This window comes from Porphyrobacter sp. MBR-49, assembly GCF_053628655.1.
In genome coordinates this window covers 1-115343 of sequence record NZ_JBRJGU010000008.1, presented here as the reverse complement: position 1 = coordinate 115343, position 115343 = coordinate 1, and the positions used below count along the sequence as shown (strand labels likewise).

Below are 115343 nucleotides of genomic sequence, written 5' to 3'. Positions count from 1 at the left end.
AGCCCGCCGCAGCCGCCGCGCACGCGGCGAGGCTGCGCCCAACCCGGTCGGCAACCCGCTGTTCGAGGCGCTGCGGGCCAAGCGCAAGGAACTCGCCAGCGAACACGGCATCCCGGCCTATGTCATCTTCCACGATTCGGTGCTGCGCGACATGGCGCACAAATGCCCTGAAACTCTGGCCGAATTGGGCGAGATACCAGGCGTGGGGGCGAAAAAGCTGGAGACGTGGGGCGGCGATTTCTGCGCGGTCATCCGCAACCATCTGACGGGTTAATGCACCGTGCTGAAAAGGTTAGCGCGGCGCCTGCCGCAGCGTGTAATCAATCCTGATCCGCACCCATGATCCGAACTGTTCGCGCCCGCCAATCCGTGCGGGTCGGACACGGAACTGCCATGCAGCGGCCATCACCGCCCGGCCGATCTGCGACCCCGCAGGCGTTTCTCCGATCAGCACGCAATCCTCGACATAGTAATCGGGCACGGTCTTGCACGCGATCAGCGCAGCTCCCGGCCCGTTGGCGGTGGAGAGGTAGCCCGCCAGCTCGGAATCGGTCGGTTCGCGGTACCAGCGCGCGGCGTATAGCGGCTCACCATTGGGCGCGGTGCCGACGCGCTGACTGTCGCCTGCGGTGCGCGGGTTGCCGGTATCGGCGGGGCCATAGGTGCGCCCCGGATTGATCCTGGCCGCGATGGTCGGTGATGGGCTCGGTTGCGGTTCAGGTTGCGGCGGCGCGGGCGGTGGCTCTGCGGAAGGTTGCGGGTTCAGGTTCAACGGCGACAGGCGCAACGCTTCAGGCTGGGCGACCGGCTGCACAACTTGTTGAGTTGCAGTGGTTTCGGGCTGCGACTGTGGCGGCTGCTCAGGCTCTGGCTCAGGCGGGGCGGCGAAATCGGTCGCGGCAAATTCGGTAACGGCCTGCTTGCCATCCTCAGTACCTGCGATCCCCGCGCCGAGCGTTAACAGCAACAGCACGATGAGCGCTTCGATGGCGATAGCGATGGCCAAGCTCGCCGCCTTGCGCCGCGCTGGACCATGCCACAACGCGCCGAACCGCACGACAAGCCCGTGCGGTTGCTCGGCCACCATTGCTGAGGGATCGTCTGAAATTGCCAATGCGCCCTTGATCGGCCAGATTGCGGGGGAATGATCCGGCCTTGCGGTATTCCTTAACCCGTCATCAGGCGATAGGACAATGCCTCTGCAATATGGACCCGGCCCACGGTGTCTGCCCCGGCAAGGTCAGCGATGGTGCGCGAAACCCGCAGCATTCTGGTGTATCCACGCGCCGACAACCGCAGTTTCTCAGCCGCTTGCAACAAAAGCGCCCGCCCCGGTTCGTCGGGCGTGGCAAAATGTTCGAGCTTTTCGCCCTCCAGTTCCGCGTTTGATCGCACGCCCCGGCTGACTTGCACCGCGCGCGCTGCTGCAACCCGGCGGCCAACCTCGGCGCTGCCCTCAGCCGGCGGAGGCAGCGCCATGTCGACCGCGCTCACCGCTGCGACATGGACGTGAAGATCGATGCGGTCGAGCAGCGGGCCGGACAATCGTGCCTGATAATCGCCAACGCAGCGCGGATATTTGTTGCAGTTCCGTGCCGGATCGCCCGCATAGCCGCAGCGGCACGGGTTCATCGCTGCCACCAGCTGCACCCGCGCCGGGAAGGTCACATGGGCATTGGCGCGCGCGACATCGACCTTGCCGGTTTCGAGCGGCTGGCGCAGCGAATCGAGCACCGGGCGCTGGAATTCGGGCAGTTCATCGAGGAACAGCACCCCCAGATGCGCCAAGCTGACCTCTCCGGGGCGAACTTTCAGCCCGCCGCCGGTCAGCGCCGCCATGCTGGCCGAATGGTGCGGCGCGCGGAACGGGCGGGCGCGGCTGATCCGCCCTGCCTCAAGCGTGCCCGCGACCGATTGCACCATTGATACTTCAAGCGCTTCACCCGGTGTAAGGTCAGGCAGGATACCGGGCAGGCACGATGCCAGCAGGCTTTTCCCCGAACCCGGCGGGCCGACCATCAACAGATTATGCCCGCCAGCCGCCGCGATTTCGAGCGCGCGCTTGGCGGTTTCCTGACCCTTTACCTGCTTCATGTCCGCGCTGTGGACGACATCGGTGACTTCGCCGCGCGGCGGTTCCTGCAAGACAAGGCTGCCCTTCAGATGCCCCAGCAGGCTGACCAGATCGCGCGGGGCCAGCACCGGCACCCCGCTCGCCCAGCGCGCCTCCGGGCCTTGTTCAGCGGGACAGATCAGACCAACTCCCGCCTCACTCGCATGCAGCGCCGCGATCAGCACGCCGGGGCTGGCGACCACCCGGCCATCCAGCGCCAATTCTCCCACCGCAACCCAATCCCCCAATTGCTCGGCATCGGTCACACCCATTGCCGCCAGCAGCGCCAACGCAATCGGCAGGTCATAATGCGATCCGTCTTTGGGCAGATCGGCGGGGGAAAGGTTGATGGTGATCCGCTTGGGCGGCAGCGCCAGACCCATCGCCGACAGCGCCGATTGCACCCGTTCGCGGCTTTCGCTGACCGCCTTGTCGGGCAGCCCGACCACGGTGAAACGCGGCACACCGGGCGCAACCTGACACTGCACCTCCACGGCGCGCGCTTCCAGCCCGAGATAGGCAACTGTCCGAACCAGCGCGACCATTCAGCGACCCCATTAACCCGTTTCAGATGGGTTTGTGCAGCTTGGCGAGAGACTTGTCGAGCGCTGCGGCGCGGTTTGGCAGGGATTTTGAAAGCATATCTCTTGGCAATTCCGGAAGGCGTGCGGGCCGATGGTGGCTTGGATGACACGCGCCCTCGCCCTGATCTCTGCCATGCTGATGGCCGCGCTTGCGCTGCTGCTGCCCGGCGGCGCGGCGGTTGCGCAATCGGATTGGGGCGCTGCGCGGCTGGTGAGCACGACTAGCTGGGTCGAGGAATGGGATCCGGCGACGCAGGCGTGGGTGCGCGTGGACGATCACGCAGCCGAGGTTACTAGCGCAGCTTACGAGACCACCACCACAGTTATGGAAGCGGGCGGCGTCACCATTACCGAGACCATTACCACCGCGCCAACGCGCTTCATCGCGCAGCCGTTACGGCAGGCCGGGCAAGGCGCTGGCTTGGCGCAATTCGGCCCATTCCGCGTGCTGGACGCGCGCCGTGCAGCCTTGGTGGCGAGCACCGATGCTGCCTCTCCGGCCGCGTTTGCAGCGATGCTGGCGGCGTATCCGGGGTTGGAAGTGATCGATTTTGTCGATGCGCCGGGCACCAATAATGATCTCGCCAACCTCGAACTTGGCCGGGCGATCCGTGCGGCTGGGCTGTCCACCCATGTGCCTGACAGCGGATCAGCGCGGTCGGGTGCGGTCGAGCTGTTCCTCGCCGGAAACGAGCGCACGATCGCGCCCGGCGCGCTGTTTGCGGTGCATTCATGGCGCGATGAACGCGGGCGCGAACCCACCGATTTTGCACCCGACGCGCCCGAAAATCGCCTCTATCTCGATTATTATGCCGAAATGGGGATGAGCGCGGATGACGCGCAGGCATTTTACGCGATGACCAATTCGGTGCCGCATGCGGCCGCATTGTGGCTGGGAGCCGCCGATATGGCGCACTGGATCGCCCCGCGCGCCCCTTTGACCCGCGCGCTTCCGCCGCAACTTGAACCCTTGCTGCGCCGTGCGCTGGCCCGTTCTGGCAAGGCGCTGGCTGATGCGGCGCGGATGGGGTGGGCGACGCCGGCTAAACCTCAGGCTATGCCCGGGCTCGCTTATGCCGATCTTGGCCCGATGAACTTGGCCGTGATTGACGCGCCCTTGCTTGACTCATGGCTGGCTTTCCCATAAGCGCCCGCGCCTGATCTTGGTCGTGGATTGCGGCTGTGAACGGTGCGTTTGCGAGATGCCTCTCGTCAGGGTGCCGATAATTTTTCGAGGATGATATGAAGCGGACTTTCCAACCCAGCAATCTCGTGCGCGCCCGTCGCCACGGTTTCTTCGCACGCAAGGCGACCCCCGGTGGCCGCAAGGTGCTGCGTGCCCGCCGTAACCGCGGCCGCAAAAAGCTCTGCGCGTAATTTTCTGGCGCCCTCAGGCGCCGGGCGCGGGCCATCCGGCCCGCTTGGCTATCGCGGCATAAGCCGCGGCGGGCAGTCGCCCTTGCGGGCTCCCATTGGGAGCCCGTTTGTCATATGGTGGCCCCTGTGATCCCCGTTGTGATCTCCGTCCTTACCAAGCGCGCCGATTTCCTCAGCGCCAACACTGGCACGCGCAATGCGCGCGCGGGGTTTGTGTTGCTCACCCGGCCCAATGGTGGGAAGGGTATTCGCTTTGGCATTACCGTCACCAAGAAAATCGGCAACGCAGTGGTGCGCAACCGGATGAAGCGGCGGTTCCGCGAATTGCTGCGCGCCGCCCTGCCCACGCAAGGCCTGCCCGATCACGATCACGTGCTGATCGGCCGCGCGGGCGGAGTGGAGCGCGATTTTGCGCTGATGGCCGAAGAACTGACCAAGGCGCTTGATCGCGCGCGCGAAGGCAAGGGCGATCCGGCTGGCGGTCGTCGCCCCAGAAAAGGGAATCGCAAGTGATGAAGCACCTTCTCATCCTGATTGCGCGGCTCTGGCAAATCGGCCCATCGCGCATTCTGCCGCCGACCTGTCGCTATTCCCCATCGTGCAGCCAGTATGCGATCGAAGCGATCGGCAAATATGGCGCGTTCAAGGGTGGATGGATGACGACGAAGCGGCTATTGCGCTGCCAACCATGGGGTGGGTGCGGGCATGATCCGGTTCCTTGAGGACTGGAAAACGCACTGCCTTAACCCCATAATACACCTTGTTTCGCATTCTTTCAGGGCATCATCTTGGACAACCAGCGCAATCTTCTGCTCGCCGTCGTGCTTTCGGGCCTGCTCATTCTCGGGTGGGACGTCGGGATGCGGTATTTCTATCCCGAAGCGGCACAGACCGCTTCTGTCACGGATACCGGCAGTCCGGCGCAGGCTGGCTCGGCTGCAGCAACCGGGGACATTGGCGCAGATGCCAAGCTCGCGCAGAAAGTAACGCTCAAGGGTGCGCTCGCCAGCCCTGACCGGGTGGTGATCGATACCCCGCGCGTTGCCGGTTCGATCAACCTTGTCGGCGCGCGGATCGATGACATCGTGCTCAAGGATTATCGTGAGACGCTGAAAAAAGATTCCGGCCCCGTGCGCCTGTTCGCGCCCGAAGGCACACCGGGCCAGTATTTCGCTGAATTCGGCTTTGTCACCGGCGGGCTGCGCCAACCTTCCACCGCGCTCTGGCAGGCGGACGGGGCAAAGCTTACGCCTGAAACACCGGTCACGCTGACCCGCACTGATGCTGCTGGCGTAACCTACACCATCCGCTTCGCGATTGACGCCGATTACATGATCACCGCCGATCAGACGGCGACCAACGCCAGCGCTGCGGCGGCGATTATCCAGCCGTTCGCGCTGATCAAGCGCACCAGCACGAATGCGACGCCTGATCAGTTTGTGGCCCATTCCGGCCCGGTGGGCGTGTTTGGCGGGACGCTGTGGGATCCGCATTCCTATGCTGAGTTGGCAGAGCTCGGCGGTGAAAAGCCCGAGGGCGCGGCAAGCTGGCTCGGCTTTACCGATCAATACTGGCTTGGCGCTCTGGTGCCCGGAAAAGGCGAAACCGACAGCGTCGGCTTCCGTGCGCTAGGCGGAGAACTGTTCCGTTCCGACCTGCTCTATGCCGCCAAGACTGTCCCCGCAGGCGGCAAGCTGACGCAATCGACCCGCCTTTACGCCGGGGCCAAGGACAGCCTGATCCTCGACAAGTACCAAGACAGCGGCATCACCTATTTCGGCAAAGCGATCAGCTGGGGTTGGTTCGAAATATTCGAAAAGCCGATCCTGTGGCTGCTGCGCACGCTGAACGGCCTCGTCGGCAATTTTGGCGTGGCGATCATCCTGCTGACCGTGATCATCCGCGGGCTGATGTTCCCGATCGCGCAAAAAGGCTTTGCCTCGATGGCGGGGATGAAGGCCGTTCAGCCCAAGATGAAAGAGATTCAGGAACGCTACAAGGACGACAAGCAGCGCCAGCAGCAGGAAATCATGAAGCTGTACAAGGATGAAAAGGTCAATCCCTTGTCCGGCTGCCTGCCGATGCTGATCCAGATTCCGGTGTTCTTCGCGCTTTACAAGGTGCTGGTGCTGGCAATCGAGATGCGGCACGAACCTTTCATCGGATGGATCAAGGATCTTTCGGTGCCCGATCCGGCGCATATCCTCAACCTGTTCGGGCTGCTGCCCTATGATGTGCCGGGCTTCCTGGCGATTGGCCCGTTGGCGGTGCTGCTGGGCATCACCATGTGGCTGACCTTCCGGCTCAACCCGACTGCGATGGACCCGATCCAGAAACAGATGTTTGCGATCATGCCGTGGGTGTTGATGTTCGTGATGGCACCGTTTGCAGCTGGCTTGCTGCTTTACTGGGTGACGTCGAACATCCTCACCGTGGCACAGCAAAGCTATCTTTATTCCAAGCACCCGCAGCTCAAAGCCGCGAGCGCGAAGGAAAAAGAAGTCGCCGACCGCAAGAAATCGGCCGAGGGATAGCGCGTGACCGTGCAGGACGAATCCGAACAGACCGCGCGCGAGGAAGCGGCCAGCAAGCTCTTTTCAGGGCCGGTCGATTTTCTGCTGTCCGCGCCGCAGCTGCAATTCCTGCCCGATCCGGTGGTGCCCGAAATCGCGTTTTGCGGGCGCAGCAATGTTGGGAAATCATCGCTACTCAATGCGCTGACCGGACGGCGGGCGATTGCGCGCGCTTCGGTGACGCCGGGGCGCACGCAGGAATTGAACTTTTTCGATGTCGGGCGGCCCGAAGAAGGCGACCCGCTGCCGCTGTTCCGGCTGGTCGACATGCCCGGCTATGGCTTTGCCAAGGCACCGGTGAAGGTCGTGGGCAAGTGGAAAACGCTGGTCAAAAGCTACCTGCGCGGACGGGCGGTGCTGGCGCGCACATTGGTGCTGGTCGATAGCCGCCACGGGCTGAAACATACCGATCGCGAAATGATGACGATGCTGGATGAAGCCGCTGCCAGTTACCGCGTGGTGTTGACCAAGACCGACAAGATCAAGGCAAGCGAACTGGAAGCAGTCGCCAATCGCACTGCTGACGAGATCAGAAAACACGTCGCCGCCTACCCCGAATTGCACCTCACCAGCGCCGAAAAGGGCATGGGGATCGCGGCATTGCGTGCCGCCGTTGTCAGCGATGCCTTGGGTGAAGGCTGGGCGGGATAGGCTGCCTGCGGCCAAAGCGAACATCGAAGCGCACCGGACCGAAGGCTGAGAGTGACCGGCTGACGCCTGTAGGATCATGCGAAGGGGCTGAAGCCAAGCGGATCATGGAACTGACCGCCTGAGATATCGAGGCTTCGTTCGCGATGTCGAACAGGGAAAATCGCGTAAGGACCAGAAACTCGGTCACCGCAAACGTATCGTCGTGCGCGGCGGACCTGGTGCGGCACGCAAGGCCTTTCGCGACCTCTCCGCCATGTGCAGCTTCGCTGTCCGCCGCGGACTGGTCGACACCAACCCATGCGGGAAAGCAGTCGTCAGGAGGACAGATGGGCAGCCGCCTTCAGTGACGAGCAACATTGAACAGCACTGGTTCGGCTGTACCGAGCATTGCATATGCGTTGTCGCAGGGTGTATGCACCTCTTCTATTCCGTCCGCACTCCCGATATATTGCAACAGGTTACGCATTCCATGCCCAAAGCCAAGATGCCCGCCAACCTGACCATGGCCGATATTGCCCGATTGGCGGGCGTTTCTCCGATCACGGTTTCGCGCGCATTGGCTGGCAGCGCCGCGGTGCGCGACGAAACACGCCAGAAGATTGTTCGCATCGCCGAGGAGGCTGGGTACCGCCTCAACCAAGCAGCGCGGAACCTGCGCCACCAGCGCAGCAATACGATTGCAGTCGTGGTCGAAATGACCCCATCAAGTACTCGCCCGATGAGCGAACCATATCCGCTGGCGTTGCTCGGTGGGATTGTCCAGGAATTGTCGAGCGCGAATTTTACGCTCAGCCTGTCGACGCTCGCCACCTTTGCCGCTGCACCCGGGGCGGTCGACGGAATCATTTTGCTCGGCCAGGGAATGCATAATGATGCGGTGGCCGATATCGAAAGACTGGGTCTTCCGCTGGTGGTCTGGGGCGCGGTCAGACCCGACAGCCGTCATGTGGTTGTAGGGAGTGACAATCGAGATGGCGGAGTTCTCGCCGCAGACAGGATGGAGCTATTGGGACGCAAGCGGCTGGTGTTCCTAGGGGATACCGAACATGCCGAAGTCGCTGACCGGCATGAGGGCTTCACATCAAGGTTGCTAGACAATGGGGCGACGCTGCTGGGCACTGTTCCTTGCGAATTCAGCTTTGTCGCCGGCCATGATGCGATGCAGGAACTGTTGAACCAGCATGGCAACCAGATCGATGGTGTATTCGCCAGCAATGATGCCATCGCCATGGGCGCGATCCGCGCCCTTGCTGAAGTAGGCCGGCGCATTCCGCGAGATGTGGCAGTGATCGGCTTCGACGATTCACAAAGCGCCTCGTTTTTCGTCCCCGCGCTTACAACGGTGCGCCAGCATTGGAATGAGGGAGGCAGGTTGTTGGCGCGTAAGGCGCTCGCCGCGATTCAAGGTGAACATGCCGAATCAGAAGAAATGCCAGTGGAACTTATCGTAAGATCGAGCTGAATCGACCGAGTGAAATACCCACCTATCCGCAAGCCCTAAAATGCCAACAGCAGATTTTCCGGCTGACTGCTTGGGAGTTATGATATCCGTACCATGAAAATGACATCGATATCTTGACATCGATACCATAATGCGTTCATGTCGTCCGCATAGAAGTGCCGATGGATGGTTTTCGCCATGCAAACGGCCCTGCGGAAACGCATTATGGAGAGGGCATTGTTGGATAAGGCGCGCATTCCTGCGGCAGATGCTGACGTCTGGCATCTTTGCCAGACGGGCTTCGATATGTTGGAGGAGTCCTCTCGGGCAAGCGTATTCGCACTCGCTAATGGTGTTCTCGGCGTGCGCGGCGGCCTCGACGAGCTAGCGGGGGATCATGCAGCGATCCTTTCCGATGCTCACATCGCCAACCCGATCCATTATCATGAAAGCTTCACCGGATTCGCTACCAGTTCGGACATGCGCTTTGCGGCACCTAGTCCGGTTCAAATCGCGCTGGAAATCGATGGCAAGCCCTTCGTTCCGGGTGGGGATGCCCCGCTGGCATTCGAGCGGAAGCTCGGCCTCGTCGATGGGATTCTTCACCGCACAACCAGCTGGCGTATTGATCAGGATCGTATCCTCCATCTCACTGTCTTGCGTCTCGTCGCGCCAGGAGCCGGCGCGCATTGCGCCAGTCAGATCCGGCTGCGGGTAACGGGCGGAAGCGCGGATATCTCGCTCAGCTTTCCACTCGAATGCCAAGGGGCCGACCCGGCCGCGGTTGATGATCCCCGGTTCAATCGCGCCACGCCGCTCCGCCGCATCAGCCTGGACGAGAGTGGGGTTGAGGCCTGTTTTCGCGCCGGCGATGGCGCGCAGGCCGTCGATTTGGCAATGGTGCAAGCGATCGACATCGATCCCGCTGCAGGCAAACTCATCCTTGATGATGGCCACGCCACTGCACTGTTCTCTCTGGACGATGGTGCCGAAGGAATGGTGGAGCGGCATGTCCACTATGCCTTCGGGCCCGATGGCCCGGACAGGGCACGAGAGCTTCTCCAGCACAACCGGACGACGGGCTGGGGCGGGCTTGCAGAGGTAGCGCAAGCGGAATTGGCGCGGTTCTGGGCAGGTGCCGACATCGCAATTTCGGGTGACAGCGGAATGGAGCAGGCGATTCGTCTGGCGATGTTCCATCTCTACCAATCTGCCAGCCGCGACAACCGGCACTCGATCGCCGCCAAGGGCCTGACCGGCGAAGGCTACGAAGGGCACTATTTCTGGGACACGGAAGTGTTCGTCTTGCCAGCGCTGGCCTTTCTCGCGCCCGAACTTGCTGCGCCAATTCTGCGCTACCGCATTGGCACGCTCGACAACGCCAGACGCAATGCGCGCCAGATGGGTCACGCCAGCGGAGCGCTCTATCCCTGGCGCACGATTGGAGGGGATGAGTGTTCAGCACATTATCCCACCGGGGCCGCACAATACCACATCAATGCCGATATCGCCTATGCGCTAAACCTCTATCGCGAGGCTACTGGTGATGCGCATCTGGTGCGCGATGCAGCGCCGATGCTGTTCGAAACCGCGCGCATTTGGCTGGAAATCGGGCATTTCAATGTGCGCCGAGGGGGTGCCTTTACAATCCATGGCGTAACGGGGCCGGATGAATACACCGGTCTGGTCGACAATGATTATTACACCAATGCCATGGCTGCGCGGCATTTGGCGTTTGCAGCAACGCTGGCCAGCGAAATGGAGCAGGAGGATCCCGAGCATTTTCGCGCCCTGACAGAAGAACTTTCGCTAACACCGCGCGAAGTCGAGCAATGGCGCGCGGCCTCGGCGGCGATGTGGCTGCCCCTTGACGAGACGCTGGGAATCCATCCGCAAGACGACAGTTTCCTCGACAAACCTGTCTTTCCCTTCGCTGATCTTCCGCGTGATCGCTTTCCGCTTCTGCTTCACCACCACCCCCTGCAGTTGTTCCGGCATCAATTGTGCAAGCAGGGCGATGTGGTGCAGGCCATGCATCTGGCGGGCGAAGACGTGCCGCTTGCGGCCAAGCGCCGAGACCTTGCGTATTATACCCCGCTGACCACGCATGATTCCACGCTGTCAGCCACTGCATTTGCCATCGTTTCAGCGGAAACGGGCCAAGCGGCGCAGGCGCTCGATTATCACCACGAGACTGCATATGTCGATCTCGAGAACCGGCACGGCAACACGCATCACGGGCTGCACATGGCAGCAATGGCCGGTAGCTGGCTGGTTCTTGCGATGGGCTGGGGTGGAATGCGGATCGTCAAGGGACGGTTACACTTCCGTCCAACTTGCCCAGACAGCTGGGGATCGTACAGTTTTCGGTTGCGCTGGCGCGGCGCGCTTTTGGAAATCAATGTCAGCGCCGACAAAACCATTTATCGGCTCATCTCCGGTGATCTGCCGCTGATCCTCGATCATGGCCGCAAAGTGGTGCCGAGCGCCGCTGGAACAGTTCTGCTCCGCTCGATGGTTGATGCCGTGATTTTCGATCTCGACGGGGTTCTGACCGATACGGCGCAAGCGCACTTCAAAGCATGGAAGCGGCTGTGTGACGAAGAAGGCCTGCCCTTCGACGAGCACTTCAATGAGAACCTCAAAGGCGTCGATCGTCCAGCATCGCTGGCTTTGATCCTCGAAGCGGCCGGCGTCGCGGCGGATGCAGCGACACGCGAAGAAATGATGACGCGCAAGAATAAATATTACCGCGAAGCGATTGCCCATTATGGCCCGGACGATCTGTTCTCGGGCGCGCGCGAATTGCTTACCGATTGCCTCGCCGCAGGCCTAAAAATCGGCCTTGCATCGGCCAGCCGCAATGCCCGCGACGTGGTCCGGGCGCTGGGCATAGAAAACCTGTTCGACACGATCACCGATGCAGGAACGATCAAGCGCGGCAAACCCGATCCGGAAATCTTCCTCGCTACCGCACAAGAGCTCGGCTGCGATCCGTCGCGCTGCGTCGGGGTGGAAGATGCCGCCGCAGGAATCGCTGCGATCAAGGGTGCCGGAATGCGGGCTATTGGAGTCGGCAGCCCCCACGCACTGGCAGCAGCCGATAGCGTCGTTTCCGAAATTTCTGCGCTTGATGTCGCGGTACTGACCACAGCCCTTACCCCTGAAGAACGTGACCAATTGAAGCTGGAGAAATAAGATGAGCTATAAAACAAAATGGCTGGCTTCGGCAGCCGCAATTACTTTCCTGTTTCCTGCTGTAGCACAGGCGCAAAACGCCGATACTGCGACCGGAGACGAAACAGCCGAGACTGAGTATTCCGGTGAAATTGTCGTCACCGCGCGACCCGGCGGTTCCGGCCAACGCAAGCAGGACGCAGCTTTTGCGATCAGTTCGATCGACAGCGCCGCGATGGACCAGATCGCCCCTAGCAGTACCGCCGATCTTCTCTCCGTTGTGCCGGGCGTATGGTCCGAAAGTTCGGGCGGGCAAAACGGCGCGAACATCTTCGTGCGCGGCTTCCCAGGTGGCGGCGATGCCGAATTCGTGACTTTCCAGTATCAAGGCTCGCCAGCCTTCCCGCCGCCAACGCTTTCCTTCCTGGAAAACTCGCAGCTGTTCCGGATCGATGAAACCGTTTCGCGGATCGAAGCGGTGCGCGGTGGCCCGGCGCAGGTTTTCTCGAACGGGCAGGTTGGCCTTACCGCCAATATAATTCCCGTAACCGGCGGGCCGGATTTCGAAGGCTTGATCAAGGCGGGCGTAACCGATTTTGGTGACAAGCGCTTCGATGCAGTGATCAGCGGGCCGCTCGGCCCTGATACCGGCTTCATGGTCGGCGGTTATTACCATTCGGGCGACGGGATCCGTGATGCGGGTTTTACCGCTGAGGAAGGCGGCCAGATCAGCGCCAACGTTACGCATGATTTTGGCGATGGCAACATCACCGTATGGGGCCGCTATCTCAATGATCAAGGCGCATGGCTCTTACCGATCCCGATCATCCAGAACGCTGACGGCAGCCTTGCGGATTTCCCCGGATTCAAACGCGGGACGGGCACTTTCAATAGCCCCGAAACACGCTTGACCATTCCCAATGACGGGGTGACGATCGATCAGTCGGAAGGTCGCGGAGCCAATCTGGTCAATTTTGGTTTCGATCTCGATTATTCGCTGTCGGATACCATCTCATTGTTTTCCAAGACCAGCTACCTTAACGGTTCGGCCGACACGCGCGGGCTGGTTCCCGCAGGAGCGCCGACGAGCGTTGCGGAGATCGCCTCGCGTTCAGGCGCAGGTGTTGGTAGCGTGACCTTTGTCAATGGCGGCGGGGCATTTGACCAAAGTAATGCTGTTATCGAAGTGGGCGCGTGGCGGGTCGACAAAGACCTAGAAGCCTTTACGACCGAGAACGGTCTGAACTTTGAGTTCGGCTCGCATACGCTGACTGCTGGGGTCTATTACGCCTCCTTCTCCTCGCGCGATCGCTGGAATCTGGGCAACTTCCTGCTGCTCGAAGCGGTCAGCAATCCGCGCGTTCTCAACATGACGCTTGACGACGGCCGCCCGGTGACACGCAACGGCTTTACGCGCGGCTCCTTCTTCAACGTCAATGCCGATTACGATGGTGAGGACGTGGCGGCCTACCTGTCGGACGAATGGCAGGTCAACGATCAGTTGCGGCTCGATGCGGGCATCCGCTGGCACCGCCACGAGGTGACCGGCAGCCTTGAAAACAACGATTTCGGCGTCGATACCGATGGCGATCCCGATACGTTGTTCAATAATGACGATGCGGTGCTCAACGGCACCTTCTCGAACATCCAGTTCTCGAAAAGCAAGGCCTCTTGGACTGCAGGCGCGAATTATGCCTTTACCGATGATGTCGGCGCATTCCTGCGTTACAGTCGGGGCAACAGCTTCCCGCAGTTCGACCAGCTTCGCGATGGGCTGCGGCTAGTGCAGGAAATCGACACTATCGAGGGCGGGCTAAAGATCAGCAAACCGGTTTACAGCCTGTTTGCAACGGTGTTCTATAATGATTTCAGTGGTATCCAAAACACCCAAATCGTCAACGGCGCACCGATCCCCAATGTCGGGTCGGCCAGTGCCATCGGGGTCGAAGTGGAAGGCGAGTTGCGGCCCATTGAAGGCCTGAGTCTGGGTGGCAACCTTACCTATCTCAACGCGGAATATGACAATTTCTTTGCGCTGGGTGGTACGGTCGATGCATCGGGCAATCAGCTGGAACGGCAGCCCGAATGGCAGGCACGCGGACGTGCTGCCTATACGGCACAACTGGGCAGTATCGAAGCGACGTTATTCGGATCGGCGCAATGGGTTGACTCGCGCTTCTCGGACAATCTCAATACCCAGGTCCTGCCGTCCTATACCAAGGTCGATGCCGGCATCTCGGCGGTGGTCAATGATAGGCTGACGCTAATGGTTACGGCTGACAACCTTCTGGATTCGCATGGAATCACCGAAGGTAATCCGCGCGTGATCGGTTCGCAGGGCGTAGGCCCAATCCTCGCACGGCCGATCCTCGGCCAGTCATTTACCTTCAGCGCACAGTTCAATTTCTGATCAGTACGCTGATAATTCCCGAAAGCTTCTTGCGTTCGGGTCGCATCCACCAGGGGGCTTGGTTCCCCCTGGTGGATTTGCATACCTCAAACTGAGGAAGGACAAGCGATGCCGGCCAGCCGTACCCGCGTGATCGTTGCGATCATACTGGCTTACATGCTTTTCGCAGTGCTGCTTAACAGCGTAGGGACTGTGATTCTGCAGTCGATTGCCTCGCTCGGCCAAACCAAATCGAGCGCCGCGATACTCGAGGCGTTCAAAGATCTGCCGATTGCGCTTGTCAGCTTCCTGGTGGCCTCGTTCCTTCCGCGCTTTGGATTGCGCAACAGTATGGCTTTGGCATCTGCCATGGTTTGCGTGGCCTGCATTGCTATGCCGCTGCTCCCATCGTTCGCCACTACCAAGCTGCTGTTCGCAGTCACCGGGGCGAGTTTCGCGCTGATCAAGGTTTCGGCCTATGCCATGGTCGGGCTAGTGGCACGCGATAAGGCTGATCACGCAAGCCTGATCAGCACAATCGAAGGTTTGTTCATGGTTGGCGTCCTGTCGGGATACTGGCTGTTTGGAGCCTTCATTGACAGCACGTCTCCGGCGAGTCTGCGCTGGCTGAATGTCTATTGGTTACTCGCTCTTGCCGCTGCGGTGGTAGCAATAGTCGTCCGCACAACCCCGCTGGATGAAAGCGCCGCGCGCCCGATGAACGATGCGCCCAGCCAAGATTTCACCGCCATTTTCACGCTGGCGCTGCAACCCTTGGTGCTGGCATTTCTGCTGTCAGCTTTCCTCTATGTCGTTGTGGAGCAGGCGATTGGCACATGGTTGCCAACATTCAACAATGAAGTGCTGCACATGCCCCAGGCGATGAGTGTGATGGCCGCCAGCCTTTTTGCAGCAGCTATAGCGGCGGGGCGACTCGGTGCAGGATTCGTGCTGCGCCGGGTGTCTTGGTACAAGGTCATTATATTCTGCATCGCAATGATGGCGTTGCTGGTTTTGCTCACCCTGCCGCTGACGCGCGGCCTGATGCCTGATCCGCAAATGACGTGGCCGAATGCGCCAATTGCGGCCTTCATTCTCCCGCTAGTGGGACTATTTCTTGCGCCGATTTATCCCGTCATCAATTCACGGGTTCTATCAGCTCTCCCACCGCCGGATCATGCGGTGATGACCGGGCTGATCGTGGTCTTTTCGGCATTGGGCGGAACCACGGGATCATACATCACTGGGCAAGTGTTCGCCGCCCTTGGCGGGCAGGTTGCCTTCTACCTTTCGCTAGTGCCGATGGCCTTGCTGCTTTTAGCGGTATCGCTGTTCAAGCGACTGGGCGGGCGTCAGGAGTTGGCCGCAAAAGGCTAGGGTTTTGTCGGGCTGCTTTCATGTGTTAGGGTGCATTTTCGTGTCAGAAAAAGCGATGGCGGGCTGATATGAGAGGGGGCTACAAGGCAATTTGTACTTTGCTGAATCGCCAGCCTTGCATCGCCACAATGCTACGCTGGCGCTTTCGAGGCATCAGACCGCGATTTTGCTCGGATCACGCTATCAGTGCGGCAAGCTGTGCCACGTTTTTGATGCGGCGCTGATGATACTCATCAAGGGCGTCGCCAAGGCGGCCTGACTATAACCCAGTTTCTTTTTTAATTCATGAAGTTCCTCATCAATTCCGGGTAAAACCAGATGCTCATGAGCACGGCATTGATACAAGCGATCACCAAGGCGCTCAACCTCGACGATATCGCTTCGTCGGGCCGGACGATGAGCCGCGCCATCGAGCGGCTGCGCGAAGGCGGCACGCGCCCGCCGATCTGCATCGTCATTCATGCCGTCTTTTCTGGAACTGCGCATGATGAGATCCTGTCGGCGGGCGCCGCGCGAGTCATCTCGACGGATTCCATCCCTCATCCAAGCAACGCAATTTCGATGGCCGCACCGCTGGCCCGCGCCGTTTCCGATCTGATTGCAAGAAAAGGCCAAGTCCGATGAACGAGCACAAGCCCGCCCACCATCACGCCGACGGCGCGACGCCTGACCAGGCCTGCCATCATGGGCACGGCACGCAGGGAAGTCCGGCATCCGACGATGGTCGCTATGACAAGGTTCCCGAAGGCTTTGGCGGTGCGGTCTATACTTGCCCGATGCACCCGCAGGTCCGACAGACAGGGCCGGGATCGTGCCCGATCTGCGGCATGGGGCTTGAACTCGAATCCGCCACGATGGCCGAAGATGCCCCCAACCCCGAACTCGTGGATTTCACCCGGCGGTTCTGGATCGGTGCGGTGCTGACACTGCCGCTGCTGATCTTCACCATGGGGCCATACCTCGGCCTTGGCGGCGTCAGGGATATCCTCGGCGAACGGCACACGCTCTGGATCGAATTTGCTCTCGGCACGCCGGTCGTCCTGTGGTGCGGCTGGCCGTTTCTGGTGCGGGGTTGGAACTCGTTCCGTTCGCTGAACCTCAACATGTTCTCGCTGATCGGCATGGGGGTGATGTCCGCCTGGGCGTTCAGCGTTGTGGCGGTGCTTGCGCCGGGCATATTCCCCGATGGCTTCCGCGATGCAGAGGGCCATGTCGGGGTCTATTTCGAAGCGGCGGCGGTCATCGTCACGCTGGTGCTGCTGGGTCAGGTGATGGAGTTGCGTGCGCGCGAGGGCACGGGCAAGGCCATCCGCGCGCTGCTCGACCTTGCCGCCAAGACGGCGCGCGTGATCCGGGCTGACGGCAGCGAGGAGGACATCGCGCTTGAAGATGTGCAGGCGGGCGACCGTCTGCGCGTGCGCCCCGGCGACAAGGTGCCGGTTGACGGCGTGGTTGTGGACGGCCGCTCATCGGTCGATGAAAGCATGATCAGCGGCGAACCAATCCCGGTTGAAAAGAATGTGGGCGATTTGCTGACCGGGGCTACGATCAACGGGACCGGCAGCCTGACGATGGAGGCAACGCGGGTGGGTGCGGACACCATGTTGTCGCAGATCGTCGAGATGGTGGCGAATGCCCAGCGCTCGCGCGCGCCGATCCAGAAATATGCGGACAAAGTCTCGGGCTGGTTCGTGCCGGTGGTGATCGGGTTTGCTGCGCTGGCGTTTATCGGATGGGCGCTCTGGGGACCGGCCCCGGCGCTGTCCTATGCGCTGATCGCCGCCGTCGCCGTGCTGATCATCGCCTGCCCCTGCGCGCTTGGGCTCGCCACCCCGATGTCGATCATGACCGCCACCGGGCGCGGCGCGCAGGCCGGTGTGCTGATCAAGAACGCCGAAGCGCTGGAGCGTTTTGAAAAGGTCGACACGCTGATGGTCGACAAGACCGGGACGCTGACCGAAGGCAAGCCGCGGCTGATTGCCGTGCTGCCCGAACAGGGCCACGATGAAACTGAAGTGCTCCGCCTTGCCGCAACGCTTGAAAAGGGCTCGGAGCACCCCTTAGCCGAAGCGATCGTTGCGGGCGCGCAGGAACGCGGCGTGGCGTTGGGTGAGGCCAGTGACTTCGAGGCGGTCACGGGCAAGGGGGTGAAGGGCGTGGTCGACGGCAAGAGCGTGGCCCTCGGCAATCTCAAGCTCGTCACCGACCTGGGACTCGAGGCAGCCGAATTGACCGAAAAGGCCAATGCGCACCGCGACCTGGGCGAAACGGTGATGTTCGTTGTTTTGGACGGCGCGGTTGCCGGATTGGTCAGCGTGGCCGATCCGGTCAAGGAGACAACGCCAGCCGCGCTCAAGGCGCTTCATGAGCTTGGCTTTCGCATCATCATGGCAACCGGCGACAATGAGCGAACTGCGCGGGCCGTCGCCGCGCGGCTCGGCATCGACGAGATCCGCGCCGACGTGCTTCCACAAGACAAGGCGCGCATCATCGAGGAGCTTCAACGCGAAGGGCGCAAGGTCGCCATGGCCGGTGATGGCGTCAACGACGCTCCCGCGCTCGCACAGGCCGATGTCGGCATCGCCATGGGCACAGGCGCGGATGTCGCCATCGAAAGCGCGGGGATCACGCTGGTCAAGGGCAATCTCGACGGGATCGTGCGCGCGCGCCGACTGGCTAGGGCGACGATGCGCAACATCCGCCAGAACCTGTTCTTCGCGCTGATCTACAATGCCGCGGGCGTGCCGGTGGCGGCTGGACTGCTCTATCCCGTGTTCGGCATCCTCATTAGCCCGATGTTCGCAGCCTTCGCGATGAGCGCATCATCGATCTCGGTCGTTACCAACTCGCTGCGCCTGCGCAGCGCGAACATCTGAGAGGGAAGCATAATGGACAGGAGGCAGCACCCTGAAGGAGGCGGCAACTGGAAACCTGCTCGTGCAGGCGGAAAGCCGAAGCCTGTCGGCTTTCCCGGCTGGCGCGTAATAAGAAATGCCCGCAGGTGCAGCGTGCGTGCGGGGCCCTGCGTATGAAACACCGCGCCCTTAAGAGCAGGGCAGAAGGTCTTGCGGGACAGAGCCGCGACGACAGCCCCGCTCCAGCTCGAGGGACGTTGCGGGGTCTCCCGCACGAAGGGGTAGGCCGAGATAGCGCAGCGGCTCGGGCTCAGGGGAAGGCTTTCCCCTCTTCAAGGACAGATTGAGTTCACCGGTCAACACAATATGAAACGGTGTTGACCAGGTGTTGACCAGCGCAAATCGAGAGGCCGACAGTCCTTCGCCAACTGGCATAAATCCATGTTTTTATTGAGAAAATTTGGAGCGGGCGAAGGGATTCGAACCCTCGACCCCAACCTTGGCAAGGTTGTGCTCTACCCCTGAGCTACGCCCGCTCACTGGCGCTGGCAGAAACCGGAACAAGCGCGGTATCTGCCGGAGAGGCGGCGCGATTAGCAGTGCCTTGTCGGGGCTGCAAGCGCAAAATTGGGCCAATTGGGGCTTGATCGCAGGCCTGTGAGCGGCCAGCACGGATTGCCCGCTTCACATCTGCGCCGAACGCCCCACATTGGGGCAGCAACAACGCAGCCACACAGCAAGACACAGGAGCTTTCCATTGGCCAGCATGGGACTGAGCATCGACGAACAAAAAGCGGTCGAACGCTTCCGCAAGGACGTGGTCGATCCGTCGCAGACCAGCCTCGTCATCGTTGATTTCTGGGCCGAATGGTGCGGGCCGTGCAAGGCGCTGACCCCGGTGCTGGAAAAGGTCGCGGGTGAATATGCCGACAAGGGCGTGGTGCTGGCGAAGATCAATGTCGATGAAGAACAATTCATCGCCGCGCAGTTCCAGGTGCGATCAATCCCGACGGTCTATGCGATGTTTCAGGGCCAGCCGGTCGCCGATCTGACCAGCGCACGCACCGAATCGCAGCTCAAGGCGGCTATCGACCAGTTGCTGACGCAATTGCCAGTGCAGGCGGGTGCCGCCGGGGCTGCGCCGCCGCAGGGGCCTTCGCCAGAGGAGATCGCGCAGTTCATCAAGCTGGGTGACGAGGCACTGTCCTCAGGCGATCCGCAGCGCGCGGCGAGCATCTTTGCCCAGATCACCGAATTCGCGCCCGATAATGCCCCCGCCCACGCCGGGCTGGTGCGCGCGCTGGTGCAATTGGGTGAGGTCGATCAGGCGCATCAGGTGATGCAGGTGATTGACGCCGATCCGCGGCTTGCCACCGATCCAGCAATCGCAGGCGCAAAAAGCGCGTTGGAACTGGCAGGCACCAGGGTTGATGATGGCGAGCTTGCCGCCCTGCGCGCCGCCGCTGTTGCAAAGCCTGACGATATGGACGCGCAGTTCGCCTTTGCCGAGGCTGCCTTTGCCGCTGGTGCGCGCGATGAGGCGGCCGATACGCTGCTGGCGATGGTCGCCACGAATCGCGAGTGGAACGAAGGCGCGGCGCGCGCAAAACTGCTCAAGATATTCGAAGCGACCGGGCTTGAGGATGAATGGGTGGTCGCAACCCGCCGCCGTCTGTCGCGCGTGTTGTTCGGTTGAGCGCAGCGGTCATGTCCAGACGCCTCTCGATCTTCCCGCTCACCGGCGCAGTGCTGTTCCCCGGAATGCAACTGCCGCTACATATCTTTGAACCGCGTTATCGTGCGCTGGTCAGCGATGCACTGATCCGTGACCGGCAGATCGCGATGATTCAGCCGCAGCGTGCCATCGAAGGCGCGCCGCTGTTCAGCGTCGGCTGCGTCGGGCGGATTGGTGAGGTGCAGGCGATGGATGACGGGCGCTACAACATCGCCTTGGAAGGCGTCGCCCGGTTCCGGCTGGTGCGCGAACTGGAGGTCACCACCGCATTCCGCCAGATCGAGGCGGATATTTATGACGAGGACGAGGACGAAACCCTGACCCACGCCCAGCGCGGCGGGTTTGAACGTGAGGCGCGCGCCTTTGCCGATGCGCAAGGATACAGCGTCGACTGGGATTCGGTGGAGCGGCTGGATGATCGCTCGCTGATCAACGGGGTGTCGCAGATCGCCCCGTTCGATCCGGCGAGCAAACAGGCGTTGCTGGAGGCAGAAACACTGACCGACCGCTGCGAATTGCTGGTGCAACTGATGCAGTTCTATGGCCGCACCGATGGCGGCGAGGAAATCGTGACGCTGCAATAAGCAGGATCGTCATCCGGCGTCGGCGGTGCTCCGGCGTGACAATTGGCGCGAGTACACCCAGCCAATCCCGATCAGGCTGAAGCCTAGCGCCATGAAGCTGGCGATCCGCAACAGCCCTTCAAGCCCGGCGGCGTCAATCAGGAACACCTTGACCACTGCGGCCAGCATCAGCACCAGCGAACCAATCCGCCAGCTGCGCAAGGCCCGCCACGATCCCCACCACAAGAAACCGAGCGCCAGCACGATGCCGAGCAGCGAGATCAGCAGGCTTTCGGCCTGACCGACCGTGCGCGACGTCAGCACCGATCCGGCAAACACCTGCCGCAGCAGCGAATAGGCCAGCAACGAGAGCAGTGCCATCGTCACCGCATCAATGGCGTGCAGCACCGCCGCCGGGGCATTCGCCCACTGTACCTGCACCAGCCACAGCGCGGCGATGGCAGTGAAATAGGCGAGCGTCAGCCAGTTGGCGATTGGAGTCGGCCCAACATGCTGCACGCTCAGCAGCGGATTGTGCAGCGCCAGCGTGAACCACCCAAAATGCAGTAGTGCGGCGGCGATCAGGCAAAGGCTGACCGGGCGCCCCACAGCCGCAGGCAGGCGTTGCCCCGCGCCATAGGCAGCAAGCACCAGCGCCGCCTGCCAGATGCTGCGTTCGCCCATGCCGTAATGTTCGAACTGGAACAGCGAGGTGATGGCGAACAGCTGTTTGTAAAGGCTGTGCAGCGCGATCCCGCCGATCAGGCCAAGCGCGATTCGCACCGCCGCGCGGAAATCGATCCGTCGATCCTGCCCTTTCCAGACCAGCACCACGAGCACCGTCGCCAGCGGCGCGATGCGCAATGCCAGGTCAGCCGGAGCGATGACGGCATCGGCCAGGAACGGGTTACCGACCAGCGCCAGCAATCCGGCGGTCGCCCATGTCGCGAGCAGCACCAGCGCCCACGCTGCTGTGATGGCGAGTGCAGCCGTCCACGCAGCGCTGCGGGCGGGCTGGATCAGAAATAGCCCCGCTGCCCCCGCTGCGGCGATCCATGCCAGCGGCGCGCTCGGCACGATCTGGGCGATCACGCCGTAGAATAGCGCGACGGCAAATGCCTCCCCCACGCCGCGTGCTGCGGGTTGGCGGGCGATCAGCGCCAACCCAGCAAAAGGCGCGGCGGCGGCAGCCCAGCGGATCACCGCACGCAGCATGTCGGTATCCTGCGGCATGTCACCAAGGTGGGAGACTTCGGCTGCGAATCCCGGCGTCACCGCCATAGCGGTCAGCGTTATTGCCGCGCCCGCCCATGCCGCGCTGTGCAGCGCCAGCGCATCGCGCCGCCAGTAACACCGCAATAGCGGCGCACAGACCGCCGCCGCCATCACCGGGGCGAGCCAAGCCGGGGTCAGCAGCAGTAGCGCCGCAAACGCCAGCAAGGCTGCGGGTGCCAGCAGGATCAGCGCCTTGCGCGTCTCAGCCTGCTCACCCCGCCGCCACAACAGCGCGAAGGCTGCGCCCGGCAGCAACGCAAGCCCCGCCATCGCCGCCGCCAGCACCGGCTCACTCGCCTGCGCGCCCCAGCTGCCATAGCGGGTATAGATGACGATCCCCATGATCAGGCTGACCGCTGCCAGTTGTGCCAGATCGAGCAGTTTGGACCGTCCGAGCCATTGATGGGCGAGCGGCACTCCCGCGAAGATTACCACCATTGCCGCGGCCACCAGCGCATAGAACTGCGTATCGGGTTCGGGCCAGATGATCAGCAGCCACAACCCCAGCCCTGCCGCCACCAACGTTCCCAGTCGTAGCGGATCGAACCGCCAACCCAGTCCGGCCAGGCCTGCGGCGATCAGCAGATACAGCCCCCAGGTCAGCGGCGCGAACCCGGCAGTGCTGACCAGCACCGCCATCTGCAAAGTCGCCAGCGCGCCCGCAGCAAGGTGCGGCAGACGCGGACCGGCATTCCTTGAATGGAGGAGCGCGGGCAAAACCGTGCCCAGCACGATCAGATAGACCCCCAGCGCGGCGAAATCCGAACTGCTGGAAACGCCCGCAAACATCATCAGCGCGCCCCAGCCCAGCCCGGCGGCCAGCGCGGCATATCCCAGCCAAGGACGGCGCTGCGCCTGACCGCTCCACGCCAGCCCGCCTGTGATCAGCGCAAGGTAGAACGATAGCAGCGGCACATTGGCGCTATCGCTATCGACCAGCAGCGGCGCGGCAAACCCGCCGACCAGCCCGATCACCGCACTTGGCAAGCCGAACCGGAACGACAGCGCCATCGCCGCCGCCGTTACAATCGCCAGCCCAACGAATGCAGTGCCGGCGCCGATCAGGCCATAGGCCGTGCCCGCCAGATAGAATGCGCCATACAACGTGGCGAGCCCGGCCCCGGCCAGCGCTTGCCGCACACGCGGATCGCGCAGGCGGCCTTCCAGCCGGAACGCCGCTTCTGCCCCCGCCAGTAATGCCAGCCCGAACATGAAGCTCAATGCGACCCTTACCATAGGGGTCATCAGGCCCGCCTCAATCGCGAAGCGGACAAGGAATATTCCGGCGATCGCCAAAGCAAAACCGCCGCCCCAGATCGGTAGCTGGCGTCCGAAGATATCCTCGAAATCGAAGGCAAAGCCGCGGGGCGGTTCGGCCACCATCGCCTCATCAGACGGGGCGGCATAGGCCCTGGTTGGTTCGGCGGCGAACGGATCGGCTGGCACAATTGGTTCTGTACCCAGCGGCGCGGGGGTCAGCTCCGGCGGAGGAGGGGCAATCTCCCCGATTACGGGCGCAGGCTCAGCCTCGCGGGCGGGAAAGTCACTGGCAGGCGCGGATGATGCAGGGTCGAAGCGCAACCGATCAAGCTTGCGCGAAAGGTCGTAGACTTGGCGTTCAAGCTTGCCGATCCGCACCCACGAGGCCGCGATCAGTCCACCGAACAGAAGGATGAAGAAAAAATCCATGGCCCCGCTGCACGTAATCACCGAGCCGCCGCTGATATGCAATCACTAACTTTCTGGCAGGGCATCAACTTTTCAGGACGCGACACTCCCTCCCGCAAGCAAAAAGCCCGGAACCTTGCGGCTCCGGGCTTGCTTTCCCGCTTGGGGGGAGCGGGAGGGAGCGGGGTTTACCGCAGCAGCGACAACACGTTCTGCTGTGACTGGTTGGCCTGCGCCAGCATCGCGGTGGATGCCTGGCCGAGGATCTGCGCCTTGGCGAGCGCGGTGGTTTCCGCCGAGAAATCGGCATCCATGATCCGCGAACGGGCATCGGTCAGGTTGGTCGAAACATTGGTGAGGTTGTTCACCGCCGATTCCAAGCGGTTCTGACCGGCACCCAACGTGGCACGCGAAGTCGAGATCGTCGCGATGTCCGCGTCGATATTGGTCAGCGCGGCGCGCGCCGCAGTACCATCAGCGCCGGAGACATTGAACGAACCGGCCACACCGCCGCCCGAAGTCAGCGCGGTCAGATCGGCAAGCGCAAGATCGACCGTATCGACATCATTCGCACCGGCAAGGATCGTGACCGATGTGGTCGTGCCATCGAACAGGGCAACGCCGTTGAATTCGGTATTCGCCACGACCTGGCCGATCTGGGCGGTCAATTCGTCAACTTCGATCTGGATGTTGGCGCGGTCGGTATCACGGAAGGTGTCCGAACCCGCCTGCACGGCCAGTTCACGAACACGCTGGAGCATGTTGGTCACTTCGTTGAGCGCGCCTTCAGCGGTCTGGGCCAGGCTGATACCGTCATTGGCGTTGCGCACGCCCTGCGCCATGCCGCGGATTTGCGAGGTCATCGAAGCGGCAATCGCAAGCCCGGCGGCGTCGTCGGATGCGCTATTGATACGGCTGCCGGTCGATAGGCGTTCCATCGCCGAACCGAGCATGTTGTTAGCCTGAACGCCAGCATTGGTTGCGCGCAGGGCCGAGATATTGGTGTTGATTACAGACATTGTTCAAACTCCCGAATGGTCATGCAGGACGAACAGGCCCGTCGCTGCTGGCCAATAGAGCGGTTGCCTGCCGGGATGTTTAAGCCTGCCGGAATATCATTGTGTTTCATCGACCTGTCAGCACCCATGGGTGCCGTACGGATCGGGGCGCGGTGTTTGTCTTCGCCCATCACCCCATCGGCTAGGTGATGCTACGAGGGCTTAAATTTGCCATATCTGCAGCGTCCCGGCGGCATTGTTTTGCCGTTAACTCACAACAGGGGCGATCATGACAACACCAGCCAGCACCGCAGCGCGCGCCAATACCGGCCATACGACGCTGATCGGGATGACCGTGCCGCTGATGGGCGGGCGCTGGCAGCGTGACCGGATTGTGCTGGGCGCTCCGGCAGCGCGGGCGGGCGGCGGGATGATGGCAATCGATCTGGCGCATTCCGATACGCCAGCGCTGGCGCTGACCGGGCCGCAGCGCGCCTCGCTGAGCTATGATCCGGCGGCGCTGGCGGATGCGCGCGCGGCGTTGATGGCGGTTTCGGCGCAGGGCGGCTGGCCGATTGCGGTCGATCCGCAATCGCTGGCGCTGCTGACGCTGGCCGAACGCGTCGCGGCGAGCGATATTCCCGTCCTGCTCGAAGGGCCGACCGGCACCGGCAAGGAAGTGCTGGCGCAATTCATCCACCGTCTTTCGCCGCGCGCCGATGGGCCGTTTGTCGCGGTCAATTGCGCCGCGATGCCCGAAGCTATGCTTGAAGCGCTATTGTTTGGCCACAAGAAGGGCGCGTTTACCGGCGCGTCTGATGCGGGCGAAGGATTGTTCCGCGCGGCGGACAAGGGCACGCTGCTGCTCGACGAAATCGGCGAATTGCCGCTGGCCTTGCAGGCGAAACTGCTGCGCGCGTTGCAGGAAGGCGAGGTCTTGCCGCTGGGCGCAACCCGTCCGACCACGGTTGATGTGCGGGTGATCGCCTGCACCAACCGGCATCTTTCTGCCGAGGTCGAAGCCGGGCGCTTCCGCGAAGACCTGCTGTATCGCCTCAATGTCTTCCCCTTGACCCTGCCCGCGCTGCGCGACCGGCCCGGCGATATTGCCGCGCTCGCCTTTGGAATGCTGCTGCGCCATGCGGCAGCGCCTGGGCGGCCGGGGTGGATTAACCGCGCGGCGCTCAGCCTGCTCGAAGCGCACGCATGGCCCGGCAATGTCCGCGAGTTGGAAAATGTCATCCGCCGCGCAATTTTGCTGGCCGATGGCGCAGGCGTGATCGCGCCCGAACATATCGTGTTTGACACCGCCGTGCGGCCAGTAATCGATAACAGCGCAGGCGAGGCCCCGGCGCGGGGCATGATGGCGCGTTCGCTGTCGGACGTGGCGTTCGCATCGGAAGCGCGGGCGATCATGGATACGCTGGCCAATCACGCCGGCAACCGCGCCGCAACCGCACGCAGCCTCGGCATTTCCGAACGCACCTTGCGTTACCGCCTTGCCTCGATGCGCGGCGCGGGGATGCTCGCCGCAGGAGGCGCGGCATGAGCGGGATTGGCTCCGGTTTTGGCGTGCAGGATGTGATGGCGCTGCGCCAGCAGGTGCTGGAGCGCAGCAATGCCCTGCGCGAAGTGCGCGCGGCGAGCGAGAACGGGCAGCTTGGCGCGCCAACGCAGGCCCCCGGCGCGGGCTTTGCCAGCACGCTGACCACGGCGCTGGACAAGGTCAACGCGGTGCAGATGCGCGCGGGCGATATGCAGGTTGCCTATGAACGCGGGCAGGTGACTGACATCGCGCAGGTGATGCTGGCGCGTCAGGAAGCGGGCGTCGCGTTTGAGGCCACCTTGCAGGTGCGCAACAAACTGCTGTCTGCCTATCAAGATATCATGCGGATGGGGGGCTAACCAATGGCCGATACCGACCTTGCTGTGCCTGCTGCGCCTTCCGGCCCGGCTGACTGGCGCACGATGCTGCCGCCGCCATTGGCCGCATTCATGCAGCAACCCGCGCTATCACGCGCGCTTCCGGCGCTGGCCGGGCTGGGCGCACTGGCGGCGGCGGGGATGCTGTGGATCAGCATTTCTCAGGGGCCCGACCGGCTGCTCTATTCGGGGCTATCCGATGGCGAACGCGCCAAAGTGGTCGAAGCGCTCGACGCGGGCGGGATCGATTACACCATCGACAATTCCACCGGTGCCTTGTCGGTATCGGAGAATGATCTCTACCGCGCGCGGATGGTGGTTGCCAGCAATGCCGGGATCGCCGCACCCGAAGGCGCGTCTGAAATGCTCGACGCGATGCCGCTCGGCACGTCGCGCACGCTGGAGGGCGAACGCCTGCGGCTGGCGCGCGAACGGGAATTGATGCTGACCATCCGCGAGATTGACGGGATCGAAAGCGTGCGCGTCCACCTAGCCACGCCCGAACGATCGGTGTTCGTGCGCGAAAACAATCCGCCCAGCGCATCTGTCATGACACGGCTGGTGAGCGGGCGCAGCCTGTCGCAAAGCCAGGTCGAAGCAATCGTCAATCTGGTTGCAGGGTCGGTGCCGGGCCTGAGCGCGGATGCGGTGCGCGTGGTCGATCAGAATGGCCGTCTGCTATCCGACCCGCGTGAGCAGCAAGGCGAAAGCCTGATGCTCCAGCGCGAATTCGAAGCCAAGCTGCGCGAACAGGTCGACAGCCTGTTGCTGCCCTTGCTGGGCGAAGGCAATTTTTCCGCGCAGGTGCAGGTCGAACTCGATCAGACCGAAGTCACTTCCGCGCGCGAGACCTATGAAAAAGAAGGCGTGGTTCGCAATGAAAGCGAACGCAACGCGACCCGCACCGGAGCCGCGCCCGTGGGCGGGGTGCCCGGCGTGGCCGCGAATGTTCCGCCGCCCGATGCGCAGCTGGTCGATGGCCCGCCGCAGCCCGGTGCCGCCGCGCCGCCTGCCAACCCCGGCCCGACCGACACCGAAACCGCGACCCAGCGCAGTTATGAACTGGGGCGCGAGGTTGCTGTCACCAGTTCACGGCCCGGCGGATTGACCAAATTATCGGTCGCGGTTGCGGTCAGCGATGCGGCGCTGAAAAAGGCCGCGCCGATGACCGCCGCCCAGCTTGAAGCGCTGGTCAGCGCCGCCGTGGGTGCCAGTGCCCAGCGCGGCGACCAGATCGAAGTGGTGGCGAGCAAGTTTGAACCCGCCAATCTGGAAGCCCCCGCCTTTTACGAAGAACCGTGGTTCGCGATGCTGGTGCGCTATGGCACGGCGTTGATCGCGGTGCTGCTGGTGCTGCTACTGGCGGTGCGCCCGTTGATCGGCAAGCTGCGCGGCAAGGGTGATCGTGCGGTGTCTGCCGATGGGCCCGCGATTGACGACGCGGATAATCGCACCCCGATGCTCACCGCGCAGGGCAATGGCGCTGCGATGGGCGATCTGCCGCAACAGGTCGAACTCGCGCGGCGGCTCGCGGTGAGCCAGCCCGAACGCGCGGTCGAAGCCTTGCAGCGGATGCTCGAAGCCCCTGCCCCCGCCAACCCCGAAGCGAGCGCATCATGAGCGCACAGGCCAATATCACCGCAGCGTCGCCATCGCTGCTCAACCGGATTGACCGCGCCGCGGTGTTCCTGATGTTATTGGGCGATGATGAAGCGACCGGGCTGCTGGCCCGGCTTTCGCCCGACGAATTGGAAAAGCTCGGCGCGGCGATGATGGCGCTGGGCGAGATTGACCAGCGCCGCATGGCCGAAGCATTGGCTGATTTCGTCGGCGAGGCGGCGCGCGAAATGCTGCCCCAACGCGGGCGCGGTGATCGGGTGCGCACCCTGCTAGACAAGGCGCTTGGCCCCACGCGCGCGCAAAGCATGATGCAGCGGATTGAGCCCGATACGGCCCCGCGCAGCCTGGAAATGGCGCGCTGGCTGGCACCGACGGTGCTGGTCAAACTGATTCTGGATGAACACCCGCAGGTGATCGCCGCGCTGATGCTGCTGATCGACCCCGAACCGGCGGCCGAAGTGCTGGCGATGTTGCCAGCCGAACTGCAATCGCTGGTGGTTGAACGCGTCGCGCGCAGCGGTGCGATTTCAGCGCAGGCGATTGCCACGATCGACACGTTGCTGACCCAGCGCATCGGCGCGACCTTTGGCACCGCCGCGCTGACGTTGGGCGGCCCGCGCGAGGCGGCGAACCTCATCAACCTGGCCGCAGGCGAACTGCGCCACACGGTGCTGCCATCGATTGCCGGTCGCAATGCGCCGCTGGCGGAGCGCATCGAGGAAGAATTGTTCACCTTCGAAATGCTGTTCGAACTCGATCCGATGGCGATGGGCCGCTTGCTGCGCGATGTCGACAGCGAGAAGCTGGTCGATGCGCTCAAAGGTCTCAAGGAGGACGAGCGCACCCCCTTCTTCGCCGCGATGTCGAGCCGCGCGGCGGACGGCGTCAGGGACGAAATCGAGATGCGCGGCCGCCTCGCCAAGAGCGAAGTAGCGGCAGCGCAGCGTGCCATCGTCGAAATTGCGCGCGGACTGGCCGATTCCGGAGAGATCATGATTGGAAGCGGCAGTGGCGAATTCGTCTGAGTGGATGGGCGCGCTGGAACAGCCGCGACCGGCGCAACCGGGTTGGCTGGCGTTGCTGGACGAACCGGCAGAGTTCCGTGAGGCATTCGTGTTTGGCGCGGCGCAGCCTGCCGCGCCTGCGGATGATCGTTTGGCACCCGCGCCTGACCCCGGCGAGGATGCGCTGGCCCGCGCCTTTGCCGATGGCGAGGCCGCCGGACGCGCGGCGGCAGAGGCCGAGGCCGAAGCGGCGGCGGCACGCCAACGCGCGCTGCGGCTGGCGTTTCGCACGATTGATGAAACCGCGCGCGATGTGCTGGCCGATGATCTGGCTGAAACGGTGATTGCGCTGTGCGAAGCCGCGCTGGCGGAGTGCGCGATTGACAAGGACGCGCTGTTGGCGCGCTGCCACACGGCGGCCAAACGGATTGGAGGGGCGGCAGAAGCGCTGACGCTGCATCTTCACCCCGATGACCTCACCACTCTCGATACCGCAGCGCTGGGGGATTGGCAGGTCATGCCCGATCCGGTGCTGGATCGCGGCGCGGTGATGATCGCCGGGCCGGAAGGTGCGGTCAGCGATGGCCCGGCCGAATGGCGCCGTGCGATTGCCGCAGCGGTGCGCGGATGATCGGAGAACTGCAACTTGACCTCGCCCGGATGCGCGCCGCCCCGGTGGCGAGCGGGCCGGTGCTGACCGGGCGGGTGGTGACTTGCGACGGCGGCTTGATCGAAGTCGCGGGCCTGCCGCTGCCGGTCGGTTCGCTGGGGGCGATTGAAAATGATGCGGGCGCTGAATGTCTCGCCGAAGTGATCGGCTTTCGCGCCGGGCATTCGCTGATGATGTTGCTGGGCGATGCGATGCTGCTGCATCCACAAGCGCGGGTGCGCGCACTGGGCAATCCGGGCGAGGTGCGGGTTGGCCCCGCGCTGCTCGGCCGCGCGGTCGATGCGCTGGGCGATCCGATCGATGGTGGCCCGCGGCTCGATCTGAAACAGGCATGGCCGCTGGCCGGCAGGCGCGAAGGCGCATTGGAGCGCGCCAGCGTGCACGTGCCGTTCGATTGCGGGGTGCGCGCGATCAATGCGCTGGCGACGATGGGGGTCGGGCAACGGCTTGGCATCATGGCCGGATCAGGGGTCGGCAAATCGGTGCTGGTCGATACCATCGCGGGCCATGCGGTGGCCGATGTCATCGTGGTCGCGCTGATCGGCGAACGCGCGCGCGAGGTTTCGGACTTTGTGAACCGCCACATGGCGGGGCATCGGCGCGGCGGGATCGTGGTGGTCGCGGTGCCTGCCGATCACGCCCCCAACCTGCGGCTGCGCGCGGCGCAATATGCCAGCGCGATTGGCGAATATTTCAGGGCGCAGGGCAAGCGCGTGCTGCTGATCCTCGACAGCCTGACCCGCGTGGCCCACGCCGCGCGTGAACTGGCGCTGGTGCTGGGAGAACCCGGCGCGGCGCGCGGATACCCGCCGAGCGCGCTGGCGGCGGTGACACGCATCGTGGAGCGCGCGGGCAATTCGGCACGCACCGGGGGCGCAGTTACCGGGATCTACACCGTGCTGGCCGACGGCGATGATGCCAATGATCCGGTGGTCGATACCGCGCGCGCCATTCTCGACGGGCATATCGTCTTGTCGCGCGCGTTGGCGCAGCGCGGGCATTATCCGGCGATTGATGTGCCCGCCTCGCTCAGCCGGGTGATGGACGATCTGGTGCCGCGAAATGTCGCCGCCGCCGCGCAGCGCCTGCGGGCCTTGATCGCGGCGCGCGAAGACAACCGCGATCTGGTGCTGATGGGCGCTTACCGTGCGGGCAGCGATGCGTTGCTGGATGAGGCCTTGGCCTTGAGCGGCGTGATCGACGCCTTCCTCACCCAGACACGCGGCGCGGCCGAACCGCTCGCCGCCAGTCATCAGGCGCTGCTCAGGTTAATGGCACCAGGCGATGCGTGAGGCGCGCCGACTGGCGCTGATCGAACGCCAGACGCTGATTGCCGACGTCGCGCGCAAGCAGGCGCTGCGCGGGCTTGCCGAGGCGTTGGAGGCCGAAGCCCGCAGCCATGCGCTGGCAGACAAGAGCAAGGCGCTGGTCGCCATCAGCGCAGCCCAGCCGGGGACAACCACCGGAGCGGCGCTGACCGGGCGGGCGGCGTTTACCGCCAGCCTGACGCAGCTCGCCGCCACCGCTGGCAATGCCGCGCACGACGCGGCGCGCCAGAGCGTCTGGCAGGCCGAAACCCTCGCCAAGGCCGAAAGCCGCACCAAACGTCTGGCCGAGCGCGAAGCCGAGGCGCGCGCGGCGCTGGATGCAACCAAGGCGCGGCGCGCGGCCGAGCACGAGGCATCGGCGCTGGCACGCAAGTTGCAAAGCAAGTGAGCGGCCTGACCCCAAACATAGGATAATGCGATGATCCCGTTCCTGCCCGAACTTTCCGTCACCCCCGGCCCGCTGGCAGGGGCAGGAGCGATGCCACTGGCACAGCCGGGCGCAGGGTTGGATTTTGCCGGATTGCTGAGCGCCGCGCAGCCCGCCGCAGATGCCGGAACGCAGCGCAATGCTGGCGCGGCCCTGATTACTGCGCCGCTGCCCGAATTGACCGCGCAGCCCGCCGCGCGCCTGCCGCACGGCACGGGCTTGCCGGAAGGTGGCGCAATTTTGCCGGATCTGGCCGCACCAGACATCACTGATGCCGGAGCCGTTTCGGTCGCGCAGACGCCCGACACCCCTGCCCTGCCCACCCTTCCCGAAGCCGCCCCAGACACCGCCGCGGGCCGGATCGCGCCAGAGGCTCTGGAACAACCCGAAGCGGCCCCGGAAGGCCCGTCTGATGCGGATGCCGATGCACCAGAACCGGAAACGGGACAGCCTGCCCCCGCCGCGCCAATCGCCGAAACGGTGGCTACACTGGTTGCCGCGCCACTTGTCGCAGTGCTTGTGGCTGCCGCCAATCCGCCCGCACCAGTGCCAGTCTCCGCCCGCGCAGCCGCGCGCGCCGGGGCGCAGGTCACGGCTGCCCCGCCCGCGCAGGCCGAGGTGCAGCCGCTGCCAGAGCGGGCCGCTTTGCCCGATACGCCTGCGCCTGCTGCCGCTGCACTGCTGGCCGAACCTGCACCCGCTCCTGCCGCAGCCTCTGCCCCCGCCGCAGCACCCACCACTCAGGCGGCAACCGCCGCTGCCGCGCCGCTTGCCCCCACGACCGCTGCCATCCCGGTGGCAGACAGCGCCGAACCGCGCGCGCCCGCGCCGCAGCAGGAAAGCACCATCGCGCAGGTGGGTGAACTGCGTGAGGCTTTGCGCGCCGCGCGTCCGGAAATGACCCTGCGCCACGCCGAATTCGGATTTGTCTCGCTGCGGGTAGATGCCACTGGCGCGGAAGGCTGGCGCGCCGTGCTGGCGAGCCGCGATCCGGGCTTCGTCCTCGCGATCCACGCCGCGCTGGCCGACCGCGCGATTGCCGCAACCGCCGACAGCGCGGGCACCCACAACAGCGCGGGCCAAAATGGCCAATCCGATCAACGTTACGGGCCTTCCCCTAATGGGGGGCAAGGGTCGTCTCAACCATACTTGGCGCAATCATCGAACCGCGACGAGGGCAGCCAACAGCACCCGCAACAGCGCCAGCCGCGCACCACCGAAACGGTGGCAACGCGCGCCGGTGATGCTGATGCGCAGCACGGCGACCCCCGTCAACGCGGCGTATTTGCCTGACCGGGCAATGACGAACAGGGAGTTAAGTGCGCATGTCCAAGACCAAGGACAAACCCGACAAGGACGGTGAGGACACCGGCAAGTCCGCCAAGAGCGGTAAGGGCGGGATGATGAAGATCATCATCGGCGCGGTGCTGCTGCTCGGCATTGGCGCGGGCGGTGCTTACGGTGCCTTTGCGATGGGCCTGTTCGGCACTGACGCTGCGCACCAAGAAGCCGACGAGCCCAAACTGGTGTTGAAAGGCGAAGCAGACCCTTACCCCGTGCCCGGCGCGGACGCGGAGAAAGACGGCGGCGCGCCGATTTATGGCGATGGCGGCAGCAAATATCGCACTGTCTATTACAGCTTTGCCGAAAGCTTCACCTCCAACCTCGCGGATTCGCCGGGGCTGGTGCAGGTCGAACTGGCGGTGTCCACCCGCCGCGATGGCCGGGTGCTGCAATGGGTGCGGAACCACGAACTGGCGATCCGGTCAGCGATCCTGACGCAACTGGCCGCCACCCCCGAAGCCGAGGTTTATGATGTGGCGGGCAAGGAGCGTCTTGCCAAGCGGCTGACCCAGGCGATCAATGATGTGCTGGAGGAAAACGAAGGCTTTGGCGGGATTGATGCTGTGCATTTCCGGGGGTTCCTGGTCCAATGAGGATGGCCCACGATTTCGCCGCCGCGCGCGCTGCCGCGCAGCATTGCCCGGAACTCACCGGGCACGGCGAGGCGCGCGGCCCGCGCCCGGAAGAACGCGCCGGATTGCTGACGGCATGGCGCCGCGATCTGGCGCGTGCGCTGGCCGATGATCTGTCGCCGCTATTGTCGGATGACCGGCTGGACGTGACCATTGGTGAACCCGATCCGCTGACCGGCGCAGCCGCGCTGGAACGGATCGGCGCGCTTGCCGCCAACAGCCTGCTGCGAGTTGGGGGCGGGGGCGGGGCAGGTGGGGAAACCGCGCTGCTCAGTTTCGATTTTGCCACCGCGCTGGCGCTGACCGACCGTTCTTTCGGGGGTGAGGGCAGGACGGCGGACAATGCGCCCGAAACACTGCCGCGCTCCGCCGCGCTGATGGTGGAGGAAGCCGCGACGATAATCGCGCAGACGATGACGCGCGCGAGTTACGCCGATGCGCCGATCCCCGTCGGCACCGATGCGCGCGGCGAAGTGATGATCCGCAGCGAAAACGCGGCGCGGTTGAAACCCTTTGCCCCCGATGCGGCCTGCCTGATGTTCACGCTGGTGATCGCCAACCAGCAGGGCTGCACATGGCGCGCAAGCCTTGTGGTCACGGCTGAGCGGATGGACCGGCTGCTGCCCGGTGCAGCGCGCACCCCGCGCCCGCGCGCAGACCGCAGGCCCGCCACCGGCACCGCCGCGCCGTTCGCCAACGTGCCGCTGTCGCTGCACGCGGTGCTGGCCGAATTCGATCTTTCGCTCGCGCGGCTTCAGACGCTGAGCCCCGGCGATTCGATTCCGCTCACCATGGGCCGTCAGGTGCCGTTGATGGTGGGCGAACAGGTGCTGGCCTACGGCAGCATCGGCACCGCCGATGACCGCATGGCGATCCGCCTGACCCGCATTCCCGTTCCCGCTTTCGCAGAAGGTGCCGTTTCATGAGTGCTTTTCAACCCGCTGGCCAAAGCCAGTTTGCGCATCGTTTTGGCGATGTCGCCGTGCGCCTCTCGGTCGAGCTGGGCCGCACCGAATTGCCGCTGCGCGAAGTGTTGATGCTGGGCGAAGGCAGCACCGTGCCGCTTGACCGGCTGACCGACGAATTGCTTGATGTCACCGCCAATGGCCGCGTGATCGCGCGCGGCGAAGTGGTGGCGGACAAGGGCCGGTTCGCCCTGCGGATCGTGGCGCTGGTGGGTGAGGATGGGCAGGATATGGCGCCCGCACCATCCGCCGCCGATACCCCTGCAGACGCGCTCTGATCGGGGCGGGACGATGGCCGAATATATCCTGCGGCTCGCGCTGCTGCTGCCGCTGCTGGGCGGGCTGATCTGGGGGAGCCTGTGGCTGACCCGCTACCTGCAAACCCGGCTGGCGGGCACCCCCGGCGCAGGTGGACGTGGGGGCGGACGCGCAGGCGGGCGGCATCTGCAACTGGTTGAAACCAGCCTGATCGCGCCCGGCATGAAACTCGCCGTGGTGCGGTTCCATGATCGCGACATTCTGCTTGGCCTGTCACGCCAAGGCGTTGTGCGGCTGGGCGAAGCGCCCGCGACCTGCGCGGAGCCAGAGTAATGCGCGCCCCGACAATGCTACGCGCAGCGCTGGTGTGCCTGGCCGCGTTAACCATGTTTTTCGCGCCCCTTGCGGCATCGGCCGCAGCGCCCGCGCCCGCGCCTGATCTGGTGACGGCGGGCATCGGCAGCGCGATTGAGCGCGCGCTGGGCGATTCTGGTGCGGGTGAGGATACCCCGTTGAGCCTGTCGCTCCAACTGCTGGTGGTGATGAGCCTGCTCACCATCCTGCCCGCGCTGGTGCTGATGATGACCAGCTTCCTGCGCATTCTGGTGGTGCTGGCGATCTTGCGGCAGGCGCTGGGGTTGCAGGGATCGCCGCCGGGGCAGGTGCTGGCGGGCCTTGCGCTGTTCCTGTCGCTGTTCGTGATGGCACCGACGCTCGATCTGGTGAACGCCAATGCCATCGCCCCCTATGCGGCGGGCACGATCAGCGCCGATGTGGCGATTGCCCAAGGCGGCGAGGCGTTCCACGCCTTCATGCTCAACCAGACGCGCGAAACCAACCTGATAATGTTCACCGATATTGCGGGGGGAGGCACCTTTGCCAACGGCAAGGACGTGCCCTTCTCGATCCTGCTGCCCGCCTTCGTGACCAGCGAATTGGAAACCGCGTTCCAGATCGGGTTCATGATCTTCCTGCCGTTCCTCGTCATCGATCTGGTGGTGGCGAGCGTGTTGATGAGCCTCGGCATGATGATGCTGTCGCCCACCATCATCTCCTTGCCGTTCAAGCTGCTGTTGTTCGTGCTGGTCGATGGCTGGGCGCTGCTGATGGGCTCACTGGCAATGAGTTTCGGATGATGGGCGAAGATGCACAACTGCTCGCGCTGGCCGATCAGACCTTGTGGGTCACCGCGCTGATCGGCGGGCCGGCGCTGATCGCGGCGTTGGTGGTCGGGCTGGTGGTCGGGATCATTCAGGCGGCGACATCGGTCAATGAACAGACCCTCAGCTTCATTCCCAAACTGGCGGTGACGGCGCTGGTGTTCGTGGTGCTGGGCGCGGCGATGATGGGGCTGCTCGCCGATTTCATGCGCGAGATCATGGCGCAGGTCGCCGGGCTGTCGATGTGACGCCATGAACGTCCTCGATTTCGGGCTGGGCAGTCTTGAAGCGCAGTTGTGGCAGATCCTGTTCCTGTCGATCCGCTGCGGCGCGGCGCTGATGGCGGCGCCGATGGTGGGCGGCATGGCAGTGCCCGCACCGGTGCGCATCCTGCTGTCGATCGTGCTCGGTTTTTTCATCGCCACCTGGGTGCCGTTGCCCCCCGCGCCCGAATTGCTGAGCTTCGCCGCGGTGCTGGCGGTGCTGCACGAAGTGCTGGTGGGCACCGCGCTGGGGTTTGTGCTGCAACTCGCGTTCTCGATCCCGCTGATCGCGGCAGAGCAGATTTCGGGCACCATGGGACTCGCAATCGCCACTTCGATCGACCCATCAAGCGGCGCGCAATCGGGCGCGCTGGGGACATTTTTCGGACTGGTGTTAAGCCTGCTGTTCTACGCCATCGGCGCGCATCTGCTGTGGTTTGAATTGCTGATCGAAAGTTATCGCCTGCTGCCTGCGGGCGAGTTCGGGTTCGGCGCGTGGCAGGCGCAGAACGTCGCCGCCTTCATGGGTTATGGCTTTGCCACTGCGGCCGCGATTGCGCTGCCGGTGGTGCTGGTGTTGCTGCTGGTGCAGGTGCTGACCGGCCTGCTGGCGCGTTCGGCCCCGGCGTTGAACCTGTTTGCGCTCGGCCTGCCTGCGGGCGCGCTGGCGGGGATTGTCGCGCTGATCATTGCGATCCCGGTAATGGTGCAGCAATTCGAAGGCGTGATCGAGGCCGCGCTGGATTACAGCACCGGGCTGATCGCGCCGGAGACCCCGCAATGAACGGGGAAACGCGCTAATGGCTGAGGAAACTCCGGGCGAAAAGACGTTCGAGCCGACCCATAAACGCCGCGCGGATGCGGCCAAGAATGGCGACGCGCTGCGTTCGCGCGAAGTCGCCACCGTCGCGGCGGTGGGGACAGGCGGGCTGGCCTTGATGGGGCTGGGGCCGTGGCTGAATGACAGTATCGGGCAGGTGGCGCGGGCGGGTTTTACCTTTGATCGCGCGGCATTGGATGGCTTTGCTCCCGGCGCGGTGATGGGCGAAGCGGCGCTGGCGCTGCTGCCCCCGGTGATGGCGATCGGGCTGGTGGTGGCGATCATCACCATCGCTTCGCAATTGCTGCTGGGCGAAGGGCGTTTCAACCCCGGCAATGCCGCGTTCAAGGGATCGCGCATCAACCCGCTATCGGGGCTGAAACGGATTTTCGGTGTTCAGGGGCTGATCGAACTGGGCAAGGGCTTGCTCAAACTCGGATTGCTGGGCGGGATCGCGTGGTGGTGGGCGGCGGGCCGCCTGCCGGGTCTGCTGGCGCTCGGCCACAATCCGCTGGAAACCCAGATCAGCCTTTCGCTGGATGCGATCAGCAGCCTTGTGGGGGTGCTGCTGATTGGCCTGTTGATCATCGCCGGGATCGATTATCCGCTGCAAATCTTTCAACGAAACAAGCGGTTGAAGATGAGCCTGCAGGAAATAAAGGATGAAAACAAGCAAGCCGAAGGCTCACCCGAAATGAAATCAGCGCGGCGTCAGCGGCAACGCGATCTGTCGCGCGGCGGGGTGGCCAAGGCGATGAAGGAAGCGCAGTTCGTAATCGTCAACCCGCTGCATTTTGCCGTCGCGTTGACCTATGATCCCGCGCTGGCGTCCGCCCCGGTGGTGCTGGCCAAAGGGCGCGGCGAAACCGCGCTGGCGATGCGCGAAATCGCGGGCGAGGAAGGCCTGCCGCTGCTCGAATACCCGCAGCTGGCCCGCGCGGTCTATTTCACCACCCGTCCCAACCAGATGGTGCGCGAGGAATTATATGTCGCCATCGCCTCGCTGGTCGCCTTCGTGATGGCATTGAAACGCGGGCAGCACCCGCGCCGCCCGGTGATCGACGTGCCCGCCGAACTGCATTTTGATGGCGATGGGAAAGTCGCCCGAAAGGCTTAAACCGCCGCGCAATCACCCGTCCTCCTGCACATGGAAACCTCGGGCTCATCAATCATCGCGGCGCTTGGCGCGGGCAGCGGCATCGATTTCGGGTCGCTGGCCAATGATATTTCCGAAGCCAGCTTTGCCGTGCAACGCGGAACGTTGGAAGCCCGCAGGACCACCTTGGAAGCGCGGATTTCGGCGGCGGCGCAGCTGCGCAGTTCGGTCACCAGCCTTGCCAGCGCGCTGGGTGATCGCATCCGCAACGGCGATCTGGCCCCGCGCGGCACGCTTGGCAATCCGGCAGTGGCGCAGGTATCCGTGCCAACCGGATTAAGCCCGCGCGGCAATTTCTCGCTCGAAGTGACACAGCTTGCCCAGGCGCAAACGCTGGTGTCGAAAAGCTATGCCAGCCGCGATGCATTGGTGGGCGAAGGCACGTTGACCATCCGGTTCGGCACCGTTGCCGGGGCCGGGTTTACCGCTGATGCGGCGCGCGATGCGCTGGCCATTGATGTCACTGCCGACGATACCCTGAGCACCATCGCCAGCAAGATCAATCAGGCCGGCGGGGGTGCGATCAGCGCCTATGTCGCGCAAGGATCAGGCGGCGCGCAGTTGGTGTTGAAAGGCGCAGAAGGCGCGGCCAGCGGCTTTATGCTCGAAACGGCAAGCGCCAACCCCCTGCCGCTGGGCGGGGCGGGCGATCTGTCGTTTCTGGCGTGGCAACCGGCCAGCGATGCGGGCGAGCTGCGCACCACCGCGCGCGATGCGGTGTTCCTGCTCGATACGGTCGAAATCACCAGCCCCACCAACCGCGTCACCGGGCTGCCCGGCGGGTTCACCCTCAATCTTTCCGCCACCAATATCGGCGCGCCGACCAGCCTCAGCTTTGCCAGCAACACTGCTGCGATATCGGGCGTGATGAATGATTTCGTCGCGGCGCTTAATGATATCGTCGCGCAGGTCAATGAACTGGCCGCGCCGGTTGGCGGCCAGCTGGGCAATGATCCGGGCGCGCGCGAATTGCGCCGCGATCTGGCGCAGCTGGCGAGCCAGGTGGTGATGCCGGGTGCTGCCGCAGGCGCGCCGCGCACGCTTGGTGATCTGGGCCTTGCGCTCAATCGCGATGGCACCTTCCGGCTCGATAATGCGCGCCTGAATCAGGCGCTTGAAACCAATGCCGAAGCGGTCGCGGCGATGTTCACGGTGGGGCCGTCGGGCGTGTTCGCGACGATGGACCGGTTCGCGCGTGACAACAGCCTGATCAGCGATCCCGGTTCGCTGGGCGGGTCGCTGCGGCGGTTTGAAACCCAGCTGGCCAGTTCGGATGCGCGGCTGGAAGCGATTGCAAAGCAGCAGGAAGCCCTGCGCGAACGGCTGACCCTGCAGTTCGTCGCCTCCGAACGCCGCGTCGCGGCCTCGCAATCGACGCTGTCCTTCCTGCGTGCGCAGTTTGCCCCGCGCACGGCGGATGGGTTTTAAGGGAAAACGGCCATGCAGATGCTCACCCGCAACCCCGCTGCCGCCTATCGCCGGGTCGAACTTGACGCCCGGATCGAGGCATCGGGCAGTGGCAATCTCACCCGCATCTGTCTGGAGGAAGCGATTGCCGCGCTAGGCCAGGCCTTGGCCGCGCTAGACCGGGCCTCGGGTGCCCCTCGCCCGGCATTGGCGCGGGCGCAAAGCATCACCTTGTGGCTGGCGCAATCACTCGCGCCGGACCATCCGCTCTATGCCAGCCTGCTGCAATTCTATGGCGGGTTGGCAAGCGAGATCGGGGCCAATCTCCTACATCCTGATCGCGGTGTGATTGAACGAATAATGCACGATATCAGAGATGTGCTTGCCGCTGCGGGATGATTGCGGACAATGTTTCACGTGAAACATTGGCGGAACATCAGCAAAACCGGCGCGTCTATCCGATCCATTCCGCGATGATCCGCGCCGCATCCGCCGGGTCTTCGAGCGGGTGGAAATGGGTGCGGTCGGGTCGATGGAGATCGGTGCCCTGCGGCAAGATTTTGGCAAGATCAGGCCAGGTCGGAGAGCTTGTGAAATCACCCATGCCGGTCTGCTTGGCGCGCACCACCAGCACCGGAATATCGACCGTGCGCGCCGCATCCAGAATCGCACCATTGCTGCGGCTGGAGGCATAGACGCTGGCCTCCACCTCAGGCGCGCAGGCGAGTTCATACCCCTCGCCCGATGGGGCCGGGACAAGGCCGTGGCGGCAGTAATCGGCGAAAACGCGGCGGTCGAACAGGCGATAGGGATCGCGGGCCGCAAACCGTTCGATCATCGCTTCGGGTGAGGCAAAATCGCGCTTGCGGCGGATTGTGGGGTGGGGATTGTCTTCGGAAAACAACGGCTCCGGCGTAGCGTAGAATGCGGGCGCGAAGATCACCGGATCGAACAATACCAGCCGGGTGAACACGCCGGGATGGTCGGCGGCTGCCTGCAGCAGGGCGTGCGCCCCCATCGAATGGCCGATGCCAATCGCGCCAGTGATCCCCGCCGCGCCAAGAAACCCGGCAATATCACTCGCCGCCAATCGCCAATCGCTGATCGGCCCGCCGCCGGATTGCCCATGCCCGCGCAGATCAACCGAATAGACGGGATGCGCGGGGAATTGTTCGATAATCGCATCAAACACCCGCCCGTGAAACCCGGTGGCATGGGCAAAGATCAACGGTGGCTGATCGCTGTCCGGTGCGGCCCAATGGTGCACGGCCAGCGTGATATTATTGACGGCATAGGTCTGGGTGATCGGGGCAATGCGGTGCGGTATCATGCCGCTGCCAAACCGGATCGCGCCGGTGGTGTCAATCACGCGGTTTTGGCAGAGGCAAGCTCAACATCACCGCGATGGCGAACGAAATGCAGCGCCTCAGCCAGCCGCGACGGCGCGATCAGGTGCAGACCCGCGCCATAGAGCACCACGCCCAGCGGCACCGCCAGCATCAACGCCAATAGCGGCATCAGATCAGGCGGCAGCAGCGTCATCAGCCCCGCCACACCCGCCGCCATCGCCAGCGCGGCGGCCAGCGGCGGCGCGATTGCGCGCATCAATCCGTCAATCCGCAGGCCAAGCAACCCGCCCGAAAACCGCACCGTTGCCGCCGTCAGCACGCCCATGCCGCCAACCCAGCCCCAGGCAAATCCGTTCACACCCCATTGCGACCCGATCAGAAAAGCGCAGGGCATCACCACGCTCCCCAGCATCGCGATTTTGAGCGCCATGCCCGGCACGCCGCGCGCATTGGTGGCGGGGGCAAACAGGATCTGCAGGGTCATCATCGCCATCGCCGCCGAAAGGACTGGCAGCAGCGGGACGATCTCGACCCACTGATCACCCAGCAGCACCGGCACCAGCACCGGCGCGACCACCGCCATTCCGGCATAGGCGGGCAGCGCCACCAGCATCACCAGCCGGATCGTGGCGAGCAGCGCCGCTGCGCCTGCGTCATTCTGACCATCGGCCTGCTGGCGCGAATAGGCGGCATAGGCGACTTCGTTGATCGGCGGCACGAACTTGGACGCAAGCAATTGCGCCAGAAACAGCCCGGTGGTGTAAACCCCCAGCATATGCGGATCGAGCACCCGGCCCGCGATCATCACATCGGCCTGACTTTGCACGAACCAGAACAACTGGGTCACGGTCATCACCCCGCCAAAGCCCGCGATATGGCCTACGCCGGAAAAGCGGAAAATCGGGCGGATCGGCGATTTTGCAGCCCAGGTCATACCGATCGCTTCGGTCACAATCATCACCAGCGGGGCGGCGACCAGCGTCCATACCCCCCACCCGCTCAGCGCCCCGGTCAGCGCGGTGGCCGCTCCGGTAAGCGCCGCGGCAAGGCGCACCTGCGCCGGACGGCGGAAATCCATCCGGCGGCTGAGGATCGCGTGCGGCAGCGCGCAAAACGGCACCGCCAGATACAGCAGCGATAACACCCGCAGCAGATCGGCAACCTCGGGCTGGCCAAACCACAGCGCCACCAGCGGCGCAGCGAGAAACTGCGTCAGCGCCAGCCCGCCATTGAGCAGGATCAGCATCCCCAGCGTCTGGCGCAGGCGTTCCTCGCTCACCTCCGCCTCGCGGATCAGCGCGCTGGCAAGGCCCCAGCCGTTCATGGTGCTGAGCAGCATCAGCATCACCTGCGCCATCGCGAACAGCCCGTAATCATGCGGAGCGAGCAGGCGGATCACGATCAACGTCGAACACCACGACACGATCTGAGTGAATATCTGGCTTCCCGAGCGCCAGATCACCGCCGTGCGCACTTGCGCGGCGAGCGATGGGCGAGAGGAGAGGGGGGCGATGTCAGCCATGCGCCAAGCGCCGCGCGGGCGCGCCGATTTCCAGCGGGAAACCCGCTATTGCCGCGACCGTCAACGGGTCGGCTGCAATCGTGCTTTCGAACATCATACACCTGCTACGCCAAAAGGCGGCTGCGGCGTTAAGCCTTAGCGCAGCGGTGTAACCACGCGGTTAACCAACCGCCGTGGGCGGATTTAAGGCGCTAACCTTAGAACACAACCACAGAGCGGATCGACTTGCCTTCGTGCATCAGTTCAAACGCGGTGTTAATGTCCTCCAGCCCCATCACGTGGGTGATCATCGGGTCGATCTGGATCTTGCCGGTCATATACATATCGACGATCTTGGGCACATCGGTGCGGCCCTTGGCCCCGCCAAACGCGGTGCCGCGCCAGTTGCGCCCGGTGACAAGCTGAAACGGGCGGGTGGCGATTTCCTTGCCCGCTTCGGCCACCCCGATGATGATGCTGGTGCCCCAGCCGCGGTGGCAGGCCTCCAGCGCGGTGCGCATCACTTCGGTATTGCCGGTCGCATCAAAGGTGTAATCCGCGCCGCCATCGGTCATTTCGACGATCTTGGCGACGGTTTCCTCGCGGCTCAGCCCCTTGGTGTTGAGGAAGTCGGTCATGCCGAATTTCCGGCCCCATTCTTCACGCGCAGGGTTGATATCCACCCCGATGATCTTGCCCGCGCCCGCCAGCCGCGCGCCTTGCAGCACGTTGAGGCCGATCCCGCCCAGTCCGAACACCGCGACATTGTCGCCGACCTGCACTTTGGCAGTGTTGGTGACTGCGCCGACCCCGGTTGTGACCCCGCATCCGATATAGCAGGCGGATTGGAACGGCGCGTCCTCGCGGATTTTGGCGACCGCGATTTCGGGCAGCACGGTGAAATTGCTGAAGGTGGAACAGCCCATGTAGTGATAGATCGGTTGACCTTTATAGCTGAACCGGGTGGTACCATCGGGCATCAGCCCCTTGCCCTGCGTGGCGCGGATCGCGGTGCACAGGTTGGTCTTGCCGCTGAGGCAGCTTTTGCACTGGCGGCATTCGGGCGTGTAGAGCGGGATCACGTGATCGCCGGGCTTTACACTGGAGACACCCGCGCCGACCTCGCGCACGATGCCTGCGCCTTCGTGGCCGAGCACGCTGGGGAAGATGCCCTCGGAATCCAGTCCGTCGAGCGTATAGGCGTCGGTATGGCAAATGCCGGTCGCCATGATTTCAACTAGCACTTCGCCGGGCTTCGGGCCTTCGAGGTCAAGCTCGACGATTTCGAGCGGTTGTTTCGCGGCGAAGGCAACGGCGGCGCGGGTTTTCATGGGTTTGGTCTCCTTTGCGGGCACCTATTCCCATGCTGCGCCCGCTTGGCAAGTCTCACCTGCTAGTAGGAACGGCTTCGTGATCGAAGGGGCAATGACGACACGCCGAACCGCAGCACTTGCCGCGCGTGAGATGGGCCACCCGCGTAAACACGGTGTAGCCGGTTTCAGGATCGCGATAGGTCGTCTCCCCGCGCGCGCAGGCGGCTTCGTGCAGGGCGTGCCACGGGGGTTCGGTCATGCCGCGCGGCGATAGGGGCAAAATGCTTTTGATGCCATAAGCGAAACAAAATTGCCGTGATGGGCAGGATACCGGCTTGCGCGCGTTACGCTTTTGCGCTCTGTGTTTCGGTCATTGAACCATCGCATCCTTCGGAGAACGCCCTTGCGTTTCGTGCTGTTTGTCGCCGCCCTGCTGTTTGCCATGCCTGCCCTCGCACCCCTTTCGGCTCAGGGGATCGAGCAGACCAAGGGTGATTACGAGGACAAGTTCCGCCAGCTTGATGAAGTGCTGCCCACCCCCAACACCTACCGCAATGCCAGCGGCGCGCCGGGGCATGAATATTGGCAGCAAAAGGTCGATTACCGCATCACTGCCGAATTGGACGAGCCGCGCCGCAGGATCACCGCGCGCGCCACCATCCGCTACACCAACAATTCGCCCGACAGCCTGCCGTGGCTGTGGATGCAACTGGATCAGAACATCTTCCGCAAGGATTCGATGGCCGAACTGACCGATGCCTTCGGTGGCCCCGGTCGGCGCGGGCCGAAGGTGACGCTGGGTTCCGGCGACACGCCGACCAAGCTTTCGATGGACGAATTGCGCCGCCAGCAGGCGATGGCCGACAATTCCTATGGCTATGATATCAGCGCGGTACGGGACATGGCGGGTGCGGATTTGCCGCACACCATTGTCGGCACACTGATGCGGGTTGATTTGCCGCAGCCGCTGGCACCGGGGGCCAGTACCGAATTCGCGATCGAATGGGCGTTCAACATCGTCGAGGAAGATGCGGTGGTTGCGCGGTCAGGCTATGAACATTTCCCCGATGATCCGCGCAAGGGCGGCAACGACATCTTCCTGATCGCGCAATGGTTCCCGCGCATGGTCGCCTATTCGGATTACGAAGGCTGGCACAACAAGGAGTTTCTGGGCCGCGGCGAATTCACGCTGGAATTCGGCGATTACGAAGTCGCCATGACCGTACCGGACGATCACATCGTGGCATCGACCGGCGTGTTGCAAAACCCCGACGCGGTGCTTACCGCCGCGCAGCGGCAACGGCTGGAAGCGGCGAAGAACGCCGATGCGCCGATGTTCATTGTCACCCCGCAGGAAGCCGCCGCTGCCGAAGCTGGCGGCCCGCGCGGCACCAAGACCTGGCAGTTTTCCGCCACCAACGTGCGCGATTTCGCCTGGGCCTCCAGCCGCAAGTTCATGTGGGACGCGCAAGGGGTGAAACAGCCCGGCGCCGAAAACGAAACCGTGATGGCGATGAGCTTCTGGCCCAAGGAAGGCGGCGATCTGTGGCGTAAATATTCGACCGCCGCGGTGGCGCACACGCTGAAAGTCTATTCGAGCTTTAGCTTTGATTACCCCTATCCCACCGCGCAGTCGATCAACGGGCCGGTCGGCGGGATGGAATATCCGATGATTACCTTCAACGGCCCGCGCACCACCCTGAACAAGGATGGCAGCCGCACCTATTCCGAGGCAGAAAAGGTGTTTCTGGTGGGCGTGGTGATCCACGAAATCGGGCACATCTACTTCCCGATGACGGTCAATTCGGATGAACGCCAATGGACGTGGATGGATGAAGGGATGAATTCCTTCCTCGATTCGGTCGCGGGGTATGAATGGGATCCCGATATGCCGTGGACCCGCAGCCTGCCACGCGACATGGTCAGCTATATGGTGTCAAGCGAACAGCAGCCGATCATGACGCAATCGGATTCGGTCACCAATCTCGGTGCCAATGCCTATGGCAAGCCCTCCGCCGCCTATCACCTGCTGCGCGATACCATCATCGGGCGCGAACGGTTCGATTTTGCGCTGAAAGAATATGCTCGCCGCTGGAAGTTCAAGCGGCCCACCCCGGCGGATTTCTTCCGCACGATCGAGGAAGCATCGGGCACCGATCTCGACTGGTTCTGGCGCGGGTGGTTCTACACCACCGATCACGTCGATATTGCGCTCGATTCGATCTACCGGCTGAAAGTCGATACCAAGAACCCCGATGTCGATCTGCCGCGCCGCCGCAAGGAACGCGACGAGGAGCCTGATCCGGTCGGCGTCGGGCTGAATAAACAGCAGCGCCTGCCGATCTGGGTGCTCGAAAACCCCGGCGTGACCGATTTCTACGACGATAATGATCAGTTCACCGTCACCCCCAAGGATCGCAAAAGCTACACCGATTTCCTCGAAGGACTGGACCGCTGGGAACGCACCGCGTTTGATCGCGCGGTGAAGGAAGACGCGAATTATTACGTCCTCAACTTCAGCAACAAGGGCGGTCTGGTGATGCCGATCATCCTTGGTTTGACCTTCAACAACGGCAAGACCGAGAAGATGATGATCCCGGCGGAAATCTGGCGGCGCAACGCGCGCGAAGTCGCCAAGTTGCTGGTGTTCCCCAAGGGCAAGGAATTGGTGCAGGTGGTGGTCGATCCAGACTGGGAAACCGCCGATGCCGATATCGAAAACAACCACTATCCGCGCCGGATCATCCCGAGCCGGATCGAAGCCTTCAAGGATGAAGCCAGCAAGGCCCGCGTCAGCCGCGACCTTATGGGCGAAGCCGCAGGGGCCGAGAAAGTGAAAGACCGCAAGTGATGCTGCGCCGCGCGTTCCTGCTGATCGCGCTGCTGCTTGCCGTCCCGGCTTGGGCGCATCAGCAGAAAATCGCGATCAGCACGATATCGGTCAACCCGCGCACGGATCAGCTCGAACTGGTGCATCAGGTGCCGGTTCACGACGCCGAACACGCGCTCAGGGTGCAGGGGATAAAGGTGCCCGATATCATCGGCAGCGCCGATAGCCGCGAAGCCTTTGCCCACTATGTCGCGCGGCGGTTTCTGCTGGAGATCGATGGTGAGCCGATCGCGCCCAGCTATGTCGGGAGCGAGATCAGCGGCGGCAGCCTGTTTGTCTATCAGGAAGCGCGCGCGCCGCCGCCGGACGCGCAAATCCGGGTGAATTCGCAGATCCTCACCGATGTCTGGGCGCGGCAGGAAAACCGGGTCAATATCGGCAGCGGAACAAAGGTGATCACCTTCATCTTCACCGCCGGGGACACCGCGCAGAGCGCGCTCTTGTCCCGGTAATGGCGTGCCCACCGGGTGCAGCGGCGGCGGCGTGACGCATTCACCCTTGAAACTGATCGCAACTTCCTCGGTTCCTTCGCCGACATAATTCGTTGCAAAACCACGGTCACGCTCTAGGAATCGGCGCGGGGGGCTGGACTGGTGCATGACTCGACCGAATTAGCCGCATCCGGAATTGCGGTTCTGGGGAGAATGTTTGGCGAATTCCGGCTCGAGACGGCGGGCGGTGCCCCGTTGTTGCTCAGCAATCGCCGAGGCATGCTGCTGGTTGCTTTGCTGTGCCTTCAGCCGGATCGCCGCCTTGATCGAGAGACGCTGTGCCAGATTTTGTGGCCTGACCGGTTTCAAACCCAAGCCAAGGCCAGCCTCAGGCAATGCCTGCTGGATCTCCGCCATCAGTTCGAGAACGATGGCTTGGGCAATCTCCTGATTGTCACGCGCTCGGCGGTCGCGCTCGATCGCAATCTTCTGCTGTCCGATCTGTCCATGCTGGAAGACGCGTTGGAACAGGGCGATGCCGATCAGGCCGCGACCATCCTCGAAGGCATCGTCAATCTGCCAATCCTGCAGGGCATGACATTCAACCGTGCTTTCGATGGCTGGCTTGCGCTCAAACGGCAGGAGGTCGATGCGAGGCTGCGTCAGGCGATTGCGCGGCTGGTCACAGAATTGCGGGCAGCGGGTGAGCCTGAACTGAGCGCACGACTGAGCGCTGCCTCGCAGGCCCGCTATCCGGCCGCACGCAGCGCCGCCGAAATCGCGCTTGCGGTTTTGCCCTTGGGTCAGATCGATCATGTCGGCGGCGACTTCTTTCTGGCGGAGGGCATCACCGATGAATTGAGTGCGCGGCTGGGCAAGGTGGAAGGCATCGCGCTGGCCGGACGCACATCGATCCTTGCGGTCGCGGAACGGGGGCAGACGCTGACCGAAATGGCCGCCAGCCTCAGGGTGACGCATCTGGTTGAAGGCGAAGTCACGCGCACGCATGATAGCATCACAGCCCGTATCGCCCTGATCGAAGGCGCAACTGGCACCGAAATCTGGGCAGACCGGATCACCGGTTCGATCGACGATTTTTTCGATTCGCGCAAAGTCATCGGCAATAATGTGATTGCGGCAATCTGCCGGGTGCTTGGCCTGTCGCTATCACCGGCGCCAATGCGGCGGATGACCACCAACCGCGCGGCCTATGCCCTGTATCTGCAAGGCCTTTCGCTGTTGCGGCGATCAATCTCCGATGGCGCTGCGGCCAAATCGGTCGAATTGCTGGAGGAGGCGCTGACGCTCGATCCCGAATTTGCCGAATGCTGGACCGCGCTGGCCGATGCCCATGTCCACAATGCGGTCTATACGCCGTGTCTCGACCGGGTCGAACGGTCGCGCAAGGCGGCGGACTGCGCTCGGCGGGCGGTCGCGCTCGATCCGGGTCAGGGGCATGGGCTGACGATTCAGGGGATTCATGAATGGACTCGCCAGAACCCGGCGGGCGCGCTTGACCTCGCGTTCGAGGCCTATGCCCGCGAGCCGCGCAATGCCGATGTCGCGCTGCGGCTGGGGTCATTCCTGCTCTATATCGGTCGAACCCGCGCCGCGCTGCCATTCATCGAGGCGGGGGTTGAACAGGACCCGGTCTATGGGCGAAATTACGTAATTCTTGCCACCGCATATTTCAACCTGGGCGAGATGGACGCGGCGCTGGCGGCAGGGCAGCGGATGGTCGATCTGGGGATGCCCGGAATGTGGCTGGCCGCGATCCAGGCGGCGAGCGGCGCACATGAGCAAGCAACCGCGACCTATTATGCCTCGCGCATGCTGATGAATACGGTGATCCTGCCCCCGGCCGGCACCGAGCCGATGAACGATACGGTGCGCGATGCCTATTGGGGGATTGGCGCAAGGGGGTGTTGCAGCGGCGATGACAGCGCACGCATGGCCTATTGCGCCATGCTCGATGGGTTGCACCAGACCATGCCCGATCCGCATGACCCGACGATCGCCTTCCCCGCGATCTGGATGGGCCATGCTGATCTGGTGATGAAAATCTATCGTGAACGCATCCATCCGGCCAATATGTTCGGCCTGATGAGCCTGTGGGCCGATGTCGAGCCGATCCGTCGGATCCGGCTGCATCCGGGCTTTATGGACTTTGCCGAAAACATCGGCCTGGTCGAGGCGTGGAACCGCCACGGCTGGCCTGATCTGATGCCGGAAGGGCCGCACGGGGCCTGAACGGCTACGAATTGACGCTTTTTTGACGATCCGCCGGGTTGACCGCACCCCGCTGCGACAGGCATTTTGGCATCTGTCATATCGCACTGGAATCCAGCTGTTTTGAACACCATCCCGACCATCGGGATCGGCGCAGGATGCGTTTTGCCTGTGTTGTTCTTAACCGGAATGGTCGCCAGCAGATGACGCGAATTGAGCAGGCAGAGGCCAGCCGCAACCGGGCCGAGTATCGCCCAGTCGGTGGTGCGATACTGCTGCAAGAATACAGGCCGCGCTGACGGGGGGAAGCGCGGCTTGAGCTCCGGTGGGTGGGGATGCGACCACTCCGCCCACCGGACTTCGTCCAGATATGTTCCCCCAAGGGAATACTATCATGGCGATGCCATCACCCAAACTTGCCCATGTTGTCTATCGCACGCACCAGCTTGAGGCGATGCTGCGCTGGTATCGGGCCGTGTTCGGGGCGGAGATCGTCTATCGCAACCCCGCGCTCGCCTTCCTTACTTTTGATGATGAACATCACCGGCTGGCCTTTGCCGATCTTGGGGTGATTGCCCCTGATGGCGGCGATGCTGCGCAGGCCCCGGTCGGGGTGGATCATGTCGCCTACGAAGTGCCCTCGCTAACGGTATTGCTGGAAACCTGGGAAGACCTGAAAGCCAAGGGGATCGAGCCCTATTGGTGCGTCAATCACGGGATGAGCGCTTCGCTCTACTACGCCGATCCCGATGGCAACCAGATGGAGTTCAGCGTCGATTGCTTCGCCAGCAAGGGCGAATGCCGCGATTATTTCCAAGGCGACAGGATCGGCGCCAACCCGGTCGGAACCGAATATGATCCGGCCGATTGGCTCGCCCGCTTGCGCAGCGGGGCGAGCGAGGCGGAATTGCTGGCGATCGACCTTGCCGCGCCGGTTTCTCCCATCCGCGGGCGGCTTGAGGCGCTGTCTGCGTGACACACGGCCGCCCTTCGCGTTGCAATTTTGACCTGTCGGGCAAAGTCGCGCTCGTCACAGGCGGCAACCGGGGGATCGGGCGCGCGATAGCCATTGGTCTTGCCCAGGCAGGCGCAGCCGTCGCGATCCTGGCACGCAACGCCGATCGCAATGCCGAGGTTGAGGCCGAACTGGAACGGATCGGCCGCCGCACCCACGCCGATATTCTCGATGTGACCGACCGCACCGCGCTCGCTCCCGCGATTGCGAGCGTGGAGCGCGCGCTCGGCCCGATCGATATCCTCGTCAACAATGCCGGCAATACTGATGTCAGCGGCGGTGTCCTGCACCAATCGGAACAAGGCTGGGACAACGCCATCGCCACCCATCTGACGGCAACTTTCCTGCTGTCAAAGGCCGTGGCGGCATCGATGCAGCAGCGCGGGCACGGCAAGATCATCAACCTTGCCAGCATGTATTCGATCTTCGGCGCGGCAGCCGTGCCGTCCTACGCCGCCGCCAAAGGCGCGGTTGTGCAACTGACCAAATCCATGGCGATCGAACTCGCGCCGCACGGTATCCAGGTCAACGCCATCGCGCCGGGCTGGATCGCGACCGAAATGACGCAGATCGCGCGCGCCGATCCCGATTGGAGCGATTTCAACGCAATGCTTATCGCGCGGACTCCGGCGGGGCGGTGGGGCGAACCGCAAGAATGTGCGGGCGCGGCGGTGTTTCTGGCCAGTCCGGCCGCCAATTTCGTCACCGGCATCACCTTGCCGGTCGATGGCGGATATTCGGTGTTCTGATGGGGTGCGCCGCGCATCGAACCAGTATCAACCGACAAGTTTGGACAAGTAGGGGGTAATTCCATGACGAGTGCAGCCATTCGATCGCCCATGATCGGCTCCGCCGAAGCGACACCCGACACGCCGCGAACGGGGCCAGCGACCGACCGGATCGTTGCGCTCGACTTCGTCAGGGGAGCAGCGCTTTTCGGCATTCTGCTGATGAACATTACCGGCTTCGGCCTGCCCCACGCCTATGGCAATCCCACGAATGCCGGCGGTGCCGAGGGGCTCAACCTGCTGTCCTGGGTGATCATCCAGATCGGTTTCGAAGGAACCCAAAGAGGGTTGTTCTCGATGCTGTTCGGAGCAGGCATCATCCTGTTCACGTCCCGGCTGGAGGCGAAGGGCCGCACTGACGTCGCCGATATCTATGCGCGCCGCAACCTGTGGTTGATCGCGTTCGGCATGATCAATGGCTTCTTCCTGCTATGGAGCGGCGACATCCTGTATTTCTACGGGCTGACCGCGCTGCTGGTCTTTCCGTTCCGCAAATTAAGCGCGAAGTGGCTGATTATCATCGGTGTCGCGGGCCTGATGGCGAACGCGCTCTGGAACGCCAAGGACACTTCGGACTTGATGCGCAATCATGCCGCCTATGAGGCATCGCAAACCGAAGGGGCAAAGCTGACTGCCGATCAGAAAGCATGGGCCGGTGAATGGGCGTCAGCGCTGGAAGAATACAGCCCGTCACCCGAAGCCCAACAGGATTATGTCGAAAAAAGAACCGCCAGTTACTGGAGCGCCTTTGCGCAGGTCGCGCAAGAGACGGCCCATGCAGAGAGCTGGTATTTTTACCGCTGGTTCTTCGATGTTTTCAGCATGATGCTGATCGGTATGGCGCTGTATAAAATGGGCGTTCTCACGCTAGCGCGTTCGCTCCGTTTCTACCTTGCGTTGATCGTGTGCGGTTATGGCGTCGGGCTGACTGTCAACCTGTTCGAAACACGCTGGGTAATCGATAACGGGTTCAGTCTCCTCGCCATGAGCCAGTCCCAGATCACCTATGACCTTGGGCGGATAGCGACCACTGCGGGGCACCTCGGCCTGCTTTTGCTGATCGTGCGATCGGGTGTGTTTCCCCTGTTTCAGCACGCGCTGGCCTGCGTCGGGCGGATGGCGTTCACCAATTATCTCACCCATTCGCTGGTCTGCGCGATCCTGTTCGTGGGTCTGGGCCTGTTCGGACAGCTTGAGCGGCACCAGCTCTATTATGTCGTGTTCGCGATCTGGGCGGCGCAGCTGATCATCAGCCCGTTGTGGCTTCGTCATTTTCAGATGGGCCCGCTCGAATGGCTCTGGCGCGGTCTGACCTATGCCGAGTTTCCGAAGTTTCGGCGCGAAGCAGTGGTCGCCGGATGAACGCGTTCTAATCTGGGGCTCTGGGGCTCTGATCCTTTGATGCGCTGGCGCCGGACTGGCCGCTTGTTGCAATCGGCCGAGCGTTCACCTATCCTTGCGGGTATGGCCCGGTTGAAAGCTTTTGTGTTGATATGCTGCATTGTCAGCCTGTTTGTGCAGAGCACTGCCTATGCTGCTGCCCCTTCGCAAAGCGCGATGGGCGCAGGTTCTGCTTGTGCCGAGATGATGGCCCACGCAGCCAGCCCGTCTGATACACCAAATTGCTGTGCAGATATGGCCTTGGGCTGCCTTGGCATGATGGGCTGTGTCGCCCCCTTGGCAATGACCGGGCCGGATCAGACCGCACCCACTCATGCGCTGATCAACCCCGCGATCTATACGGCGCAGCTTGCCAGCAGGCTTTACGGTAAGCTGATCCCGCCGGAACTCACGCCTCCCCAAACCAGCTTCACCATGTAGCTTGTGTCAGCGGGGCGATTGCCCCTTGCCTGACACTATTGCGCAAGGTGCGCGCCTGATTGACCCATTGCAGGCTGTCAGGCGCCGTAATCGCAGCCCCCCCCTGTTGGGGCCAACGCGAGGCGAAGAGATGAACTGGAAAATTTGCTGGTTGCCGCTGTCCGCATTGGCGGCGGCGTCTGCCGTCCACGCGCAGCCGATCGGCTATGCCGAGGCGCTGCGGCGAGCACAGTTGGAGCAACCCCTGCTAGAGGCCCGCGCATTGCAAGCGCAGGCCGCGCGTGAAGCCGTGGGGCCAGCCGATGAGCTGCCCGATCCGGTGCTGCGCGGGGGGATTACCAATCTGCCAGTAACCGGCCCGGTCGCCTTCAACCCGGATCGTCAGCTTCCAACCCAGATTCAGTTAGGAATCGAACAGGCGATCCCCAACTTGGCCAAGCGCAATGCGCGGGAAGGGCTGGCGCTATCGGACACGCAGGTGTCGCAGGCCCGGCTGATAATGGCGCGCCGCGATGTGGCTGCGGCCACCGGTCAGGCATGGATCAGGCTCTATTTCGCGCAGCAGCGGTTGGCGTTAGCCCAGTCAGCGCAAGATGATCTGCGCGCGCTTGTGCCGGTGGCGCGCAGCGCGGTCGCGGCAGGATCGGCGCGGCCCGCCGAAAGCCTCGAAATTCGCCGAGCGCTGCTCGATCTTGATGACGCGCACACCCGGATCGAGGCTGACTTGGCCAGCACGCGGGCGCGGTTGGTGCGGTTCCTGCCCGGCTCTGATCCGGTGGCGTCGGGCGCGGCCCCGCCCGCCGATGCCGATGCCGCAAGGCTGCGCGCTAATCTTGCCAGCATTCCCGAAGTTCAGATGACCGATGCGGTGGCTGCGCGGGCCGATGCCGCAAGCGATCTGGCGCGGGCAGACCTGCGGCCCGATTTCGGCGTCAGCGCCACGTTCGGGCGGCGCGATCCCGATTTCGGCAACGCCGTTTCGGTATTGGGTTCAGTTACTCTGCCGCTGTTCACCGATAAGCGGCAAAGGCCGCGCATCGCCGCAGCCGAAGCGCAGGCGATGGCCGCCGCTGCCGAGCGGCAGGACACGCTGCGCGCGATCACCGCGCAATTCGAATCCGATCTGGCCGCATGGCACAGCGCGATGCGCCAATGGCAGCGCGCACGCGATGAATTGCTTCCCCTGGCGCGCGACCGGGCTGATCTGGAAACCGCGAGCTTTGCCGCAGGCCGCGCCGATCTGATCGACGTGATCGCCGCCCGCACCGCGCTGGCGCTGCTCGAACTCGACATCCTCGAACGCGAGGCGGCTGCGGTTGAGGCCGCCGCCGTTCTGCGCCTGACCTATGGAGAGCACATGCTATGAGCAGTGGTTGGAACAATCTGTCGGCTCGCCAACGGATGCTTGCTGGCGGCGTCATGCTGGCACTGATCAGCGGCGCGGCGGGATATGGCCTGTCGATGCTTGGCGGCGGTGCCGATACCGCAGGTGGCGGCACGCAGGCGGAATGCGAGGTGCTCTATTGGTATGACCCGATGGTGCCCGGCCAGCAGTTCGACAAGCCCGGCAAATCACCGTTCATGGATATGCAACTGGTGCCCAAATGCGCGGGCGAAGATACCGCGCAGGCTGGGGTCAGCATCGATCCGGCGCTGGTGCAAAACCTCGGCATCCGCACGGCTGAGGCCGCGATGGGCGCGCTCGATACCGAAACCACCGTCACCGGCAGCATCGCCTATAATGCGCGCGAGGTTTCGATTGTGCAGCCGCGTTCGGGCGGGTTTGTCCAGCGCACCTATGGCCATGCGCCCGATGATGTGGTGGCGGCAGGCACCCCGCTGGTCGATCTGCTGATCCCCGAATGGGGCGGGGCGCAGGCTGAATATCTCGCCGTCGCCGCCACCGGCGATGGTGCGCTGACCCGCGCCGCGCGGGATCGGTTGCGCCTGCTGGGAATGCCCGACAGCACGATTGCCGCGGTTGCCCGCAGCGGAAAGCCGCAATCGGTCATCACCATCACAGCGCCCAGTTCCGGTGCGATCACCACGCTGGCGGTGCGACGCGGGATGAGCGTGGTGAGCGGGCAGACCTTGGCCGAAATCACCGCGCTCAACCCCGTATGGCTGGAGGCCGCCGTGCCTGAAAGTCAGGCGGGCGACATCAGCATCGGCCAGACCGTGCGGGCCGCGCTGACGGCCTATCCCGGCGAGCTGTTCTCTGGCAGGATCACCGCGATCCTGCCGAGCGCGCAGGCGGACAGCCGGACGCTGACCGTGCGCGCCGAATTGCCCAATCCCGGCCTGCGGCTGCGACCGGGGATGTTCGCGCAAGTCACGCTGTCACCCGAACCACGCGCAGCGCTGCTGATCCCGGCGGAAGCGGTGATCCGCACCGGGCGGCGCAATCTGGTGATGCTGGCGCAGGGCAAAGGCGGGTTCCTGCCCGCCGAAATACGCATCGGGCGCGAGGCCAATGGCCAGGTCGAAGTGCTCGCCGGGCTGGCGGCAGGCGAACAGGTGGTGGTGTCGGGCCAGTTCCTGCTCGATTCCGAAGCCAGCCTTTCGGGCATAAAGGTGCGGCCCATCGCTGAAGGGGCAAACAAGTGATCGCGCGGATCATCGACGGCGCGATTGCGGGCCGGGTGTTCATCGTGCTCGCTGCGATCGCGCTGACGCTGGCCGGACTGTGGGCGGTGCGCACCACGCCGGTCGATGCGTTGCCCGATCTGTCCGATGTGCAGGTGGTCGTGCGGACCAATTTCGCCGGGCAAGCCCCGCAGATCGTCGAAGACCAGGTCACCTACCCGCTGTCGACCACCCTGCTTTCGGTTCCGGGCGTGGAAACCGTGCGCGGCTATTCGATGTTTGGTGACAGCTTCGTCTATGTCATCTTTGAAGACGGGACTGACCTTTACTGGGCGCGCAGCCGGGTGCTGGAATATCTCAGCCAGGCGCAGGGCGATCTGCCCGCCGGGGTGTCGCCGCAGCTTGGCCCCGATGCCACCGGGGTGGGCTGGATTTACGAATATGCGCTGGTCGACCGCAGCGGCGGGCACGATCTGGCGGGGTTGCGCAGCATTCAGGACTGGTTCCTGCGTTATGAACTGCAAACCATCCCCGGCGTGGCCGAAGTCGCCAGCGTGGGCGGGATGGTCAGGCAATATCAGATCGTGCTCGATCCCTATCGCATGGCCTCGCTCGGCGTCACCCATGCCGAAGTCGTCAGCGCGGTGCAGGCCGCCAATCAGGAAACTGGCGGTTCGGTGGTGGAACTGGGCGAGGCCGAATATATGGTTCGCGCCTCGGGCTATCTCGCCAATCTCGACGATTTCCGCCAGATCGCGCTGCGCACCGCGCCGGGCGGCGTGCCGGTGACGCTGGGCGATGTGGCGCATATCCAACTGGGGCCGGAGCTGCGGCGCGGGATTGCCGAATTGAACGGCGAAGGCGAGGTGGCCGGCGGCATTATTGTGCTGCGTCAGGGTGCCGATGTCCGCACCGCGATTACCGCAGTCGAGGCGCGGCTCGATCAATTGCGTGCCAGCCTGCCGGACGGCGTCGAGGTGGTCACCACCTATGATCGCTCGCACCTGATCGATGCCTCGGTCCGCAATCTGACGCACAAACTGATCGCCGAATTCATCATCGTCGGCATTATCTGCGCGCTGTTCCTGTGGCACGCGCGGTCGGCGCTGGTGGTGATCCTGACCTTGCCATTGGGCGTGCTGGCCGCGTTTCTGATCATGCGCTTTCAAGGGGTAAGCGCGAATATCATGTCGCTGGGCGGCATCGCGATTGCGATTGGCGCAATGGTGGATGCCGCCATCGTGATGATCGAAAATGTGCACAAGCATATCGAACACCGGATGGACGAACGCCCCGATACCGCCATTTCGGGCGAGGAGCGGTGGCGGATCGTCGCCGCAGCATCGCGCGAAGTTGGCCCGGCGCTGTTCTTCAGCCTGCTGATCATTACCCTGTCGTTCATTCCGGTATTCACCCTTCAGGCGCAGGAAGGGCGGCTGTTCGCGCCGCTGGCCTTTACCAAAACCTATGCGATGGCGGCTGCCGCGATCCTTTCGATCACGCTGGTGCCGGTGCTGATCGGCTGGCTGGTGCGCGGCAAGATCCCGCGCGAGGACAGCAACATCCTCAACCGCACGCTGACCCGTGCCTATCGCCCCGGCCTCGATTGGGTGATGCGGCGGCCCAAAGCGGCGCTGGTGATCGCCGCGGTGGTGTTTGCGACCACCTTGATCCCCGTCGCGCGGCTGGGAGGCGAATTTCTGCCGCCGATGGACGAAGGCGATCTGCTCTATATGCCGACCGCCTTGCCCGGCCTGTCACCTGCGCAAGCCTCGGCCTTGCTTCAACGCACCGACCGGATGATCAAATCCGTGCCCGAAGTCGCCACCGTGTTCGGCAAGGCGGGCCGCGCCGATACCGCCACCGATCCTGCCCCGCTGACGATGTTTGAAACCACCATCCGGTTCAAGCCGCGCGATCAATGGCGCGCCGGGATGACCCCCGAAAAACTGCTGGAGGAACTCGACCGCGCTGTGCAGGTGCCGGGCCTCGCCAATGTCTGGGTACCGCCGATCCGCAACCGCATCGACATGCTGGCAACCGGGATCAAAAGCCCGATCGGCATCAAGCTGTCGGGTGAGGATCTGGCGCAGCTGGAGCGAACCGCGGTGCAGGTGGAACGCGCGGCAAGGCAGGTGCCGGGGGTCAGTTCGGCGCTGGCAGAACGGCTGACGGGCGGGCGCTATATCGATGTCACCATCGACCGGGTGGCAGCGGCGCGTTACGGCCTCAACATCGCCGATGTGCAGCAGATCGTGGCGGGCGCCATCGGCGGGGCGAATATCGGCCGCACGGTGGAAGGCGTGGCGCGCTATCCGATCAATGTCCGCTACCCGCGCGAAATCCGCGATAGCGTGGACGAATTGCGCAACTTGCCGCTGCTGACGCCTGCGGGCGGGCAGATCACGCTGGGCACTCTCGCCCGCATTGCGGTGAGCGATGGGCCGCCGATGCTGAAAAGCGAACAGGGGCGGCCGACCAGCTATGTCTATGTCGATGCGCGCGGGCGCGATCTGGTGGCGGTGGTGGGTGATATCCAGCAAGCGGTGGCGCGCGATGTCACCCTGCCGCCGGGGGTCAGCCTGTCCTATGCCGGGCAGTTCCAATATATGGAACGCGCCTATCAGCGGCTGCAAATCGTGGTTCCGGCGACGCTGGGAATCATTTTCCTGCTGCTCTACCTGATCTTCCGGCGGCTGGATGAAGCGCTGTTGATCATGGCCACGCTGCCGTTTGCGCTGACCGGCGGGTTCTGGCTGCTTTATCTGCTCGGCTATAACCAGTCGGTGGCGACCGCCGTGGGGTTCATCGCGCTGGCCGGGGTTTCGGCAGAGTTTGGCGTGGTGATGATGATCTATCTCAAATCCGCGCTAGCCCGGCACGGGGACGATCCGGATGCCGAAGCGGTGTCGGCGGCGATCCGCGAAGGGGCGCTGCTGCGGGTGAGGCCCAAGGCGATGACGGTGGCGACCATTCTGGCGGGGCTGCTGCCGGTGCTGATCGGCACAGGCGCGGGTTCCGAAGTGATGAGCCGCATCGCCGCGCCGATGATCGGCGGAATGATCACCGCGCCGCTATTATCAATGTTCGTGCTGCCCGCCGCCTATCTGCTGATGCGGCGGCGCGGGCCAAGGCGACGGGTTTGAAGCCTACGTGGCGCAGATGCTGATGCCCGAACTGCGACCCGGTGCGGTGGTCAATATAGGCAACGCCCGCTGAACCTGCCGCTGCGGTGCCGCCAACCGTCACCCCTTGTGCGCGGCGATCCATTCTTCGACCACGGGGGCGACCTTGGTGCGCCAGCGGCTGCCGTTGAAGATGCCGTAATGGCCTGCGCCTTCGGCCATGTAATACCGCTTTTTGTCGTCGGGCAGGTTGGGGGTCAGCTTCAGCGCGGCCTTGGTCTGGCCGAGGCCTGAAATATCGTCGCGCTCACCCTCGATCGCCAGCAGCGCGGTGTCGGTGATCCGGGTGATGTCGACCAATTCGCCCTTGTGGCGGAATTCGCCCTTGGGGATTGAATGGTTCTGGAACACTTCTTCGACCGTCTGGAGATAAAACTCCGCCGTCATGTCGCATACAGAGCGATATTCGTCGTAGAAATCCTTGGTCGCCTGCGCGCTCGCCTCGTCTCCGGCGGTCAGATGTTTGAACATCTCATAGTGGCTCATCATGTGGCTACGCAGGTTCATGCTCATGAACGCCGATAGCTGCATGAAGCCGGGATAGACCCGCCGCCCGCTGCCGGGATATTTCATCGGCACGGTGGCGATCACCGATTGGCGGAACCATTCGATCGGACGCTGCATCGCCATGTTGTTGACCACGGTGGGGCATTCGCGGGTGTCGATCGGCCCGCCCATCATCGTCAGCGTAGCCGGCGTCGCGGGCGATTTATGCAGGTTCAGCAGCGCGGTCGCGGCAAAGGCTGGCACCGATGGCTGGCACACCGCCATCATGTGGATGCGTTGCCCGCCCGCATCATCATGGATATGCTCGGCAAATTCGATCAGATAGTCGATATATTCATCCAGATCGAACTGCCCGGCGCTTTGCGGCACCATCTTGGCATCGGCCCAATCGGTAATGAACACTTCGCAGCTTTCGAGCATCCGTTCGACCGTGCCGCGCAGCAGCGTGGCGTAATGCCCGCTCATCGGGGCGACGATCAGCAGGCGCGGACGGTCAGCAGGCGCGCCTTCGACCGTAAAGCGCAGCAGATCACCAAACGGGCGCTTGATCGCGGTGCTTTCGCTTACCGCGTGGGCTTTGCCGTCGATGGTGACTTCGGTGATGCCGAAAGCGGGCTTGCCATAATGCGCGGTGGCGTGGGCGAACACGTCAAGCGCATTGGCGGCCATCGGCCCCATTCCGATATAGCCGAACGGATTGGCCGGATTGGAAAGCACGCCGACACTGATCGAGGCCAGCGCACTGGCGCTGTTCATCCAGCTGCGTTGAAGCTCATAGGCGTGGTAAAGCATCGTTTGGCTCTCCGTCATCGCGAACAATCTGCGCCTCTCACCGGGGCACTTGGGCCTCCAGATGGCCCCTTGCGCGCTATTGTGCAATGCACAATTGTGGCAATCTTGTGAACACGGGTTGTCAGAGCGGCACTTTTTGCGCGTGAAATTCGCGCCAGCCACGGCTAGAGCGCTGCGGATATGGACGGCAAACCTCTCGATCGCGAAATTTCCGACGCTCCCGCTGGCAGTGGGCCAGACGTGTTGGACACACGGGCAATCGCGACGGATACAGAGGTAGGGGCAGGGGCCGAGGCCGAACCTGCCACCCGCCCACGCTCGCTCGCGCCGCTCAGGATGGTGTTTGGTGCAGCGGTGCAATATCCGCGTCAGATCGGCCTCGCGCTGCTGGCGCTGGTGATCACCTCGGCTGCGACACTGGCGATCCCGTGGCGGTTCAAGGTGATTATCGACGAGGCGTTCGGCGGCACCGCCAATGCCGAACAGATCGGCCACGCCTTCCAGTATCTGCTGATGATCGTGCTGATCCTCGGCATCGGCACCGCGCTCAGGTTCTATTTCGTCAGCTGGCTGGGTGAACGGGTAGTGGCTGATATCCGGCTGAAAGTGCAGGAAAACCTGCTGCGTCTTTCGCCCGGCTTCTACGAGGTCAACAGCCCCAAGGAAATCAGCAGCCGGATGACAAGCGACACCGCGATCATCGAAAACGTGGTCGGCACCACGATTTCGGTGGCGCTGCGCAATTCGCTCACCGCGATTGGCGGGATCGGGCTGCTGCTATATCTCGCCCCGTCGCTGACGCTGGGCCTGCTGATCGGCATCCCGCTGGTGATCGCGCCGATTGTCTATTTCGGGCGCAAGATCCGCACTGTTTCGCGCACCAGTCAGGATCGGATCGCTGATGTTGGCGCCTATGTCACCGAAGTGCTGTCGGCGATGAAGATCGTCCAGAGCTTCGGGCAGGAACGCCGTGAAAGCGCGCGCTTTGCCAGCGTGGTCGAGGAAACCTTCGCCACCGCGCGGCGGCGGATCGTGCTGCGCGCGGCGATGACATCGATCGTCATCCTGCTGGTGTTTGGCGGGATCGTGGTGGTGATGTGGCGCGGCGCGCTGGCGGTATCGGAAGGCGTGATCAGCGGCGGGACGATTGCCGCATTTGTGCTGACCGGCGGGCTGGTGGCGGGCGCGCTGGGGTCGCTCACCGAAGTGTATGGCGATCTGCTGCGCGGCGCGGGCGCGGCGAGCCGGCTGGCCGAACTGCTGGAAGCGCGGGCCGATATCGCCCCGCCTGCGCGGCCCGAAAGCCTGCCGCAGCCACCGCGCGGCAGCCTGTCTTTCCGCAATGTCACCTTCCGCTACCCCGCACGGCCTGAAACGGCGGCGCTGAAAGACTTCACGCTCGAAATCGAGCCGGGGGAGACGATTGCGATTGTCGGGCCTTCGGGTGCGGGCAAGTCGACGATTTTCCAGCTGGTCGAACGGTTTTACGATCCGCAGGGCGGCACCATCCGCCTGGATGGCGTGCCGTTGACCGCTGCCGACCCGGCTGACATTCGCGCGCGCCTTGCGCTGGTGCCGCAGGACGGGGTGCTGTTCAGCGCCAATGCCCGTGACAACCTGCGTTACGGCAAGTGGGACGCGAGCGACGAGGACATCTGGAACGCCGCGCGCGCCGCCAATGCTGAAACCTTCCTGCGCGCGCTGCCAAGCGGGCTGGACACTTACCTTGGCGAAGGCGGCACGCAGCTGTCGGGCGGGCAGCAACAGCGCGTCGCCATCGCCCGCGCGCTGCTGCGCGATGCGCCGATCCTGCTGCTGGACGAGGCGACCAGCGCGCTGGATGCGGAAAGCGAACAATTGGTGCAGCAGGCCCTCGAAAAGCTGATGGCGCAGCGCACCACGCTGGTGATCGCGCATCGGCTGGCGACGGTGCGCGCGGCAGACCGGATCATCGTGCTCGATGAAGGCCGGATCGTCGAACAGGGCACGCATGATGCGCTGTCCAAGGCGGGCGGGCTGTATGCGCGGCTGGCGCGGCTGCAATTCACCCACGCCGCCGCCTGATTTCCCTCCGGTTTTCGACGAAACGCCTGAGCCGCCGGACAAAGGGCGACCTTTCCCTGCGCGGCGCGTTAATGTGGGATAGGCAGATTTCCTGCTCCAATTTTCGGGACTCCAGACATGATCCACAAACCCGCCCTGCTTGGCGTCAGCTTGGCTGCGCTGGCATTTGCCGCCGCGCCCGCGCTTGCCAATGACGACACCCATGTTCACGAAGACGGTCTTGAATTGCTGGTGGAAGATAGCGCCGCCACCCCCGCTCCGGCCTCGACCCTGCCGACGATGAGCTTTGGCGCATGGGGCGTTGATCCGGCGCTGCTCTCAGCTGAGGTCAAGCCGGGGGATGATTTCTTCGCCTTCGTCAATCAGCCATGGATCGATGCCAACCCGCTGCCGTCCGAATTCAGCCGTCTGGGCGCGTTCACGCTGCTGGGCGAAAAGAGCACCGCTGACGTCAAGGCGCTGATGGATGATCTGCTGGCCAAGGACGCCGCGAGCCTCAGCGAGGATGAGCAGCGGATTGTTGCTGCGTATAATTCCTATCTCGATACCGACGCGATCGAAGCCGCGGGCCTCGCCCCCGCGCAGCCGCATCTTGACCGGATCATGGGCGCGCAGACGCTCGATGATCTGGCGATGCTGTGGGCCGAGCCAGGCTATGCCAGTCCGGTGGGCGGCGGCGTGGGCGTGGATGCCAAGCAGCCCGATCGTCACATTGCCTCGGTCGGGTTTGGCGGATTGGGCCTGCCTGACCGCGATTACTACCTCGACGAAAGCGAAAAAGGCCGCGCGATTCAGGCCGCTTATAAAGCCTACCTTGCCTTCCTGCTGGGTGAGGCACGCTATGCCGATCCGGCGGCGGCAGCCGAAGCGGTCTATGCCTTTGAAGACAGCATCGCCCGCACCGTCGCATGGGATCGCACCGTGCGCCGCAACCGCGATCTGACCTACAATCTGCTGACCGCCGAAGAACTCGCTGCGATCGGCGGCAAGGTGCCGGTGGCCGCGATGATGGCGGCGATGGGGGTTGCGGAAAGCCCCGGCTTCGTCGTCAGCATGATGCCGCCGACCGAGGAAGAAATCGCCGCGCTGGGGCTGGATGAGGCGACGCTCGCCAAGATCGGCACCGGCCTGCCGGGGATGTTCGCGTTGTTGAGCGAAACCCCGGTCGCGACCTTGCAGGCGTGGATGGCGAAGGAGTTTCTGTCGGGCAACGCCGCGGTGCTGCCCAAGCGGTTCGACGATGCCAGCTTTGCATTCTACGGCAAGACCCTGCGCGGCACGCCCGAACAGCGCCCGCGTTGGAAACGCGCGATTGGCGAATCCGAAAGCCTGCTCGGTGAATTGATCGGCAAATCCTATGTCGCGCGTTATTTTCCGCCCGAAAACAAGGCGGCGATGGATGAATTGGTCGCCAACCTGCGGATTGCGCTGCGCGATTCCATCGCAGACATCGACTGGATGGGTGAGGAAACCAAGGTTCAGGCGCGCGCCAAGCTGGATAGTTTCGATCCCAAGATCGGCTATCGCCCCAATCTTGAAACCTACGAAGGCCTCGCCATCATACCGGGCGATCCGATTGCCAACCGCATGGCATCGGCCAAGTGGGAAATGGCCGATAACGTGGCCAAACTGGGCCAGCCGATTGACCGCACCGAATGGTTCATGCTGCCACAGACGGTGAACGCCTATTACAACCCGACCAAGAACGAAATCGTGTTCCCCGCCGCGATTCTGCAACAGCCGTTCTTTGCGCTGAGCAATGATATCGCGGTCAATTACGGCGCGATTGGCGGCGTGATCGGGCATGAAATCGGTCACGGGTTTGACGATCAGGGGTCGAAATCGGACGCCACCGGGATGCTGCGCAATTGGTGGACCGATGATGACCGCAAGGCGTTTGATGCGTTGGGTGATCGGCTGGTGGCGCAATATAACGGCTTCTGCCCGCTCGATAATGGCACCACCTGCGTCAATGGCCGCCTGACGCTCGGCGAGAACATCGGCGATGTCGGTGGGCTGAGCCTCGCCTACCGCGCCTATAAAATCGCGACCAAAGACAAGGACGTGCCAGTGATCGACGGACTGACCGGCGATCAGCGGTTTTTCCTTGCCTGGGCGCAGGTGTGGCGTTCTGCCCAGCGCGAAGAAAACTACCGCACCCGCCTGCGCACCGATAATCACAGCCCCGAGGAATATCGGGTCAACGGCGTCGTGCGCAATCTGGATGAATGGTACGAAGCCTTCGGCGTGAAGCCTGGCGATGCGATGTATCTGCCGCCGGAACAGCGCGTACGCATCTGGTAAGGTTTCTTGTGTGCGTGCCCGCCTCCGCGGGCACGTCCTCGGCGAGCCTCAGGCCTTGTGGGCCTGATCGCCTGCGGCTCGCGCGCGTGCGCTCGCGGCTCGTCCGTTGGCGGGCCGTGTGGCACGCGACACATAGGCCCGCCCCAACATCCGGGCGGGCCTTTTGGTTTGACAGACCGCAATGCCTCGTCAAAGCGCGTTTCCCATGAGTGAAACCATCGCTGCGATCCTGCTCGGCATTCTTGAAGGGCTGACCGAATTCCTGCCCGTGTCATCCACCGGGCACCTGATCCTTGCCACAGAGCTGTTCGGTTATAACGCTGCGCAGTGGGCGCAGTTCAATATCGTCATTCAACTGGGCGCGATTCTGGCGGTGGTCGTCACCTATTTCCGCTATCTTTGGGGAATGCTGATCGGCCTGCTGCGGTGGGAGCCGGTGGCAGTGCGGTTTGTGCGCAATCTGCTGGTGGCGTTCATGCCCGCCGCGGTGATCGGGCTGGCGGTGAAAGACCAGATCGACATGATGCTCGAAAGCCCGCTGGTGGTCGCCTGGGCGCTGCTGGTTGGCGGGGTGGCGATGATCGGGCTGGAAAAGGCGGTGCGCCCCGGCACCGATAGCGGGGTGGCCGATGTGCCGCTGGCCAAGGCAATCGGCATCGGTTTCATGCAATGTCTGGCGATGATCCCCGGCACCAGCCGTTCGGGCGCGACCATCCTTGGCGCGCTGGCGATGGGTGTGGGCCGCAAAACGGCGGCAGAGTTCAGCTTTTTCCTCGCCATCCCGACCATGCTGGGCGCGGCCACGGTCAAGATCGCGTCAGAGCCGGAAAAACTGCTGGCAGGCGGCGGGATGATCGGTTGGGCCGAAATCGCCATCGGCTTTGTCGCCGCGTTTCTGACCGCGATGGTCGTGATCCGCGCGTTTGTGACCTATGTCAGCCGTTTCGGTTTTGCGCCGTTTGCCTATTACCGGATCGTGATTGGCAGCGCGGCGATTATCTGGCTAATGATGCGCTGATATAGAGCCGGGACACGCTCCCGGCGGTGATCGGGGCAGGTGTTACAATGGCAGTGCTGGTGCTGATCTTTTTGGGGGCGTTTCTGGGCTGGCTGGCCTCGATCGTTGCCCGCACCGAAGCGCCGGGCGCGATCCTGCGGCAAATCGCCATCGGGGTGCTGACCGCGCTGGTGGCTGGCACCATTGCCAATGGCGGCACGATGCTGGGCGGGCTATCACTGATCGGTATGGGCGTGGCCGTGGCGGTGAGCGCAGCCGCGCTGGCGCTCTATCACGCGATCCTGCGCCGCCGGATGGTTTAGCATTTCAGCCAGAACGAAGCCGAAGAATAACACCAAGGCCCGTGCGGCGCAGACACAGTGCCAGCGCGCACCGCCCCGTTACCCCGCCCCCGCCAGCTTTTTCGCCCGCCGCCGTTCGGCGCTGGAGCCCAGGCCGATCGCTTCGCGGTATTTGGCCACGGTGCGCCGGGCGAGGTCGAAGCCTTCTTTTTGTAGCATTTCAGCCAGTTGTTGATCGGACAGGATGTTCTTGGCGGTTTCGTCATCGATCAGCGCCTTGATCCGCGCCTTGATCGCGGCGGACGATGCGCCTTCGCCGTCTGCTGACCCGACCCCGCTGGTGAAGAAATATTTCAATTCAAACGTCCCGCGCGCGCAGGCGAGATATTTGTTGCTCGTCACCCGGCTGACCGTGCTTTCGTGCATGTCGATCTTCTCGGCCACTTCGCGCAAGGTCAGCGGGCGCAGTTCGGATACACCGCGGCGAAAGAAGCCTTCCTGCTGGCGCACGATTTCGGCAGCGGTTTTGAGGATGGTTTTCTGCCGCTGGTCAAGCGCGCGGATCAGCCAGTGGGCATCGGCCAGCTTTTCTTTCAGCCAGCCTTGCGATTGCTTGTCCGATACCCCGGCATTGAGTTCGAGAAAGTAGCCGCGATTGACGATCAGCTTGGGCAGGGTTTCCTCGTTCAGCGCGATGTCCCATCCGCCCGCGTTGTTGGCGGTAATCAGGATGTCGGGCACCACGGTGCTGGTAACGGATGATGCAAAGGCGAGGCCGGGGCGCGGGTTGTAACTGCGCAATTCGCGCAGCATGTCGGCGAAATCCTCGTCATCCACCCGGCACAGGCGTTTAAGCCGTTCCACCTCGCCGCGCGCGACCAGATCGAGATTGGCGATCAGCGCCGCCATGCACGGGTCGTAACGATCCGCCTCGCGCGCCTGTATCGCGATGCATTCGGCCAGATTGCGCGCGCCCACGCCGCTGGGGTCAAGCGATTGCACCAGCGCCAGCGCGGCCTCAGCTTCGTCAGGCGTGACGCCGAGATCATCGGCAATCTCGTCAATCGCGGAAGCCAGATAGCCCGCCTCATCGAGCAGCCCGATGATATGGCGCGCGATCAGGGCGGTGCGCGGATCGGAGGCGAGCGCGCCAACTTGTCCGTCGAGATGGTCGGCCAGCGTTACCTCGGCGGCGCGCAATTGCTCCCAGTCTGGCGCATCGCCGAAATCGCCCCCTCCCGCCTCCGCTGCGCCCCATTCGGCATCGCGGGCCAAAGCAGCTGTGCCGTCGCCAGTGTCCCAATCACGGTCGACCGACGCGAGATCGAGCGGCGCATCGCCTTCGCCGCCGCCCAATGCGATCAACTGGTCGGCGGGCGCATCTTCGGGCAGCGCCGCCGCCACTTCGCCGCGCTCTGGCTCATCCGGCTCGGGCGTGGTGGTATCGAGCAACGGGTTGGCCTCAAGCGCCTCGGCAATGAAGCTTTCAATTTCGAGATTGGAGGCCGCCAACAGCTTGATCGCCTGCTGCAATTGCGGCGTCATCACCAGCGATTGGGATTGCCGAAGATCAAGGCGAGGGCCGAGAGCCATGCCTGCCAGCCCTAGAGCGTGAAGCTCTCGCCAAGATAGAGCCGCCGGACGTTCTCATCGGCGACCAGTTCCTGCGGGCTGCCGGAAAACAGCACCTGCCCGCCGTAGATGATGCAGGCGCGGTCAACAATGTCGAGCGTTTCGCGCACGTTGTGATCGGTGATCAGCACCCCGATGCCGCGCGATTTCAGGTCGCGCACCAGCTCGCGGATGTCGCTGATCGACAGCGGATCGATCCCGGCAAAGGGTTCATCCAGCAGCATGATCGAAGGCTTGGCCGCCAGTGCGCGGGCGATCTCGCAGCGCCGCCGCTCGCCGCCTGAAAGCGCCATCGCGGGCGATTCGCGCAGCCGTGTGAGGCCGAATTCGTCGAGCAGGCGTTCCAGTTCAGCCGCGCGGGTGGCGCCGTCAGGCTCGACCAGTTCGAGCACGCAATTGATGTTCTGTTCGACCGTCATCCCGCGGAAAATGCTGGTTTCCTGCGGCAAATAGCCCAGCCCCAGAATCGCGCGGCGATACATCGGCAGGCAGGTCACATCCTCGCCGTCCATCAGGATGCGGCCCGAATCCGGCTTCACCAGACCCATGATCGAATAGAAACAGGTGGTCTTGCCCGCGCCATTGGGGCCAAGCAGGCCGAGCACTTCGCCCTTGGCCACGTGCAGCGAAATATCGGTCAGCACCGCCGTCTTGTCGTAGCTTTTGGCGATCGAAATCACCTCCAGCCCACTGCCCAGCGGTTGGATCGGGGCGGCGGCGGATTCAGCGGGGCTGCCCGCTTCGGATAGCGTCGACGTGCTCATACTCTGCGGTCTTTAGCAGTCTTGAAGCGGCTGGAAAGGGCTTCAAGCAGTTTGGCAGGATTTTTGCTTAGTTGCGGCATCATCGCCGACAATTGCCCTGTCGACTGGGAAAGGCTGTGCGATTCTCGCGGCTTGGGCAATCACTGATGCCTGCCGGGCAACAAGATTTCGCGCGCCGCGCACCCGCTTGCAACTGTGCGCCGCCTTTGCGATACTGCATCCATCACAACAAACCGTTGGGGAGCGGGTATGATGGGCAAAGCAACCGAGCAGGTCAGGGGCAATGGCCGGGTGCGGGACTGGCGCAAGGCGATGAGCGATCATGTCGCCTATGGCCTGCTGGTTTACACCGGATTGCAGATTTTCGTGACTGTAAAGGCACTGTCCGAAGGGACATCGGGGTTGATGCCCTATATGGCGCTGATCGTGCTGGTGGCGGGTATCATCCCGGTGTGCCGCTGGTTCGAAAAACGCTGGTTGAATCTTGATGATGCGCAGGCCGCTGACATGGCCTACGCCGCTGCCTTCCGCCGCGATGTGATCGGGCTGTGGGCGGTGGTGATTGGCCTGCCGTTTGTGCTGACAGTGATTTTCAAGGCGTTGCTGGGGGGGTTGTGATTTCCGTGCACCCCGCCGGGCGCACGAACATCAGGAATTCTTATACCGCTCGATCGCTTCGATCGTGACCTGACGCGCTTCGGCGGCGTCACCCCACTTGCCCACGCGCACCCACTTTTCGGCTTCCAAGTCCTTGTAATGGGTAAAGAAGTGTTCGATCTGCTGGAAGATGATCGACGGCAGATCCTTGGTTTCGGCCACGTCCGAATAATAGGGGAAGGTCGTGTCCACCGGCACGCAGATCAGCTTTTCATCGCCGCCATGTTCGTCTTCGAGGTTGAGCACCCCGATGGGCCGCGCGCGCACCACGCAGCCGGGGATGAAGGGCGAACGCGCAATCACCAGCGCATCCAGCGGATCGCCATCGGGGCTCAACGTGTGCGGCACGAACCCGTAATTCGCCGGATAGCGCATCGGAGTGTGCAGGATGCGGTCGACGAACAGCGCGCCGCTCTCCTTGTCAAACTCGTATTTCACCGGCTCGCCCCCGGTGGGCACTTCGATGATCACGTTGAGTTCTTCGGGCGGGTTCTTGCCGGTGGGGATCTTGTCGATGCGCATGGTGGTCTCTTTGGCTTGGGCCGTGCGTATTCGCTTGCGGCGGAGAGGTTGAATTGTGCCGCGCCCCTTAATCGGTGGCGCAGGATTGCGAAAGACCCCGCGTGGGCTTAATCGCGCGCTTATGAGCAAAAAGACCCCGCAAGCCATCAGAGGCACCCAGGATATTTTCGGCCCCGATGCCGAGGCTTTCGCCTTTGTGGTTGAAACATTCGAGCGCGTGCGGCGGCTTTATCGGTTCCGCCGGGTGGAAATGCCGGTGTTCGAAAAGACCGAGGTGTTCGCGCGTTCGCTGGGCGAAACCACCGATGTGGTGTCGAAAGAAATGTATTCCTTCGACGACCGGGGTGGAGAGTCTCTGACTCTCCGCCCCGAATTCACCGCCGGGATCGCGCGCGCTTTCCTCACCAACGGCTGGCAGCAATATGCGCCGCTGAAGGTGGCGACCCACGGGCCTTTGTTCCGTTACGAACGCCCGCAAAAGGGCCGCTACCGCCAGTTCCACCAGATCGACGCCGAAGTGATCGGCGCGGGCGAGCCGCAGGCGGATGTCGAGCTGCTGGCGATGGCGGATCAGCTGCTGAAAGAGCTGGGCATCCACGATGTGACGCTCCACCTCAACACGCTGGGCGATGCGAACAGCCGCGAGGCATGGCGCGCGGCCTTGATCGACTATTTCGGGGCGGTGAAGGGCGACCTGTCCGAAGAATCGCAGGAACGGCTGGAGAAGAACCCGCTGCGGATTCTCGATTCCAAAGACCCGCGCGACAAACCGTTTCTGGCTGATGCGCCCAAGATCGACGCGTTTTTGTCCGACGAGGCGCAGGCGTTCTTTGCCGCCGTGACCAGCGGACTGGATGCGGCGGGGGTGAAGTGGGCGCGGGCCGAAAGCCTCGTGCGGGGCCTCGATTACTACCGCCACACCGCGTTTGAGTTCATCCCCGACGAGGGCAGCGCCTCAGCAGCGGCCTTGGGCAGCCAGAGCACGGTGCTGGGCGGCGGGCGTTATGATGGGCTGATGGAATCGCTGGGTGGTAAGCCGACGCCCGCAGTTGGCTGGGCTGCAGGAATTGAGCGGCTGGCGATGCTGGTCCAAGCTAGTGAAGGATTTGAGGTTAAGGCTCGAGAATACTCGGTTGTGCGAGTGGCTCTGGTGCCCGAAAGCCCGGCATCGGTAAGTCTAGCACACGAAATTACCAGCCTATTACGCCAAGCAAAGTGGGCTCGCTTCGACAGGCCTTTCGTTACGATTGAATGTTTCACTGGTAGCTTTAGCAAGGCGTTCCAACGAGCGGCGAAAGTCTCGGCAGCGATTGTAGTGGTTGGGCAGGATACCGATAGAGATCGGGCCACATTAAGATTATCAAGTGGAGCATTCGGCGTAGATGCTTGGACCTTTGGCGATGTGCTAACTGTGCTTGAGAACAATGGCTTTTCTTCGCCAGATGTTGAAGTGCAAAGCGAAGATAACTGGGGCCGCGTTATCCTCCCTCCGACTGCGTTCACGCTGACCCGCTCCTAACCCAATCGTCGCCCCGGGCTTGACCCGGGGTCCCGCTTTTTATCTCGCGGCGGGTCATGAAGTAGCGGGATCCCGGATCAAGTCCGGGATGACGAAAGAAGTAGAAACCGATGAACTTCGCGCTCTCTTAGCCCGCATCGTCACCCTGAACTCGTTTCAGGGTCCATCGCGCCGCCTCCACAGCGGCCCGAAATTGCAAAATGGATGCTGAAACAAGTTCAGCATGACGTGTAAGAGAAGCCAACCATGCAAATCCCTCCCGAACGCCTTGACCAGATCGCGCACCGCTTTGCGGAGCTGGAAGCGCGCATGGCGTCCGGCACGCTGGAGGGTGAGGCCTTTGTCCGCGCCAGCCGCGATTACGCCGAACTCCAGACCGTCGCCAAAATCGCCGCCGAGGTGAAAGCCGCGCGCGAGGAAATGGCGGGGCTCAACGCCATGCTCGCCGACCCCGAAATGAAGGCCATGGCGGAGGAGGAACTCGCCGCGCTCAAGGCGACACTCCCCGATCTCGAACGCCGCCTCGCCATCGAATTGCTGCCGCGCGATTCCGCCGATGCCAAGCCCGCGATGCTCGAAATCCGCGCCGGGACGGGGGGCGATGAGGCCGCTCTGTTCGCCGCCGACCTCTACCGGATGTATGAAAAATACGCCGACGAGCAGGGTTGGAAAATCGAGCCGGTCAGCATCAACGCCTCTGAAATCGGGGGCTTCAAGGAAGTGATCGCCAACATCACCGGCACCGGCGTGTTTGCCAAGCTGAAGTTTGAAAGCGGGGTGCACCGGGTGCAGCGCGTGCCCGTGACCGAAAGCGGCGGGCGCATCCACACCAGCGCGGCGACCGTGGCGGTGCTGCCTGAACCCGACGAGGTTGATGTCACGATTGATCCGGGTGATCTAAAAATCGATACCTACCGCGCCAGCGGTTCGGGTGGGCAGCACGTCAACACCACCGATTCCGCCATCCGCATCACCCACCTGCCGACCGGCACGGTAGTGACCTGTCAGGATGGTCGCAGCCAGCACAAGAACAAGGAAAAAGCGATGCAGGTGCTGCGCGCGCGGCTGTTTGAAGCGCAGCGTGAAGCCACCCAAGGCGCAGAGGCCGAGGCGCGCAAGGCGATGGTCGGCAGCGGGGATCGTTCCGAACGCATCCGCACCTATAATTTTCCGCAAGGCCGCGTCACCGATCACCGCATCGGGCTGACGCTGCACAAGCTCGAAGAAGTGCTCGCCGGGCCGGGGCTGGCCGAACTGATCGCCGCGCTGATCGCCGAGGACGAGGGCAAGCGGCTGTCGGCGCTGGCCGAGTAATCGGGGCGCAATGACCGTTTCCGAAGCCATCCGCGCCGCTGCCGAACGGCTTGCCGCCGCCAGCGACACTGCGCGGCTTGATGCCGAATTGCTGATGGCCCACGCGCTGGGGGTCAGCCGCTCGGACATGCTGCTACGGGAGATGCAAAGCCCTGCGCCCGCCGGTTTCGCCGCGCTGGTCGAGCGGCGCGCTGCGCACGAACCGGTCGCCTATATTACCGGGCTTGCGGAGTTTTACGGGCTGGAGCTCACCGTCACCCCCGCCACCCTGATCCCGCGCGGGGATAGCGAGACGCTGATCGCAGCCGCGCTGGAGGTTGCGGGCACGGCTGGCCGCGCGCTTGACCTTGGCACCGGATCGGGGGCGCTGCTGCTGGCGCTGCTGGCGAACCGCGCGGGCTGGCAGGGCGTGGGGGTGGATGCCTCGGCCGCGGCGCTGGCGGTGGCGGCGGGTAATGCCGATGCGCTGGGGCTGGCGAATCACAGCGCGTGGCATCAGCGCGATTGGCACGCCTGGGGCTGGGCGGATGGGCTGGGTACCTTCGATCTCGTCCTGTGCAACCCGCCCTATGTTGAGGCGGATGCCGCGCTTGACCGGCAGGTGCGCGATTATGAACCCGCCAGCGCGCTGTTCGCCGGGCCGCAGGGGCTTGACGATTATCGCGCGCTGATCCCGCAGCTTGGCAAGCTGATTGTGCCGGACGGGATCGCGATTTTCGAAATCGGCGCACGCCAGGCCGAGGCAGTCAGCGCCATCGCTGCCACGGCCGGGTTTGCTGTAGAACTGCGCCGCGACCTTGCTGGCCGACCGCGCGCGCTAATCCTTTGGTAAGCACCCTTCGGTGAGGAAAAGCGCTGTAGGGCTTGGCAAAGTGCTTTTGCATCGCTAATTGGAAAAACAGGCCAGATGATGTGCGAAGGGCGCAAATCGCTGAGCCAAGCTCCTAAACTCGCTTGAATCGGCCGTCTGGGCTTGTCCCCGGCCACGGCAGCACGGAGCGCGCGGCATCTTTTGGCAAGCCAAGGTGATGACGCGCTTTGACGAGGGGTCTGTTGACCGCGCGTGCAAGAATTTTTTGCAGCCGGTCGCTGATTAAGGAACAATTTCCTTGAATAACAATAATCGGAATAACCGTCGTCGTGGACGCGGCAACCGCCCTCAGGGTGGCAATGGCAGTCAGCTCAACCGGATTGACAGCCGCGCGCGGGGCAATGCGCCGCAGATGCTCGACAAGTACAAAAAGCTTGCGCAGGACGCCCATCACAATGGCGACCGGGTGCAGATGGAATATTATCTGCAATTTGCCGACCACTATTTCCGCGTGATCGCCGATAACAAGGCGCGTCAGGATGAAGTGCGCGGCGGACGCCGCCCGGATGAGCGGGAAGCCGCCGAAGAATACAGCGATGATGATTTCGATTTCGACCGGGGCCGCCGCAGCGATCGCCCGTCGCATGATCGGCAGAACGATGACAGCAGGCAGCCGCGCGCCGATGCTGAAGAAGGCGAATCGGGGCAGGAAGGCGAAAGCTCCGCGTCCGATGACCGTGATGACGGCCGCAGCGAATCGCAGCCGCGCCAGCAGAATGCGCGCCGCCAGCCGCGCAAACCGCGTGATGATGCCCGCAGCGAACGGCCTGAGCGTAGCGACCGCCCGGAACGCGGCGCCCGCGCCGAACGCACCGAGCGTCCCGAACGCAGCGAACCACGCGCCGAAAAGCCTGCCGAAAAGCGTGCTGAAAAGCCCGCCCCCCGCGCCCGCAAGCCGCGCCCGCCGGTTGATGCTGATCGTGGGAGCATTGATTCCTCGATCCTCCCGCCGTCGATCCGCGGCGAGGATTCGGGCAATGGTTCTGGTGATGGCGACGGCACGCTCGAAGCGGTCGGCTGATTGATCGCGGGTGCGGTTCGTCCCCGTGGCGGAAACCCGGACAATGGATGCGCGGATTTCCGCAATCCCGGCGCTGATCCAGCGTCGCCCCGCGCTCGCCGCGATTGTGCTGGGGTTGATCGCGGCCTGCGCTTACCCGCCGCTGCACCTGTGGCCGCTGGGCCTTGCCGCGCTGGCGGGGTTCGTGTGGCTGATTTACACCGCCCCCACCAAGCGCGCGGCGCTGTGGCTGGGCTGGTGGTTCGGTTGGGCGCACCTGACGCTCGCCAATAACTGGATCGCGACCGCTTTTACCCATCAGGCCAAGATGCCCGAGGCATTGGGCTGGGTCGCGGTGCCGCTTGTTTGCATGTATCTGGCGATCTATCCCGCCTTGGCCGCGCTGGCGGCGCATCTGCTGGCCCGGCGCGCGCCGTTGCCTGCCTTTGCGCTGGTGCTGGCAGGTGCGTGGGTGCTGGCCGAATGGGCGCGGGGGACGTTCTTCACCGGCTATCCGTGGCCGCCGGCCGGGCTGATGCTGCTCGGCGAGTGGAAAGCGCAGGGGCTGGCGGCGGTGCTGCCGTGGATGGGCACCTATGCGCTGTCCGGGTTTACTGTCGTGCTGGCGGGCCTGTTGCTGTGGGCGCTGATTGCGCGGCGCTGGGTCGTGGCAGGGGCGGGCGCTGTGGTTGTTGCAACGTCGATGCACTTTCCGGCAATCGAGGCCGCGCCGCCGAACAAAGGCCTGAATTACACCCTCGTGCAACCGCTGCTCAAGCAGACCGAAATCAACGATGCGAGCAAGTTCGAGGAACAATTCGTCCGCCTCGCAGACCTCACCATGCCGGGGCGTGATCAGTCGCGGATTGTGCTGTGGCCCGAAAGCGCGATCCCCGATTACCTCGAGGATGGCTATCCCGAACGCTACTATTTCCAAACGACCGCCGGGGCCGACCCGGAGTTTGCGCGGCGGCGGATCGGTGCGGTGATCGGGCCGCAATCGACGCTGCTGGCGGGCGTCGTCAATCTTGACATTGCCGCGCGCAAGGACGGCAGTTTGGGGGCGGTCAGCGCGCGCAATTCGGTGATCGCGCTGGGCGGCGAAGGCGATATCGCGCACCACTATGCCAAGGCGCATCTGGTGCCGTTTGGCGAATATCTGCCGCTGCGCACCTTGCTCGAACCGCTGGGCCTGTCACGGTTGGTGGCGGGCACGATAGATTATGCGCCGGGGCCGGGGCCGCGCACGCTTAATCTGGGCGAGCACGGCAAGGCGGGCATTCAGATCTGCTATGAAATCGTGTTTTCGGGCGCGGTGGTGGATGCTGCCAACCGGCCCGATTACATCTTCAATCCCTCGAACGATGGCTGGTTCGGTACTTGGGGCCCGCCGCAACATCTGGCGCAGGCGCGGATGCGCGCGCTGGAGGAAGGGCTGCCTGTGCTGCGTTCCACCACCACCGGGATCAGCGCGGTGATCGACGCCAATGGCATCGTGCGCGGCGCGATTGGGCCGGGCAAGGCGGATAAGCTCGAAGGTATCGTCCCCACCGCCCTTCCACCGACGCTGTTCGCCCGCGCGGGGCATTGGCTGACGCTGGGCTGGGCGCTGTCCCTGCTGCTGCTGGGGCTGGGGATGCCAAGATTGCTTGCGCTCATCCACCGGCGCGGCTAGGGCGAGCAGGCAAGCAGGCGGACATAAAGGTTTCCTTATATCTGCATAAGGGCCGGTTTTCCGCCAGACACCGCACTTTCAATCCCTCGGAGGATCCATGCGCACCGAATATCTGTTCACCTCTGAAAGCGTTTCCGAAGGCCACCCGGACAAGGTTTCCGACCAGATTTCCGACGGAATCGTCGATCTGCTGCTGTCGAAAGACCCCGAAGCACGCGTCGCCTGCGAAACGTTGACCACCACGCAATGCGTTGTGCTCGCGGGGGAAATCCGCTGCAAGGGCGTGTTTGAAAACGGCGATTGGGTGCCGGGGGCCAAGGAAGAGATCGAAGCCACCGTGCGCGCCACGGTCAAGCGCATCGGTTACGAACAGGATGGTTTCCACTGGGAAACGCTGCGGTTTGAAAACAAGCTGCACGGCCAGTCGGCACATATCGCGCAAGGCGTGGATGCCGGCGACAACAAGGATGAAGGCGCGGGCGATCAGGGGATCATGTTCGGTTACGCAACCGATGAAACCCCCGATCTGATGCCCGCCACGCTGTATTACAGCCACAAGATCCTCGAACGCATGGCAGCCGACCGCCATTCGGGCGCGGCCCCGTTTCTTGAACCCGATGCCAAAAGCCAGGTGACGCTGCGCTATGAAGAATCGCTCCCCGTCGCGGCGACCGCGGTGGTGGTGTCCACCCAGCACAAGCCGGGCTATTGCCTGACCGGGGACAATGCCGACCCGGCCAAATATCGCGAGCTGGAAAGCTACGTAAAGCGCATCGTTGCAGAGATCATTCCGCCGGTGCTGCTGCGCGAAACCGTCTATTACATCAACCCGACCGGGGCGTTTGAAATTGGCGGGCCGGATGGCGACGCAGGCCTGACCGGACGCAAGATCATCGTTGATACCTATGGCGGCGCGGCCCCGCATGGCGGCGGCGCGTTCAGCGGCAAAGACCCGACCAAGGTTGATCGCAGCGCGGCCTACATCACCCGCTATCTTGCCAAGAACGTCGTGGCGGCGGGCCTTGCTACGCGCTGCACCATCCAGATTGCCTATGCCATCGGTGTGTCGCAGCCATTGTCGCTCTATGTCGACACGCATGAAACCGGCACGGTTGGCGATGAAAAGATCGAGGCAGCGCTGCTGAGCATTGCCAAGTTGGGAGGGCTGACCCCGCGCAGCATCCGCACCCATCTGGGCCTCAATAAACCGATCTATCAGCGCGCAGCCGCCTATGGCCATTTCGGGCGCAAGGCCGAAGGGGATTTCTTCCCGTGGGAACGGCTGGATCTGGTCAATGATCTGAAGGCAGCGCTGGCCTGATTTTTCGGGTAGGGCGAAACCGATGGTGACGCCCGCCCCACCCCCTGCTTGCCCGCCCGCTCAACGTATCCTTGCGCTTGATGCGCTGCGCGGGATTGCGGTGATCGGGATCGTGTGGATGAACGTCCTCGCCTTCGCGCTGCCGGGGCCGGCCTATTATAATCTGCTGTCCTACGGCGCGGCCAGCCCAGTCGATTACTGGGTGTGGCTGGGCAGCTTCGTGTTCATCGAGGACAAGTTCCGCACGCTATTCGCGATGCTGTTTGGCGTGGGTTGCCTGATCCTGCTGGAACGCGGCGGGGCGAGCGGCGCGGGGCGTATGTGGCGAGCGCATTATGCTCGCATGGCGGTGCTGTTTGCGATCGGGCTGATCCACGCGACGCTGCTGGCCAGCAATGATGTGCTGCGTGCCTATGCGATCGCGGGGCTTGCGCTGCCGCTGCTGGCCGGATTGTCGGCGCGGGCACTGGTGGCGGTCGCGCTCGGTCTGCTTACGGTGCACCTTGCCCTGGGCTTGACCGCGCTTGGTACCCCCTTGGTCGATTTTCACGTGAAACATTGGGGCACAGACGCGCTGCTGTGGGCGGAGCGGCAATTTGGCCGCGATCCGGCGGCGATGGCGATGCTGCTGGAACAAGGGCGCGAGGGGCTGGGCGAACGGATCGTCCGGCGGGGTCTGGGAATCCCGGCGCAATTGGCGACCATCATGGCCTCAATCCCGATCAACCTTGCCGCCATTGCGCTGGGCATGGGGCTGTGGAAGGCGGGGATGCTGCGGGGCGAATGGCGCACCTTCCGGCTGCAACGCGTGGCGGGAATAGCCGCGCTAGCGGCGCTGCCGGGGCTGCTGGGTTTGGCGGGGTGGCTGGTGGCACAGGGCTTTCCGGCGGCGCTGGTCGGGCCGGTAGCGCTGGTGCTGTCGGCTCCGTTCGATATGCTGCTGGGGCTGACCTATGCGGCGCTGGCGATGGCGTTTCTGGCGCGCGACAACGCGTTCACCCGCCGGCTGGCGGCGGTGGGCAGGTTGTCGCTGACCAATTACCTGATGACCAGCGTGGTGCTCGCCGCGATCTTCGCCCCGTGGGGGCTGGGGCTGTTTGGCGAAGTTACCCGCGCGCAGGCTTTCACGCTCAGTTTCGTGCCGATTGCGGCGATGCTGGCGTGGTCGCCGCTGTGGCTCGCACGATGGGGGCAAGGCCCGTTTGAACGGTTATGGCGCGGCGCGGCGAAGACGCTATCTTAGCCATCCTCACCATGGGTCGGGGAAGGCCGATCGAGCGCCAGTTCGGCATCGGAAAAGGTGAACGGGCTGCGCACCCCCGCCATCCCACCAAGCTCCACCCGCATCCCGCGCGCGATCACCTGAGGATCGGCAAACACCTCGTCCAAGCGATTGATCGGCCCCGCAGGAACGCCCGCAGCATGGCAGGCATCGAGCAGGCCTTGCTTGGTCCACCCCGCTGCCGCCGCCGCGATTTCGGTATCGAGCGCTGCGGCATTGGCGGTGCGATCACCATTGGTGGCAAAGCGCGGATCGGCGGACAGATGGGCCAGCCCCAGCACCGCCATCAGCTTGTGGAACAAGCCGTCATTGGCGGGCGCAAGGATCACGTGGCCATCGGCCACCGCAAACACCCCGTAAGGCGCGACCTGCGCGTGGGCATTGCCCATCCGCGGGGGGTTTTCGCCGGTGGTGAACAGATAGGTCGCCTGATTGGCGAGTAGCCCGACCGAACAATCCATCAGGCTCATGTCGACCTGTTGTCCGCGTCCTGTCCGCGCCCGCATCAATAGCGCCGCCTGAATGCCGTTGGCTGCCCAGATGCCGGTGGTGATGTCAGATATCGAGATGCCCATCTTGACCGGATGGCCGTGCGGCTCCCCAGTCAGCGACATCAGCCCGCTCATCCCCTGCGCGACGAAATCATAGCCCGCTTCGTGCGCGCGCGGCCCGGTTTGGCCGAAGCCGGTGATCGAACAATAGACGAGGCCGGGATTGCCGCCCGCAACGCTCGCGTAATCGAGGCCGAACTTGGCGAGGCTGCCGGTCTTGAAGTTTTCGATCACCACGTCGGCCCCGGCGATCAGCGCCTTGACCCGCGCAAGATCGCCTGCATCCGCGAAATCGGCGATGATCGAGCGTTTGCCGCGATTGCAGGCGTGGTAATAGGCGGCCTCGCGGTGGACCCGCCCCTGCGCATCGGTGCGCTCTACCCAAGGCGGCCCCCACAGCCGGGTGCCATCGCCTTCCGGGCTTTCCACCTTGATCACATCCGCGCCCAGATCAGCGAGGATCTGTCCCGCAAACGGCCCCGCCAGCACCCGCGCCAGTTCCACCACCTTGAGCCCCGCAAGCGGCGCATCGGGGTTGCGGGGCTGGTCGAGCCACATCGCGTCAATCCCCGCCTGCCGCCAGATGCGCGCGCAGGAAAGCCACGCTATCGGCCAGCACGGGTGCCTTGGCGCGGTAGGGTGTGGACAGCGCCATCACCACCTCCTCGTGGGACAACGGGCCGTAGTTCTTCACCTCGACCGGCGCACCCAACTCGCGCAATTTCGCCGCGAGGTTGTTGGCATTCTTCGCGCGCACCGTGGTATCGCCCTGCGACGTCGCCAGCAGCAGCGGCGGGGCATCTGTGCGGGCATAGGCAATCGGCTGCGTTTCAGCCGGGCGCGGCCATTGCCCCATCGCATCGATCGAACGCTTGCTGGTGAAGGGGTGGAAATCATAGGGGCCAGACAGCCCAACCGCCGCCTTGGTGATGGCAGGATCAACCCCCGCCGCTGTCAGCCGCTGCGTGTCCAGTGCCAGCATCACCGCGACATAGGCCCCCGCCGAATGGCCCATGAACGCGATCCGCGTCGGGTCGCCGCCCTGCGCGGCGATATTGTCGCGCGTCCACGCGACCGCCTCGGCCCCGTCTTCGAGGAAGGCGGGAAAGCGCACCTGCGGCACCTTGCGGTAATCGGGGATGACGACGAGGAAGCCCTGTTTTGCCAGTGCACGCCCGGCAAAAGCATAGGCGGCGCGGTCACCCTTGGCCCAGCCGCCGCCGTACCAGAAGATCACCACCGGCAGCTTGCTTTTGACTGCGGTGTCCGGTGCCCAGATGTCGAGCGTCTGCCCGTGGTTGCCGAAAGGCACGCCTTCGACCACCTGCCGCGCGCCCGCGCCGCCGCCCATCGCCCAGTCATAGGCCGACAGCAGCCGTGGGGGCGAAGTGAAGGCGAGGATGCCGCCGATCACCAACAGCAATGCCAGGCCGACAAACGCGATTCCACGCCGCATCACACCGCGTAATGCGCGGTGGTGGAGGCGGCGATGTCAGCTTCGGTCACGCCGGGGGCCATTTCGATCAGGCGAAAGGGTGAGGCGTGGTCGGGCCGCTGGAACACCGCCAGATTGGTGATCACCATGTCCACCACCCCCGTGCCGGTCAGCGGCAAGGTGCAGGCGGGGATGAATTTGGGGCTGCCGTCCTTGGCGGTGTGATCCATCACTACGATGATCTTCTTGACGCCCGCGACCAGATCCATCGCCCCGCCCATGCCCTTGATCATCTTGCCGGGGATCATCCAGTTGGCGATGTCGCCGTTCTCCGCCACTTCCATCGCGCCCAGCACGGTCAGATCAATATGCCCGCCGCGGATCATCGCAAAGCTGGTGGCGCTGTCGAAATAGGCGCTGTGCGGCAGTTCACTGATGGTCTGCTTGCCGGCGTTGATCAGGTCAGCGTCAACCTCGTCTTCATAAGGGAACGGCCCGATGCCGAGCATCCCGTTCTCGCTTTGCAGCGTCACCATCATCCCTTCGGGGATGTGATTGGCGACCAGCGTCGGGATGCCGATGCCAAGGTTGACGTAATAGCCATCCTGCAATTCGCGCGCGGCGCGCGCTGCCATCTGGTCACGGGTCCAGCTCATGCCGCAACCTCCCTTTCGCGTGTGGTCAGGAATTCGATCTGCTTGTCATAGGGCGCGCCCATCACGATGCGGTTCACGAACACCCCGGCAAGGTGGATCTGATCGGGATCAAGCGCGCCTGCGGGAACGATTTCCTCGACCTCGGCAACGCACACCTTGCCGCAGGTGGCCGCGGGCAGGTTGAAATTGCGCGCGGTCTTGCGGAAGATGAGGTTGCCGGTTTCATCGGCTTTCCACGCCTTGACGATGGCGAGGTCGGCGAAGATGCCGTGTTCAAGGATATAGGTCTGCATCACTCCGTCACGGTCGGGGAAGTCCTTGTGTTCCTTGCCCTCGGCGACTTCGGTGCCGACCCCGGTGCGGGTGTAGAATCCGGGAATGCCCGCGCCGCCTGCGCGCATCCGTTCGGCCAGTGTGCCTTGAGGACAGAATTCAACTGCAAGCTCACCCGCCAGATATTGCCGTTCAAACTCTTTGTTTTCGCCGACATAGGAACTGATCATCTTGGCCACCTGCCGGGTGCGCAGCAGTTTGCCGATGCCTTGATTGTCGATCCCGGCATTGTTGCTGGCAAAGGTGAGGCCAGTCACCCCGCTATCGCGGATCGCGTCGAGCAATCTTTCGGGAATGCCGCATAGGCCAAAGCCCCCTGCGGCGATCAGCATGTCGTTTTTCAGGACGCCTGCAAGCGCACTGGCGGCATCGGAGTAGATTTTGGTCATCGAACTGGTTTGCTCGCTCACTCAATCGGCACGCACAGGCCGTCTGCGGAATGTCACATAGGATGATTAGAGGCTTCGAAGCGCGCTGTCACGCCCATGCGATCGCCAAAGGTGAATTTATATTCATGTTGCGATGCAGCACGCGATTTTGCCATTCAATTGCTGAATAATTAGGCAACTGCTTTCATTGCAAGCAGTTATGTGCGCCCTTTCGTATAGAAACCCTGCGATTTCCTCATTCGTTGCGTCGTATGCAACTATCAATGAGGCTTTCGCACTTGCACAACAGCCATGCCTGCTGCATATGCGAAGTGCCTTTCAGGCATCCTCTCCCAAAACTTTCAAAGCCCGGCCCCGTGCCGGGCTTTTTTTGCCCGGCACAAATCGCCAGGCGTGCCGGACACGCTGCGCCGCCTGCTGATTGCATTCGCCTTTCCTTGTTCCTAGCTATTGGTTTCGACCCAAGACCGCCAGCTGCACAGGGATTCCTTCATGGCCGATGCCGAAACCGCCGCTCCGACCCGCAACGTAAGGTTGCAGGTTGCTCCTGCGCGACAGGAAGAATCGGGGCAGGGCATTGCCCGTATGCCGCGATCGGCGTTCCAGAAGCTCGGGATTACCGAGGGCGATGTGGTCGAAATCACCGGCAAGCGCGCCACTGCCGCGATCGCCATGGCCGCCTATCCGGAAGATGACGCGCTCGATGTGGTGCGGCTCGACGGGTTGCAGCGCGGCAATGCCGAGGCGGGATCGGGTGAGCACGTTGACATCGCCAAAGCCGAATCGCGCCCAGCCACCCGCGTGGTATTTGCGCCTGCCCAGCGTGAAATGCGGCTGCAGGGGCCGACCCAGGCGTTGAAGCGTAATTTCTTCCGCCGCCCGCTGGTGGCCGGTGATCTGGTGGCGACCACCGGGCAGCAGCCGGTGCAGAATATGCCGCCCGATGTTCGCCAGCTCTTGCGCGCTCCAGCCTATGCCTTGACCCAGATTCGCCTCACCGTCGCCGCGACCAGCCCCAAGGGCATCGTCCATATTGACGAGAACACCGAGGTCGAACTGCGCGCCGAATTCGAAGAACCGCGCGATGGCCGGGCGGCGGTCAATTACGATGATGTCGGCGGGATGGACGATACCATTAACGCCTTGCGCGAAATGGTGGAATTGCCGCTGCGCTATCCGGAATTGTTCATCCGCCTCGGCGTCGAACCGCCCAAGGGCGTGCTGCTCCACGGCCCGCCGGGTACCGGCAAGACCCGGTTGGCGCAGGCGGTCGCGAACGAATCGGATGCCGAATTCTTCACCATCAACGGCCCGGAAATCATGGGTTCCGCCTATGGCGAAAGCGAAAAGCGCCTGCGCGAAGTGTTCGAGGAGGCTGCCCGCGCGGCGCCCGCGATCATCTTCATCGACGAAATCGATTCGATCGCGCCCAAACGCACGCAGGTGCCGGGGGAGGCCGAAAAGCGTCTGGTGGCGCAGTTGCTGACGCTGATGGACGGGCTGGAAAAGCGCGCCAATCTGGTGGTGATCGCAGCCACCAATCGGCCCGACGCGATTGACGAGGCATTGCGGCGGCCGGGCCGGTTTGACCGCGAGATTGTGATCGGCGTGCCTGATGAACGCGGGCGGCGCGAGATTCTCAGCATTCACACCCGCGGGATGCCGTTGGAGGCGGCGGTTGATCTGAAAGAACTTGCCCGCGTCACTCACGGCTTTGTCGGCGCGGATATCGCCGCGCTGGCGCGTGAGGCGGCGATTGAGGCGGTGCGGCGGATCATGCCCCGGCTGGATCTGGATGAACGCACGATCCCCCCCGAAGTGCTCGAAGACCTGTGCGTGACCCGCGACGATTTCCTCGCCGCGCTCAAGCGCGTGCAGCCATCGGCCATGCGCGAGGTGATGGTGCAGATGCCCAATGTCAGCTGGAGCGATATCGGCGGCGTGGATGATGCCATCGACAAGCTGAAAGAGGGGATCGAACTGCCGCTGAAAAACCCCGAAGCGTTCCGGCGTCTGGGCATTCGTCCGGCCAAGGGCTTCCTGCTCTACGGCCCGCCGGGCACTGGCAAAACCCTGCTGGCCAAGGCGGTGGCGAAGGAGGCTGAGGCCAATTTCATCTCGATGAAAAGTTCTGACCTGCTGTCGAAATGGTATGGCGAAAGCGAACAGCAAATCGCCCGACTGTTCGCCCGTGCCCGGTCGGTTGCGCCGTGTGTGCTGTTCATCGACGAGATCGATTCACTGGTTCCCGCGCGCGGCAGCGGGCAGGGCGAACCGCAGGTGACGGGCCGCGTGGTCAACACCATTCTGGCCGAAATGGACGGGCTGGAGGAACTGCAATCGGTGATCGTGATCGGCGCGACCAATCGTCCGGCGCTGGTCGATCCGGCGTTGCTGCGGCCCGGCCGGTTTGACGAACTGGTTTACGTCGGCACCCCTGACAAGCCGGGACGTGAGCACATCCTTGGCATTCACACCGCCAAAATGCCGCTGGCGGCGGACGTTGATCTGGCCGCGCTGGCGGGAAAGACCGAACGCTATACCGGGGCCGATCTTGAAGATGTGGTGCGACGCGCCGGCCTGTCCGCGCTGCGCCGTGTGGGCGGCGAAGTGGACGCGGTCAGCGCGCTCGATTTCGACGAGGCTTTAAAGGATTCGCGCGCCACCGTGACCGAGGCGATGGAGGCTGAATACAAGAATATGCGCGGCGAGCTGAAAAAGCGCGCGGCGGAAGTTCACCCGATCGGCTTCATCGCGCCGGATATGCTGACCCCGACGCGGGAGAAAAAGCACGATTGAGCGGGCTGGGTTAGAGGATCGGGCACACTCCAAAGTTCCGCAAATGTTTCACGTGAAACATTGCTGCGAGCACCGCAATCGCGCTGTCTGGAAGTGTCTAAGGGGGGTCTAAAGGGGGTCTAGCCTGCCCTAATGCGCCGCGTCCCATGATCGGCCCGTGCCGATATCGACCCCCAGCGGCACGGTGAGTTCGACGGCTGGCAGCGCGGCTTCGGCCATCACGCGGCGGATGATCGGGGTGGCGGCTTCGACGCGGTCCTCTGGCAGTTCGAACACCAATTCGTCGTGCACCTGCAACAGCATCCGCACATCGTGGAGGCCCGCATCGCCCAGCGCGGGCAGCATCCGCGCCATTGCGCGCTTGATGATGTCGGCGCTGGTGCCCTGGATCGGGGCATTGATCGCGGCGCGCTCGCTCCCCTGACGTTCGGCCTGGTTCTTGGAATTGATCCGCGGGAACCACGTTTTGCGCCCGAACAATGTCTCGGAATAACCCTTGGCCCGCACGGTTTCGAGCGTTTCGTGGATGTAGCGCTGGATGCCGGGGAAACGCTGGAAATAGGTGTCGATCATCGCCTGCGCTTCTTCGGGCGTAACCTCCAGCCGCCCCGCCAAGCCCCAGCGTGAAATTCCGTAAAGTATTGCAAAATTTATAGTTTTTGCCCGCGCGCGGGTGTCGCGGGTGACTTCGCCGAACATTTCGGTGGCGGTGCGGGCGTGGATGTCCTCACCCGCCGCGAATGCCGCCTTCAGCGTGTCGACCCCGGCCATATGCGCGGCCAGCCGCAATTCGATCTGCGAATAGTCGGCGGCCAGCAGGACATTGCCCGGTTCGGGCACAAAGGCTTCACGAATCTGGCGGCCAATCGCGGTGCGGATCGGGATATTCTGCAAGTTGGGATCGGTCGACGACAGCCGCCCGGTCTGCGCGCCGACCAGGCTGTAGCTGGTGTGAACACGCCCGGTCGCCGGATTTATCGCGGCTTGCAGCGCATCAGTATAGGTCGATTTCAGCTTCGCCAACTGCCGCCATTCGAGCACTTTGCGGGCAATCGGCGCGCCTTCCCCGGCGAGCTTTTCCAGCACCGAGACATCGGTCGAATATTGTCCGCTCTTGCCCTTCTTCCCGCCCTTGTGCCCCAATTTGTCGAACAGGATATCGCCCAACTGCTTCGGGCTGCCGACGGTGAATTCCTGCCCGGCAAGGCTATGGATTTCCCCTTCGAGCCGGGCAATCTCGACCGCAAATTCCTCTGACAGCTTTGCCAGCCGCGCGCGGTCAACCCGGATCCCTTCGCGCTCCATCGCGGCGACCACCGCGATCAGCGGGCGGTCAACCCGCTCATAGACCCGCGTGCCACCTTCGATGGCGAGGCGCGGTTTGAGGTGGCGGTATAGCCGCAGGGTGACGTCGGCATCCTCGGCGGCATAAGGCGTCGCGCGGTCGAGCGGCACTTCGCTGAACAAGATCGCCTTCTTGCCGGTGCCGCACACGTCCTTGAACGCAATCGGGGTATGGCCGAGGTGGCGCTGGCTGAGCTCGTCCATCCCATGGCCGCCGCCCATGCCTTCCTCCCCGCGTCCGGCATCCAGCGCAAAACTGATCACCATCGTATCGTCAATCGGGGCGACATTGATCCCCTGACGCGCGAAGATGTTGAGATCATACTTGCCGTTCTGGAACACCTTGAGGACGGCTGCATCCTCCAGCAGCGGCCCTAGCGCGGCGAGCGCGGCGGCCATGCCCACCTGCTGCGGCTTTTGCGCGAACATATCGTCCCCGCCCCCCTCGATATTATGGTGCGCGAGCGGGATGTAGCACGCGTCATTGGGGCCAAGCGCAAGGCTGACCCCGACCAGATCGGCGCGCATCGCATCGAGCGAGGTGGTTTCGGTATCAACCGCCACCACCCGTGCAGCGAAGGCGCGCTCGATCCATGCTTCCAGCCGCTCGATCGTCTGCACCGTTTCATAGGCGCTGTGATCGACGGGGGGCATATCGGGCAGCGGCTGGCGGTTGGCGCTGCCATTGGCGCCGTCCCCGTTTGCTCCCGGCGTATCGGGTTTGGGCGGGTTCAAATCGGTGGTGCGCGACGGGCTGCCGCGCCCTGCATCCAGCCGCCGCAGCAGCGAGGTGAAGCCGTGCTGTTCAAGGAAAGCCGCCAGCGGGGCGGGCGGGACGGGGCCAAGCTTCATTTCCGCAATCGGCTGCGGCAGCGCGCAATCTTCTTTCAGCGTTACCAGCACCTTGCTCAGTTCGGCATCGCTGCGGCTTTCGATCAGGCGGTCTTTGAGCTTCGATGGCTTCATGTCGGACGCCGCATCCAGCGCCGCGGTGAGCGAGCCGTGTTCAGCGATCAGCTTGCTCGCGGTTTTTGGCCCAACCCCGAAAATGCCCGGCACATTGTCAGCCGTGTCCCCCATCAACGCCAGCACATCGCCCACCAGTTCGGGCGGGACGCCGAATTTCTCTTCGACTTCATCGAGATAGATGCGCTGGTTCTTCATCGTATCGAGCATATCGATCCGGGCGGGGCCGTGCGGCCCATCAACCTCGCCCACCAATTGCATCAGATCCTTGTCGGATGAAACGATGGTCACGTCCCATCCCATGCGCTGCGCCTCGCGCGCGTAGGAGGCGATCAGATCGTCGGCCTCCAGCCCTGCTTCCTCGATGCAAGGCAGGCTGAAGGCGCGGGTGGCATCGCGGATCAGCGGGAATTGCGGCACCAGGTCTTCGGGCGCAGGGGGGCGGTTGGCCTTGTATTCGGCGTAGATTCCGTTGCGGAAACTGATTGATCCTGCGTCAAGGATCACCGCAAGGTGGGTCGGCCCGTCGGCCGCATCAAGATCGGCGGCGAGCTTCCACAGCATGGTGGTGTAGCCATAGACCGCGCCGACCGGCGTGCCGTGCGGATTGGTGAGCGGGGGCAGCCGGTGATAGGCCCGGAAGATATAGGATGATCCATCGACGAGATAGAGGTGCTGTTTGGAAGGTTCGGCCATGCCGCCTGCTAGCACCCGGCAAAGCGCGCGGGTAGAGGGGGATCGCAGGTGGCGGGGCGTTAAATTGTGGCAGGAAAACGGCGAAATTTGGGCGGCGGTGCCTTAATTCGCTTGCGCTGCCGCAATCTTGCCATTATTTGCAGCGGTGAACCGGAGTTCAGTCGCCGGGTTCGACGCAATCCCAAGCGGGGTGCGTGACATTCGCTGAAGAAGGAATTCATATTATGCGTAAGATCATTCTTGCTGCCGCGATCGCCACCTCGGCCCTCGGCCTTGCTGCTTGCAGCGGCGAAACCGCCACCGAAACCGAAGAAGCTGCCGACGCGATGGCTGCTGACGCCGAAGCCAACGCCGACGCCGCTGTTGAAGCCGTCGAAGGCGCTGCCGACGCGACTGCCGAAGCTGCTGAAGCAACCGCCGACGCCGCGACCGAAGCTGCTGATGCCGCTGCCGCGACCGCCGAAGCTGCGACTGCTGCTGCCGAGTAATCGGATATGATCCGCACCGCTTTTGCGGTGGCGGTCATACAGAAGGGCGGTGCCGAAAGGCGCCGCCCTTTTTGCTGCCTGTCATGAATTGAACCGAGGATCAGCCCCCGGTTGAATAGGGGGCGGCGGTCCAGTTCTTGGTCGGGTTCTGCTGCGCGCGCACTGCAAAACCATCATACAGCGCGCGGGCAATCGCTGCGATGCGCTGCTCGCGGGCCAGCCTGGTTCCCTGCCCCGTCACATAGATCGCCACTGCAATCGCGCGGCCATCGGGGGTTTCGATGATGCCGATATCGCTCGACGTGTTGTTCAAGGATCCGGTCTTGTGGCTCACCCGCGCTTCGAGCGGGATGTGCGCCGGAATGCGGCGCTTGCCGGTAATGGTGCGGCTCATCGCGCCAAGCAAGACCTGACGGCTTTGGTCGGACAGGAACTCCCCGCGATACAGGCCCGCCAGCAGGCGCACCATCGCGCGCGGCGTGGCGGCATCGCGCGGGTCGATGTGGTTGGCGGGATCATATTCGCCATCATCGCGCACCAAGGTCGCGATATCGCGGTTGATGCTGAAATCATTGATGCCCTGCCGCCGCATCCAGTCATTGACCACAGCCGGCCCGCCGATCGCGGCCAGCATCGCATCGGTCGCCGGATTGCTCGACCGGGTTATCATGATCTCGATCAGGTCGATTGCGGGCATATATTGCCCTTCGCGCACCGGAGCCTTGGGCGAGGAATATTTGGCCGAACGCACCGCCATCATCAGCGGAAATTCCGAAGTCAGCGAATAGCGCCCTTGTTCGACCATTTCGAGATAGGCCGCGCCAATCGCGATCTTGCTGGTCGATGCCAACGGGAACAATTGGTCGCCCAGCACCATGATTTCCTCGCCAGTGGCAAGGTCAATTGCGGCAACGCCAATGCGGCCCTGGTCGGCGTTTGCAAGTTCGGCGATGCGTTGTTCAAAGCTGGAGGCATAGATCGCCTCAAAGCTCTGCGGCTCGCGCATTTGCGTGCCAAACGCGGTGTCGAAACTGGCCTGAAGTTCGTCAGCGCGCGCGGCGGCCGGCATTGCCAAGGCCGCAAAAGCAGCGGCAAAACCAGTGGCGAGAGCAAGGATACGAGAGCGTGCCATAGGGATAAGCTACTCCGGCAGGGTTTATGACGGATTAATAAACCATACTAGTCATGCCCGATTCGCCGCGACAAGGCCTCATGTTAACCAGTGCGGTGAATGGTGCGCAGGTCGCGACAGGGCAGCGCGCAGGCGCGATTCGCCGCTCCTCGACCGCAGTGGCAGGTTCGTCGAATGGGGGCTTGCCGGTGCGGGCCTGGACTTGACTGCACCGGTGATCCCGGCAGTCTGGCGGCAAGGCTTTCAACCAAGGGGACATTATGACCAACACCGCCTCGCTGCGCGCCACCCGCGCTGCTCTTTCCGCACTGATGCTGTCTGCCTCGGGCATCGCCTTTGCGCAAAGTGCCCCGATCGTGCAGCCCGGTGCGCCGGGGCAGGCGAGCCAGACGCTCACCGCCGAACAGGCGACCCGGCTGGTGACGGCGGGTTACGCACCGGCTGACGTTACCTTCATGCAGCACATGATCGTGCACCATCAGCAGGCGGTCGATATGGCGGTGCTGGTCAAGGATCGCACCAATACCGAAGACCTGGTGGCGATTGCCGGACGGATCGAATCGAGCCAGGCTGACGAAATCGCCTTCATGAAAGGCTGGCTGGCTGAACGCGGCCAGCCCGCCGAAGACCCGATGTTGCAGGGGCACAACGCCCACCACGCCCACGCGACCATGGCAGGCATGGCCTCCCCCGAACAGATGCAGGCGCTGGCCGCGGCCAAGGGCGTGGATTTTGACCGGCAATTCCTCACCCTGATGATCGCTCACCACGAAGGCGCGGTGGAGATGGTGGAAAAGCTGCTCGATGAAGATGGCACTGCGGTTGACCCGGTATTGTTCCGCTTCATCAGCGATATCGAAAACGAACAGACCGGCGAGATCGCGCGGATGGACAAGCTGCTGGCCGGCTTGTCGGCAGACCCGCGTTCAGGGCTTGCTGCCGGGTTCGATAATGCCGGTGAGGCGATCCTGAACCTCACCAAACTGGCCAGCCTTGCCAAGCCCGCCGGGTTCTTTGATCCTGCCAACCCAGCCGATCTGCGCCCGCTGGCTGCCCCCAGAAAGGACAAGCAAAAAGCAGATAAAGACAAGCAGGACGGAGGCAAGGCCGCACCTGAACCGGCCGAACCCGCCGCCGCGCCCGGTCAAGCGGCTGCCGATGCCATCCCTGCACCCGATCAAGCCGCCGCAGATGCCGTACCGCCCGCACCGGCTGAACGGGCCGAAGAGGACAGCCTGACCGAATTTGCCGAACGTTCGCCGCTGCTCAACTTCGCCAACACCGACATCGCGTTTTTTGGCGATGTGATGGTCGCAGGCTCTTACCACGGGTTCAACATCTACAAATTGGGCGATGACGGCGTGCCCAATCTGATGAGCAGTGTCGTGTGCCCCGGCGGGCAGGGCGATGTCTCGGTGGCTGGCAACCTGCTGGTGATGAGTGTCGAACAGACCCGCGGGCGCATCGATTGCGGGCTGCAAGGCGCGCCGGGCAAGGTCAGCACCGAAAGGTTCCGGGGGCTGCGCATCTTCGATATTTCTGACCTCACCCGTCCGGTGCAGGTCGGCGGGGTGCAGACCTGCCGGGGCAGCCACACGCATTCAATCGTTAGCGCCGATGACACGCGGCTGATCGTCTATAACTCCGGCACCGCTGGGGTGCGTGAGGAGGAAGAGCTGGCCGGGTGCATCGGCGGGATTCCGGGCGACACCCGCACCGCGCTGTTTTCGGTCGACGTGATCGAGATTCCGGTGGCCAATCCCGCGGCAGCCCGGATCATCAAAAGCCCGCGCGTGTTTGCCGATACCGAATCGGGCGAAATCGCCGGGTTGTGGCGCGGCGGCGATCATGGCGACGGCACACAGCGCACCGCGCAGACCAACCACTGTCACGACATCACGGTGTTCCCCGCGCTGAAGCTGGCGGCGGGCGCGTGTTCGGGCAACGGCATCCTGTTCGACATCAGCGATCCTGTGAACCCCAAGCGGATCGACGCGGTAACTGACACCACCTTTGCCTATTGGCATTCGGCCACCTTCAACAATGATGGCACCAAGGTGATCTTCACCGATGAATGGGGCGGCGGCGGGCGGCCGCGCTGCAAGGCATCCGATCCCAAGACCTGGGGCGCCAATGCGATCTACGATATCGTCGATGGCAAGCTGGTGTTCCGCGCGCACTATAAAATGCCTGCGCCGCAGACCGACATGGAAAACTGCGTTGCGCATAACGGATCGATCATCCCGGTGCCGGGCCGCGATCTGTTTGTGCAGGCGTGGTATCAGGGCGGCCTTTCGGTGATGGACTTTACCGACAGCGCGAGCCCCAAGGAAATTGCCTATTTCGATCGCGGCCCGATTGATACCAAGCAGTTGGTGCTGGGCGGATACTGGTCAACCTACTGGTATAACGGCCATATCTACGGCACCGAGATCACGCGCGGGATCGACGTGTTTGCGCTTCAGCCGAGCGAACACCTGACCGAGGCGGAAATCGCGGCGGCCAAGGCGGCCATCTACGAAGGCGGCCGCTTCAACCCGCAAACCCAGACACGGGTGACGTGGGATGCAGCGGTGATCGAAGCCGCCGAGGCCAGCCGCAAGGGCGGGTGAGGGGTTCGCGCGCCGGAGGCAATCATCATCGCCCGCCGTTTCAGGCGGCGATGATGGCCTGCTGAATTTCCTCGATCGGGCGGCCTGCGAAAGATTTGTCGATTTCCCCGACCAGCCGTTTTTCAAGCTCGGCATGGTAATGGTGGCGCATTTCGCCCAGCGTTTTGGGGTCAGCGATGATCAGCAGCGCCTCAATCTCACCGGCAATCGCCTTGGCGTTGAGCCATTCGGCAGCCGCGGCCCCGTGCGCCAGTTCATCCAGCTGCGTGCGGCCCAGCAGTTTGCCGAGTTGATCCTGATGGCGCACCCCGGCGCTGAAATTGGTCGGCACCAGTTCGGGCCGCGCTTCGGGCACCAGCCTTGGTTCAAAAATTTGCCCGTCGTTGCGCAACAGTGAAAAATTCTCACCATCAAGCAAGGCGACGTGGGCTTTGTGTGCAAGCTTCATAATTCCCCTTTCTTCGGCCAGTGCCGGGGTTCGCCCCGACTGCCGAAAGCGATAACAGAAAAACCCCGGAGGCGCGAACCTCCGGGGCTTATCCGTTTCTGCCGGAAGGCGATACCGCCTCCGGGAAGTCACCAGCGCGAGAGCTTAGAAACCCATGCCGCCCATGCCGCCCATGTCAGGCATCGCAGGTGCGGACGACTTGTCTTCCGGGCGTTCCACGATTGCCGCTTCGGTGGTGATCAGCAGGCCAGCGACCGAGGCCGCATCCTGCAACGCCACGCGAACCACCTTGGTCGGATCGATCACGCCCGAGGCGACGAGGTTCTCATAGGTGTCGGTCGCCGCGTTGAACCCTTGGGTTTCGTCATCTTCGCGCAGCAGGTTGCCCGCAACCACCGCGCCATCATGGCCGGCGTTCTGGGCGATCTGCTTGATCGGGGTGGTGATCGCCTTGCGGATGATGTCGATGCCGCGGGTCTGGTCTTCGTTCGCGCCCTTCATCCCTTCCAGGGCTTTGGTGGCGTAAAGCAGCGCGGTGCCGCCGCCCGGAACGATGCCTTCTTCGACCGCAGCGCGGGTCGCGTGGAGCGCGTCATCAACGCGGTCCTTGCGTTCCTTCACTTCGACTTCGGATGCGCCGCCAACCTTGATCACGGCCACGCCGCCAGCCAGCTTGGCAAGCCGTTCCTGCAGCTTTTCGCGGTCGTAATCGCTGGTGGTGTTGTCGATCTGGGTGCGGATTTCAGCCACGCGCGCCTTGATGTCGTCAGCTGCGCCGGCGCCATCGACGATGGTGGTGTTGTCCTTGTCGATCGAAACCTTCTTGGCTTCACCCAACATCCCGACAGTGACGTTTTCGAGCTTGATGCCGAGGTCTTCGGAAATCATCTCGCCCTTGGTCAGGATCGCGATGTCCTGCAGCATCGCCTTGCGACGATCGCCAAAGCCGGGGGCCTTGACCGCCGCAACCTTCAGCCCGCCGCGCAGCTTGTTGACCACCAGGGTCGCCAGCGCTTCGCCTTCGATATCTTCGGCGATGATCAGCAGCGGACGGCCCGACTGCACCACAGCTTCAAGGATCGGCAGCATCGACTGCAGGTTCGACAGCTTCTTTTCGTGGATCAGGATATAGGGATTTTCCAGTTCCACGGTCATCTTGTCGGGGTTGGTGATGAAGTAGGGCGACAGGTAGCCGCGATCAAACTGCATGCCTTCGACGACATCGAGTTCAAATTCGAGGCCTTTGGCTTCCTCGACGGTGATCACGCCTTCCTTGCCGACCTTTTCCATGGCCTGAGCGATTTTTTCGCCCACTTCCACGTCGCCATTGGCCGAAATGATCCCGACCTGCGCGATTTCGGAGGAACCTGACACGTCCTTCGAACGGCTCTTGAGGTTTTCGACCACCTTGGTGACGGCCAGATCAATGCCGCGCTTCAGATCCATCGGGTTCATGCCGGCGGCGACCGACTTCATGCCTTCGGTGACAATCGCCTGAGCGAGCACGGTGGCGGTGGTGGTGCCATCGCCAGCCGTATCATTGGCCTTGCTGGCGACTTCGCGCAGCATCTGTGCGCCCATGTTTTCGAACTTGTCCTTAAGTTCGATTTCCTTGGCGACGGTGACGCCGTCCTTGGTGATGCGCGGTGCGCCGAAGCTCTTGTCGATCACGACGTGGCGCCCCTTGGGGCCGAGCGTGACCTTGACGGCATTGGCGAGGATATCGACGCCGCGCAGAATGCCTTCGCGGGCTTCGCGGCCGAACTTTACGTCCTTGGCAGCCATGATTGTTTCTCCTGAAATTGGTTGTTTGGAAAGGAAAAGCTTGTGGGATCAGCCGATGATCCCCATGATGTCGCTTTCCTTCATGATCAGCAGGTCTTCCCCGTCGATCTTGACTTCGGTGCCCGACCACTTGCCGAACAACACGCGGTCGCCGGCCTTGACATCCATCGGGATGCGGTCGCCGTCTTCGTCACGGGCGCCGTCGCCAACGGCGACGATTTCGCCTTCGCTCGGCTTTTCCTGAGCGCTATCGGGGATGATGATGCCGCCAGCGGTCTTCTGGTCGGCTTCGATGCGACGGACCACAACGCGGTCGTGCAGCGGACGAAATGCCATGATGATGACCTTTCCTTGAATGAATGAGGTGTCTTGGCACTCTCCGCTTGAGAGTGCCAACGGGGCACATTTGGTCGTGGGCTGCGAATGAATCAAGGGCTGAACCGCAAAAAAATTCACTGCGCAGATGATTGTGCAGCTGATTTGGCGCGTGGGGTGGTCAGGGCTGGCCCGGTCGTTTATCTGGCACCGCAACCCGACCGATCCCGCGCACAGGCGCGGCCCATCCGATGGAGCCATTCCCCCGATGACCAGTCCGAAGCTCGCCAATCTCAACGCGAAACTCGCAAACGAGTTTGATATCGCCGCGCAGGCGCTGGTCTGGCTGCGCGAAAGCATCCCGCAATTAGCCGGGGCAATTGCGGTATTGGTGATCGGGGTGATCCTTGCCCGGTTGCTGTCAAAGGCGGCTGACCGCGCGCTGACCCGATCCGACCGGATCGAGCCGACGGTCGCCAAATTCCTCAGCAACATCATCAAATATGTGCTGTGGGTGGTGGTGGCCGTCACGGTGCTGACCCAGTTCGGGGTGAGAACCACCAGCATCATCGCCGCGCTTGGCGGTCTGGCACTGGCGGTCGGCCTCGCGCTGCAAGGCACGCTCAGCAATGTCGCGGCGGGGGTGATGATCCTGATCCAGCGCCCGTTCCGGGTGGGGGAGGCGATTAGTGCGGGCACCGTCACCGGCACGGTTCAGGCGATTGGCCTGTTTACCACCGAAATCCTCCAGTATGACGGGCTGTATGTAATGGTTCCCAACAATGAATTGTGGAACAAGCCGATCGTCAACTTTACCCGGATGCCGACCCGCCGGTTCGAACTGCTGATCGGCATTGGCTATTCAGACAATATCGAACAGGCGCGCGCGGAATTGCTGGCACTGGCGGCGGCCGATGACCGGGTGTTGGATGATCCCGAACCGGTGGCGTTTGTATCCGCCTTGGCCGATAGCGCGGTCACGATCGGGCTGCGGGTGTGGTGCGCGACCGATGATTACCTCGCGCTGTCATGGGCGTTGACCGAGGCGGCCAAGACCCGCTTTGGCGAAGTGGGAATCACCATTCCCTTCCCGCAGCGCGAAGTGCGAACCATCGTCGCGAGTGCTTAACGCGCGGTCAGGCCCAGCGCTTCGCGCCGATACCAGCGCCAGATCAGCAGCGCGGCGGCAAAGAACAGCCCGGTGGCCAGCCCGATCCACACGCCGGTGCCTTGCAGTGGCGTGAAAAAGCCGAGGCCGACCGACATGCCGATGCCCGGCACCCAATAGCTGAAGATCGCGATCCACATCGGCACGCGGGTGTCCTGCAATCCCCTGAGCGCGCCAGCCGCCACCGCCTGCACCCCGTCCGCCAGCTGGAATATCGCCGCCAGCACCAGGTATTGCAGCGCGAAACCAACCAGCGCGGCATTGGCCGGCGCGGCGGGATCGACATAGATCGTCAGCAGCAATTCGGGGAATGCAACCATCGCGCCCGCGGTCAACACCATGAACCCCGTGCCGATCCCCAGCGCCACCCAGCCAGCCCGCGCCACGCCCACCGGATCGCGCGCACCATAGAAATAGCCGACCCGGATGGCCGCGGCCTGTCCGACCCCGAACGGCACCTGAAACGCCATCGCCGCCAGTTGCAACGCCACGGTATGCCCCGCCAGTTCTGCCGCGCCGAACCGCCCCATCAGAAACGCTGCCGCCCCGAAAATGCCTGCCTCGGCGGTGATCGTCAGTGCAATCGGGGTGCCGATCCGGACAATCTGCTTCAGCCGCGCCCAATCGGGCGACCAGATCCTGCCCAACACGTGATAGCGGTGCAGCCGCCGGTCAAACCGGATCGCGGCAATATAGGTGCCCAGCGTGAAGAACGCGGTGATGATCGTGGCCACGGCGGCCCCGGCCAGCCCCATTTCCGGCGCGCCGAGGTTGCCGTAAATAAAGGCGTAATTGGCCAGCGCGTTGACGAAAATGCCTAGCCCGGTGATCGCGGTGGCAAAGATCGGGCGGCCCAGCGCCGACACGAAATTGCGCAGCACCGCCGCCAGCAGCATCGGCACCATCGAAAACACGACCACGTTATTATACTGGTTGGCGAGCGCCATAATGCCCGCCTGCTGGCCCGACACACGCATGATCGGATCAAGCAGCAGGCACAGCCCCATCCCGCCAATCCCGGCGATCACCGCAAGCCATAATGCCATCCGCACCGAGCGCCGCACCGGGCGCAGTGCAGGCGCGCGTGCGCCGACCGATTCGGCAATCAGCGGCGCGACTGCACCGATCAATCCGGTCAGCGCCCACAGCACCAGCCCGAACAGCGACACCGCCAGCGCCGATCCAGCCAGTTCCTCCTCACCCAGCCGGGCGATGAAGATCACGTCGACCGCATAGGTCAGCATTTGCAGCAGATTGGCAGCCGCCAACGGCCCCGCCAGCCCCAGCGTGGCGCGCAGTTCCTGGCCCCAGGTGGGCGTGTTGAGGGGTATGGCCTGTTGCATGATCGTTCCGGTGCCCGCCGAAAGGCAGCCGGCCCCGATAGGCGCAGCCGCGATTCGGGGAAAGCACCAAAGCGGGCGCAGGGCGGAAAAGGCCGGTGGAGATGCAAAAAGGGCGGCACCATCGCTGGCGCCGCCCTCCCATCTGCGAGTGCTTCAAGACACCCGCAAAACTTAAGCGAAAGCTTACTTGAGCTCGACAGTGCCGCCGGCTTCTTCGATCTTCTTCTTGATCTCTTCGGCTTCGGCCTTGTTGATGCCTTCCTTGATCGCCTTCGGAGCCGATTCCACAAGGGTCTTGGCTTCGGTCAGGCCCAGACCAGTGATGGCGCGGACTTCCTTGATGACCTGAATCTTCTTCCCGCCGTCGCCGGTCAGGATAACATCGAATTCGGTCTGCTCTTCGACAGCTTCGGCAGCAGCGGCCGGGCCGGCGGCAACCGCAACCGCAGCAGCGGCGCTAACGCCCCATGCTTCTTCGAGCGCCTTGGCAAGATCAGCTGCCTCAAGCACGGTCAGCTTCGAAAGTTCTTCTACAAGCTTGGCAATATCAGCCATGATGGTTCACTCCAAATTTTGGCGGGGCCGGACACCATGTCCATAACCCCAAGATTGTGTCGTCTGACGAAAAACGTCTCTTAGGCTGCCTTGTCCGCATAGGCGGCGAAAACACGGGCGACCTTCGCGGCGGGCGCGGTAACGACCTGAGCGATTTTCGTCGCCGGGGCGTTGACCAGACCGATGAGCTTGGCGCGCAGCTCGTCGAGGCTCGGCATCGAGGCAAGCGCCCTGATCCCGGCTTCATCGAGCACCACCGAACCCATCGAACCGCCGACGATTTCAAGCTTGTCGTTCGTCTTGGCGAAATCGACAGCGGCCTTTGCAGCCGCGACCGGGTCTTTCGACCAGGCCAGCCCGACCGGGCCGGTGAACATATCATCCAGCCCGACATAGTCGGTGTTTTCAAGGGCGAGCTTGGCGAGACGATTCTTCGCAACCTTATAGGATGCACCAGCATCGCGCATCTTCGTGCGCAAGTCGGTGGACTGAGCCACCGTCATGCCGAGATTGCGGGTGACGACCACCACGCTGACCTCGTTGAAGACCGCATTGAGCTGGGCAACCGCGTCGGCTTTCTGCGAACGATCCATGCCATACTCCTTCACATTTGACCGTTCGGGATGGCTCCCGGACGATCGGCTACGTTTGTCCGCACGCGGAGCCGAGGCTCCGAACACGGGCGAGTCCGTCGAAAGGGAAGGAGGGTGTGCGCCAGCATCATGGCCAGCACGCGGGCGATTGCTTGCGCAAAATCGCCGGAATCTCGTTTCCCCGTCTAGGCTGGAAATTAAGAAGGCTCAATTGCCTTCACCAACTGTCTCGGACGGATGACCCCCGAAAGGGTCGGCAGGGCCATTAGCGACGGGGGGCGCAGAGTCAATCAAAAGCGTGAGAGCCCGATCTCCAACGTGTGAGCCCCCGCGCAGGCGGGGGTCTCAGTCGATGTAGCGCCATCCCGTCCGAGATCCCCGCCTTCGCGGGGACTCACATGGTTTCGCTACTCCCCTTCATAGGCGAGAAGATCGCCCGGCTGGCATTCCAGTTCGCGGCAGATCGCAGCGAGGGTGGAAAAACGGATCGCCTTGGCCTTGCCGGTCTTGAGGATCGAGAGGTTGGCGAGCGTCAGGCCCACGCGTTCGGCCAGATCTGTCAGGGTCATGCGGCGCGCGTGAAGCAGGTCGTCGAGTTTCACCATGATCCGGGTTCCTTCGATGTCATCGTTGATCGGGGGCATCAGACGGTTCCCTCCAGATCGGCGCGCATTGCAGTGCCGTGGCGGAAGACGCGGGCGAGGATGAACAGCGTGAGGACGAGAACGATGCCGCCAAAATCAACACCTGCGTCCACCGAAATCGCATCTTCCCCGGCAATGCTGGCAATATAGGTGCCAAGAATCGCAAGCGGGATGGCGGCAATATTGATGGCCAGCATGATCCAGCCCATCGCTGTCAGCCGATCAGCATTGGCGGGTATGAACGGGTCGCCTTCGCCAACACTGCGGACGATTGCCAGCATGGATTGGAAGAAGCGCCACGCGAGATACAACAGGGCTGCCACACCCGCGAGCAGCAGCGCGATCAGTGCCCGTATGTCGACTGTAAGCGGTGCGATCTCGGGCGCATCCACGAATTCGGCGCCGAAGATTAAAACGCCGGGAATGCAGATCACAACGATGATCCCGGCAAAGGCCAGCACCCCAACGATCAGCCAGATAATTGCCTTGGCGATGATCAGCAAAGGGTCGTTGGGTTGGTAGCGGTGGTTGCCCATGGTCATTATCCCCGGTTGGAGTGGGTCAATCATGCGATTTCAAAAGCGGCGTGCGGGACGTGAGTCTGCATAGGGGGCACGGCAACGATTGCACCGATTGATCCAAAGGCGAGGACGCAGGCGGCAACAACAGCAAGCGTGTGATTGAAAACATGGTTCATATCGATTTCCTTTAATGTTCACATCGTATGTCGATAAAATCCCTCTAACCCGATTCGCGGCTTATCGTCAATCAATAATATTGAAAAACGATATTTCAGGCGTTGTTTTTCGGTAAACCCGTCAAACTCGGCGCGATCATTCCCGCGCAGCGTTGACAGGCGCGGGGGGTAATCCTACATGGCGCTTTCTCGCTCGCTTCGAGCAGGACTGATTCATGCGCGGGTATCGGTCTGGGAATGGAAGCGGCGACACGCCATTTTCGCGACGCATGTTGAACGGCTGCTGCCAGTATCATTCTTCCAAGAGTGGTGCAGGGCACGCAGCGCTTGCGCGTCGCAATCGGCACCCATTCGCGCGGAACGACACGATATTTTCCTGTCCGCGCGGATAAGCTTCGCGCGGCCCAATCAAAGAGGCACATCTCCTCCATGGCAACCAAGGCGAAGACGCCCGTCACCCGCAGCCGCAAGGCCGAGGGCACCGCGAAAAAGCGCATCCGCAAGATTTTCGGCGACATCCACGAAGTCGTGCAGATGCCGAACCTGATCGAGGTGCAGCGCGAAAGCTACGAACAGTTCCTGCGGTCTGACAAGGCGACGGGCTATGTCTCCGGCCTCGAAAAGACCCTGCGTTCCGTGTTCCCGATCCGCGATTTCGCCGGCACTGCCGAGCTTGATTTCGTGCATTACGAACTCGAAGAACCCAAATACGACACCACCGAATGCCGTCAGCGCGGGATCACCTATGCCGCGCCGATGAAGGTGACGCTGCGCCTGATCGTGTTCGAAGTGGATCAGGAAACCGAAACCCGCTCGGTGCTCGATATCAAGGAGCAGGACGTTTACATGGGCGACATGCCGCTCATGACCGATAACGGCACCTTTATCGTCAACGGCACCGAACGCGTGATCGTATCGCAGATGCACCGTTCGCCGGGCGTGCTGTTCGATCATGATCGCGGCAAAACCCATTCGTCGGGCAAGCTGCTGTTTGCTGCCCGCGTGATCCCCTATCGCGGGTCGTGGCTCGATTTCGAATTCGACGCCAAGGACATCGTCAACGTCCGCATCGACCGCAAGCGCAAGCTGCCGGTCACCGCGCTGCTTTATGCGCTCGGCCTTGATGCCGAAGACATCCTGCAGCATTTCTATGACACGGTCGTTTGGGACCGCGCGAAAGACGGGTGGAAGATCCCGTTCGTGGCCGAACAATGGCGCGGGTCCAAGCCGACCTTCCCGCTGATCGACGCCGCCACCGGCGAAGAAGTGTTCCCCGCCGGGCAGAAGATTTCCCCGCGCGCTGCCAACAAGGCGGCCAAGGATGGCCTCGCTGATCTGCTGTTGCCGACCGAGGAAGTCGTCAGCCGCTATGCCGCGCGCGACATCATCGATGAAGGCACGGGCCGCATCTATATCGAAGCCGGTGACGAATTGACGCTCGAACATGTCGAGGCTTTCGACAAGGCCGGGATTGACCGGCTCGAACTGCTCGACATCGATGAAATCAACACCGGCCCGTGGATCCGCAACACGCTCAAGGTCGACAAGGCCGAAAACCGTGATGAGGGCCTCGAATCGATCTACAAGGTGATGCGTCCGGGCGAACCGCCGACGAAGGAAACTGCCGAGGCATTGTTCGAAGGCCTGTTCTTCGATGCCGAACGCTATGACCTGTCGGCTGTGGGCCGCGTCAAACTCAACATGCGGCTTGGGCTTGATGCCGAAGACACCGTGACCACGCTGCGCAAGGAAGATATCCTGGCGGTGGTCAAGGAACTGGTCGGCCTGAAAGACGGCAAGGGCGACGTCGATGATATCGACAACCTCGGCAACCGCCGGGTGCGTTCGGTGGGCGAGTTGCTGGAAAACCAGTACCGCGTCGGCCTGCTACGCATGGAGCGCGCGGTCAAGGAACGGATGTCGTCGGTCGATGTCTCGACCGTGATGCCCAATGACCTGATCAACGCCAAGCCCGCCGTGGCCGCGGTGCGTGAATTCTTCGGCTCATCACAGCTGTCGCAGTTCATGGATCAGACCAACCCGCTGGGCGAAGTCACCCACAAACGCCGCGTTTCGGCTTTGGGCCCGGGCGGTTTGACCCGCGAACGCGCAGGTTTTGAAGTGCGCGACGTTCACCCGACCCATTATGGCCGGATCTGCCCGATTGAAACGCCCGAAGGCCCGAACATCGGTCTGATCAACTCGCTGGCTTCGTTCAGCCGAGTCAACAAATACGGCTTCATCGAAACCCCTTATCGCAAGGTGATCGACGGCAAGGTGACCGCCGACGTGATCTACCTCTCCGCGATGGAGGAGCAGAAGCACACGGTTGCGCAGGCTTCCGCCGAACTGAACGACGACGGCAGCTTTGTCGAAGAACTGGTTTCCGCGCGTCACAATGGCGACAACCTGATGGCGCCGCGTGAACACGTTACGCTGATGGATGTGTCCCCGAAACAGCTGGTTTCGGTGGCTGCATCGCTGATCCCGTTCCTGGAAAACGATGACGCCAACCGCGCGTTGATGGGATCGAACATGCAGCGCCAGGCGGTGCCGCTGGTCAAGGCCGAAGCCCCGTGGGTCGGCACCGGGATGGAAGAAACCGTGGCGCGCGATTCGGGCGCGGCGATTGCAGCCAAGCGCGGCGGGATCGTCGATCAGGTCGACGCCACCCGCATCGTGATCCGCGCGATCGGCGATGTCGAGCCGGGTCAATCGGGCGTCGACATCTACACGCTGCAAAAGTTCCAGCGGTCGAACCAGAACACCTGCATCAATCAGCGGCCGCTGGTGAAGGTGGGTGAAGTGATCGAGCAGGGCGATATTATCGCCGATGGCCCGTCGACCGATCTGGGTGAACTGGCGCTGGGGCGCAACAGCCTCGTCGCGTTCATGCCGTGGAATGGCTACAACTACGAAGATTCGATCCTGCTTTCGGAACGGATCGTGAAAGATGACGTGTTCACCTCGATCCATATCGAGGAATTCGAAGTCATGGCCCGCGATACCAAACTGGGGCCGGAAGACATCACCCGCGACATTCCCAATGTCGGTGAGGAAGCGCTGCGCAACCTCGACGAAGCCGGGATCGTCTATGTCGGGGCAGAAGTGCATCCGGGCGATATTCTGGTCGGCAAGATCACGCCCAAGGGTGAAAGCCCGATGACGCCGGAAGAAAAGCTGCTGCGCGCCATCTTCGGTGAAAAGGCGTCTGACGTGCGCGATACATCGCTGCGGCTGCCGCCGGGCGTGGCGGGCACGATCGTGGAAGTTCGGGTGTTCAACCGCCACGGGATCGAAATCGATGATCGTACCCGTGCGATCCAGAACGAGGAAATCGAACATCTGCGCAAGGATTGCGCGGATGAACGCAACATCCTCAACCGCGCGACCTATAATCGCCTGCACGACATGCTGCTGGGTCAGGTGGCAAGCGCCGCGCCCAAAGGCATCAAGAAAGGCGCCGAGATCACCGCAGAGATGCTCGACCAGATCGACCGCTACGAATGGTTCAAATTCGCAGTGGCCGATGATGGCCGCCAGTCACAGATCGAAGCGATCAAAGCGCAGTACGACGAAGCTGCCGCGCTGATCGATGCCAAGTTTGCCGACCGCAAGGAAAAGCTGGAACGCGGCGATGATCTGGCACCGGGCGTGCTCAAGATGGTCAAGGTGTTCGTGGCGATCAAACGCAAGATGCAGCCCGGCGATAAGATGGCCGGGCGCCACGGCAACAAGGGCGTGGTCAGCCGCATCCTGCCGGTCGAGGATATGCCGTTCCTCGCCGATGGGACGCCGGTTGATATCGTGCTCAATCCGCTGGGCGTGCCATCGCGCATGAATGTCGGGCAGATCTTTGAAACCCATCTCGGCTTTGCCGCGCGGGCGCTCGGCATGGATATCGCGGACAAGCTCGAAGAGTGGAAACGCGCCAATCCCCACGCGGCCGAAGACTATGCCAATGTGAAACCGCCCGAAGCCGTGATGGAACGGTTGAAGGATGTTTACGGCGAACAATATTTCGAAGACCTCGAAAGCCGTTCGACCGCCAGCATTGTCGAACTCGCCACCAATGTTTCCGCAGGCGTGCCGATGGGAACGCCGGTGTTTGACGGCGCGCGTGAACCCGACGTGTCGGAAATGCTGATCAAGGCCGGGATCGATTCCTCGGGCCAGTCGGTGCTGTATGATGGCCGCACGGGCGATGCGTTTGACCGCAAGGTGACGGTGGGCATCATCTATATGCTCAAACTGCACCACTTGGTCGACGACAAGATCCACGCGCGTTCGATCGGGCCCTACAGCCTCGTCACCCAGCAGCCGCTGGGCGGCAAGGCGCAGTTCGGCGGCCAGCGCTTCGGCGAAATGGAAGTCTGGGCGCTGCAAGCCTACGGCGCGGCCTATACCTTGCAGGAAATGCTGACGGTGAAGTCCGATGACGTGGTCGGGCGCACCAAGGTTTACGAAGCGATCGTCAAGGGTGACGATACCTTCGAGGCCGGCATTCCCGAGAGCTTCAACGTTCTCGTGAAGGAAATGCGCTCGCTGGGTCTGAACGTCGAACTGAAGTCGATCCTCGACGAAGATGACGCCGACCAGACCGATTACAGCGCGATTGCAGCGGAATAGGGCGCGGGGGTTTTGCCCCCGCCCCTTCGGCCCCGCGCCATCCGCCTTCGAGTTTTATCCCCCTAAGGGAACACAGTCATGAACGATCTTAGCAAATTCTCCAACCAGCTGGCCAAGCCTGAAACCTTTGACCAGATCCAGATCGGCATCGCCAGCCCCGAGCGGATTCGCTCGTGGTCCTATGGTGAGATCAAGAAGCCCGAAACCATCAACTACCGCACGTTCAAGCCCGAACGTGACGGGTTGTTCTGCGCGCGCATCTTCGGCCCCGTGAAGGATTACGAATGCCTGTGCGGCAAGTACAAGCGCATGAAGTACAAGGGCGTCGTTTGCGAAAAGTGCGGCGTTGAAGTCACCGTGACCAAGGTGCGCCGCGAACGCATGGGCCACATCGAACTGGCCGCGCCGGTTGCGCATATCTGGTTCCTGAAATCGCTGCCGAGCCGCATCGGCCTGCTGCTCGACATGCAGTTGAAGCAGCTTGAGCGCGTGCTCTATTTCGAAAGCTACATCGTCACCGAACCGGGCCTCACCCCGCTGGAGAAATTCCAGCTGATGACCGAAGACGAACTGCTCGAAGCGCAGGACGAATATGGCGAAGACGCCTTCACCGCCGATATCGGCGCGGAAGCCGTGCGCACCATGCTGATCCAGCTCGACCTTGAGGCCGAGCGTGATGCGTTGATGGAGGAGCTCGCCACCACCAAGTCGCTGCTCAAGCCCAAGAAGATCATCAAGCGGCTGAAAGTGGTCGAAAGCTTCATCGATTCGGGCAACCGCCCCGAATGGATGATCTTGGAAGTGATCCCGGTCATCCCGCCCGAACTGCGCCCGCTGGTGCCGCTGGATGGCGGCCGCTTTGCGACCTCGGATCTCAATGACCTCTATCGCCGCGTCATCAACCGCAACAACCGTCTGAAGCGCCTGATTGAACTGCGCGCGCCGGACATCATCGTGCGCAATGAAAAGCGGATGTTGCAGGAAGCGGTCGATGCGCTGTTCGACAATGGCCGCCGTGGCCGCGTCATCACCGGCACCAACAAGCGCCCGCTGAAATCGCTGTCTGATATGCTCAAGGGCAAGCAGGGCCGCTTCCGCCAGAACCTGCTTGGTAAGCGTGTCGATTATTCGGGCCGTTCGGTGATCGTTACCGGGCCGGAACTGAAGCTGCACCAGTGCGGCTTGCCCAAGAAGATGGCGCTCGAACTGTTCAAGCCGTTCATCTACGCGCGGCTCGATGCCAAGGGCCTGTCGATGACCTTGAAGCAGGCCAAGAAGTGGGTCGAAAAGGAACGCAAGGAAGTCTGGGACATCCTTGACGAAGTGATCCGCGAACACCCCGTCATGCTCAACCGTGCGCCGACGCTGCACCGCTTGGGCATCCAGGCGTTTGAACCCGTGCTGATCGAAGGCAAGGCGATCCAGTTGCACCCGCTAGTGTGTGCAGCCTTCAACGCCGACTTTGACGGCGACCAGATGGCCGTCCACGTGCCGCTTTCGCTCGAAGCCCAGCTGGAAGCGCGCGTGCTGATGATGAGCACGAACAACATCCTTTCGCCCGCCAACGGCAAGCCGATCATCGTGCCGTCGCAGGACATGGTTCTGGGGATCTACTACCTTTCGATGGAGCGGCAGGAAAAGCACCCTGAATACCTCGAAAACGCCGATGGCACCAAGGTCGAGCGGCTCCAGCGTTTCTCCGACATGGCCGAAGTGCATCAGGCGCTGGAAACCAAGGCGGTCACGCTCCACACCAAGATCATCGCCCGCGTTCCGCAGGCCGATGAACATGGCAAGGTGGCGATGCAGCGGTTTGAAACGACGCCGGGCCGGATGCTGATTGGCGAATGTCTGCCCCAAAACCACAAGGTGCCGTTCGACATCATCAACCGCCTGCTGACCAAGCGGGAAATCGCCGACGTGATCGATCAGGTGTATCGCCACACCGGCCAGAAGGACACGGTGCTGTTCGCCGACGCGATCATGAGCCTCGGCTTCCGCTACGCGTTCAAGGCCGGGATCAGCTTTGGCAAGGATGACATGATCATCCCCGACGCCAAGGTGAAGATGGTGGATGAGACCAAGGAACTGGTGGCTGGGTATGAACAGCAATATCAGGACGGTCTGATCACCCAGCAGGAAAAATACAACAAGGTTATCGACGCCTGGTCGAAGTGCGGTGACATGGTTGCCGACGCGATGATGGCCGAGATCAAGGCAACCCCGATCGACGCGGACGGCAAGGAAGCGCAGATCAACTCGATCTACATGATGAGCCACTCCGGCGCGCGTGGTTCGCCGGCGCAGATGAAGCAGCTGGCCGGGATGCGCGGGCTGATGGCCAAGCCTTCGGGCGAGATCATCGAAACCCCGATCATTTCGAACTTCAAGGAAGGTCTGACCGTTCTTGAATACTTCAACTCCACCCACGGCGCGCGCAAGGGCCTCGCGGATACGGCGTTGAAGACGGCGAACTCGGGCTACCTCACCCGCCGTCTGGTCGATGTGTCGCAGGATTGCGTCATCACCGAAGAAGACTGCAAGACCGAAAACGCGCTCGAAATGCGCGCTATCGTGCAGGGCGGCAGCGTGATCGCGTCGCTGGGTGAGCGCATTCTGGGCCGCACCGTGGCGGAAGATGTCCTCAACGCTGCAACCGGCGAAGTCATCGTCAAGTCAGGCACCCTGCTTGACGAAGCAATGGTGGTGGATATCGAGGCGGCTGAAGTTCAGTCGGCGAAGATCCGTTCTCCGCTGGTGTGCCAGGCAGAACAGGGCGTGTGCGCGAGCTGTTATGGCCGTGACCTTGCCCGCGGCACCCCGGTCAATATCGGTGAAGCCGTCGGTGTTATCGCGGCGCAATCGATCGGTGAACCCGGCACGCAGCTGACGATGCGGACGTTCCACATCGGCGGCGCGGCGCAGATCAACGAAACCAGCCATCTTGAGGCGATTTCGGAAGGCCGCGTCGAATTCCGTGACATGCCGACCATCAGCGACAAACGCGGCCGCATCCTCAGCTTGGCCCGCAATGGTGAAATCGCGGTGATCGATGCCGAAGGGCGCGAGCGCGAGATGCACAAGGTGCCCTATGGTACGGTGCTGATGTTCAAGCATGGCGACCATGTGAAGATCGGTGATCGGATTGCCGAGTGGGATCCGTTCACCCTGCCGATCATCACCGAACAATCGGGCGTGGTGAAGTATCAGGACTTGATCGAAGGCATCACGCTCGAAGAACAGCTTGATGATGCCACCGGCATTGCCCAGCGCGTGGTGACAGAAAACCGCGCTACGGGACGCAAGAAGAAGGAAGACCTGCGTCCGCGTATGACCTTGCTTGCCGAAGGCGAGGGCGAGACCGAAGCGGCGCGTTATATGCTGGCTCCGGGCACCACGCTTTCGGTCGAGGATGGCCAGACGGTTGAAGCCGGCGACATCGTCGCCCGCGCCAGCCGCGAAGCCGCCAAGACCCGCGACATCACCGGCGGTCTGCCGCGTGTGGCCGAACTGTTCGAAGCGCGTATGCCCAAGGACGTTTCGGTGATCGCCAAGATTTCCGGCCGGATCGAATTCGTCCGTGAATACAAGGCGAAACGCAAGATCGCAATCATCCCCGAGGAAGGGGATCCAGTGGAATACCTGATCGCCAAGACCAAGGTGATTGATGTGCAGGAAGGCGACTACGTGAAGAAGGGGGACACCCTTGTTTCCGGATCGCCCAACCCGCATGATATCCTTGAGGTGATGGGTGTCGAGGCCTTGTCCGAATACATGGTCGACGAAATCCAGGAAGTGTACCGGCTTCAGGGCGTGAAGATCAACGACAAGCACATCGAGGTGATCGTTCGCCAGATGCTGCAAAAGGTTGAAATCACCAATGGCGGCGATACCACCCTGCTGCCGGGTGAACAGCTCGATCTGGCGGAAATGCTGGAATATAATGCCAAGCTGGGCAAGGGTAAGCAGCCCGCTGAAGGGGTGCCGATCCTGCTCGGGATCACCAAGGCAAGTCTGCAGACCCGCAGCTTCATCTCGGCGGCCTCGTTCCAGGAAACCACCCGTGTGCTGACGCAGGCGGCGGTTGAAGGGAAGAAGGACACGCTGGTCGGGCTGAAGGAAAACGTCATCGTTGGCCGCCTCATCCCCGCCGGTACCGGCGCGGGCATGAACAGGTTGCGCGTGACCGCCAACAGCCGCGACGCTGCGCTGAAGGCTGCGTGGAAAAAGCAGCAGGATGCGCTCGCCGCCAGCGGCCAGCGCGAAGCTGAACCCGCAGCGGACGCAGTTGGCTCGGAAGAGAAGATGAAGGCAGCGATGGCGGCGATGGCCGGTGCGGCCCCCGCATCGGATATCGAGGACGCTGGCGAGGAGTAATCCACCCCAGCGTTATTGCGATCCATGAATTGCCCCGCTGGAGCCAATGCTCCGGCGGGGCTTTTCTTTGCCAGTATCTTTGCCAATGTGCGCAGCGGGCCGCGCTCAGGGCATATAATGCTATTGCAACGCACTCGCAATTAAGCTAGCTATGCGGTCATCAATTCACACGTAGCACAAGCGAGGCTCCATGTCCCGGCCCCACACCCCCACCGCCACCGCGCGCACCATCATTGCCGCTTTGGCGCAGCCACCGCGGGCCGACGCGCTGGGGCCGATTGCGAGCCGCTTCATCCACGCATTGCGGTTGATCGCGCTGCACGATCGGATCGGGCGCGATCCGGTGCCCGAATTGGCAATCCGCCTGCAGGGGGTCGACGTGGCGGCAAAGGCGCTGATGCTGGCGCAGGAAATCGCTGCGAGTTGGCCGGAAAACATCCAGGCCTCGCGTTTCTGCTGCGGCTTGCTCAGCCATGATGAGGCGACCATTGGCGCGTTTGTGGATGCGGCTGCTGCGGGCGACCGCGTGGGCTTTGAAGCTGCGCTGACGGGATTGATCCGGGCCGACCGGATGCATCGCCTGTGGGAAGGCGCGCTAGCGCTGGTCGCGGCGGAGATGCGAATGGTGTGAACGCTTGCGGGCGGGCGGTGTGCGCTTTACCGCTTTCGGCCATGACCACTGCACCCACCACCACCCGTTTCGCCCCGTCGCCCACTGGCCGCCTGCATGTCGGCAATATCCGCACCGCGCTGCATAACTGGATGCTGGCGCGCCAATCGTCGGGCACCTTCATCTTGCGGATCGACGACACCGACGCTGCCCGCAGCCGGGAGGATTATGTCGACGCCATCCGCGCGGATCTGGCGTGGCTAGGCCTCGACTGGGACCGCGAAGAGCGCCAATCCTTGCGGTTAGACCGTTACGAGGCAGCCTTTGCCGCTTTGCAGGCCGCCGGGCGGATCTACGCCTGCTATGAAAGCGCGCAGGAACTGGAAGTGAAACGCAAGATCGCGCTGGGACGCGGGTTGCCACCGATCTATGATCGCGCCGCGCTGGATTTGTCCGACGATGAGCGCGCCGCCAAACACGCCGAAGGCATCGCCCCCCACTGGCGTTTCCTGCTCGACCACGCCGAGCCGATCGCATGGGATGATGCCATTCGCGGGCCGCAAAAGTTCGATGCGGCGCAGCTATCCGATCCGGTCATACGCCGCGCCGATGGTTCGTGGCTCTATATGATGCCAAGCGCGGTCGACGACATTGATATGGGCGTTATGCAGGTGCTGCGCGGCGAAGACCACGTTTCCAATACTGCAGTGCAAATTCAGATATTTACCGCACTTATTGCTGCGGGCTTTGCTGCAGCAAATGGTGCAGCAAAATGCGTTCCGGAATTCGCGCATGAAGCGCTGCTGGTGGGGCGTGAAGGCAAGTTGTCGAAGCGTCTCGGCTCGCTTGGCTGCGATGCCTTTCGCGAACGCGGGATTGAACCCGAAGCGATCATCGCATTGCTGGCGCGGCTCGGCACGTCGCAGCCGGTTGAACCCATTGCCGATCGGGCTGCGCTGATTGCCGGTTTCGACCTGTCGACCTTTGGCCGCGCGCCCGCCAAGTTTGACGACGAAGACCTCGATCGTCTCAACGCAGCGATCGTCCACCAACTGCCCTATACGGCGGTTCAGCATCGGCTTCCGCAGGGCATGGACGAGGCTGGGTGGCATGCGATCCGGCCCAATCTGGCGCATGTCGATGAGGTGGGCGAATGGTGGCGGCTGGTGACTGGCCCGATCACCCAAGGAGATTTCACACCAGAGGACAAAGCCTTTCTGGCCGACGCCGCACGGCTGCTGACGTGGGACGAAAACCCCTGGGCCGCGCTCACCACGGCGCTGAAGCAAGCCACGCAGCGCAAGGGCCGGGCGTTGTTTCTGCCGTTGCGGCAGGCGTTAACCGGCATGGATCACGGCCCCGATATGGGCGAACTGCTACCCTTGATCGGTGAGGCGGAGGCCCGCAGAAGGCTGCAATCGGCAGCTGGTTGAAATACCCTTAGTGCCGGTGCCGCGTCTGGCCCGCAACCCCGTTTCAACTGTGCCGGAATAGAGTCACAGCCAGCCCCGCCAGCTGCGGGATACGGTATCGTGGATGCAGTGCCCCTGTCCGAAGAAAATGCAGGGGCCGCACCCCCTCGTGGCCCCATAAACCACCCCGCATTTTGCCAACCCTTAGCTGCCGCCACAAGAACCGACGCAAAAGCGCGAGGATTGCGTTGACAGCCACCCCTCCCCACAGCTATTGGCCCGCCCCTACCCAGCTTCCGGCACCAATGACCGGTCGCAACCGTGCCCAGATGGCGGAATTGGTAGACGCACCAGCTTCAGGTGCTGGCGCTCGCAAGGGCGTGGAGGTTCGAGTCCTCTTCTGGGCACCATTTTCCTATACACAGATGTACGTGTGCGGTTGCTAAAGCCGCGGAAAACCGCCATATTCTTGCTTCAAACGTCCACGCTCGTTCAGCCATGTTTGCCCAGAATCGGGGGTTTCATGGGGTTCAGGAAGGGGTCCAAACCCCAGAATCAGCCTGCAGAACGAGGATTTCTGAAAGCGAGACCCCCAATGGCTCTCACTGATGTGCAAATTCGCAAAGCAATTCCGTCGGATAAGCAATATAAGCTGACTGATAGTGGCGGCCTTAGCCTGCTGGTTCGTCCTACGGGAACCAAGAGTTGGATCTGCAAGCTCACCATCCACGGCAAAGAGCAAAGACTCACCTTCGGCACCTACCCGCAGATGACGCTCAAAGAAGCCAGGAGCCGTCGTGACGAGGTGAAGCTCGAAATGATGCGAGGCGGAAACCCGATCCAGCGTCGACGCGACGAGAAGCTGGCAGCTCAACTCAGTGCGGGCAACCTGTTCGAGGACATCGCCGAGGAGTTCATTGCAAAGCGTGAAGCTGAGGAAGTTGCTCCGGCCACATTGAAGAAGCTGCACTGGTACTTGGAGCTTCTCCGCAAGGGCATAGGCAAGCGACCGATAGCAGAGATCAAGCCGCAGGAGCTCCTAGCCACGCTCAAGAAGATCGAGCGGAAAGGCTATCGCGAAAGCGCAAAGCGGGCTCGGTCGTTTGCCAGCCAGGTATTCAGGTATGGTGTCATGACCGGGCGGTGTGATGCAGAGGTGTTCGACGAAGTCTGGTTCAAGTGGCTTGTCGCCAAGGCCATCATCTTCCGCAGCTTGGAAAAACTGGTCCCTCAACAGCCTTGGTATGCCGGGGGATATCGTGCGAACATCGTCACATACGCATTCTCCAAGGTCGTGCATGACGCCCAGCTCAGGAAGCGGGTTCTCGACTTGGATCAGGTGTGGCGGCTCCAACGTGTGCCGGCAATGCTTGAGAGGGCGTTAACTTTCGCTGCCGAAGCGGCCAGGCTTCGGCACTGGGACGGGTCCGGATGAATGAAGTAATGCCCGTCCTTGGAAATGTGGCTCGTCACTGTCGTTGACGGTGCATGCCACATCTGCACTCGGAAGCGGTCGGCAAACTTGCCGCTCGTCCAACTTCTGTGTTCGGGAGCGAGAGCTTGTGGGAAGTCTTCTGCTTTTGGGGATCGCCCGAAAACCTCAGCGAACACGGAAGCGAATGCGTACCTAGCTAGGTCTGCAGCCATGTGCCCCCTACTCTCATGGTTCGGGAGTACCGGAAGACAATCGTCAATCAACCAGTCTGACAGTGCGTTATTCGCGAGAGGCGCGAGCTGCCTGCTGATACGAGGCGGGACTTCGCCACTCTCGACAAGCCTTTCCGCCTGTGCGGTCAATCGGCTGGAGACTTCAGAAAGCCATGTTCCGTCAACACGGCATGCTTCACTTGCGTCCCTGTAGGCATGCTCCACGATGTTGCGCCAAGCTTCATCCGCATCAGAGGATCTGCTGATGCCACTTCGAAGCCGGGGCATTCCGTGCAGTACGTCTTCAACGGTCAACCGATTTTCGGCCGGCTGAAGCTTCATGGGGGCCACGCGATCACGTTCGCAACGCTGATAGACGTCTTTGCGGATGCCGAGGAAGATGACACGGTGACGGCACTGCGGGACTCCGAAACTTTCGCTGCGGATGATGTGAGCCGAGGCGCCGTCCCGATCGTCACCGGCAAGGGGGATCAAAACGTAGCTGTCCGGGGTCCCACCGGCACCACGGAGATCGGTCACGATCTGATCGATCAGCCGCACACCATTGACCTTCGCAGACAACATCCCTTTGACGTTCTCCATGACGAAGGCGACCGGTTGAGTCAGGCCCACGATCCTGATGTACTCGCGATACAGAAAATGCCTGTGATCGGAGGCGGCGTCGTAATCGCCGATCCCTTTGTTCCGGGCTCGACCGACAAGCGAATACGCCTGACAGGGTGGTCCTCCGATAAGGATAGGAGACTTCTGACTTCTGTGGGTCACAGGAAGTTCGGAAAACAGATAGATGGCCAGAGGTTCGACACCGCTTCGCACAAGGGATTCGCTCAGCCCCCTGCTTGCGAGGTGTGTCCTGAAACCGCAGCTGAATTCTTGATGCCGTTGAAGCGCTGTGGTTGGCATTGCCTGTGGATGTGTTAGCGGTGATGATGCCAGCCAATGCCCCTCTAGTCCTAGCCCGAGACACGAACCTTCTTCACAAAAAAGTCCCGGGGTTCCATTGGGGGTTCAAAGCTTACAAGTCCTACAAATTAGATTTTAAATTAGATCTATAAGGGTTTCGTTCGAGTGCCTCTTCTGGCACCATTTGTTCTTCCGGATGCATCCACAGATGTCCGGAAAGTCCTGGAAATCAGCGGTTTTTGGCTGTTCCGTTCGTGATCGGTTTCCTTCCAAAGAAGCAGACCAAAACTGCTGCGTTTCAGGGATTGAACCTAATGATATCCTCATTCGGGAAATAGCGCAGATCAACTCCCAAATCACGCAAGGCCGCAAAACTCACCAGTCCCTGATCTGGCAATCGTGACGAAGCCTGCGCTTTGCCGATGGCTTGCTGTCCCATGATCGTCCTGACTGCTTCTGCATCGAGCAGCAAGTTGCCCTCCCCCGCTATGGTGATATCGATGTTGCCGATGAGATCGGTGCCAGCATAAATCGGCTTGTTCACGGTGAGTTGGCCGTCAACATCTGACCGTTGACGAAGCTTCAGGCTGTCCAGTTCATCTAGGGAAAAATCGACCGGCATCAGCGATAACAGGCGAGTTTCGGTTTTTGGCAGCGCTTCAGAGCCGCTGATCGGTTTTTCTGGATCGCGCCCCGTCGGCTCTTGTGTGGCGGGGGCCAACGACACTGCGCGTGCCGCCGTCGCGTCGCCTTGTTTCGCAGCCTGTTCCAAATCGAGGTCGTCGAGCCTGAACCGGATGCCGTCCGAGCTGGAAAACTGATGCAGCATCAGTCCCACTTGTGAGCGAAGGTCAATATTGGCCCCAAGCAGCATAACGGGAATGAGCACAATCAGCAGCAAGGCCATGAAGACCTCATCCCAGCTGTAGCTGTTGTGCTGACTTTTAGCCGCCATTCTTTCCCAACGTGGCCCAATCCAGACCGTTCGAATCAGGTTCGCTCCGGCCGGAATGGTTAACACCCAAGCGTTGTTTCAGCTTACCCTTCGTCAAATTCAACGTCTAGCACCGAAAGCAATCCCATCTGCATAACTGACCATACGCTCGCTTTCCCTCAACCAAGATGTTCGATTTGTCCAGCGTAGCGCTTCTCTTTAGTATCAGTTATTACGCCATTTTTTGATCATCTCAATGCTTTGGCTGGCATTCAGGCTGCCCGAGGTGGCTTTGTTTACACTCCCCGAGCGGCTGTCCATAATCAGGACACCATGCGTTCTGAAACCGACGAGTTTGTTTACAGTTTGTAAATTCAAGTTAACATCGCACCATAACAAACTGAGTCGCGGCGCACGTATCCCGTATCGGGTCACAAGCGATCTTCGTAAGCGGATCGGCTTGTTTGGATTCCCCGTAGGGTAAAGTGTGCCGGTGGCTTTGCCAGCGCTTGGGACCATGTCCCAAACGGCGCAAGAGGGGGTAAGAATGAACGAAGAACTGGGCGCCTTTGAGGGCGATTCGTACAGTGTCGACGAGGGGTCTTCGCAAGCGTCGCTCGCAAGCCTGCAACTGCAATCCTCGCGGCAAGCCAATCAGTTGACTCAAGCCGCAGCAGGCAATGTTGTAGTCCTCAATGAAGGGCAGACGATCGAACGGCTGGAGGCTGATGGCCCCGACCTCGTGATCGTCTTGACCGATGGATCAAGGATTGTGGTGCCGGACGGCATCATTCTGGTTCCGCAGATCATTGTTGACGGCACGCCGATCCCACCCGCCAACGTCGCGGCCCTGCTGGTTGGGAACGAACCAGAACCGGCCGCTGGCCCCAATCCCAGTTCTGGTGGTAACTTTGCAGTAGATCCAGGTGACATTCAGGCTGCCTTCGATCTGGGAGACCTGCTGCCCTATACCGAACTTCCCGTCAGGCTCGAACTTGAAGAAGAAGTCATCCCGGCTCTGTTGCCCGATGATGATGACGAAGTTACGATATTCGGCCTGGACAACGATACGCCCGAGGCGGTGCTTGACGAAGGCGCTCTGGCCAACGGGTCGGACGGCATTGGTTCGCTGAACGAAGGCGGAACCTTCTCGGTCGATGCGCCTGATGGGCTCGCCAGCGTTCAGGTCAATGGCGTGAACGTAGTGGCCGGCGGAGCATTCGCTGGCCCGGTCGAGATTGCAAATAACGGGATATTCTCAGTGACTATCACGGGCTGGACGCCGGTGTTCGCTGCGAACGGGACGACAGTTATCGGCGCGACATTTGATTACAGCGTCACGCTGCTGAACAACACCACCGCGCACCCCGCCGCAGGCGAGGACAGCGTGTTCGACAGCTTCACCGTGGTGGTCACCGATACCGATGGCTCCGATGCCAATGCCAGCCTTGATGTGCGGATCATCGATGATGTGCCG

At 62.8% G+C, this 115343-nt stretch carries 95 protein-coding genes, 2 tRNA genes and 1 pseudogene (1 of these 98 running past the window's edge); 68 read left to right on the top strand and 30 right to left on the bottom strand.

The window, feature by feature from the left end; genetic code table 11:
• A protein-coding gene (recQ, locus tag ACSSV3_RS12280) for a DNA helicase RecQ (protein WP_354326259.1) crosses the window boundary here: on the top strand, nucleotides 1–274 show its end. It extends 1517 nt beyond the left edge of the window; 274 of the gene's 1791 nt are visible here — the last part of the coding sequence; its start codon lies off the left edge, out of view; its stop codon occupies nucleotides 272–274.
• 18 nt (nucleotides 275–292) lie between these two features.
• On the opposite strand, the gene ACSSV3_RS12275 is transcribed toward recQ, so the two are convergent.
• On the bottom strand, nucleotides 293–1087 hold the full coding sequence (locus ACSSV3_RS12275; RefSeq protein ID WP_354326257.1) for a hypothetical protein: 795 nt from the start codon (nucleotides 1085–1087) through the stop codon (nucleotides 293–295).
• Nucleotides 1088–1167: 80 nt separating this feature from the next.
• Nucleotides 1168–2658: a YifB family Mg chelatase-like AAA ATPase gene (locus ACSSV3_RS12270; RefSeq protein WP_354326255.1), complete on the bottom strand. Its 1491-nt coding sequence runs from the start codon at nucleotides 2656–2658 to the stop codon at nucleotides 1168–1170.
• Nucleotides 2659–2800: 142 nt separating this feature from the next.
• On the opposite strand from ACSSV3_RS12270, the gene ACSSV3_RS12265 reads away from it, so the two are divergent.
• The 14 genes and pseudogenes from ACSSV3_RS12265 (at nucleotide 2801) to ACSSV3_RS12200 (ending at nucleotide 18558) form a co-directional block, all read left to right on the top strand.
• Nucleotides 2801–3844: a hypothetical protein gene (locus ACSSV3_RS12265; protein WP_354326253.1), complete on the top strand. Its 1044-nt coding sequence runs from the start codon at nucleotides 2801–2803 to the stop codon at nucleotides 3842–3844.
• Nucleotides 3845–3939: 95 nt separating this feature from the next.
• On the top strand, nucleotides 3940–4074 hold the full coding sequence (rpmH, locus tag ACSSV3_RS12260; protein WP_036801591.1) for a 50S ribosomal protein L34: 135 nt from the start codon (nucleotides 3940–3942) through the stop codon (nucleotides 4072–4074).
• A 114-nt stretch (nucleotides 4075–4188) separates the two neighbouring features.
• Nucleotides 4189–4587, top strand: a complete 399-nt coding sequence (gene rnpA / locus ACSSV3_RS12255; RefSeq protein ID WP_354326251.1) for a ribonuclease P protein component — start codon at nucleotides 4189–4191, stop codon at nucleotides 4585–4587.
• On the top strand, nucleotides 4587–4796 hold the full coding sequence (yidD, locus tag ACSSV3_RS12250; protein WP_454184813.1) for a membrane protein insertion efficiency factor YidD: 210 nt from the start codon (nucleotides 4587–4589) through the stop codon (nucleotides 4794–4796). Before rnpA ends, yidD begins: the two co-directional genes overlap by 1 nt.
• 66 nt (nucleotides 4797–4862) lie before the next feature.
• Entirely contained in the window at nucleotides 4863–6608 is a 1746-nt protein-coding gene (yidC, locus tag ACSSV3_RS12245) for a membrane protein insertase YidC (RefSeq protein WP_354326248.1), read from the top strand.
• 3 nt (nucleotides 6609–6611) lie between these two features.
• A complete protein-coding gene (yihA, locus tag ACSSV3_RS12240) occupies nucleotides 6612–7298 on the top strand; it encodes a ribosome biogenesis GTP-binding protein YihA/YsxC (protein ID WP_354326247.1) in 687 nt (228 codons plus the stop codon).
• Nucleotides 7299–7767: 469 nt separating this feature from the next.
• Nucleotides 7768–8760, top strand: a complete 993-nt coding sequence (locus tag ACSSV3_RS12235) for a LacI family DNA-binding transcriptional regulator (protein ID WP_354326246.1) — start codon at nucleotides 7768–7770, stop codon at nucleotides 8758–8760.
• 165 nt (nucleotides 8761–8925) lie between these two features.
• Nucleotides 8926–9429, top strand: a pseudogene (locus tag ACSSV3_RS12230) (hypothetical protein); the annotation flags it as partial.
• Nucleotides 9430–9636: 207 nt separating this feature from the next.
• The gene (gene pgmB, locus ACSSV3_RS12225) at nucleotides 9637–11937 is read left to right on the top strand and encodes a beta-phosphoglucomutase (RefSeq protein ID WP_354326295.1); all 2301 of its coding nucleotides are present in this window, start codon (nucleotides 9637–9639) and stop codon (nucleotides 11935–11937) included.
• Nucleotide 11938: 1 nt separating this feature from the next.
• Complete coding sequence (locus ACSSV3_RS12220) at nucleotides 11939–14326, top strand: TonB-dependent receptor (protein ID WP_354326244.1); 2388 nt, start codon at nucleotides 11939–11941, stop codon at nucleotides 14324–14326.
• Between the two features lie 108 nt (nucleotides 14327–14434).
• A complete protein-coding gene (locus ACSSV3_RS12215; RefSeq protein WP_354326243.1) occupies nucleotides 14435–15682 on the top strand; it encodes an MFS transporter in 1248 nt (415 codons plus the stop codon).
• Nucleotides 15683–15797: 115 nt separating this feature from the next.
• The gene (locus ACSSV3_RS12210; protein WP_354326241.1) at nucleotides 15798–15941 is read left to right on the top strand and encodes a hypothetical protein; all 144 of its coding nucleotides are present in this window, start codon (nucleotides 15798–15800) and stop codon (nucleotides 15939–15941) included.
• A 65-nt stretch (nucleotides 15942–16006) separates the two neighbouring features.
• Complete coding sequence (locus ACSSV3_RS12205) at nucleotides 16007–16306, top strand: hypothetical protein (RefSeq protein WP_354326240.1); 300 nt, start codon at nucleotides 16007–16009, stop codon at nucleotides 16304–16306.
• Nucleotides 16303–18558 carry a copper-transporting P-type ATPase gene (locus tag ACSSV3_RS12200; protein ID WP_354326239.1) on the top strand — a complete coding sequence of 752 codons (2256 nt, stop codon included), beginning with the start codon at nucleotides 16303–16305 and terminating at the stop codon, nucleotides 18556–18558. The genes ACSSV3_RS12205 and ACSSV3_RS12200 overlap by 4 nt, the downstream gene beginning before the upstream one ends.
• 440 nt (nucleotides 18559–18998) lie before the next feature.
• Here the strand turns inward: ACSSV3_RS12200 and ACSSV3_RS12195 are convergent.
• A tRNA-Gly gene (locus ACSSV3_RS12195) sits at nucleotides 18999–19073 on the bottom strand.
• A 230-nt stretch (nucleotides 19074–19303) separates the two neighbouring features.
• Between ACSSV3_RS12195 and ACSSV3_RS12190 the strand changes: the two genes are divergently transcribed.
• Both ACSSV3_RS12190 and ACSSV3_RS12185 read left to right on the top strand, forming a co-directional pair.
• On the top strand, nucleotides 19304–20233 hold the full coding sequence (locus ACSSV3_RS12190) for a tetratricopeptide repeat protein (protein WP_354326293.1): 930 nt from the start codon (nucleotides 19304–19306) through the stop codon (nucleotides 20231–20233).
• Nucleotides 20234–20244: 11 nt separating this feature from the next.
• Nucleotides 20245–20856 carry an LON peptidase substrate-binding domain-containing protein gene (locus ACSSV3_RS12185; protein ID WP_354326237.1) on the top strand — a complete coding sequence of 204 codons (612 nt, stop codon included), beginning with the start codon at nucleotides 20245–20247 and terminating at the stop codon, nucleotides 20854–20856.
• Nucleotides 20857–20865: 9 nt separating this feature from the next.
• Here the strand turns inward: ACSSV3_RS12185 and ACSSV3_RS12180 are convergent, their stop codons facing one another.
• Together ACSSV3_RS12180 and ACSSV3_RS12175 are read right to left on the bottom strand one after the other, a co-directional pair.
• Nucleotides 20866–23799 (bottom strand): DUF2339 domain-containing protein, encoded by a 2934-nt coding sequence (locus tag ACSSV3_RS12180; RefSeq protein WP_354326235.1) that lies wholly within the window; start codon nucleotides 23797–23799, stop codon nucleotides 20866–20868.
• 167 nt (nucleotides 23800–23966) lie between these two features.
• Nucleotides 23967–24797, bottom strand: a complete 831-nt coding sequence (locus ACSSV3_RS12175) for a flagellin N-terminal helical domain-containing protein (protein ID WP_354326234.1) — start codon at nucleotides 24795–24797, stop codon at nucleotides 23967–23969.
• Nucleotides 24798–25065: 268 nt separating this feature from the next.
• Here ACSSV3_RS12175 and ACSSV3_RS12170 point away from each other — a divergent pair, with 268 nt between their 5' ends.
• From ACSSV3_RS12170 to ACSSV3_RS12085, 18 genes are read left to right on the top strand one after another with little or no spacing between them, the layout of a single operon-like run.
• A complete protein-coding gene (locus ACSSV3_RS12170; protein WP_354326233.1) occupies nucleotides 25066–26325 on the top strand; it encodes a sigma-54 interaction domain-containing protein in 1260 nt (419 codons plus the stop codon).
• Nucleotides 26322–26681, top strand: a complete 360-nt coding sequence (gene fliE / locus ACSSV3_RS12165) for a flagellar hook-basal body complex protein FliE (RefSeq protein WP_354326231.1) — start codon at nucleotides 26322–26324, stop codon at nucleotides 26679–26681. Before ACSSV3_RS12170 ends, fliE begins: the two co-directional genes overlap by 4 nt.
• 3 nt (nucleotides 26682–26684) lie before the next feature.
• Complete coding sequence (gene fliF / locus ACSSV3_RS12160; RefSeq protein ID WP_354326229.1) at nucleotides 26685–28319, top strand: flagellar basal-body MS-ring/collar protein FliF; 1635 nt, start codon at nucleotides 26685–26687, stop codon at nucleotides 28317–28319.
• The gene (gene fliG, locus ACSSV3_RS12155; RefSeq protein ID WP_354326227.1) at nucleotides 28316–29344 is read left to right on the top strand and encodes a flagellar motor switch protein FliG; all 1029 of its coding nucleotides are present in this window, start codon (nucleotides 28316–28318) and stop codon (nucleotides 29342–29344) included. The genes fliF and fliG overlap by 4 nt, the downstream gene beginning before the upstream one ends.
• Nucleotides 29328–29954: a FliH/SctL family protein gene (locus ACSSV3_RS12150; RefSeq protein WP_354326225.1), complete on the top strand. Its 627-nt coding sequence runs from the start codon at nucleotides 29328–29330 to the stop codon at nucleotides 29952–29954. The genes fliG and ACSSV3_RS12150 overlap by 17 nt, the downstream gene beginning before the upstream one ends.
• Nucleotides 29951–31285, top strand: coding sequence for a FliI/YscN family ATPase (locus ACSSV3_RS12145; RefSeq protein WP_454184812.1), 1335 nt, complete (start codon nucleotides 29951–29953; stop codon nucleotides 31283–31285). Before ACSSV3_RS12150 ends, ACSSV3_RS12145 begins: the two co-directional genes overlap by 4 nt.
• Nucleotides 31278–31709, top strand: coding sequence for a hypothetical protein (locus ACSSV3_RS12140; RefSeq protein WP_354326223.1), 432 nt, complete (start codon nucleotides 31278–31280; stop codon nucleotides 31707–31709). Before ACSSV3_RS12145 ends, ACSSV3_RS12140 begins: the two co-directional genes overlap by 8 nt.
• A 30-nt stretch (nucleotides 31710–31739) precedes the next feature.
• Nucleotides 31740–33041, top strand: a complete 1302-nt coding sequence (locus tag ACSSV3_RS12135; RefSeq protein WP_354326221.1) for a hypothetical protein — start codon at nucleotides 31740–31742, stop codon at nucleotides 33039–33041.
• 32 nt (nucleotides 33042–33073) lie between these two features.
• Nucleotides 33074–33685 carry a flagellar basal body-associated FliL family protein gene (locus ACSSV3_RS12130; RefSeq protein ID WP_354326220.1) on the top strand — a complete coding sequence of 204 codons (612 nt, stop codon included), beginning with the start codon at nucleotides 33074–33076 and terminating at the stop codon, nucleotides 33683–33685.
• 2 nt (nucleotides 33686–33687) lie between these two features.
• Nucleotides 33688–34650 carry a flagellar motor switch protein FliM gene (locus tag ACSSV3_RS12125; protein WP_354326219.1) on the top strand — a complete coding sequence of 321 codons (963 nt, stop codon included), beginning with the start codon at nucleotides 33688–33690 and terminating at the stop codon, nucleotides 34648–34650.
• Complete coding sequence (locus ACSSV3_RS12120) at nucleotides 34647–34967, top strand: FliM/FliN family flagellar motor switch protein (RefSeq protein WP_354326218.1); 321 nt, start codon at nucleotides 34647–34649, stop codon at nucleotides 34965–34967. The genes ACSSV3_RS12125 and ACSSV3_RS12120 overlap by 4 nt, the downstream gene beginning before the upstream one ends.
• Before the next feature lie 13 nt (nucleotides 34968–34980).
• Nucleotides 34981–35280 carry a flagellar biosynthetic protein FliO gene (locus ACSSV3_RS12115; RefSeq protein ID WP_354326217.1) on the top strand — a complete coding sequence of 100 codons (300 nt, stop codon included), beginning with the start codon at nucleotides 34981–34983 and terminating at the stop codon, nucleotides 35278–35280.
• Between the two features lie 53 nt (nucleotides 35281–35333).
• A complete protein-coding gene (fliP, locus tag ACSSV3_RS12110) occupies nucleotides 35334–36083 on the top strand; it encodes a flagellar type III secretion system pore protein FliP (RefSeq protein ID WP_354326215.1) in 750 nt (249 codons plus the stop codon).
• The gene (locus tag ACSSV3_RS12105; protein ID WP_354326289.1) at nucleotides 36083–36355 is read left to right on the top strand and encodes a flagellar biosynthetic protein FliQ; all 273 of its coding nucleotides are present in this window, start codon (nucleotides 36083–36085) and stop codon (nucleotides 36353–36355) included. The genes fliP and ACSSV3_RS12105 overlap by 1 nt, the downstream gene beginning before the upstream one ends.
• Before the next feature lie 4 nt (nucleotides 36356–36359).
• A complete protein-coding gene (locus tag ACSSV3_RS12100) occupies nucleotides 36360–37154 on the top strand; it encodes a flagellar biosynthetic protein FliR (protein ID WP_354326214.1) in 795 nt (264 codons plus the stop codon).
• Nucleotides 37155–37170: 16 nt separating this feature from the next.
• Nucleotides 37171–38307, top strand: coding sequence for an EscU/YscU/HrcU family type III secretion system export apparatus switch protein (locus tag ACSSV3_RS12095; RefSeq protein ID WP_354326212.1), 1137 nt, complete (start codon nucleotides 37171–37173; stop codon nucleotides 38305–38307).
• Nucleotides 38308–38337: 30 nt separating this feature from the next.
• Nucleotides 38338–39774, top strand: coding sequence for a flagellar filament capping protein FliD (gene fliD / locus ACSSV3_RS12090; protein WP_354326211.1), 1437 nt, complete (start codon nucleotides 38338–38340; stop codon nucleotides 39772–39774).
• 12 nt (nucleotides 39775–39786) lie between these two features.
• A complete protein-coding gene (locus tag ACSSV3_RS12085; protein WP_354326210.1) occupies nucleotides 39787–40152 on the top strand; it encodes a hypothetical protein in 366 nt (121 codons plus the stop codon).
• Nucleotides 40153–40207: 55 nt separating this feature from the next.
• On the opposite strand, the gene ACSSV3_RS12080 is transcribed toward ACSSV3_RS12085, so the two are convergent.
• The 4 genes from ACSSV3_RS12080 to ACSSV3_RS12065 all read right to left on the bottom strand — a co-directional run bounded on the left by ACSSV3_RS12080 (nucleotide 40208) and on the right by ACSSV3_RS12065 (nucleotide 44175).
• Nucleotides 40208–41122 (bottom strand): alpha/beta fold hydrolase, encoded by a 915-nt coding sequence (locus ACSSV3_RS12080; protein ID WP_354326208.1) that lies wholly within the window; start codon nucleotides 41120–41122, stop codon nucleotides 40208–40210.
• Nucleotides 41119–42624 carry a lipopolysaccharide biosynthesis protein gene (locus tag ACSSV3_RS12075; RefSeq protein WP_354326207.1) on the bottom strand — a complete coding sequence of 502 codons (1506 nt, stop codon included), beginning with the start codon at nucleotides 42622–42624 and terminating at the stop codon, nucleotides 41119–41121. The genes ACSSV3_RS12080 and ACSSV3_RS12075 overlap by 4 nt, the downstream gene beginning before the upstream one ends.
• Nucleotides 42625–42821: 197 nt before the next feature.
• A complete protein-coding gene (locus ACSSV3_RS12070) occupies nucleotides 42822–43934 on the bottom strand; it encodes an S-(hydroxymethyl)glutathione dehydrogenase/class III alcohol dehydrogenase (RefSeq protein WP_354326205.1) in 1113 nt (370 codons plus the stop codon).
• Nucleotides 43935–43989: 55 nt separating this feature from the next.
• On the bottom strand, nucleotides 43990–44175 hold the full coding sequence (locus tag ACSSV3_RS12065) for a DUF5522 domain-containing protein (protein WP_354326203.1): 186 nt from the start codon (nucleotides 44173–44175) through the stop codon (nucleotides 43990–43992).
• 153 nt (nucleotides 44176–44328) lie between these two features.
• Here ACSSV3_RS12065 and ACSSV3_RS12060 point away from each other — a divergent pair, with 153 nt between their 5' ends.
• Nucleotides 44329–46767, top strand: a complete 2439-nt coding sequence (locus tag ACSSV3_RS12060; protein ID WP_354326288.1) for a M1 family metallopeptidase — start codon at nucleotides 44329–44331, stop codon at nucleotides 46765–46767.
• Nucleotides 46767–47258: a DUF6702 family protein gene (locus ACSSV3_RS12055; RefSeq protein WP_354326286.1), complete on the top strand. Its 492-nt coding sequence runs from the start codon at nucleotides 46767–46769 to the stop codon at nucleotides 47256–47258. The genes ACSSV3_RS12060 and ACSSV3_RS12055 overlap by 1 nt, the downstream gene beginning before the upstream one ends.
• A 159-nt stretch (nucleotides 47259–47417) precedes the next feature.
• Here the strand turns inward: ACSSV3_RS12055 and ACSSV3_RS12050 are convergent, their stop codons facing one another.
• Nucleotides 47418–47654 carry a hypothetical protein gene (locus ACSSV3_RS12050; RefSeq protein WP_354326202.1) on the bottom strand — a complete coding sequence of 79 codons (237 nt, stop codon included), beginning with the start codon at nucleotides 47652–47654 and terminating at the stop codon, nucleotides 47418–47420.
• Between the two features lie 18 nt (nucleotides 47655–47672).
• On the opposite strand from ACSSV3_RS12050, the gene ACSSV3_RS12045 reads away from it, so the two are divergent.
• The 8 genes from ACSSV3_RS12045 (at nucleotide 47673) to ACSSV3_RS12010 (ending at nucleotide 58822) form a co-directional block, all read left to right on the top strand.
• A complete protein-coding gene (locus tag ACSSV3_RS12045; protein ID WP_354326201.1) occupies nucleotides 47673–49487 on the top strand; it encodes a tetratricopeptide repeat protein in 1815 nt (604 codons plus the stop codon).
• A gap of 373 nt (nucleotides 49488–49860) precedes the next feature.
• Complete coding sequence (locus ACSSV3_RS12040) at nucleotides 49861–50442, top strand: VOC family protein (protein ID WP_354326199.1); 582 nt, start codon at nucleotides 49861–49863, stop codon at nucleotides 50440–50442.
• The gene (locus ACSSV3_RS12035) at nucleotides 50439–51230 is read left to right on the top strand and encodes an SDR family NAD(P)-dependent oxidoreductase (protein WP_354326197.1); all 792 of its coding nucleotides are present in this window, start codon (nucleotides 50439–50441) and stop codon (nucleotides 51228–51230) included. Before ACSSV3_RS12040 ends, ACSSV3_RS12035 begins: the two co-directional genes overlap by 4 nt.
• 63 nt (nucleotides 51231–51293) lie before the next feature.
• A complete protein-coding gene (locus ACSSV3_RS12030; protein WP_354326195.1) occupies nucleotides 51294–52631 on the top strand; it encodes a DUF418 domain-containing protein in 1338 nt (445 codons plus the stop codon).
• 102 nt (nucleotides 52632–52733) lie between these two features.
• Nucleotides 52734–53090 (top strand): hypothetical protein, encoded by a 357-nt coding sequence (locus ACSSV3_RS12025; RefSeq protein WP_354326193.1) that lies wholly within the window; start codon nucleotides 52734–52736, stop codon nucleotides 53088–53090.
• A 130-nt stretch (nucleotides 53091–53220) separates the two neighbouring features.
• Nucleotides 53221–54456, top strand: coding sequence for a TolC family protein (locus tag ACSSV3_RS12020; RefSeq protein ID WP_354326191.1), 1236 nt, complete (start codon nucleotides 53221–53223; stop codon nucleotides 54454–54456).
• On the top strand, nucleotides 54453–55697 hold the full coding sequence (locus ACSSV3_RS12015; RefSeq protein ID WP_354326190.1) for an efflux RND transporter periplasmic adaptor subunit: 1245 nt from the start codon (nucleotides 54453–54455) through the stop codon (nucleotides 55695–55697). Before ACSSV3_RS12020 ends, ACSSV3_RS12015 begins: the two co-directional genes overlap by 4 nt.
• Nucleotides 55694–58822: an efflux RND transporter permease subunit gene (locus ACSSV3_RS12010; protein WP_354326188.1), complete on the top strand. Its 3129-nt coding sequence runs from the start codon at nucleotides 55694–55696 to the stop codon at nucleotides 58820–58822. The genes ACSSV3_RS12015 and ACSSV3_RS12010 overlap by 4 nt, the downstream gene beginning before the upstream one ends.
• 99 nt (nucleotides 58823–58921) lie before the next feature.
• On the opposite strand, the gene ACSSV3_RS12005 is transcribed toward ACSSV3_RS12010, so the two are convergent.
• A complete protein-coding gene (locus ACSSV3_RS12005; protein WP_354326284.1) occupies nucleotides 58922–60160 on the bottom strand; it encodes a polyhydroxyalkanoate depolymerase in 1239 nt (412 codons plus the stop codon).
• A gap of 336 nt (nucleotides 60161–60496) precedes the next feature.
• Between ACSSV3_RS12005 and ACSSV3_RS12000 the strand changes: the two genes are divergently transcribed.
• The 4 genes from ACSSV3_RS12000 (at nucleotide 60497) to ACSSV3_RS11985 (ending at nucleotide 65848) form a co-directional block, all read left to right on the top strand.
• A complete protein-coding gene (locus ACSSV3_RS12000; RefSeq protein ID WP_454184817.1) occupies nucleotides 60497–62224 on the top strand; it encodes an ABC transporter transmembrane domain-containing protein in 1728 nt (575 codons plus the stop codon).
• A 117-nt stretch (nucleotides 62225–62341) separates the two neighbouring features.
• Nucleotides 62342–64528 carry a M13 family metallopeptidase gene (locus ACSSV3_RS11995; protein WP_354326184.1) on the top strand — a complete coding sequence of 729 codons (2187 nt, stop codon included), beginning with the start codon at nucleotides 62342–62344 and terminating at the stop codon, nucleotides 64526–64528.
• Nucleotides 64529–64733: 205 nt separating this feature from the next.
• The gene (locus ACSSV3_RS11990) at nucleotides 64734–65546 is read left to right on the top strand and encodes an undecaprenyl-diphosphate phosphatase (RefSeq protein WP_354326183.1); all 813 of its coding nucleotides are present in this window, start codon (nucleotides 64734–64736) and stop codon (nucleotides 65544–65546) included.
• Between the two features lie 47 nt (nucleotides 65547–65593).
• Complete coding sequence (locus tag ACSSV3_RS11985; protein WP_354326181.1) at nucleotides 65594–65848, top strand: hypothetical protein; 255 nt, start codon at nucleotides 65594–65596, stop codon at nucleotides 65846–65848.
• A 78-nt stretch (nucleotides 65849–65926) separates the two neighbouring features.
• On the opposite strand, the gene rpoN is transcribed toward ACSSV3_RS11985, so the two are convergent.
• Both rpoN and lptB read right to left on the bottom strand, forming a co-directional pair.
• A complete protein-coding gene (gene rpoN, locus ACSSV3_RS11980; protein WP_354326180.1) occupies nucleotides 65927–67420 on the bottom strand; it encodes an RNA polymerase factor sigma-54 in 1494 nt (497 codons plus the stop codon).
• Between the two features lie 11 nt (nucleotides 67421–67431).
• Nucleotides 67432–68223, bottom strand: a complete 792-nt coding sequence (gene lptB, locus ACSSV3_RS11975) for an LPS export ABC transporter ATP-binding protein (RefSeq protein WP_354326178.1) — start codon at nucleotides 68221–68223, stop codon at nucleotides 67432–67434.
• A gap of 249 nt (nucleotides 68224–68472) precedes the next feature.
• On the opposite strand from lptB, the gene ACSSV3_RS11970 reads away from it, so the two are divergent.
• Complete coding sequence (locus tag ACSSV3_RS11970; RefSeq protein WP_354326176.1) at nucleotides 68473–68841, top strand: hypothetical protein; 369 nt, start codon at nucleotides 68473–68475, stop codon at nucleotides 68839–68841.
• 30 nt (nucleotides 68842–68871) lie between these two features.
• On the opposite strand, the gene ppa is transcribed toward ACSSV3_RS11970, so the two are convergent.
• The gene (gene ppa / locus ACSSV3_RS11965) at nucleotides 68872–69402 is read right to left on the bottom strand and encodes an inorganic diphosphatase (protein WP_354326174.1); all 531 of its coding nucleotides are present in this window, start codon (nucleotides 69400–69402) and stop codon (nucleotides 68872–68874) included.
• A 121-nt stretch (nucleotides 69403–69523) separates the two neighbouring features.
• On the opposite strand from ppa, the gene hisS reads away from it, so the two are divergent.
• The 7 genes from hisS to ACSSV3_RS11930 all read left to right on the top strand — a co-directional run bounded on the left by hisS (nucleotide 69524) and on the right by ACSSV3_RS11930 (nucleotide 78345).
• On the top strand, nucleotides 69524–70921 hold the full coding sequence (gene hisS / locus ACSSV3_RS11960; protein WP_354326173.1) for a histidine--tRNA ligase: 1398 nt from the start codon (nucleotides 69524–69526) through the stop codon (nucleotides 70919–70921).
• Between the two features lie 246 nt (nucleotides 70922–71167).
• Nucleotides 71168–72235 carry a peptide chain release factor 1 gene (prfA, locus tag ACSSV3_RS11955; protein ID WP_354326171.1) on the top strand — a complete coding sequence of 356 codons (1068 nt, stop codon included), beginning with the start codon at nucleotides 71168–71170 and terminating at the stop codon, nucleotides 72233–72235.
• Nucleotides 72236–72245: 10 nt separating this feature from the next.
• Nucleotides 72246–73067 (top strand): peptide chain release factor N(5)-glutamine methyltransferase, encoded by an 822-nt coding sequence (prmC, locus tag ACSSV3_RS11950; protein WP_354326169.1) that lies wholly within the window; start codon nucleotides 72246–72248, stop codon nucleotides 73065–73067.
• Between the two features lie 277 nt (nucleotides 73068–73344).
• Complete coding sequence (locus ACSSV3_RS11945) at nucleotides 73345–74127, top strand: DUF4167 domain-containing protein (RefSeq protein WP_354326168.1); 783 nt, start codon at nucleotides 73345–73347, stop codon at nucleotides 74125–74127.
• 43 nt (nucleotides 74128–74170) lie between these two features.
• On the top strand, nucleotides 74171–75781 hold the full coding sequence (lnt, locus tag ACSSV3_RS11940) for an apolipoprotein N-acyltransferase (RefSeq protein WP_454184816.1): 1611 nt from the start codon (nucleotides 74171–74173) through the stop codon (nucleotides 75779–75781).
• Nucleotides 75782–75878: 97 nt separating this feature from the next.
• Nucleotides 75879–77102: a methionine adenosyltransferase gene (metK, locus tag ACSSV3_RS11935; RefSeq protein WP_354326166.1), complete on the top strand. Its 1224-nt coding sequence runs from the start codon at nucleotides 75879–75881 to the stop codon at nucleotides 77100–77102.
• Nucleotides 77103–77124: 22 nt separating this feature from the next.
• Nucleotides 77125–78345, top strand: coding sequence for a DUF418 domain-containing protein (locus tag ACSSV3_RS11930; protein ID WP_354326165.1), 1221 nt, complete (start codon nucleotides 77125–77127; stop codon nucleotides 78343–78345).
• Here ACSSV3_RS11930 and ACSSV3_RS11925 read toward each other — a convergent pair.
• From ACSSV3_RS11925 to ACSSV3_RS11910, 4 genes are read right to left on the bottom strand one after another with little or no spacing between them, the layout of a single operon-like run.
• Nucleotides 78342–79493 carry a CaiB/BaiF CoA transferase family protein gene (locus ACSSV3_RS11925; RefSeq protein WP_354326163.1) on the bottom strand — a complete coding sequence of 384 codons (1152 nt, stop codon included), beginning with the start codon at nucleotides 79491–79493 and terminating at the stop codon, nucleotides 78342–78344. The two genes, ACSSV3_RS11930 and ACSSV3_RS11925, sit on opposite strands and share 4 nt — an antisense overlap.
• A 4-nt stretch (nucleotides 79494–79497) precedes the next feature.
• Nucleotides 79498–80391, bottom strand: coding sequence for an alpha/beta hydrolase (locus tag ACSSV3_RS11920; protein WP_354326162.1), 894 nt, complete (start codon nucleotides 80389–80391; stop codon nucleotides 79498–79500).
• The gene (locus ACSSV3_RS11915) at nucleotides 80391–81026 is read right to left on the bottom strand and encodes a CoA transferase subunit B (RefSeq protein WP_354326160.1); all 636 of its coding nucleotides are present in this window, start codon (nucleotides 81024–81026) and stop codon (nucleotides 80391–80393) included. The genes ACSSV3_RS11920 and ACSSV3_RS11915 overlap by 1 nt, the downstream gene beginning before the upstream one ends.
• Nucleotides 81023–81748, bottom strand: coding sequence for a CoA transferase subunit A (locus ACSSV3_RS11910; RefSeq protein WP_354326282.1), 726 nt, complete (start codon nucleotides 81746–81748; stop codon nucleotides 81023–81025). The genes ACSSV3_RS11915 and ACSSV3_RS11910 overlap by 4 nt, the downstream gene beginning before the upstream one ends.
• A 492-nt stretch (nucleotides 81749–82240) precedes the next feature.
• On the opposite strand from ACSSV3_RS11910, the gene ACSSV3_RS11905 reads away from it, so the two are divergent.
• Nucleotides 82241–84547, top strand: coding sequence for a CDC48 family AAA ATPase (locus ACSSV3_RS11905; protein ID WP_354326159.1), 2307 nt, complete (start codon nucleotides 82241–82243; stop codon nucleotides 84545–84547).
• Nucleotides 84548–84676: 129 nt separating this feature from the next.
• On the opposite strand, the gene polA is transcribed toward ACSSV3_RS11905, so the two are convergent.
• Nucleotides 84677–87553 carry a DNA polymerase I gene (polA, locus tag ACSSV3_RS11900; protein WP_354326157.1) on the bottom strand — a complete coding sequence of 959 codons (2877 nt, stop codon included), beginning with the start codon at nucleotides 87551–87553 and terminating at the stop codon, nucleotides 84677–84679.
• A gap of 224 nt (nucleotides 87554–87777) precedes the next feature.
• Between polA and ACSSV3_RS11895 the strand changes: the two genes are divergently transcribed.
• Nucleotides 87778–88041, top strand: coding sequence for a hypothetical protein (locus ACSSV3_RS11895; protein WP_354326156.1), 264 nt, complete (start codon nucleotides 87778–87780; stop codon nucleotides 88039–88041).
• 100 nt (nucleotides 88042–88141) lie between these two features.
• Here the strand turns inward: ACSSV3_RS11895 and ACSSV3_RS11890 are convergent, their stop codons facing one another.
• Complete coding sequence (locus ACSSV3_RS11890; RefSeq protein ID WP_454184815.1) at nucleotides 88142–89110, bottom strand: serine hydrolase; 969 nt, start codon at nucleotides 89108–89110, stop codon at nucleotides 88142–88144.
• Nucleotides 89111–89433: 323 nt separating this feature from the next.
• Between ACSSV3_RS11890 and ACSSV3_RS11885 the strand changes: the two genes are divergently transcribed.
• The gene (locus tag ACSSV3_RS11885) at nucleotides 89434–91785 is read left to right on the top strand and encodes a DUF305 domain-containing protein (RefSeq protein ID WP_354326153.1); all 2352 of its coding nucleotides are present in this window, start codon (nucleotides 89434–89436) and stop codon (nucleotides 91783–91785) included.
• Between the two features lie 40 nt (nucleotides 91786–91825).
• On the opposite strand, the gene ACSSV3_RS11880 is transcribed toward ACSSV3_RS11885, so the two are convergent.
• The 3 genes from ACSSV3_RS11880 to groES form a co-directional block, all read right to left on the bottom strand.
• Complete coding sequence (locus ACSSV3_RS11880; RefSeq protein WP_354326152.1) at nucleotides 91826–92233, bottom strand: baeRF12 domain-containing protein; 408 nt, start codon at nucleotides 92231–92233, stop codon at nucleotides 91826–91828.
• Between the two features lie 144 nt (nucleotides 92234–92377).
• Nucleotides 92378–94018, bottom strand: coding sequence for a chaperonin GroEL (gene groL, locus ACSSV3_RS11875; RefSeq protein ID WP_354326150.1), 1641 nt, complete (start codon nucleotides 94016–94018; stop codon nucleotides 92378–92380).
• Nucleotides 94019–94066: 48 nt separating this feature from the next.
• Entirely contained in the window at nucleotides 94067–94354 is a 288-nt protein-coding gene (gene groES / locus ACSSV3_RS11870; RefSeq protein ID WP_354326148.1) for a co-chaperone GroES, read from the bottom strand.
• Between the two features lie 247 nt (nucleotides 94355–94601).
• Here groES and ACSSV3_RS11865 point away from each other — a divergent pair, with 247 nt between their 5' ends.
• Nucleotides 94602–95462, top strand: coding sequence for a mechanosensitive ion channel family protein (locus ACSSV3_RS11865; RefSeq protein ID WP_354326146.1), 861 nt, complete (start codon nucleotides 94602–94604; stop codon nucleotides 95460–95462).
• Here the strand turns inward: ACSSV3_RS11865 and ACSSV3_RS11860 are convergent.
• The 5 genes from ACSSV3_RS11860 to ACSSV3_RS11840 all read right to left on the bottom strand — a co-directional run bounded on the left by ACSSV3_RS11860 (nucleotide 95459) and on the right by ACSSV3_RS11840 (nucleotide 99178).
• Nucleotides 95459–96844, bottom strand: a complete 1386-nt coding sequence (locus tag ACSSV3_RS11860; protein ID WP_354326144.1) for an MATE family efflux transporter — start codon at nucleotides 96842–96844, stop codon at nucleotides 95459–95461. The genes ACSSV3_RS11865 and ACSSV3_RS11860 overlap by 4 nt on opposite strands.
• Before the next feature lie 183 nt (nucleotides 96845–97027).
• Entirely contained in the window at nucleotides 97028–97399 is a 372-nt protein-coding gene (gene rplL / locus ACSSV3_RS11855; RefSeq protein ID WP_354326142.1) for a 50S ribosomal protein L7/L12, read from the bottom strand.
• Nucleotides 97400–97479: 80 nt separating this feature from the next.
• Nucleotides 97480–97992, bottom strand: a complete 513-nt coding sequence (rplJ, locus tag ACSSV3_RS11850; RefSeq protein ID WP_354326140.1) for a 50S ribosomal protein L10 — start codon at nucleotides 97990–97992, stop codon at nucleotides 97480–97482.
• Nucleotides 97993–98399: 407 nt separating this feature from the next.
• Nucleotides 98400–98636, bottom strand: coding sequence for a helix-turn-helix domain-containing protein (locus ACSSV3_RS11845; RefSeq protein ID WP_354326138.1), 237 nt, complete (start codon nucleotides 98634–98636; stop codon nucleotides 98400–98402).
• Nucleotides 98636–99178 (bottom strand): DUF2975 domain-containing protein, encoded by a 543-nt coding sequence (locus tag ACSSV3_RS11840; protein WP_354326136.1) that lies wholly within the window; start codon nucleotides 99176–99178, stop codon nucleotides 98636–98638. Before ACSSV3_RS11840 ends, ACSSV3_RS11845 begins: the two co-directional genes overlap by 1 nt.
• Before the next feature lie 584 nt (nucleotides 99179–99762).
• On the opposite strand from ACSSV3_RS11840, the gene rpoB reads away from it, so the two are divergent.
• The 6 genes from rpoB (at nucleotide 99763) to ACSSV3_RS11810 (ending at nucleotide 111796) form a co-directional block, all read left to right on the top strand.
• On the top strand, nucleotides 99763–103962 hold the full coding sequence (rpoB, locus tag ACSSV3_RS11835; RefSeq protein WP_354326134.1) for a DNA-directed RNA polymerase subunit beta: 4200 nt from the start codon (nucleotides 99763–99765) through the stop codon (nucleotides 103960–103962).
• A gap of 78 nt (nucleotides 103963–104040) precedes the next feature.
• On the top strand, nucleotides 104041–108339 hold the full coding sequence (gene rpoC, locus ACSSV3_RS11830; RefSeq protein WP_354326132.1) for a DNA-directed RNA polymerase subunit beta': 4299 nt from the start codon (nucleotides 104041–104043) through the stop codon (nucleotides 108337–108339).
• A 190-nt stretch (nucleotides 108340–108529) separates the two neighbouring features.
• On the top strand, nucleotides 108530–108970 hold the full coding sequence (locus ACSSV3_RS11825; RefSeq protein WP_354326131.1) for a DNA-directed RNA polymerase subunit beta': 441 nt from the start codon (nucleotides 108530–108532) through the stop codon (nucleotides 108968–108970).
• Between the two features lie 41 nt (nucleotides 108971–109011).
• The gene (gene gltX, locus ACSSV3_RS11820) at nucleotides 109012–110382 is read left to right on the top strand and encodes a glutamate--tRNA ligase (protein WP_354326129.1); all 1371 of its coding nucleotides are present in this window, start codon (nucleotides 109012–109014) and stop codon (nucleotides 110380–110382) included.
• A 302-nt stretch (nucleotides 110383–110684) separates the two neighbouring features.
• Nucleotides 110685–110771: transfer RNA gene (locus ACSSV3_RS11815), tRNA-Leu, on the top strand.
• A 185-nt stretch (nucleotides 110772–110956) separates the two neighbouring features.
• Nucleotides 110957–111796: an AIPR family protein gene (locus ACSSV3_RS11810; RefSeq protein WP_354326128.1), complete on the top strand. Its 840-nt coding sequence runs from the start codon at nucleotides 110957–110959 to the stop codon at nucleotides 111794–111796.
• On the opposite strand, the gene ACSSV3_RS11805 is transcribed toward ACSSV3_RS11810, so the two are convergent.
• Nucleotides 111697–112932 carry a DNA cytosine methyltransferase gene (locus ACSSV3_RS11805; RefSeq protein ID WP_354326127.1) on the bottom strand — a complete coding sequence of 412 codons (1236 nt, stop codon included), beginning with the start codon at nucleotides 112930–112932 and terminating at the stop codon, nucleotides 111697–111699. The genes ACSSV3_RS11810 and ACSSV3_RS11805 overlap by 100 nt on opposite strands.
• Before the next feature lie 298 nt (nucleotides 112933–113230).
• Entirely contained in the window at nucleotides 113231–113953 is a 723-nt protein-coding gene (locus ACSSV3_RS11800; protein WP_354326125.1) for a hypothetical protein, read from the bottom strand.
• A gap of 460 nt (nucleotides 113954–114413) precedes the next feature.
• Here ACSSV3_RS11800 and ACSSV3_RS11795 point away from each other — a divergent pair.
• Nucleotides 114414–115343: hypothetical protein (locus ACSSV3_RS11795; RefSeq protein ID WP_354326123.1), on the top strand; the 930-nt coding region annotated here is incomplete at its 3' end.

Coding starts and splice junctions, on each gene's coding strand:
- ACSSV3_RS12175 (WP_354326234.1), bottom strand. CDS start 24,797: ATGTCTGTAATCAACACCAATATCTCGGCCCTGCGCGCAACCAATGCT.
- fliF (WP_354326229.1), top strand. CDS start 26,685: ATGGCCGATACCGACCTTGCTGTGCCTGCTGCGCCTTCCGGCCCGGCT.
- rplL (WP_354326142.1), bottom strand. CDS start 97,399: ATGGCTGATATTGCCAAGCTTGTAGAAGAACTTTCGAAGCTGACCGTG.
- groL (WP_354326150.1), bottom strand. CDS start 94,018: ATGGCTGCCAAGGACGTAAAGTTCGGCCGCGAAGCCCGCGAAGGCATT.
- rpoB (WP_354326134.1), top strand. CDS start 99,763: ATGGCAACCAAGGCGAAGACGCCCGTCACCCGCAGCCGCAAGGCCGAG.
- ACSSV3_RS12180 (WP_354326235.1), bottom strand. CDS start 23,799: ATGGATTTTTTCTTCATCCTTCTGTTCGGTGGACTGATCGCGGCCTCG.
- fliG (WP_354326227.1), top strand. CDS start 28,316: ATGAGCGCACAGGCCAATATCACCGCAGCGTCGCCATCGCTGCTCAAC.
- ACSSV3_RS12125 (WP_354326219.1), top strand. CDS start 33,688: ATGGCCCACGATTTCGCCGCCGCGCGCGCTGCCGCGCAGCATTGCCCG.
- prmC (WP_354326169.1), top strand. CDS start 72,246: ATGACCGTTTCCGAAGCCATCCGCGCCGCTGCCGAACGGCTTGCCGCC.
- prfA (WP_354326171.1), top strand. CDS start 71,168: ATGCAAATCCCTCCCGAACGCCTTGACCAGATCGCGCACCGCTTTGCG.
- rpmH (WP_036801591.1), top strand. CDS start 3,940: ATGAAGCGGACTTTCCAACCCAGCAATCTCGTGCGCGCCCGTCGCCAC.
- ACSSV3_RS11825 (WP_354326131.1), top strand. CDS start 108,530: ATGTCCCGGCCCCACACCCCCACCGCCACCGCGCGCACCATCATTGCC.
- ACSSV3_RS12235 (WP_354326246.1), top strand. CDS start 7,768: ATGCCCAAAGCCAAGATGCCCGCCAACCTGACCATGGCCGATATTGCC.
- ppa (WP_354326174.1), bottom strand. CDS start 69,402: ATGCGCATCGACAAGATCCCCACCGGCAAGAACCCGCCCGAAGAACTC.
- ACSSV3_RS11895 (WP_354326156.1), top strand. CDS start 87,778: ATGCGTAAGATCATTCTTGCTGCCGCGATCGCCACCTCGGCCCTCGGC.
- ACSSV3_RS12135 (WP_354326221.1), top strand. CDS start 31,740: ATGATCCCGTTCCTGCCCGAACTTTCCGTCACCCCCGGCCCGCTGGCA.
- ACSSV3_RS12095 (WP_354326212.1), top strand. CDS start 37,171: ATGGCTGAGGAAACTCCGGGCGAAAAGACGTTCGAGCCGACCCATAAA.
- ACSSV3_RS12050 (WP_354326202.1), bottom strand. CDS start 47,654: ATGGCGGAGATCCAGCAGGCATTGCCTGAGGCTGGCCTTGGCTTGGGT.
- ACSSV3_RS12220 (WP_354326244.1), top strand. CDS start 11,939: ATGAGCTATAAAACAAAATGGCTGGCTTCGGCAGCCGCAATTACTTTC.
- ACSSV3_RS12200 (WP_354326239.1), top strand. CDS start 16,303: ATGAACGAGCACAAGCCCGCCCACCATCACGCCGACGGCGCGACGCCT.
- ACSSV3_RS12115 (WP_354326217.1), top strand. CDS start 34,981: ATGGCCGAATATATCCTGCGGCTCGCGCTGCTGCTGCCGCTGCTGGGC.
- rplJ (WP_354326140.1), bottom strand. CDS start 97,992: ATGGATCGTTCGCAGAAAGCCGACGCGGTTGCCCAGCTCAATGCGGTC.
- ACSSV3_RS12170 (WP_354326233.1), top strand. CDS start 25,066: ATGACAACACCAGCCAGCACCGCAGCGCGCGCCAATACCGGCCATACG.
- ACSSV3_RS12265 (WP_354326253.1), top strand. CDS start 2,801: ATGACACGCGCCCTCGCCCTGATCTCTGCCATGCTGATGGCCGCGCTT.
- fliE (WP_354326231.1), top strand. CDS start 26,322: ATGAGCGGGATTGGCTCCGGTTTTGGCGTGCAGGATGTGATGGCGCTG.
- ACSSV3_RS12005 (WP_354326284.1), bottom strand. CDS start 60,160: ATGCTTTACCACGCCTATGAGCTTCAACGCAGCTGGATGAACAGCGCC.
- ACSSV3_RS12070 (WP_354326205.1), bottom strand. CDS start 43,934: ATGAAAACCCGCGCCGCCGTTGCCTTCGCCGCGAAACAACCGCTCGAA.
- ACSSV3_RS11845 (WP_354326138.1), bottom strand. CDS start 98,636: ATGCCCCCGATCAACGATGACATCGAAGGAACCCGGATCATGGTGAAA.
- ACSSV3_RS12270 (WP_354326255.1), bottom strand. CDS start 2,658: ATGGTCGCGCTGGTTCGGACAGTTGCCTATCTCGGGCTGGAAGCGCGC.
- yidD (WP_454184813.1), top strand. CDS start 4,587: ATGAAGCACCTTCTCATCCTGATTGCGCGGCTCTGGCAAATCGGCCCA.
- fliD (WP_354326211.1), top strand. CDS start 38,338: ATGGAAACCTCGGGCTCATCAATCATCGCGGCGCTTGGCGCGGGCAGC.
- ACSSV3_RS12145 (WP_454184812.1), top strand. CDS start 29,951: ATGATCGGAGAACTGCAACTTGACCTCGCCCGGATGCGCGCCGCCCCG.
- ACSSV3_RS12140 (WP_354326223.1), top strand. CDS start 31,278: ATGCGTGAGGCGCGCCGACTGGCGCTGATCGAACGCCAGACGCTGATT.
- ACSSV3_RS11860 (WP_354326144.1), bottom strand. CDS start 96,844: ATGCAACAGGCCATACCCCTCAACACGCCCACCTGGGGCCAGGAACTG.
- ACSSV3_RS11905 (WP_354326159.1), top strand. CDS start 82,241: ATGGCCGATGCCGAAACCGCCGCTCCGACCCGCAACGTAAGGTTGCAG.
- ACSSV3_RS11925 (WP_354326163.1), bottom strand. CDS start 79,493: ATGTGGCTCGACCAGCCCCGCAACCCCGATGCGCCGCTTGCGGGGCTC.
- rpoN (WP_354326180.1), bottom strand. CDS start 67,420: ATGGCTCTCGGCCCTCGCCTTGATCTTCGGCAATCCCAATCGCTGGTG.
- ACSSV3_RS12030 (WP_354326195.1), top strand. CDS start 51,294: ATGACGAGTGCAGCCATTCGATCGCCCATGATCGGCTCCGCCGAAGCG.
- gltX (WP_354326129.1), top strand. CDS start 109,012: ATGACCACTGCACCCACCACCACCCGTTTCGCCCCGTCGCCCACTGGC.
- pgmB (WP_354326295.1), top strand. CDS start 9,637: ATGGTGCAAGCGATCGACATCGATCCCGCTGCAGGCAAACTCATCCTT.
- ACSSV3_RS11970 (WP_354326176.1), top strand. CDS start 68,473: ATGATGGGCAAAGCAACCGAGCAGGTCAGGGGCAATGGCCGGGTGCGG.
- ACSSV3_RS11920 (WP_354326162.1), bottom strand. CDS start 80,391: ATGCGGCGTGGAATCGCGTTTGTCGGCCTGGCATTGCTGTTGGTGATC.
- ACSSV3_RS12100 (WP_354326214.1), top strand. CDS start 36,360: ATGAACGTCCTCGATTTCGGGCTGGGCAGTCTTGAAGCGCAGTTGTGG.
- ACSSV3_RS12120 (WP_354326218.1), top strand. CDS start 34,647: ATGAGTGCTTTTCAACCCGCTGGCCAAAGCCAGTTTGCGCATCGTTTT.
- ACSSV3_RS12185 (WP_354326237.1), top strand. CDS start 20,245: ATGTCCAGACGCCTCTCGATCTTCCCGCTCACCGGCGCAGTGCTGTTC.
- ACSSV3_RS12130 (WP_354326220.1), top strand. CDS start 33,074: ATGTCCAAGACCAAGGACAAACCCGACAAGGACGGTGAGGACACCGGC.
- metK (WP_354326166.1), top strand. CDS start 75,879: ATGCGCACCGAATATCTGTTCACCTCTGAAAGCGTTTCCGAAGGCCAC.
- ACSSV3_RS12025 (WP_354326193.1), top strand. CDS start 52,734: ATGGCCCGGTTGAAAGCTTTTGTGTTGATATGCTGCATTGTCAGCCTG.
- lptB (WP_354326178.1), bottom strand. CDS start 68,223: ATGAGCACGTCGACGCTATCCGAAGCGGGCAGCCCCGCTGAATCCGCC.
- ACSSV3_RS11810 (WP_354326128.1), top strand. CDS start 110,957: ATGGCTCTCACTGATGTGCAAATTCGCAAAGCAATTCCGTCGGATAAG.
- ACSSV3_RS12105 (WP_354326289.1), top strand. CDS start 36,083: ATGGGCGAAGATGCACAACTGCTCGCGCTGGCCGATCAGACCTTGTGG.
- ACSSV3_RS12040 (WP_354326199.1), top strand. CDS start 49,861: ATGGCGATGCCATCACCCAAACTTGCCCATGTTGTCTATCGCACGCAC.
- ACSSV3_RS12055 (WP_354326286.1), top strand. CDS start 46,767: ATGCTGCGCCGCGCGTTCCTGCTGATCGCGCTGCTGCTTGCCGTCCCG.
- ACSSV3_RS11985 (WP_354326181.1), top strand. CDS start 65,594: ATGGCAGTGCTGGTGCTGATCTTTTTGGGGGCGTTTCTGGGCTGGCTG.
- ACSSV3_RS12275 (WP_354326257.1), bottom strand. CDS start 1,087: ATGGTGGCCGAGCAACCGCACGGGCTTGTCGTGCGGTTCGGCGCGTTG.
- ACSSV3_RS11915 (WP_354326160.1), bottom strand. CDS start 81,026: ATGAGCTGGACCCGTGACCAGATGGCAGCGCGCGCCGCGCGCGAATTG.
- hisS (WP_354326173.1), top strand. CDS start 69,524: ATGAGCAAAAAGACCCCGCAAGCCATCAGAGGCACCCAGGATATTTTC.
- fliP (WP_354326215.1), top strand. CDS start 35,334: ATGTTTTTCGCGCCCCTTGCGGCATCGGCCGCAGCGCCCGCGCCCGCG.
- polA (WP_354326157.1), bottom strand. CDS start 87,553: ATGGCCGAACCTTCCAAACAGCACCTCTATCTCGTCGATGGATCATCC.
- rpoC (WP_354326132.1), top strand. CDS start 104,041: ATGAACGATCTTAGCAAATTCTCCAACCAGCTGGCCAAGCCTGAAACC.
- ACSSV3_RS12215 (WP_354326243.1), top strand. CDS start 14,435: ATGCCGGCCAGCCGTACCCGCGTGATCGTTGCGATCATACTGGCTTAC.
- ACSSV3_RS11995 (WP_354326184.1), top strand. CDS start 62,342: ATGATCCACAAACCCGCCCTGCTTGGCGTCAGCTTGGCTGCGCTGGCA.
- ACSSV3_RS12205 (WP_354326240.1), top strand. CDS start 16,007: ATGAGCACGGCATTGATACAAGCGATCACCAAGGCGCTCAACCTCGAC.
- ACSSV3_RS11880 (WP_354326152.1), bottom strand. CDS start 92,233: ATGAAGCTTGCACACAAAGCCCACGTCGCCTTGCTTGATGGTGAGAAT.
- ACSSV3_RS11885 (WP_354326153.1), top strand. CDS start 89,434: ATGACCAACACCGCCTCGCTGCGCGCCACCCGCGCTGCTCTTTCCGCA.
- ACSSV3_RS11890 (WP_454184815.1), bottom strand. CDS start 89,110: ATGCCGGCCGCCGCGCGCGCTGACGAACTTCAGGCCAGTTTCGACACC.
- ACSSV3_RS12075 (WP_354326207.1), bottom strand. CDS start 42,624: ATGGCTGACATCGCCCCCCTCTCCTCTCGCCCATCGCTCGCCGCGCAA.
- lnt (WP_454184816.1), top strand. CDS start 74,171: ATGGATGCGCGGATTTCCGCAATCCCGGCGCTGATCCAGCGTCGCCCC.
- ACSSV3_RS11805 (WP_354326127.1), bottom strand. CDS start 112,932: ATGCCAACCACAGCGCTTCAACGGCATCAAGAATTCAGCTGCGGTTTC.
- ACSSV3_RS12065 (WP_354326203.1), bottom strand. CDS start 44,175: ATGACCGAACCCCCGTGGCACGCCCTGCACGAAGCCGCCTGCGCGCGC.
- ACSSV3_RS11910 (WP_354326282.1), bottom strand. CDS start 81,748: ATGACCAAAATCTACTCCGATGCCGCCAGTGCGCTTGCAGGCGTCCTG.
- ACSSV3_RS12000 (WP_454184817.1), top strand. CDS start 60,497: ATGGTGTTTGGTGCAGCGGTGCAATATCCGCGTCAGATCGGCCTCGCG.
- ACSSV3_RS12190 (WP_354326293.1), top strand. CDS start 19,304: ATGGGACTGAGCATCGACGAACAAAAAGCGGTCGAACGCTTCCGCAAG.
- ACSSV3_RS12085 (WP_354326210.1), top strand. CDS start 39,787: ATGCAGATGCTCACCCGCAACCCCGCTGCCGCCTATCGCCGGGTCGAA.
- ACSSV3_RS11865 (WP_354326146.1), top strand. CDS start 94,602: ATGACCAGTCCGAAGCTCGCCAATCTCAACGCGAAACTCGCAAACGAG.
- ACSSV3_RS11930 (WP_354326165.1), top strand. CDS start 77,125: ATGGTGACGCCCGCCCCACCCCCTGCTTGCCCGCCCGCTCAACGTATC.
- ACSSV3_RS12020 (WP_354326191.1), top strand. CDS start 53,221: ATGAACTGGAAAATTTGCTGGTTGCCGCTGTCCGCATTGGCGGCGGCG.
- ACSSV3_RS12015 (WP_354326190.1), top strand. CDS start 54,453: ATGAGCAGTGGTTGGAACAATCTGTCGGCTCGCCAACGGATGCTTGCT.
- rnpA (WP_354326251.1), top strand. CDS start 4,189: ATGGTGGCCCCTGTGATCCCCGTTGTGATCTCCGTCCTTACCAAGCGC.
- ACSSV3_RS11840 (WP_354326136.1), bottom strand. CDS start 99,178: ATGACCATGGGCAACCACCGCTACCAACCCAACGACCCTTTGCTGATC.
- ACSSV3_RS11990 (WP_354326183.1), top strand. CDS start 64,734: ATGAGTGAAACCATCGCTGCGATCCTGCTCGGCATTCTTGAAGGGCTG.
- groES (WP_354326148.1), bottom strand. CDS start 94,354: ATGGCATTTCGTCCGCTGCACGACCGCGTTGTGGTCCGTCGCATCGAA.